Consider the following 114757-nt stretch of genomic DNA (forward strand, 5'->3'; position numbering starts at 1 on the left):
GCTTCCTTGTCTTAAAGATCAGCGTACCTGCGTAACTCTTACTCCAAACCCCAACCTTCCGGTCAGAGCCTCGCAAGAACAACGCCGTCCACGCTTCCCTTCCTTCAAATCCTAATTGTCAAAGAACTCTAACCCGTTGGGCTAGATCGGTTTTCCATCTGCGCCTAAGCGAAAATCAGAAGACCAGAACCTCCGGAGAGGCCCGGAACAGAGCCGCCTTATCAACTATCCTAAGACCGTTGTCAACGCTCAATTCCAGTAATTTAGAGCGCAAGGCCCTGTCGCCAGCGACGTTGCCGCCGTCGATGAACCGGGTTATAGGCCCCGCCCCACGAACCGTCAACTCCTAAAACAAACTTTTTCAAACTTTGAAAAATCCCCCAACACTCACCCTGTGGACAAACACCCAACCAACACCCCAAAAACCAACAAAAACCCTCACAAAAAACCCAAAACATAAACATCCACAGAACCTTAACCCACAGTAAGAATTAGCATCCCGGCTTGAGCGCAAGCACGCTGGCCAGTCCGCCTGCCGCTGCAATGGCTGCAATTCCCCGTGCTTCGCCGGCTTCTTTTTTCAAATCTTTTTTCAAATCGTCCTTCAAGCCATGGAATAGGCGCACCGCAAGAATAGCTCCGGACGCCCCAATCGGATGGCCTCTCGCGAGCGCACCACCTTCCAGGTTCACTGTCGCCGGGTCCCAAGCCAGATCTTCAAGCGTTGCCATGGCCTGCGGGGCATAGGCTTCCATCAGCTCCAGCCGCTGATAGCGGGAAGGGCTGGTCCCTTCCCGTTTCATCAGCTCTTTGATGGCCAGCGTTGGAACAAGCGCCGGCTGATCTGGATTACCTCCAAGGGACAGGCCTGCTGTCACCTCCATGACCTGCCCCGTCAACGCCGGCTCTTTCCGGACCAGATCTCGAGCGAACTCGTCACTGGCGATCACGAGAGCTGCAGCAGCATCTGCTTCCACCGCCGTAGCTGCTGACAGGAGAGCCGTCTCACCTGCCCCGGCAAGAACCGGGCTGCGCAAGGCAACAGCCCCAGACAACAAACGAGTAAAGCTGTCCCGGGCGAGAGGCTCAGATTCCGGTCCAACCCGAACCAGTTCTCTTGAGAACAGCCCGGCAGCTTCTGCGGCCCTGGCCTTGGCATGGGAGTGAACCGCATAGGAGGCCTGATCTGCCCGGAGATACATCCGGTCCCTCGCAAGACGGCCTGCCGCCTCTGCCAGGTCCGGGTCTTCGAAGGGAGCAGGCGCAAAAGCGGGGCGCGTATAAGGAACAGGCGCCAGATCCGGCGAGAGCGGGCGGTGCGCACGCAAGGGCGAGCGGGAAAAACTCTCCATCCCCCCCGCGATCACACAAGAGGCCGCCCCGGATTCGATCAGACGAACCCCAAACAGGATCGCATCCAGACCGGAGCAGCATTGCGTATCAAGGGTCAGCGCGGGAACAGTTCTGGGAAGACCGGCGCGCAGGGCTGCCAGCCTGGCCGGGTTTCCTCCGCCATAAAGCGCATTGCCGAAGATGACGTGATCGACGGCGTCGCCAGACAGGCCGCACTGCGCCAGAAGAGCCTTGATGACCGGAGCGGCAAGCTCGTCCGCCTGCAAAGACTTGAAGGCCCCTCCCCTCGGCGCAACCGGTGTCCGCAGACCTGCCAGGATCACCGCCTTGCTGCTCATACCTTCAGCCCCTCCGGAGCGGCTGGCGGAGTCTTGCCCTCAGTGACCATCGCCTCCAGCTGCTTCAGGTCGATCTTGCCGCCCGGTGTCAGCGGCATTGCGTCCAGAAACAGAAACGCCCTCGGTGTCCGCGACCGTCCGAGTAGTGTGAGACAATGACGCCGCAGCCCGGCCCCTCCCAGTCCGGACCCCGTCTCCGTTTGAACCACGGCCACGAGAGCGGCTCCGCGCACCGGGTCCCGCTTTGCAACCACAGCCGCAAGGGCAACATCCTCATGCGAGAGCAGCACCTGCTCGACCTCCTCAGGATAGATGTTGAGCCCTGAAGTTATGATCATGCGCTTTTCGCGCCCAGCGAGATAGAGGAAGCCGTTTTCATCAAGCCAGCCACGGTCCCCGACGGTCAGCCATCCATTCTCGCGGGCAATTTCACTGCCGCCGCCGCAAATATAGCCATCGAACAGCATGGAGCTGCGCACCCAGATCGCTCCGGTCTCACCCGCTGGCAGCTCTTCCTGGTTTTCGCTGCGGATGGAAATCCCGACACCATAGGCAGCCCGCCCCACAGAGCCGTCCGGCGGATTGTCCTCGGGAGCGGAGATGGTGATGAAACTCATCTCTGACGCGCCATAGAACTCCACCAGCCGGGCACAGGGGAAAACCGACGCCATAGCCCTGCGGTCCGCTTCGCGCCATTTGGCGCCACTGGCAAGCACGAGCCTGACACCCTCCGCCGCACCGCTACGGCGCAGCTCTCCCGCCATGTAGTGGATCTGGGTTGGCGTGGCATAAAGAACGGATGGCCCTTCGGCCCGCAGACGCGCAGCCAGCCAGCGCGGATTGAAGCGCTCCGCGATTTCCACAACCGCTCCTGATGCGATGCCATGAACCGCTCCATAAAGGTGAAGCGAATGCACCATGTTGCCTGGAATGAGAACGCGGTCAGCTTCGCCGATTGCAAACTCCGCCGCGCTGACGGCGAAGCTGTCGAGCCAGGACCGGTGGCTGCGGCAATAGCCCTTCGGATCGCCGGTGGAGCCGGAGGTGAAGCCTGCGTAGAAAGGGGCATCTGCGGCGGGAGCGGCCCCGGCTGCATCCGTTGGTTCTCTCAAGGCAGTGCCCTTTGCCATGAGCGCCGGGAAGCTTCTCTCATCAAGGATGACAGAGGGCCGGGTTTGCGTCTCGATCCACTGGCGCCGCCGGTCCGGCCAGGCCGGATCATAGACCATGGCAACCGCTCCGGCCCGGGCAGCCGCAAAGAAGCCGATGAGAAGCCGGATGGGGTCTTCCAGGTACAAGGCGACCCGCCCGCCTTCCGGCAGGCGGGACCCAAGAGCCCGCGCAAGACACAGGATCTCATCGCTCAGCTGCCTGCGGGTGAGCGTGCGGGGGCCACAAGACAGCGCCAGCCGCTCAGGATCCGCCTCCGCCAGCGGCTGCACACTCTCGCCGACATATCCCATGGCGGATTGATCCAGCCAGATGTCCGGCTTCAGGAGCGGGACAGAAGCGCGCTCGGCAGGCCGCGCGCAACGGTTTCGGCCACGGCGGCGGCTACCACGACCTTGAGCAGATCCCCAGGCAGGAACACAGCGCTGCCCGCAGCGGCCTTCGCAAGGCTCATGTCCGCCAGGAAGGCGAGGCCTGGAATGCCGAAGAGATAGACAACCCCGATGCCGCCAACAGTGGCGGCAAGCGCCGCGGCAGGCAGGACCCGCCAGGACGCCGTCTTCTGCATGATCAGCCCGGCGGCAAGCGCTCCGAGCGGCCAGGCAAGGATGAACCCGGCGCCGGGAGACTGGAAGACCGCCAGGCCACCACGGCCACCGGCAAGAAGCGGCGCACCAAGGGCGACCAGGAACAGGAAGAGAAGAATGGAAAGGGCACCGCGAACCGGGCCAAGCATCACGCCGGCCAGCATGATGCCGAGGGTCTGGGCGGTTACAGGCACGCCACCGGCAACCGGGATGGCCAGCTTCGGCAAAAGGCCAAGGGCAGCGGTCAGAGCAGCATAAAAGGCGATCTGAACCAGAGTACGGTCATTCATGCTCATTTCCTTTTCCGGATCAGCCGGCATCCAACACGCTCCGGCATCCCTCAGGTTATTGTCCGCGCGGGCAGTGCGCCGGGATTGTTATCCGCCAGGCCATCTGCACTACCCCGCGCCGTCAGCGCTTCGGCCACATTGTCGGCCATGGCAAGAGACTGCAGCATGAACGGCCCCATCAGCCGCCAGCTGCCACGCTTGCCGGTGCGGGCCTGATAGGCTTCGCGCAAGGAGGAATATACACCGAGAAGCACCGGCGCAAATCTTAGCACAAGGGTGACCGCCAGAGCGGGCTTGCGGGGGGAGAAGCCGAACCAGCCGAGCGGCGCAAAAAGCCGCATGACGGCCTGAAGCATGTCATCCATCCGGGTGGTGATGGTCACGAGATTGGCCAGGAGGACCAAAGCCGCCAGCCTCTCGACCGAGACAATGCCTTCCCAGATGTCTCCGGTGATTGCGTGCAAGGCAAAGATCATTGCCAGCATGAGAGCCATAGGCCGCAAGGCTCTGAGTTCACCAAGCCCCCGCGTGCCGAGGCTCGCGTAAAGCCCCAGCACCAGAACCAGCACGGCACTCAAGACCGGAATGTCCTTGATGGGAAACACCGCCATGCTCACAACCGCCAGGCCAGTCAGCTTGAGCCAGGCCGGAAGCCGGTGGCACCAGGACCGGCCCGGCATATAGAGAGAGATCACAAGTCCTCTCCATTCAGCGGGGCCGCGGCCCGGACCTCAAGATCCACCTCATAGGCGGGTAGAACCTCCGCAGGCGGTCCGTCCATGCGAATGCGCCCCGCTTCCAGCCACACCACCCTGTCATAGGATCGCAAAAGGCTGAGATCGTGGCTGATCATGACGATCTTCTGGTCCAGCCCGTCCAGCAGCCTGTGGATCCGCCGGGAGGCCAATCCGTCCAGAGACGACATGGGCTCGTCCAGCACCAGCAGCCGGGGCTGCATCACCAGAACGGCAAGGATGCAGATCAGCTGTTTCTGGCCCTCGGAAAGTTCGGCAAACGGTTTTCCGGCAAGATGAGCGCATCCATGCTGAGCGAGAAAGTCGAGCGCTCCGGCCCGGGCCGTCTGTTTGGCCTCACCAAGCTGCGTCAGCCCGAAGGCGATCTCTTCTTCCACCGTCGGAAAGATGGCCTGGTGATCGGGGTTCTGGAACACGAAGCCCACATAGCGCGGCAGTTCGGCCAAAGCCTGTTTCGTTTCTGCACCGAAAACGCGGACGCTGCCCCGGGAGGGAAGGCGAAGCCCGTTCAGGAGACGGATCAGGCTGCTCTTGCCCGATCCGTTGAGGCCGACGAGACCGATGCGGCGCTCAGACAGGCGAAGGGAGATATCCGTGAGCACCTGACGATTCGACAAGGTCAGGCTGACACCCTCCAGCAGCGCATAAGGACTGGCGTCAGGATCAAAGGCTGCGGCGGCGCGGTTCTGCTGCCGTTTCCGAAAGAAAGCCATGTCTCGCGCAAGATCCTCGTTGTGCAGGGCGGAACATCCGCCCGACGCTTATTCACATCTTGCAATGAATTGTCAAAACGCGAGGCTAGTCAGGCTACCGGGCCCGGCAGATCCCGCGCCTGAGGCCGGGGATCCGCCAGCACCTCCGCAACACGGGTTACGGCAGTGCGGAACTCGATACCGCCTGCGATCGATCCGAGACACAGCCGCATGAAGGGCGCGGGCCTGCGGTCCGATGCCTGGAAATACCGGGAGGAAAGGCTTGCAACACCTCTGCGCCGGAGCTCTGCCTCCACGGCCCCCGGATCGGTTTCCGGGTCAAGATGCAGCCAGCCGAACACCTTGTCGGGTCCGCCTTCGAACCGCCCGCCGCCAAGCAGCTCCCGGGTCATCTCAAACCTCGCCTCGTTGGCCCGGCGCTTTTCCTGCAGAACGCGCTTCAGCGTTCCGTCGGCAATCCAGCCGGATACGAGCTCGGCCGTGATCGGCGACGCCATCCAGGTGCTTTCGCCGATCAGATTGCGGACAGCGTGACCGTATTCCCTCGGAACATGGACAAAACCGATACGGCTGCCGGGAGAAAGCAATTTCGAGATGCTTGCGATGGAGGCTGTCAGTTCCGGCGCCAGTTCACCGATGGCGGGCAGCTCCTCGCGCACGAACGGCGTGTAGGGATCATCCTCAATGATTTTCAGCCCATGCAGTCTGGCAACTTGGACCAGTTCCTCCCGCTCCGCCAGGGTCATGGTATGCGTGGTGGGATTGTGCATGTTCGGCATCAGGAACACACCCCGCACCCCCTCGGTACGGGCAACCCTGCCAAGCGCCTCCGGATCCATGGCCAGAAACCGCCCGTCTACGCCACGGCGCATGGGCACCGGAACCAGTTTCAGGCCAAGATGCGGGGCCGAATTCAGAAGGGACGGATAGGTGAAGGTGTCAACCGCAACCGCATCCCCCTGCCGGAACAGAGCCTGCAGCAGAACCTGAATGCCATGCTGCGCGCCACAGGTGACCGCGATATCCGAGGGATCTGCAGACAAGCGGAACAGCTGGAACAAACGGGCCCCCGCTTCCCGGTGATGCGCAAGACCTTCCGAAGGCACGAAACCGTTCAGCCGTTCGATACCTGGCGTGCGGGACAGCCGGGCGAGCCCTTTCGCAAGATCCGGATTGAGATGCGGAAAGGCAAAGTTCCGGGCCAGATCCAGCTCCCCGGCCCGGTCTTCGCGCGGGATCAGGGGTGACGCCTCGATTTCCGCAGGCGCTACAAAGGTGCCTCGCCCGGTCTCGCCACGCAGAAGCCGCCTGCGCTCTGCTTCTCTATAAGCACGGGTAATCGTGCCCAGTGTCACGCCGAGCTGATAGGCAAGTTCCCGCTGGGGCGGAAGCTTCGTGCCGATTGCCAGCGCCCCCGAGCGGATATCTGCCTCCAGAGCATCTGCAACGGCAAGATAGATCGGCCCGGAGGCAGTCGAAATGTCTGGGCACCATATTGTCATGAATACAATAAATACATTGACGAAAACAAAGATGCAAGCGATTGCTTTGTCATCATTAATTGTATCGATTGTATCTCATTATGGACACCGCTGCTCTCGCTGCCTTCGCCCTGTTCGTTGCCGTGATGACCGGAACACCCGGCCCAGGCAATCTGACCTTCATGGCCATTGGCGCTACCTCCGGATACCGCACGGCCTTTCCGGTCATTCTGGCCTCACAGATCGGCTCCATCTGCCTGAACCTTTGCGTTGCCTTCGGTCTCGGGCAAGTGATGGCGCAGGGCGGAACCCTTGTGACGGTCTTCAAGGTCCTGAGCATGGGATATATGACCTATCTGGCCTGGCGGATCATATCGCTGAGCATCAAGCCCAAGGGAACCGTAAGTCTGCCGAGCTTCTGGGAAGGGCTCCTGATCCATCCGCTCAGCCCTAAGACCTGGGCCATGAGCCTGGTCGCCTTCACGACATTCTTTGCCGGCAATGGTCTCGGCCTTGGTGAAAACGCCCTGATCCTGACGGGGGGCTTTATCACGGGCGGCATGATCTCCCACTCCATCTGGGCGCTCCTTGGCGTCTCGATCCTTTCCCTATTGGGAGAAGGCAAGGCGCTCCGGATCACGACCGTGCTGATGGCCGCAGGCATGCTTGCGGCCACCGCCTGGGCGATGCTGCTCTGAGCAGCAAGCGCTTACTCTTTATCTGAGACGATACTGTCGCAGCGATGCTCCAGTTGGGCTCTTAATTCGCGCCGCCAGCTCTCATCCAGACTGCCTCCCAGACCAGTCCGCGCATAGAGCCCAGCATCGCGAAGCAGCGGCTCAGACAAATGGGCAAGGTCAGCACGCAGCGGGTCCCTGCGGAAAGCCAAGCCCAGGCGGGACATAAGGGATTTCAGGGCAGTCTTGATCAAAAAAGGCATAGCACGGCCATTCTGCCGAACAGGTGTGTCCGCAGTCATTGGGGAGATACTCCAAAGGGTTGCGGCAAGAGTAATGGCGGAATAGGATCTGGCTGACCAACCAAAATTCCGCTCACCTGCATAAGGAGAGCTTATGCATGAACCAGCCTCTTCCTCCCCTTTCGGCAATCCGCGTATTTGACGCGGCCAGCCGTCACCTCAGCTTTACGCGTGCTGCCGATGAACTTGGCATGACCCAGGCTGCGGTCAGCTATCAGATCCGTATTCTGGAAGAGAACCTGGGGTTTCAGGTCTTTGTGCGCCTGCCCCGGCGCATTGAGCTGACGGAGCGGGGTATCCGCCTTGCCCAGCGTGTCACCACATCCTTCGCGGATTTGAGGGAGGCATTTTCGGAGGTCAGAAGCAACACCGCGTCTCTGCTGACCATTTCCAGCAACACGACCTTCGCGATGCGCTGGCTGTCGCAACGCATTCATTTCTTCGAGCTGGAGTATCCGGATCTCAACGTCAGGATCATGCCCTACGGGCCGGCCTCTTCCCCGGAGTTTCAGAGTGCAGACGTGGTTTTGGCCGCCTGCTATCCGCCACCGCAGGACTGGCACAAGATTGCCATTGTCCGGGCCAATTGCACACCGTTGCTTAGCCCGAAGCTGGCGGCATCTTATGGCCCCATCACAAAGCCGGAGGACTTGCTCCAGTTTCCGCTTATCGACGCGCATGATCCCTGGTGGCAGATCTGGTTCGCAGAAGCGGGCCTGCCGGATATGGACTTCAGCCATCTGCCCTCTTCGCGCATGGGATCACAGGCACTGGAGGCCAGCCGTGCCATTTCCGGTCAGGGGGTTGCAATCCTGACCCCCTATTTCTGCAAGGAATCCCTGGAGCGGGGCGAGCTTATCCAGCCCTTCGAGCAGGTTTCGGAAGTCGAGGGAGAACACTGGTCGCTGAGTTATTCCAAACTCAACGGCCGGTCCCGGAAGGTCCAGCTGTTCCGGGACTGGATTCTCAGCGAATTGCAGCGCGATGGAATTCTCATGGAAAGGGCAATGGCCTAAGCCCCTGAGCTTTATTGGCTGAAGACAATCGTCTTGTTGCCGACGATGATCACCCGGTTCTCCATGTGATACTTCACGGCACGGGCCAGAACGCGGGATTCAATATCGCGGCCACGGGCCACAAAATCCTGAGCGGAAAGCGAGTGGCTGACGCGCTCCGCGTCCTGCTCGATGATCGGACCTTCATCAAGATCCGCGGTCACATAATGCGCCGTTGCACCGATCATCTTCACACCGCGCTGATGCGCCTGATGATAGGGCCGTGCGCCTTTGAAACTCGGCAGGAACGAGTGGTGGATGTTGATCACCTTGCCGAACAGACGCTTGGACACAGTGTCGGAGAGAACCTGCATGTAGCGGGCAAGCACCACGAGATCAGCGTCGGTCTCGTGAACCAGCTTCAGCAAACGTTCTTCCTGTTCAGTCTTGTTCTCCTTGGTGACCGGCCAGTGATAGAAAGGAATACCCTGGATTTCAGCGGTCTGGGCGCTGTCCTCGTGGTTGGACACGATGGCGACAACCTCCGCGTCCAGCCAGCCGACCCGGATCTGATAGAGAAGATGCAGAAGCGCATGGTCGAATTTGGAGACCATGACGATCATCCGCGGCCGCCGCGACATGTCATTCAGGGATGTTTTCATGTCAAAACGGGAAATCGCCGGAGCCAAGGCGCGCTGGAGGCTTTCCACTGTCGCGTTTTCGGGCGCCACGAAGGCAATGCGCATAAAGAAGCGGTTCGTCACCTGATCCCAGAACTGATTGCTCTCCGCGATATTCGCACCCAGATCGGCAAGCTCGGTGGTGACGGCTGCAACGATACCTGGCTGGTCCTCACAGGACAGCGTGAAAACAAAACGATGGTTGGACACTTCTTCTTCTCCATGACCGCACTGGCCGGTGCGCGGCGCCTCTCTTCCCCCAGCTGAGCCGGACAGTCAAGCAGAACAGCCCTTAAGCTGGCAGCATCCCCGCGCCGATGAGATGCCCGGCGCCGCTGGAAATTAACAAAAACTCACCGGCTCAACGCCAATTTGATGCAATTTTAACTATGTTTGTCACGATTAACTTAACCAAGCCGCGCGAGAGTCCCTCCTGGGAAGGGACGATTGATTGGAAGGGACCGGGTCATGAAACTGCCCGCCAAAAACCTCGCGTGTATTGTCGCTGCGTCTCTGCTTCTGTCCGGATGCGCGGGCTGGTTCTCAAGCAGCGATGTCGCCTATCACGACACACGCTGGTGCGTTCCGGGCAAGCTCAAGCGTGTCATCAATCGCGTTGCAGACCGCTATGGCCATGTCACCGTGACCTCGACCAATCGCTGGTGGCTGGAAAACTGGTGGAAGGGCGGCGCGAGCAGCTCCTATCACCTGAGCTGCGACGCCGTTGACTTCAAGGTGCGCGGCAACCCCAGCTCCGTCATTGCCTTCCTGAAGGCGCAGAAGGAAGTCGGCGGCTACAAATATTACCGCTCCGGCCACTACCACATCGACATAGGCCCGCGCCGGACCTGGTGACGTGCCCATCTGAAGTTCGAAGGAGCCCCGGGACCAGCCAGGCTGGCCGTCTCAGGCCAGCTCACCAAGCTCCAGCGCCATCTCCCAGGCAACCGGATCGTATCCGAGCAGGGTCTTGACCTTGCCTTCCGCAATCGGACGCTTGATGGCCGAGGGATGCTCCAGCATGATCTCAATGGCAGTGTCCGCGCTGGTCACGCCGTCCTTGATGTCCTCATCCAGCTTCCGCCAGGTGGTGCCCTTGCGGTTCAGAACCATTTCCCAGCCGAACTCGTCAACGAACCCACGCAATTTGACCGGATCCACGCCGTCTTTCTTGTAGTCGTGGAAACTGTACTCGACACCAGCTTCCTCAAGAAACTTGCGGGCTTTCTTGACCGTATCGCAGTTCTTGATGCCGTAGACTTTCATGCCAGACCTTCCTCCAGTTTGCGCCCGAATCGGAGCAAACCTTTGCCTTTCACTCTTGAGGTTTCAACCCCCCATGACGCAGGCCACGTTCAGATGGCGAGCTTGCCCGGATTCATCAGGCCATAAGGATCCGCAATCCGCTTGAACTCCGGCTGCGGTGCATCGACCCTTTTCCAGCCCGCGTTGTTCAGCACATAGGTATGCGGATTGGAAACCTGCGCGCCCAGCGCCTCGATCCGTGCCATGACCTCGTTCAGCCGCTCATCGGTGGAGTAGCTCACCAATGGCAGGGCGGAACAGGTTACCCTGCCAAAACGGCGCTGAAACTCCAGATGCAGCAGCACCTCATCGCCAAATTCGGTAGCCACCTTGTCCACGATCTCCAAATTCGAGCCCGGCGGAAACCGAAGCTGAAGGTAGGTGATCGCGGGGTCGCGCTTGAGCGCATGGAGCGTCGTATGGTTCCAGGTGTATTCATAAAGCGGGCCGTAGCTGCCATGCCCTTCGAATGCGGCAGCCTGTGCCTCCTCAGCGCGCCGCTCAAACACCATTTCGCCGCCAAACTGCGCAGCCAGATGAGCCATGGCACCGGCCTGGGGCTCGCTCACCATGATGATCGCTGCCGCCTTTCCTTCCGGCACCAGCTTGCCCACACGGCCCAGCTTGGGTGGAATACGCTGATCGAACACCGAGACCAGCTTCTTTGCGATGCCGTCAGCCTCGGTGAAAGCCTGACCGAAAGCAGCAGCTTTCTTAAGGTCCGGAAAGGCCACGATCCGTTCAGCCCAGGGATGGGCCGGCGCCAGCGGTACGGTTACGGAGACGATGATGCCGTTGATGCCATAGGCGTGGAGCACCTTGAGGACGTCGGGCCCATCCAGCCGGATCAGCTTCGGCTCTTCCTCGACGGTCACAACTTCCACCGCCAGAACGGCTCCCGGATCAGCAAGCTGCCCCCAGGTGCAGGACCCGGCCCCAGCAGCCCCACCGGCAACAAAACCGCCGATCGTCGCCTGTTTCCGCGTTGAAGGATAGAACCGCAACTCCCAGCCCATGGGCGCCAGCGCCTTGTCGATCTCCAGCATCGTTGCCCCTGCCTCGAAGGTACCGGCGCCCGGAAAGACATCAACCACGCGATCGAGGCCAGCCATGTCGATGACGAGCCCTCCCTTGAGAGGAACGGCTTGTCCATAGTTGCCGGTCCCTCCCCCGCGCACCGTGACAGTGCTGCGGGATTTGGCTGCAGCTGCCGCAACTTGCATCACATCTGCGATCGTCTTCGGCCGGACGACCAAATCCGCCCGGCAGCTTTCCAGCTCCCGCTTCAAAATGGGAGAGAACCAGAAAAAATCCCGGCTTTTGAGCCGCAAGGTTGCTGGATCACTCGCCAGTTCCAAATCCTTCAGATCGGTTTCCAGCTGGGACGATATGGACACGTAATGGACTCCAGGCTTGTCATGAGCGGCACCTGCCCTTAGGGAACAGTCCCGAGCCAGGCATTTTCTCGTGCTGATGAAGCAATCTACGCGCCAATCGAAAACCTGGGCGCGGTTCCCTGGAACCTAGTGTATCAACTATCAGAGAACGATCCCCAACCTGGAAGCCACATTGCATGAGCAAGCAGATCAAGCACCCGCCCAGCAGCGGCCCCCTGGAGCAACGCATCCGGCTCGCGTCCGGGCTGGTTTTGTTTTCATTTGCGCTGATGCATTTCCTCAATCACACCCTGGGCAACATATCCCTTGAGTGGATGGAATGGGGACTGGGGCTCTTCGGGATCATCTGGTACTCGGCCGCCGGAGCCGTCCTGCTCTACTCAGCGCTTCTGACCCATGTCTGTCTTGCGCTGTGGAAGACCGTCAAGCGCAGAACGTGGCGTATGCCGGTTTGGGAAGCATTGCAGCTCTGCCTTGGTCTTCTTATTCCCTATGTGCTCATCAAACACATTATCGTCACCCGTGGCGCAACCATGCAATTCGGCTCGGCCATCGGCTACAAGTACGAGCTGTTCTCGCTTTGGCCCGGCAGTGCCATCCTGCAAAGCGGTCTGCTGGTCATCGTCTGGCTGCACGGCTGTATCGGCCTGCATTACTGGCTGAGGATGAAGCCATGGTACGCCCGTCTCCGCACGACGCTTGCCTGCATTGCTTTGCTGATCCCCATTCTTGCACTCACCGGCTGGACCTCCGAAGCGCGGCGGGTCATCCTCAACGGCAAGGGCTTCACGGCAGAAGGCATTGCAAGCCACACGGGCCAGACCAAAGGACTTCCGTTCCTGACCGTTGAACAGAAAGCCGCCCTGCTGCAGCAGGTCGAGATCGTGCGAAACGGCTTCTATCTCCTGGCCCTTGCCCTGCTCGTGTTCATGATCGCGCGTCACGTCTACAACGCCTTCTCGCGCAAGATCACCATTCAATACCTTGACGGCAGGACGGTGAAATCAACTCCTGGCCCAACCCTGCTTGAGATCAGCCGGATGAAGAGTATCCCGCACATGTCCGTCTGCGGCGGACGCGGGCGGTGCTCCACGTGCCGGACCCTGATCCTCTCAGGTCAATCCGGGCTGGCGCCTCCCAATGCCATCGAACGGCAGGTGCTGAAGCGCATCGATGCCCGCTCCAACGTGCGCCTTGCTTGCCAGTTCCGTCCCGTCGACGACATGGTGGTGCGGCCTCTCTTCAATGCCACACGGCCTCTGGTCCGCGAGGGAATCTACGACCGCTACCGCTGGGGAGTGGAGCAACAGATTGCGGTCATGTTCATCGATCTGCGCGGGTTCACCTCGCTCAGCGAGGGCAAGCTTCCCTTTGACGTGGTTTTCATTCTCAATCGCTACGTGGACGGCGTCGTCCGTACAGTTCAAAAAGCGGGCGGCATGGTCGACAAGGTCATGGGCGATGGTGTCATGGTTCTCTTCGGAGTGGAAACCAACCTCGCGGAAGGTGTCACCTCGGCCCTTGCCGCAATCTCGGCCCTGAATTCTGAACTTGCGCAGGTGAACGAGGACCTCAAGGGCCATATCGACAAACCACTGCGTATCGCGGTGGGCATGCATGCCGGCACCGTCATTCTGGGCCGCATCGGACTTGAGGGACGCGGCGGCGTCGCCTCCGGCCTGACCGCGCTAGGGGATGTGGTCAATGTGGCAAGCCGCCTGGAAGGCGTTGCAAAAGAAGAAAATGTTGTCGCCGCGATTTCTCACGATGTTTTCGACGCAAGCGGCTTCTGGCCAGACAAGCCCGGAGTCACACGCCATGTGACCGTTCGCGGCCGGCAAGCGCCTCTCGCCGTCGCATGTATCGCGGATATTCGCCAGCTATCGGTCCCCACTCCAATGCCGGTCAGCAGATCAGCATAATTATCAAGGACATAATCTTGCTCATTCCGCCACGGAAGGATACGAATGATGTGAACTCGCCCTGAAACTCCGGCGCATTGCAGCCCAACTGCATTCCAGTGGACGGGAATGGATCCGTTGCAGAGCTCACCGGCCGGAATTCTGTGCGAGGTTGAGAATGTCCGATTAACCGGATCAAGCATGCGAGGGGTCATGAGAAACTTCGGAAAGAGTTTTGCCGCAATCATTTTAGCGGCCAGTGCAATGGTTCCGGCAGCACATGCGGAAACGCTGAAGTTTGCTTATCAAGGACCTCTGACGCAGTTAGATCCCTACAGCTTGAATGAAACTTTCACGCTTTCGATGCTCGGAAACGTCTACGAAGGGCTGATTCGCCGGAACGAAAAGCTTGAGATCGAACCTGCCCTTGCAGAAAGCTGGGAACTGATCGAGCCGACCCGGTGGCGTTTCCATTTGCGCAAGGGTGTGAAGTTCCAGAACGGGAACGACTTCACTGCCGAGGACGTTCTTTTTTCCGTGTCACGGATGCGCGGAGAAGGTTCGGATCTGGCGTCCCGGGTCCCCAAAGACGCAAAAGTTGAAGCCATCGACGACTACACAGTCGACTTCGTTCTCTCTTCGCCAAATCCAATCCTGCCTTCCGAATGGGAAACCATGTTCATCATGGACAAGGACTGGACGGAAGAACACGATGCGGTGAAAATCACCTCCGCTGCCGACACGACACCCAACTATGCCAGCCTGCATGCCAACGGCACTGGCCCCTTCAAGATCTCCATGCATGAACCAGGTGTTCAGACCACCTTCGAAAAATTCGATGGCTGGTGGGATACGGCAAGGCACAATCTGGACAAGGTGGAGTTCACCCCCGTCAGCTCCGATGCGACCCGTGTTGCTGCGCTGCTCTCCGGGGAAATGGACATGGTCTATCCGGTGCCCGTGCAGGATCTGAAAAGGATCGACAGCAACGACGGCACCCGTGTCATGACCGGGCCGGAACTGCGCACCATCTTCCTTGGCATGGATCAGATGCGCGATGAGCTGCTCTATTCCAGCGTCAAGGGCAAAAACCCGTTCAAGGATGTCCGCGTCCGCAAGGCCTTCTACCAGGCAATCGACATTGAGGGGATCAGCCAGAAGATCATGCGCGGCATGTCAACGCCATCCGCGCTCATGATTTCGCCATTGCTCTTCTCCCGCTCCGGCGAATTTCACCGCTATCCGTACGACCCAAAGGCAGCGAAAGCCCTGCTGGAGGAAGCCGGCTATCCAGATGGCTTCTCCGTCACGATGGACTGCCCCAACGACCGATACGTCAACGATGATGCGATCTGTCAGGCCGTGGCATCCATGCTGGCGCGCGTCAACGTCAAGATCGACCTGAACGCGCAGCCAAAGGCCAAGTATTTCGCCCGCATTCTGCCTGCAGGCGGTTACAATACCTCCTTCTACATGCTGGGCTGGACACCGCCGTCCTTCGACAGCTGGAACATCCTCGCCGACCTCGAAGCCTGCCGGGATGAGAAGGGCAATGGTGGCGCCTTCAACATCGGCGGATATTGCAATCCCAAGGTCGATGAACTGGCAAAGCAGATCCTCGTGGAGAACGATCCAAAGACCCGTGATGATCTGATCGCCCAGGCCTTCACGCTGACCCAGCAGGATGTTTCGCACATTCCCTTGCATCAGCAGAGCCTTGCCTGGGGCGTTTCCGACAAGGTCACGCTCGCACAGCGCGCCGACGATCAGTTCCTTTTCCGCTTCGTGACCAAGAACTGATCTAATACGCACGTCCGCTTCCGGCATTACCGGGAGCGGCTGCCAGCTTCAAAACACGCAAGGTCCAGATGCTCGGTTTTGCCCTCCGCCGCCTTGTTCAGGCTCTGATCGTGATGCTTGCGGTGGCCCTGATCGCTTTTTCCATGTTCCGCTTCGTGGGAGACCCGGTCAACCAGATGGTGGGACTGGAGACCAGCATTGAATCCCGTGAAGCGCTGAGAGAAAGCCTTGGGCTGAACGACCCGCTGCCCGTCCAGTTCGCCCGCTTTATCGGCAACGCCGTGCAGTTCGACTTCGGCACGTCCTATCAGTTCCGCCAACCGGTCGCAGATCTCTTTGCCAAGCGTATTCCGGCAACCCTGGAGCTCAGTTTCACGTCAGCGCTCTTCGCATTGATTGCGGGAATTCCCATGGGCATCTACGCCGGACTGAACCGGGAGTCCTGGCTCTCCAAACTGTTCCTGTCGGTGTCCCTGATCGGCATTTCGCTGCCGACCTTTTTCATCGGTATTCTGCTGATCTTTCTGTTTTCCGTGACGCTTCAGTGGCTGCCGAGTTTCGGGCGGGGCGATGTGGTGGAGATCGGTTCCTGGTGGACCACCGGGTTCCTCACCGTCTCGGGCCTCAAAGCCCTGATCCTGCCGTCTATCACGCTCGGCCTCTATCAAATGACTCTGATCATGCGGCTGATCCGCGCCGAGATGCTGGAAGTCATCCGCACCGATTACATCAAGTTCGCCAGGGCCCGCGGCCTTAGCAACAGGGTGATCTATCTGCGCCATGCACTGAAGAACACGCTGATCCCGGTCATCACCATCACCGGATTGCAGCTCGGATCGATCATCGCCTTCGCCACCATCACCGAGACGGTGTTTCAATGGCCGGGGATGGGGCTCTTGTTCCTTCAGGCGGTGCAGAATGTCGATATTCCAGTCATGGCCGCCTATCTGATCCTGACCGCCTTCCTGTTCGTGTCGATCAACTTCATCGTCGACATTCTCTATTTCCTCATCGACCCGCGCCTGCGGGTGAAACAAGCCTGACGGAGAGGCATATGCGCCGCTCAGGACAAGACCAGACAAACCCCGCAGCAAGACCCGTGCTTAATCGAATACTGGACAGCGACCTCACCCACTCGTTCCTGCGCTCGAAAGTGACCGTCGCCGCAGCAACAGGAACCCTGCTTTTCTTTCTGGCGGCGCTTCTTGCTCCGCTGATCGCCCCGCATGACCCGTTTGACCTTGCGGGGCTTTCCATCATGGATGCCCGCATTCCACCGGTCTGGATGGAATATGGCGAGCCCCGCTTTCTGCTGGGCACGGACGATCAGGGCCGCGACCTCCTGTCGGGCATTCTGTATGGCTTGCGCATTTCGTTGATTGTAGGCGCCTGCTCGGTCTTTGCCGCGGCAGCCATAGGCATTTTCCTGGGACTGATCGCAGGTTATGCGGGCGGAAAGACCGATGCCCTGATCATGCGTATTGCCGATGTGCAGCTGACCTTTCCGGCCATCCTGATCGCCCTCCTGGTCGACGGCGCAGTGCGCGGCATCTTCGGCAATCTCGACCGGGAAGTGTTCTCCTTCTGGATCCTGATCTTCTCCCTCGCCCTGTCCTTCTGGGTGCAATACGCAAGAACCGTGCGCAGCTCCACTCTGGTGGAAAAGAACAAGGAATATGTCCAGGCAGCCCGTGTGACCGGAATTCCGTCCATCATCATCATGGTCCGTCACATCCTGCCGAATGTCCTTGGTCCCGTTCTCGTGATTGCCACCATCAATCTTGCGCTGGCCATCGTGACCGAGGCGACCTTGTCCTTCCTTGGCGTCGGCATGCCCTCCACCCAGCCATCCCTTGGAACGCTGATCTCGATCGGCAACGATTTCCTCTATTCCGGCGAATGGTGGATCGCGATCTTCCCCGGTATTGCGCTTGCCCTTCTGGTGCTGAACGTAAACCTTCTGGGTGACTGGCTGCGTGACGCCTTGAACCCGAAACTCCGCTGAGAGACCGGTTATGAGTGTCTTGTCGATCGATAACCTGACTGTCAGCTTCCCCGGCCGGAAGTCCACCTTCACGGCGGTCGAAGGCGTGTCCCTGACCCTTGAGGCCGGCAAGATCCTTGGCGTTGTGGGCGAAAGCGGCGCGGGCAAGTCGACGGTCGGCAATGCGGTCATCGGCCTGTTGCAGGAGCCGGGCCGGATCGCCGCCGGTGAGATCCGTCTGGATGGCGAGCGGATCGACCAGATGCCGGAGGCCTCCTTGCGCAAGCTGCGCGGCAAGCGGATCGGCATGATCTTTCAGGATCCCCTGACGTCGCTCGATCCGTTGCAGACCATCGAAGCGCAGCTTGTCGAAACCATCCGGGTGCATCTGCCGCTTTCACCGGCGCAAGCCAGACAGCGGGCACTGGAGTTGCTGAAGGCGGTTGGCATTCCCGGAGCAGAAGAGCGTCTTTCCCAATATCCGCACCAGTTCTCAGGCGGCATGCGGCAGCGCGTGGTGATCGCGCTTGCCCTTTGCGCCGAGCCGGAACTCATCATCGCCGACGAGCCGACAACGGCGCTGGACGTCTCCATTCAGGCACAGATCCTCGAACTGCTACGAAAGCTCTGCCGCGAACGCAGCGTCGCCATGATGGTCATCACCCACGACATGGGCGTGATCGCCGAACTGACCGATCAGGTGGCGGTCATGTACAGGGGCAAGCTGGTGGAGCATGGGCCGACCGCACAGGTCCTTGGCCACCCGAGCCACGCCTATACGAAAAGCCTGATTTCTGCGGTTCCAAGGCCGGATGTCCGGGTCGAACGCTTTCCGAGCGTGTCTTATATCGAAGAGGCTGCGGCGCCCTCCTCCACCATTGATCTGTCCACCCATTGGCTGGGCAAGACGCGCAATTTCGCTTCCGCCGGCGGACCGCTTCTCAGCCTCTCCGGCCTTTCCATGCGCTTTGAGACAAAATCGTCGGTCTTTCCGTCCCGGCGGCGCTATTTCGATGCGGTCAAATCCGTCTCCTTCGACATCATGGAAGGGGAAACCTTCGGCCTCGTGGGCGAGTCCGGGTCCGGAAAGTCAACCATCGCACGGCTGATCACTGGGCTCTATCACCCGACGGGTGGCTCGATCCGCTTCGCGGGGCAGGAGTTGACGGCCTTGAAGGAACGCAGCCAGATCCTCGCCATGCGGCGGCAGATGCAGATGATTTTTCAGGATCCGTTTTCCTCGCTTAATGCGAGGATGCGGGTACGCTCCATCGTCGCCGAGCCGATCAAGTTCCACCGGCTGGCCTCCTCCAACGCGGAAGTCCAGCAGATTGTCGGCGATCTTCTGGATCACGTCGGACTGGGAGCGGCGGCTGGTGACAAGTTCCCGCATGAGTTTTCCGGCGGCCAGCGGCAGCGCATTTCGATCGCCCGCGCTCTTGCCACCCGCCCGCGCTTTCTCGTCTGCGATGAGCCGACGTCCGCGCTGGATGTGTCGATCCAGGCCCAGATCCTCAATCTCCTGAAGGATCTGCAGGAAGAGCTGGGGCTGACGATGCTGTTCATCAGCCACGACCTCGCCGTGATCCGGCAGATGTGCAACCGGGTCGCCGTGATGCGCAATGGCGAGCTTTGCGAACTGGCGGACTGCGAGAGGCTGTTTACCTCCCCGGAGCACCCCTACACCCGCCAGCTTCTAACCCTGATGCCCTCCATGGAACTTCTGGCGGCATCGCCACAGGGCTGATTCGCCGGGCGCAGGGCAGGGCTTATGCGCGGTCAAATCAGGCCTGAGCCGTCGGAACTCTTGAGCGCAGAATCCTCTTTGCACGAAAAACCGGAGAAGAGATCGCTCCCTTCTCCGGCGTGCGTTTCAGGCAATGCTCAAAACACGGAGGCGACCTTGAAAACCGGCAGGTCTTTCAGAAATTCCGTAGGGGCATTTTAGCACTTTCCCGCGGTTTCTGAAGACCCCCAACGCTCAAATCAAAGGCAGTGCATGCCGCCACGTGCAAACATGCTTTGCAGCCCGCCTTATTCTTGGCCGATCCTTCCTGTTTACGGATCGGGAATCATAGCGACAGTGTGCCGCGACTGGCATACAAGTCAGCTCCTACCTGCCATTTGTCCGCAAGGCACGCAGCTACTCAGGTAATTGAAGTCTCATGCCTCTTTCCGTCATCAAGCCGATGATCCGAAACCCCGCCTGTTTCGGGCTGGTTCTGCTCCTGTTGCCGCTTCTGTCCGCGGCGTTCGCCTTTTATGGCCAGGAGCCGGTGCTTCCTGCCGCTGCCGCACTGCTTCTGGCGGGAACGGCTGCGGTGCTCGGAGGAGCCGGGCTTTTTCAGGCAGCAAGAGCCGGCGCGTTTCTGCCCTTGGACCTGATGACCTATGCTGCGGCTCTGTTCTCCGCCATCGGAGCTGGACTTGCGGGCTGGCTGACCGGACAGCTCGAAATCGCAGAGCCGCTTGCCCTAACGGCCGCCTGCCTTGTGACGCTACGCGCTCTTTGCCGGACCGCAACGAGCACCGAAACGGTTTCCGCCCGCATCAGCCTCGATCTGCATGACCCTCTCTCCTGGGAATATTTGCAGGTGCTTACGGGGGCCGTTCTCGCCCTGATCGCAGGCCTTGCCTGGGGTCTTGTGTCGGATCCCGCCTCAGGCATCAGTGCCGGTGCTGCCGTTCTGGCCGTTGCCTGGCCTTACACGCCAGAGCTCCTCCGGCGCATGGCGGCAAAGGCCGCAGAAACGCGCGCTGCCGGTTACGGCATCGAACTCTACGGCCCGGATGCTCTTCAGAACGTGCAATCGGTTCGCGCTATTGCCTTTGACCGGCACGCGCTGCTGGCAACGGAAGAACTTGTTGTGACCGATGTTCACGCCTTTGACCGCAGGCAAGAGCCGCTTCTGGCTGTGGCTGCGGCGGCAGAGCGGCATGCGACCCATCCAGCGGCCCGCGCCATCCGGTCCATCGCCGCGGACTGGCAAGTGCCGGAAGGCGCTCCCGAAGAGTTCGAAGAGGTTCCGGGCCTTGGCGTTGTGGCCATGCTGGGCGGGGAGGCGATTGCCGTCGGCAACCGCAACCTTATGCAGGAGCTGAAGATCGACAGCTTTACCGCCACATCTCTCTGCCGGTCTCATGAAGCGGAGGGCAAGACCTGCCTGATCGTTGCCGCCGGTGGCCGCGCTGTCGGCATGCTCGCCCTGCACGTGACGATGCATCCGGATAGTCCGGCAACGATTGCCGCCATCCGTCACACGGGACGCAGCACCACCCTGGTCTCCGGTGCCGTCGAGACAAGCGCCAACGCCTTTGCCAAACAGCTGGGCATGAGCGCAGCCATCGCGGACAAGCGGCCGCAAACGCGCCTCGCAAGTGCTGGCGGGATCGCGGCCTCGGAGCCTGGCCTGTTTGTGACGCCGGAACCGGGCAACGGGCTTGTGGTCTATTTTCTGGGTGGCAGCGTAGCCCCCGGTGCGCTTCTGGCCCGCATCCACCCGGCCCTCGCCGCGTCGCCCCTTCGCCATTTCCCCTTCCTTCTGGATGCCGCGCAGGACAGCGGCAAGCTGTCCAGGACCCTGCTGATGACCCAGGCCAGTCTTTCCGGGCTCGCGGCTCTTGTTTGCTGCTTCCTGGTGCTTCCGGTTGCCGCTTCGCCCTTTGTTTGCGGAATTTGTGCAGCAGGCGGCAAAGCTCTGGCAGGCAACTGGCTGCGGAAAAACAGAAACGCTTGATTTCGGCAGCCAAGGACTGGACAGAAGTCTCTTTTGGGCTTTTCCCGCCTTTACAGATCCCCGTCGGGTGAACTTAATCATGGTCAATGCGGCCAAAGCGCCGCCACCTGACTGGGAGAGGTTTCATGGGTGACAAGAAGGAGCATCAGCTGCGCTCCAGAGCCTGGTTCAACAATCCGGACAATCCAGGCATGACGGCGCTCTACATCGAGCGCTATCTGAACTTCGGCCTGACCCGCGAAGAGCTGCAATCAGGCCGCCCGATGATCGGCATCGCCCAGACGGGCTCAGATCTTTCCCCCTGCAACCGGCATCATCTTGAACTGGCCAAACGCGTGCGCGAAGGCATCCGCGAGGCTGGCGGGATCTGTTTCGAGTTTCCGGTTCATCCGATCCAGGAAACCGGCAAACGCCCGACCGCAACTCTCGACCGGAACCTAGCCTATCTGGGCCTGGTGGAGCTGCTCTACGGTTACCCGATCGATGGCGTGGTTCTCACCATAGGCTGCGACAAGACCACCCCTGCCTGTCTGATGGCGGCGGCAACCGTCAACATCCCGGCCATCGCCCTGTCCGTCGGCCCGATGCTGAACGGCTGGTACAAGGGCGAGCGCACCGGCTCAGGCACAATCGTCTGGAAGGCCCGCCAGATGATGGCCGCCGGAGAGATCGACTACGACGGTTTCATGGACATTGTCGCCTCCTCTGCCCCCTCGGTGGGGTATTGCAACACCATGGGCACGGCGACGACGATGAACTCGCTTGCAGAAGCCCTGGGTATGGAACTGCCTGGCGGAGCTGCCATACCCGCCCCCTACCGCGAGCGCGGGCAGATCGCCTATGAAACCGGCCGGCGGATTGTCGGCATGGTGCATGAGGATCTTAAGCCCTCCGACATCATGACCCGCAAGGCCTTCGAGAACGCTATTGTCGTCAACTCAGCCATTGGCGGCTCGACAAATGCGCCCATTCACCTGAACGCCATTGCAAGCCACCTGGGCGTTCCGCTGGACAATGACGACTGGCAGGACATCGGCCACGACGTGCCGCTCATGGTCAATCTCCAGCCTGCGGGCGAGTATCTTGGCGAGGACTATTTCCATGCAGGCGGTGTTCCGGCGGTCATCTCCGAACTGATGCGCCACAACGCGTTGCCCCACCCTGATGCAGTAACCGTGAACGGCAAGTCCATCGGTGACAATTGCCGCGGCATTGTCACGGATCTGCCCGATGTGATCCTGCCCTATGACGAGCCGCTCAAGGAAAGTGCTGGCTTCATCAACCTGAAGGGCAATCTCTTCGACAGCGCGATCATGAAAACCAGCGTGATCTCTGAAGAGTTCCGCAACCGCTACCTGTCGAATCCGGATGATCCGGAAGCCTTCGAGGGCCGGGCCATCGTGTTCGAAGGGCCGGAAGATTATCACGACAACATCGACAATCCGGAACTCAACATCGACGAGCATTGCATGCTCTTCATTCGCGGTACCGGACCCATCGGCTATCCGGGCGGCGCGGAAGTGGTGAACATGCAGCCGCCTGCGGCCCTCATCAAGCGCGGCATTCATTCGCTGCCCTGTATCGGCGACGGCCGCCAGTCCGGCACCTCCGGCTCCCCCTCGATCCTGAATGCCTCTCCTGAAGCCGCTGCCATGGGCGGGCTGGCTCTGATCCAGACGGGAGACATGGTCCGGATAGATCTGGGCAAGGGAACGGCCAACATTCTGATTTCAGATGAGGAACTTGCCCAGCGCCGGTCCGATCTGGAGGCAGAAGGCGGGTTTGCCGTGGCCGAAAACCAGACGCCCTGGCAGGAAATCCAGCGCTCCATGATCGACCAGTTCGACAAGGGCATGGTGCTGAAGCCTGCCGTCAAATACCAGGATGTCGCGCATACCAGAGGCCTGCCACGCGACAACCATTGATCAAACTGCGCCAGGTGTGAGGCCGTTGAAAAACAGTCTCGCGCCCATTGCCTACTTGACGATTACGTAAACGGTATGATTGGGTTCATCCCAACCGGCGGGCAACACCCAACAGGAAAGCCGGATACCTAGGAGAGCGGAAGATGAGCCTGGAACAACTGACGGAAAGCGTGCGGAGCAAGGTCGCAGGCGGAGGCATCGAGGAGAGCGTGAAGTTCAATCTCGGCGGCATGGGAGCGATCTTCATTCAGGGTTCGACCGTCACAAACGAAGATGCGGACGCTGACTGCACCGTCACCATTTCTCCGGAAGATCTCGCTGATCTTCTGTCAGGTGACCTCAACCCGACCGCAGCTTTCATGAGCGGCAAGATCCAGGTGGAAGGCGACATGAGTGTCGCTATGAAGCTGGGCAGCATCGTCTGACGCTTACCGCGTCCAAGAGTTTGCAGAAACATACACGCCGGCCCCAGTGGGGCCGGCGTTTTCGTTGCACCAGAGGAGGAGCTATCAAGCGGCAAGAACACCGTTCTTTTTCGCTGTATGTGTCGCGATCAGATCCATGATTGGCGGGGACAGGGCGTCATAAGGCTCAAGCCCGAGTTCGCGCAGGCGGGCGCGGATGCCGTCCATTTTCGCTGGCGGATAGCCGGATTCGATGATGGAGGATACGAAAGCCGCAAATTCCGGCGGCGACCAGCCGTCCTCGTTCGAAAGCTCGGTATGGATGAAATCGAGACCATAGAGCGGATGCTCTGTGTTCTCGATCCGCCCATACATGTGGACGCCACAATCCTTGCAAGCGTAGCGCTGGATCGGTGCGGCGGGATTGACGATCTCCAGCTTGTCGGCATTGGCGATCACGGACACGGAATCCCTCGGCACCACCGCGATCTGGCTGAAAACAGCCCCGGCCGGCTTCCAGCACTTCGTGCAGCCGCACACGTGATTATGCGCGCTCTGCGCGGAAATCCGGACCTTGACCGGGTTTGACTTGCAATGACAGGTCAGCGTGCCGCCCGCAAATCCGGGCTTTGCCGGCGGATACCCGTTGTCCACCTGCGGATGGATCTTGACGCTGCTGGGCGGCGGCGCTGACGGCTTCCCGTCTGCTCCTCCAAAAATTCCAGATAGAAATGACATGAGAACGCACCTCCCTGCGTGTTTGGGTTCAGACTGAGACCCGGGACCTTGGCGCCGCTGCCGTGCTCACTTTCCGTCAGGAGGCCGTTTTTCCTGCCTAAAGAGGACCACTGGAGCACGCTGGCACTTCCAGTCATCACAAACATTAGGAACAACGCCCAAACAGTCACAAGAGATACATAGGTGTGTATTTGCAGCCCGTCACAATGCGTAAAAATTCTATTTTATTGTTCCCCGGCAAATACTTGCAGCAAACTTGATACATACTCAGGGGAATTGGGCCAGAGAGCCGTCCCAGCGGTAGACAGTCCGCTGCGCGCGTCCCTGCGCCATTGACCTGGCCGCGCGTCATGCCACTATCTGACAGCTAGGCATAGGGAGTGACGGAAATGAATGGCGGGACACTCAACCTCCGGAAGGCGGTTGCCGAAGATGCGAAAGGCATTACGGAACTCGCCCGCGACGCGTATCAGCATTACATTCCGGTCATCAACGCCACGCCTCAGCCCATGCAGGCAGACTACGCGGCTTTGATCAGGAAAGATGAAGTCTGGCTTGCAGGAACCTCAGACCACCCGGATGCGTCTCTTGTCCTGCGCCTGGCGGCAGATCATCTGCTTTTATGGAGTATTGCCGTTGCGCCGAGGCTGCAAGGCAGCGGCTTTGGCAACCGGCTGCTCGATTTCTGTTTTCAGCGGGCCCGTGACCATGAAAAACCGGAACTGCGCCTTTTCACAAATGCGCTGATGACCTCCAACCGCCTCTGGTATCGACGCAGAGGCTTCACCGAAACCAGCCATGAGCAGATCGGTGACAAGCTGGTCGTCCATATGAGTGCGCCGGCAGCCGAGGCGTAACGTTTCAGGGAAGAATGATCTTTCCCCACTCCCACTTGTGCCGCTAACCTCACCACATCAAAAATCGCCGGGAGGAAACAGGCGCTATGGTTCATGCACTGATCATTGGTGCGGCCGGAATGGTCGGGCGGAAGCTTGCGGAGCAAATCGCACAAGAAGGATCACTGAACGGCAAACCGCTCAGCAAACTGAGCCTGGTTGACATCATCACGCCAGCCGTACCAGCCGGAGCACCGCAGGACACCAGTTGCAGCGCCTGCGACTTTTCGCTGGAAGGCGAAGCGGAAAAACTGATCGCCGACCGTCCGGAAGTCATCTTCCTGCTGGCCGCTATCGTGTCGGGTGAAGCGGAAGTCGACTTCGACAAGGGCTACCGCATCAATCTCGACGGCACCCGCCGCCTGTTTGAAGCAATCCGTGCAGCCGGCGACGACTACTGCCCACGCGTTGTCTTCACATCTTCGTCTGCCGTTTTCGGAACGCCGTTCCCGGATCCGATCCCGGACGACTATCTTGCAGCTCCACTGACCTCTTATGGCGTCCAGAAGGCCATGAGCGAACTGCTGCTGGCAGATTACAGCCGCAAGGGCTTCCTGGATGGTGTGGGCCTGCGTCTGCCGACCATCGTTGTCCGTCCGGGCAAGCCCAACAAAGCTGCTTCCGGTTTTTTCTCCGGAATCATCCGCGAGCCACTGAACGGCCAGGAAGCTCTGCTTCCGGTGGCTGACGACGTTCTGCACTGGATGGCCAGCCCGCGCGCGGCAGTGGGCTTCCACATTCACGCAGCAGGCGTCAGCGGCGAAGCTGTAGGCCCGCGCCGCAGCATGACCATGCCCGGACTTGCGGTGACAGTTGCGGAGGAAATCGAAACCCTTCAGCGCTTTGGCGGAGAAAAGGCCGTCAAGCTGATCCGCCGGGAGCGGGACCCTGTTATCGAGAAGATCGTTGCGGGCTGGCCGCGCAGCTTCGCCCCCACGCGCGCGCTAGAGCTTGGCTTCAAGGCGGACGACAGCTTCGACGCCATTGTGAGAGCCTACATCGAAGAGGAAGGCATCAACGTCTGATCACTTCCCCCTGCGCGGCCGCTCACCAACATAGGCCGCGCGGGGACGGATCTGATCCGGCAAACGGTATTGCTCCAGCGCATGGGCGATCCAGCCGACCATGCGCCCGGCGCAGAAAATGACCTTTCCTGCTTCTTCCGGCAGACCGAGCTGCCTTTGAATGACGGCAAAGGCAAAGTCGATGTTGGGTGCCAGACCGAACAGCGCCTCCCCAGCCTCCACCAGGGCGGGAACAAGCTGCGCAAACTCCCTGTCTCCCTGAACACCCGCTGCAAGCTGCAAAAGACAATCACCGCGCGGGTCCCGGCCCGAATAGATTGCATGACCGAACCCGGCCAGCGGTTCTCCCCGCTGAAGCATGGCGCTCAGTTCTCTATCGGCGTCTTCCAGAGACCGAACCCGGTCCAGCCAGGCTGTCACCCGGTCAGAATGAGCGCCATGACGCGGGCCGCTGAAGGCGCCCAGGCCGGATATGAGCGCCGCATGCAGCGGTGCCCTGGTTGACGCTGCGCAGCGCACCGCAAAGGCACTCGTGTTGAACTCGTGATCGGCAGCCAGAACAAGCGCCGCGCGCAGCAGCTCGGCTGCCGGCCCCGCAGGAACATTCCAGGCCCGCGCCAGCTGCATGTGCACGGGAGACGCGTCAGGCTCGCGCCGCCCAAGCAGCGCGGCGCATGAGGCCCTGACCAAACCCGCGCCTTTGTCCCGCAGAAGGGCAGGGGACTGCGTGTAGGCGGCCCGGTCCTGCAAGGGCCAGGCCGCAAGCGCAGTCATCAGCCGTTCCATGATGCCGAGCCCTTCCGGCAAGGCTGGAAGCGTTTCTGGTGCTGGGCGCGAAAAAGGATCCGTCCCGCACTCCCAAAGCAGATTGGCAACGGCCTCAAGACTGAAGCTTCCGGCTAGCTCGACCGCCGAATGACCGCGATACCAGGGGCCATCCTCAGCAATCATCGTCAATGAGGTGGTGAGCGCCGATGGCTGCGAACCTGCGGGGACGGGCCCCAGGCCTCCCAGAACCGGTTCTGCCCTTTGCCCCTGCAATTGGCGGATGTCTGCCGCGTCATACCGCCTTTGCTTGCCTGGACCAGGCACGGAGCGGATCAGCCCCCGGCTGACATAGGCGTATAGCGTCGCGGGGCGGACACCAAGTTCGGCGGCAGCCTCACGGGCCGAAAGATAGACAGGTTCGCTCATATGTTGATTGTATTTATCAATATTGATCCTTGCAACAAGTCCGTGAGAACTGAAAGGGACACAAGACAAGGAGAGATGACATGACCCTCGCGTTTCCGGCCCCCGGCCTTGCCAATTCAACGGCTTCCGGCCTTGAAGGTGTGATCGCTGCCGACACGGTTTTGAGTGAAGTCGATGGCGCAAAAGGGCGGCTTATCCTTCGCGGCAAAGCGATTGAAGACCTTGCGGGACATCTGAGCTTCGAAGAGGCAATCCGCTTTTTCTGGGACGGGCTGGTCACAGACAGAAATGCCCCCCTTGCGGAACGTCTCGCACAGGCGCGCAGGGACGCCTTTGCCCTGGTGCCCGTTCTGGAAGCAGCCCCAAGAGACCTTCCCGTCTATCAGCGCATGCGTCTCGGCCTCTCGGCTCTGACATCAACCCGGCATGAGGACGATGCCGCGGCCATCTGCGGTTCGCTGCCCGTCTTTCTCGCCGCCTCAGCGCGCATAATGGCCGGCGTGAAGCCGGTTGCGCCGGACACGTCTCTCACCATCGCGCAGGATATCCTGCAGATGCTGACCGGCAGGCAACCGGTCGAGCGGGCGGCCAGTGCACTGGACCGGTATCTGGTGACCATCCTCGATCACGGTCTCAATGCCTCGACCTTTACTGCAAGGGTGATCGCCTCGACCAAGGCGGACATGGCCTCGTCGATCATCGGCGCCATGGGCGCTCTGAAAGGCCCGCTTCACGGTGGCGCGCCGGGACCGGTTCTTGACATGCTGGACGCCATTGGCACGCAGGACCGGGCGCAGGACTGGATCCTGAACGAGCTGAAACAGGGGAGCCGCCTTATGGGGTTTGGCCACCGCATCTACCGGACACGCGACCCGCGCGCCGACGTTCTGAAGGCAGGTCTCGCTGAACTTCCGAAGGAGGATGGGCGCATCGCCCTGGCGGAGGCGGTGGAAGCGGAGGCCCTTGCTGCCTTGCGGGTCCACAAGCCGGACCGGCCGCTGGAAACCAACGTGGAATTCTACACCGCCGTGCTGCTGGAGGCTGCGGGCATTGATCGCAGCCTGTTCACGCCGCTGTTTGCGGTGGGGAGAAGCGCCGGCTGGTGCGCCCATGTGGTGGAACAGCAGCAGACGGGCAAGCTGATCCGCCCGGCCTCCCGCTACACCGGTCCGATGCCGCAAGCTTGAAGATCAGGGGAACCGCCTCAAACACCCTTCTTGTAGGCCATGCCGATGGTGCGCGGGCCGGTTTCCTTGAACCCGAACTTCTCGTAGAGCCTGTTCGCCGGAACATCGGCGAGCAGGTTCACATAGGCCGTGTCCGGCACATTGGCAGCAATGTAATCGCTCAAGGTCTGCATGATCAGCCGCCCGTAGCCTTTGCCGTGATGTTCCGGACGCACAACGATATCGACGATATGCACGGCCAGAGCGCCATCGCCAACGATGCGGCCCATGCCAATCTCTTGTCCGTCGAGCTCCAGCACGATGCAGTAAAGTGACTTCGGCAGTCCGGCCTTTGCCGCCTCCAGGGAATAGCCGCTGAGACCTCCGGATCTGCGCAGATCGATATAGGTTTGCGGATCGGGAAGACGCTCGACGATGTGAGGCTGCACGGCTGATTCTCCTGACACTTTTCCGGAGGCGGAGCTTTGCCGAAATGCAGACGGCCTTCAATGCAAAAGGCCGGAGCAATGCCCCGGCCTTTGTCTTCTCATGATTGCCTGATCAGCGGTTTGTCAGGATTTCCGGTCCCATCAGGCTGTAGGGCAGCCAGGTAGACAGGGCCGGGACATAGGTCACCAGGATAAGGAACAGGAACAGAATCAGCACGAAGGGCGCAGCCGCCCGCACCACCTGAACCAGGCTCATCCCCGTGATCCCGGAGGTTACGAACAGGTTGAGGCCGATCGGCGGAGTGATCATGCCGATTTCCATGTTCACCACCATGATGATGCCGAGGTGGATCGGATCGACGCCCAGCTCCATGCCGATCGGGAACACCACCGGTGCCACGATCAGGAGCAGGCCCGACGGTTCCATGAACTGGCCACCCAAAAGCAGCAGCAGGTTGACCGCGATCAGGAAGGTGAACCAGTTGAAGCCTGCGTTCAGCATCAGATCGGTGATCGCCTGCGGGATCCGCTCAGAGGTCAGAACATGAGCGAAGAGCAGCGCGTTGACGATGATGAACATCAGCATGATCGTCGTCTTGCCCGCATCCACCAGCACCTTCTTGGTATCCTTGTGGAAGCAGCCCGGACCAAAGTTCGCGATGGTCAGCCACAGGTTCCGGACAATCGCGGACCCAAGGCCTTCGCCTTCCTTGCGCATCGGCACGCCCTTGAGCGGACCCATGTCACGGTAGATGAAGATGGCGATCAGGAACGAGTAGACCGCAGCCACGGCAGCCGCTTCAGTCGGTGTGAACACTCCGCCATAGATACCGCCGAGAATGATGACGATCAGCAGCAGACCAAATCCCGCCTCACCTGCGGCGCTGGCAATTTCACCAAACCCGGCGAAAGGCTGCTTCGGCATGTTCTTGATGCGCGCATTCACATAGATCGCGATCATCAGCATGAGACCGGCCACGAGACCCGGAATCACACCGGCAAGGAACATGCGGCCCACGGAAACGTCCGTTGCAGCTGCATAGACCACCATGACGATGGACGGCGGGATCAGGATGCCCAAGGTGCCTGCATTGGCGATGACGCCTGCCGCAAACTCCTTGGTGTAGCCGACCTGGCGCATACCGGCGATGGCAATGGTGCCGATGGCGACCACGGTTGCAGGCGAGGAGCCTGATAGCGCGGCAAAGAGCATGCAGGAGAACACCGCCGCGATGGCAAGACCGCCGCGCACATGGCCAACGCAGGCAATGGCGAAGCGGATAATGCGGCGGGCAACGCCCCCGGTCGACATGAAGGCCGAGGCCAGAATGAAGAACGGGATCGCCAGAAGCGTATAGTTCTGCGAGGCGGTGAACAGCTGCAGAGCGACCGACGAAATGGAATCGTTGGAGAAGATGGCGATGGCCAGAACGCTGGAAAGACCAAGCGAGATGGCAATCGGAACGCCCAGGAACAGGAGTGTCAGGACGAGAATGAAAAGGATTGCGGCTTCCATGGTTATTTACCTCAATCCTTCAGAATGTCTTTATTTTCGGCCACAAGCTCTTCAGCTTCATGCGCCGCAATCATCATCGCCCTCTGACCGGTGATGATCTGCCAGGTTGCCTGAAGGCAGCGGAACGCAAAGAGGGCAAGCCCGATGGGCAGGATGAGGTAAGCGATCCAGCGCTGTACGCGCTCCTTGGTGCCGAAGGCTTCCTGCACCCATTCCGGATAGCGCAGATCGTCCAGGCCGATACCAATCTTGAACATCTTCTGCCAGTAGTCGATGGCCCCGCCCTTCGCATCGATCCCGAAAACATGGAGCCAGTCCGCATTGAGCAGGATCACGGCGTAGGCAACGCCGCAGAGCGCCCCAAAAACCGCGACGGCGCGGAATAGGGGCTTCGGCAGCAGCTGGATCACGGCATCCACCCCGAGGTGAGACCCGATCTTCACGCCATAGCTCATGCCGAAGAGGATGAGCCAGGCAAACAGGATACGCGTCAGCTCCAGGGCGCCCGTCCAGCCGGAGTTGAAGCCATAGCGGGCGACCACCTGGGTGAAGGTGACGATTGTCATTGCCGCGAGAAGGAAGGCGATGACGCCTTCCTCGAAGCGGGTGACCCAATTGTCGAGGCGTTGCATTGTTTCCCCCGAATCATGCCTGCGGCATGTTCTCGATTGTTCTTTCCCTGTCCGCGCCCGGGGCAGCCCATCTCGAAAGGGCATTCCAGCCTGTTGGCGCAGGGAATCCTGCGGGTGGAGGTATTTGTCTCTCTTCCCGGAAACCCCTGGGGCGGAGACCCCGGAAGGGCCGGCGGACCGGCCCTTCCAAAGCTGACCTTACTTGGCCGTGTTGGACGCAACAGCTGCGTCGATCAGGTCCTTGCCGATGTCGCCTTCGAACTTGGCCCAAACCGGCTTCATGGCATCAACCCATGCCTGGCGCTGTTCTGGGGTCAGCTCGCGGATGACCGCGCCGGTGTCCAGGATGCGCTTCCGGTTCATGGCTTCCTGTTCAGCCACGGACCCGTTGGCGGCAGCAGTGACTTCCTCTGCAATCTTGAGGAACTGCTCACGGACATCCGGCTCCAGGCTGTTCAGCCACTCGTCGGAGGTGACGAGCAGGTAGGCCAGGAGCTGGTGGTTGGTTTCGGTGATGCCGTCCTGAACTTCAAAGAACTTCTGGGTGTAGATGTTGGACCAGGTGTTCTCCTGGCCGTCCACAACACCGGTCTGAAGCGCGCCATAGACTTCCTTGAAGGCCAGTTTCTGAGCGTTTGCGCCCATGGCTTCGATCATGGCTTCCGCCACGTCGGAGGTCTGGATGCGGAACTTCAAGCCTGCCGCATCACTCGGAACCAGCAGCGGCTTGTTCGCGGAGAACTGCTTCAGACCGGAGCTCCAGTAGCCAAGGCCCTGGAAGCCATATTCGGTCATGGAACCCAGAAGCGACTTGCCGTCAGCGCTGGTGGTGAAGCGCTCGACCGCGTCCAGATCCTGGAACAGGAACGGCAGATCGAAAAGACGGAACTTCAGGGTATAGGCTTCGAACTTGGACAACGAAGGTGCCGCCAGCTGAACGTCGCCCAGAAGCAGGGCTTCCATCACCTTGTCGTCATCGAAAAGCTGAGAGTTCGGGAACACCTGCATGCAGGCCTTGCCGTCCATCTCCTTGTTGACGCGTTCTGCAAGCAGGGTCGCTGCGTCGCCCTTCGGGTGACCAGTCGCGGCCACGACGTGGCTGAACTTGATAACGATTTCGCCGTCGTCACAAGATTCAGTTGCCTGAGCTGCGCCAGAGAACGCAAGAGTAACCACAGCGGTTGCTGCGAGAAGAAGCTTTTTCATGGAATGTCCTCCCAGACATTTTTCATATGTCCGGCTCATGAAACGGAGCCGGAGCGCGAATGCACGCTGGGGAAGAAATAGCAACGTCCATGCCAAACGGCAGGAATAAAGGATTTTCTGAAAGAATTCGCAGTTACAGCTCAAAATGCTGAAACGGATGGGTCGAAAGTGACCCACCCCTAGCCTTAAATGTGTCGAAATCGACACATTTAAGGCTCAGCCATCAGCTTCTTCCAGATCCGCTTTCCCCAGGCCGTATTTGCGCATCTTCTCATAGAGAGCCTTGCGGGACAGGTTGAGGCTTTCGTAGGTCGGCTTGATGGCGCCACCGTTGCGCGCCAGCTCCGCGGAAATCAGGGCTTTTTCATAGGCGGCGACCTGATCGAAAAGGCTGGCACCGGATGAGCTAACAGCGGCGGCCGAGCTGTCGATACCAAGCACGAAACGGTCTGCGACATTACGCAATTCCCGCACGTTTCCAGGCCAGTCCCGGGTCATCAGCGCCGCCAGATAGCCTTCCGGAATATCCGGGATCTCCCGCCGGTAGCGGGCCCGGGCCTCAACCGCCAGATGGCGGAAGAGAAGCGGGATGTCCTCGATCCGCTCGCGAAGGGCCGGAATGGCAACGGAGACCACGTTCAGGCGGTAGAACAGGTCGAGACGGAACCGGCCTTCCCGCCCGGCGGCCTCCAAGTCTTCCTTGGTTGCCGCAATGAAGCGAACGTTGAGATCAATCGACTTGTTCGACCCCAGCCGTTCGATTGTCCGGGTTTCGATCACACGCAAAAGCTTGACCTGAAGCTCCGGCGGCATGGATTCGATCTCGTCCAGAAACACCGTCCCGCCATGGGCATGTTCCAGCTTGCCAATCCGCTGGCTAATCGCCCCGGTAAAAGCACCCTTCTCATGGCCGAAAAGCTCAGACTCGATGATCTCGGCAGGCAGGGCGCCGCAATTGAGGGCCACAAAGGGCCGCGACCTGCGTGGTCCTTCATCGTGCAGGGCACGCGCCACCACTTCCTTGCCCGAGCCGGTTTCCCCAAGGATCAGCACATCCGCATCCGTTGCGGCCAAGGCAGCCACAGTGCGGCGGAGCTTGTCGATGGCAGGCGTCCGGCCGACCAGACGGCCCTCGAGGCCCGTCCGGTCCGCCAGTTCCTCGCGCAGCTTCCTGTTTTCCAGCACAAGGCGGCGCCGGTCCAGCGCACGTTCGACAACGGAATCCAGCCGCGACACGGAGAAGGGTTTCTCCATGAAATCATAGGCCCCGGCACGCATTGCCTCGACCGCCAGCGGCACATCGCCATGACCGGTGATCAGAACGACGGGCAGGGCAGGATCAATCTCGAAGGCCCGCCGCATCACCTCGAACCCATCGGTTCCCGGCATACGGATGTCGGTCACGAGCACGCCGTAAAAATCACGGGCAATGCGTTCCAGAGCCGCATCCGGGTCACCGGTCGCCATGACCACATGGCCGCTCAGTTCCAGCCCCTGGGACAAGGAGGCGCGCAGGTCTTCCTCATCATCCACCAGCAGAACGCATCCTTGATCCATGTTCTCTATTCCGCTGCGAGTGTTTGAGTACCGGCCACGGGAAGCCGCATGGTGAAGCATGCACCGCCGGATGGGCCATTGACTGCCGTCAAAGTGCCGGAGAAGTCATGGACGATCTTGTAAGCGATGGAAAGACCGAGGCCCAGCCCTGCGCCCACGTCCTTCGTGGTGAAGAAGGGATCGAAGATCTGGGGCAGCACCTCTTCGGAAATGCCTGTGCCATTGTCGGAAACGGTCAGAACCGCATGGCTGTCCTCAACAGACAGGGCAAGACGGACACTTGCGCCTTCCCGGCCCTTTACCGCGTCGAGCGCGTTCGACATCAGGTTCACCACCACCTGTTCCAGCCGGATCTGCCCGGCGGAAACGATGATGTCGTCTGACGGCAGATCCGTTTCAAAGGCAACGCCGCTTTGCTTGATCTGCGGCATGAGCAAAAGCAAAGCCTCATCAATCACCTGACGAAGCGAAACAGGTTTTATCTCGGTGCCGGAACGGCGGGTGAAGCCCTTCAAAGTCCGCGCGATTTCTGCCATCCGGCCGACCATTCCGCCGATACGGGTCAAATTGGCGAGCGCCTTTTCCGGCATGCCGCGAGCAATCAGCATTTCCGCCACTTCCGCATCAGACCTGATCGCCGCAAGCGGCTGATTATATTCATGGCTGAGAGCTGCAGACATCTTGCCGAGTGTTGCCAGCTTTGCCGCCTGAACCAGCTCAGCCTGGGTCTGGCGCAGTTCCGCTTCGGCCTGCTCCCGGTCGCGCACCTCCTGCTCCAGCTGGGCGTTGGCCGCGCTGAGCTCTGCCGTCCGTGTGCGCACGCGCCGCTCCAGACGCAGGGCAGCTGCCTTGTCCAGGCGCTGCCTGCGCCCGAATTCCTCCCGCCGGGTCAGCCAGATCCAGACGAAGCCAAGCACGATGACGCAAAGCAGAAGGGAGATCACCATGGCACGGGCCGATTGGCGCCGGGCCTCGGTCGTGTCCGCGAAGATCATGACCCGCCAGCCCAGAACGGGCAGGGGAGCGGCCAGCTCCATCCGGCTCCGGCTGATGCCCCGGTCCGCGAGGCGGTTGAAATTGACCGGATTGGCGCTTGTGTCGATGACACTCAGCTCATCGGTATCGCCGAGATCTTCCAGGTTCCTGCCCCGCCATTGGGACACGTTGGTGACAACGACGAGGCCCTGATTGTCGACCGCGACGATGGGATCCTTGGACAAGGCCCAGGCCTGTTCCACATAGGCAAGGCTGACTTTAACGGCCAAGACACCCGTCACCTGATCGCCGGTGCGAACCTGGGACGCAAAGACATAGGACGCCGGTGAGGTGGTTGAGCCGGGCAGCAGCTCCCGCCCGAGCTGACCGCGCAGCGCGTCTTCAAAGGCAACCGGGATCAGGCTGGCGCTACGATTGATATTCCGCTCTTTGTTGCTCGTCGCGATCAGTTCGCCCCGCACAGAGAGCATCCAGACCTCTTCCGCGCCAGCCATGCCTGCGGCCACAGCGGCAAGCTGATTGCCGCTCTCCTCATCCGCCTCCGAAACGATCCGGGCAATTTCCGGACTGCGGGCAAGAAGAGGCGCCATGAGGCGGAATTTGTCGAGCAACCCTTCCAAAACCGCGGCCTGAACAGCCAGATTGGCCGTCGCCCGCGTCCGTACTTCACTCAGAAAAAAGCCAAGACTGGTCGTTCCGGTAACCCAGACCACTCCGGTTCCGGCAACCAGCATCAAAATCACCGCGAAGATCTTCAAGCGGCGCGCCAGCCGTCTCTGGGTGAACATGCTCATCCGGCTATCATATCAGCGATCTGCTTCCAAGCGCATCCCGGAAGACGCAGCGTCAGCTTTCCCGGACAGCAGGCCCCACCCGGCCCTGATCGATGGTGACGCTCTTGATCAGCAAAAAGACAGTCTGACCAGGTTTGAGGCCAAGTTCGAAAGCAGACGCCCGTGTGATCCGGGAGCGGAGCATCTGTGCCCCTACTTTGCAGACCGCTTCCAAGTAGGCGCCATCAAGTGGCCGGAGCGCGTCCACTTCCGCCTTCAGGATATTGCGGACGCTGATCCCGCTTGGCTTTGCCAGGGAAATGGAGACATCCCGGGCCGGAATCCGCAACCGGATCCGGTTGCCGAGGGATGCGGGAAGACCCGGCACCTGGATGACCAAACCCTCATCGAGCGCCACATCCGAAAGGTCCCATTGCTCATCCCTGTGCGTCACGACCCCTTCGAGCAAGGTTCCCGTTTCCTCTCCGCCCAGATCCGTGCCAGGATCCAGACTCGCAAGGACGGACGAAACCGGACCAGAGGCAAGCGTCTTGCCAGCGGACAGGATCACCAGCGTCTGGGACAGCCTGGCAACCTCCTCCATCGCATGGCTGACATAAAGGATCGGCAGCCCGGTCTCGCTGCGCAGGCGGTCGAGATAGGGAAGAATATCCGCCTTGCGGGCCTGATCGAGTGAGGCGAGGGGCTCGTCCATGATCAGCAGGCGCGGGGCGGACAATAGCGCCCGCCCAATCGCCACCCGCTGACGCTCTCCGCCAGACAGCTTGCCCGGCTTGCGGTTCAGGAGATGCCCGATCCCTAGCAGCTCAACCACTTCCGTGAGAGACCGGTCTTCGGAACGTCCGCCGGCCCAGCGGGCAAAGGTCAGATTGGCCTTCACGCTCAGATGCGGAAACAGGCGGGAATCCTGGAACACATGGCCGATCCGCCGATGGCGGACAGAAACATCAATGCCTTTGACGTTGTCGAACAGCACCTCGCCATCGACGGCAATCCGCCCTTCATCGGGCCGCAAAAGGCCTGCTATCATCCGCGTGACCGTGGATTTTCCCGCACCAGACACACCGAAAAGAGACGTCACGCCCGGCGGCGCGGTGAATTGCGCCTGCACGGCAAATGAACCCGCCCGCCCCTTGATATCGACCTCAATCATCGGCAGCCCCGATCCGTCGGCGCAGATGCCTTGCGAGAAATTCAGACAAAAGCAGCGCGCACAGCGCCACAGCGGCGGCGATGAAGGTCAGACGGAAGGCGATCACGTCCCCGGAAGGGGTCTGGGTGGCGGTATAGAGCGCCAGCGCCAAGGTCCGTGTCTCGCCGGGAATGTTCGAGACGAAGGTGATCGTTGCGCCGAATTCGCCCATGGCCTTGGCAAAGGCAAGAACCGCCCCGCCGAGCACGCCGGGCAAGGCGAGCGGAAAGGTCACTACCGCAAAGGTCACCAGACCTGACGCTCCAAGCGAGGTAGACGCTTCCTCAAGCTTCGGGTCGACCGCCTCGAAAGCCAGCCGGATCGGATGAACCAGGAGGGGAAATGCCATCACCCCGGCAGCAAGCGCCGCGCCTGTCCAGTTGAAGGCGAAACTGAGGCCGAAGGTTTGCTCCAGAAACTTGCCCACAGGGCCAACTGGTCCAAACAAGATCAGCAGAACATACCCCGTCACCACAGGCGGCATGACCAGCGGCATATGGATCAACGCATTCAGAAGTCCGTGACCGGGAAACCGCCACCGGGCCAGCCCATAACCCGCGAGAACCGCAACCGGCAGCGAACCCGCCAGCGCGGATGCCGCGACTTTGAGCGACAGGGAAAGGGCTTCCCATTCCTGCGGATGAAGCTCGAAAAACGCCACGCTCAGCCTGCTGTCCTCATCCGGTCTCCGGGGTCTGCCACGCGCTTCATAAGCTCAATCGGCAGGCGTGAGACCCGCTTCCTCAAGGCGCTTGCGGGCGGTTTCACTCGAAAGAAAGTCGAGAAAATCCGCAGTCCCCTCCGACGCCCCCACCGTCAAGGCAGCAGGATAGCGGATCGGCGTATGGCTTTCGCGCGGAAAAACAGCCAGCACCTCAACTTTCGGCTCCACATGCGCATCCGAGGCATAGACAATTCCGAGCGGTGTATCTCCGCGCGCTACGGACGCCAGCGCGACACGGACGTTTTCCATCGGTGCAAGCTTGCCCGAGACGCTGTCCCAGAGCCCCGTGCCTTCCAGAGACTGCTTGCCATAGCGGCCCGCAGGAACCGTGTCCGGGTCGGCAATGGCGAGGCGTCCACCGCTCAGACGGGCTGTTAGCGCATCAGCGGTAAGTTCCAGCTTGTCCACCCCCTTCGGTCCCACCAGGACCAGCTCGTTCTCCGCAATCACCTGAACGCTACCGGGATCGACGGCCTGTTTCTCGACCGCATAATTCATCCAGGCTTCGTCAGCGGAAATGAACACATCCGCGGGCGCGCCTGCTTCCACCTGACGCGCCAGCGTTCCGGAGCCCGCAAAGGAGAAAACGGCCTCTATTCCGGTTGCCTCTTCATAATCCTTGCCGATTGCGGTCATGGCATCAGTCAGGCTTGCCGCCGCGAAGACCGTGACCTTCTCCGCAGCCAGAACAGGAGCAGACAGGCAGAATGACAGCGAAAGAGACAGCAGGAACTTCCGGAGCATGAAAGGCATCCTCGATATGTTCATTTGGACATATCGATACTAAGCGGAGCTGCCCTCATCTGCAAGCGGTGGTTTCACCATTGCGGACAAAATGGCGAAATCGGCCTCAGCGCCAGTCTCCAGCTGGGCTTCGATCGACCGGAAAGTCGCAAGAAGGCGCTCGCCAAAGGGCGTAAGACGGCTGCCGCCTCCGCCGCCGGAGCCACCTTTTTCCGTTTCCACCACGGCTTCGGCAAATTGGCTGTTCAGATCCGAAATCAGGCTCCAGGCCCGCTTGTAGCTCATCTTCAGCCGCTTGCCCGCAGCAGACAGAGATCCGGTCTCGGCAATGCCCTGAAGCAGATCCGCCTTGCCGGGACCGAAAGCCACTCCAGGCGCCAGAACGATACGCAGGCGGATCTTGGGAAACTCATCGGACATGGCGGTCTCGTAGGCTAAAAAACGGCTCAGGCGCGGGCACGCCAGTGAGATTGATGACAAAATGGCTGTCTTCTCGCTCGTCATGGTCGGGCTTGTCCCGACCATCTGCAAGCCTTTGACGTGTATAGGTCCTCGGCACAAGGCCGAGGATGACGATGGAGAGGCCGCAGCTTTCTCAACGGTCTGTCAGGCGCGGGTACGCCTGTCCTGCCTTATCATGTCCGCGCCCTTTTCGGCGATCATCATCGTCGGCGCATTGGTGTTGCCCGAGGTAATCGTCGGCATCACCGAAGCGTCCACAACCCGCAAGCCGGCAATGCCGCGCAGACGCAAGCGGCCATCAACCACGGAGGCCTCGTCCTTTCCCATCCGGCAGGTGCCGACCGGGTGGAAAATCGTGGTGCCGATGCTGCCAGCGGCCCCGGCCAGCTCCTCATCGGTTTCCAGTCTGGAGCCCGGCAGATATTCCTCCGGAACATGTCTGGCCATGGACGGCGCCGACATGATCTTGCGGGTGAGACGGATCGAATCTGCCGCAACCTTCCGGTCGCTCTCGGCGGAAAGATACCGTGGCAGGATTTCCGGCTGCGTATCCCGGTCTGGCGATGTGATGTGAATGTGCCCCCGGCTGTCCGGCCTCAAATTACAGACACTCGCCGTGATAGCAGGGAAGGTGTGAAGCGGATCGCCAAACTTGTCGAGAGACAACGGCTGGACATGATACTCCACATTCGCCGTTTCGAATGAGGGATCGGACTTGGCGAAGACGCCGAGCTGGCTCGGGGCCATGGACATGGGCCCCGTCCGGCGCAGGACATATTCCATGCCGATCAGCATCTTGCCGAACCAGTTGCCCGCCTTCTGGTTCAGCGTCACCGCATCCTTGATCTTGTAGATGGTTCTGAGCTGCAGATGATCCTGCAGGTTCTCGCCGACCTGCGGCAGGGCATGAACCGTCCCGACGCCCGCCTTCGCCAGAACCTCCGGATTGCCGATGCCGGACAGCTCCAGAAGTTGCGGGGAACCAACAGCCCCAGCTGCAAGAACCAGTTCGCCAGAGACCAAAGCCCTCGCAGGCTCCCCTTTCACCGTCAGCTCCAGCCCCGTTGCCCGGCCGTTTTCGACCAGGATCCGGCTGGCATGGGCCTCCGTCACAACCTTCAGGTTCGGGCGCTTCATGGCGGGCCGCAAAAAGGCCTTGGCCGCATTCCAGCGAATGCCTGACTTCTGGGTCACCTGGAAATAGGAGGCGCCGAAATTGTCGCCCCGGTTGAAATCATCGATCTTGGGAATGCCGGTCTCGGCGCAGGCCTCCCGAAAGGCATCCAGCACTTTCCAGGACAGGCGCTGTTCCTCTACGCGCAGACCGCCACCCTGACCGTGCATGTCATCGTTCAGCGCATAGTGATCCTCGGACTTGCGGAAGAAGGGCAGCACATCGTCCCAGCTCCACCCCTCCAGGCCCTGCTGCCGCCAGCCGTCATAGTCGCGCGCCTGGCCACGCATGTAGATCATGCCGTTGATGGAAGAGCAGCCGCCAATGACCTTGCCGCGCGGATACATGAGCGAGCGGCCGTTCAGCCCCGGGTCCTTCGCCGTATGAAAGCCCCAGTCCGTGCGTGGATTGCCCATGCAGTAGAGATAGCCGACCGGAATATGCACCCAGATGTAATTGTCGTTGCGGCCAGCTTCCAGCAGCAGCACCTTGACATCCGGATCCTCGGAGAGCCGGTTCGCCAGCACGCAACCTGCCGAGCCGGCCCCGACAATCACATAGTCCCAGGTCCCCAGATCGCGCATGTCTCCTCCCGGCGTTCTCTGTTTCATGTGCGAGGAGACATGGCGCCGGAGCAGGGGTCAAGTGTTCATAGACGCACATCCGGTCTCGACCTGACGCACATAACACCGGGCCGACGCTCCACCTAGCGGACAAAACCAACAGTTTACGGAAAAATGACAGAGGTCGCCTAGGGTGCCGTCATTGCCCCTCGCGCTCCGGAGCCCTCCGCGTGACCTCAGCTGCCCGTCTCCTGGAAACCACATTCCACTCTGTCTACGACTATGTGACCAGAGCCTATCGGCCCTTGCGGCACTGGATCGGCGCCCTGACCCTTGCAACCTTCATTGCCATGATCGCCGCAGTCAGCCACATTTTCCCCGTTTCCAACTGGGATATGTTCGCCTACACGGCTGCGGTTCTGGAGCCGGAAATTCCTGACCCCGTGCAGCTTCACGACCGGTCCTTTGCCATCGTGAAGGAGAATATATCGCCCGGTGAATTCCTGACGCTGACCCAGGATCGGGACTACCGTATCCGGCAATATGAGGATCCGGCGGCCTTCTCCACCATGCTCGGCTTCTACCGGCTGAAGCTCGGATACATCGAAACCTTGCGCGCCCTGTCCGGAGGGATGGATCCGGTCAAAGCCATGCGTCTCGTCTCCATTGCATCGGCGGTTGCCATTGGCCTGCTGCTGCTGGTTTGGCTGGCACGGGAAAAGGCGCTGATGTATGGGCCGGTTGTTGCCGCCATGCTCGTAATCGGTGACTTCAGCGGCTCGGCGGCGCTGCTGTCTCCGGACCTCTACGCCTCAGCTTTCCTGTTGCTGGCAGCCTTTCTCTATATCGAGCGGCAGGATGTTGGCGCAGCACTGTGCCTGCTGATTGCCCTCTCGATCCGGCCCGACCATCTGGCATTCATCGGCGTGTTCTTCGTCTTTGCCCTGATCTACGGTCCTGGCCGCTGGGTGATGACGGCAACATTCATTCTGGCTGCGGTTGCCTATCAATTCATCCTCAAGGATGAGAGCCATCCCGGCTGGTGGATCCATCTATGGTTCACCCACGTGGAATATGTGCCGACGCTTGAGGGCTTCCACCCGCCATTCTCGCCGCTGATCTATCTACAGATGCTTGTCCGCTCGACGGTGCGCTCCATGGTGGGGCAGAACTGGCTGGCAGCGCTGCTGGCGCTGGTGATCTTTTATGCCAAGGTCGTCGAACCGCCCCGCATGGCGGAGCGTTCCAGGATCCTGCTCTACGCGGTGTTCACGTCCATCTGCGCGAAATATCTCGTCTTCCCGCATTTCGAAACGCGCTTCTATTTCCCCTATCTCATGATCATGGGCATGATCCTGCTGATTGCCTGGCATCGCCAGCAGGAAAAGACAGCCGTCACGAGCGCGTAACGGACGCGGCAAAGCAACCTCGGCGGGCGAAGTGCAAGTGGATGTAGTCAACGTCCGGATTGGCAAACATCCGGAGGATCACTTCCTCCGCATCGGCGCCCTCGCAAACGTCCGCATCGACGATCTCATGGCTCTGATTGAACGCCCGCACGGAAAGCAAACGCGTGCGGACCATCGCGGGCAGCTCATCCGGTCCCGGCTGCGCTTCCACGGCGCCCTCAGCGACAAAGATCGCATGGTGGGAGCGGTAAGGCGTCCTGTTGGGCTGATGCTCATAGTTCAGCAGGAAGACCCGCTGTCCCGCGGGCACATCGCTAAGAGAAACCCGGCAGGGGAAGGCGCCGTCCGAGATATGGACCTGAATGTCCCGGTCTTTCCGGTCCTGTTCAGAAAGCCCTTCAAGGCCAGCGAAGGCCGAAGCGGGAAGAGGATGAATTTGAAAGGTCATTGGCCGTCTCCGTTGCTGATCCCGACCCTATAAGGATGCGGTCAGCCGGAGACGACCCGATTTGCGAGCGGGCCTAGCTGATCAGGCCTCTTCCGCCTCGCGGACGGCAATCTCGATCTCATCCACCAGGGCCGCATCCAGATTCAGCCGGGCGGCCAGCATCTGAAGATAGGCCTTCTCGGCGGCATGGTCCGGATCAATGGCGAGGCGGGACACTGCATAGATTTCCGCAGCCACTTCCGGGGTGGACGCGCTTGAGACGATCTTGTCCAGGTCCAGCGGGGACCGCAGTTCATCCATCAGGAAGGCCTTTGCCTCACTGTCGAGTCCAGCTTCGTCGATCTTGCCAAAGATCCTCCGCTGTTCCTCCGCATCGATATGCCCATCCGCCTTGGCTGCAGCGATCATCGCGCTAAGAAGCGTTACGGCCATGGTGTTTGCACCGCCCGGAACTTCTTCGGGATGGAAGCCCGTGCCCTTCGGCGGCTCCAGCGGAATAGGAGCCTGCGAAGGGCTTCCGGCAGCGGGAGCTGCACCCTGATCCTGGCCAGTTTTGTAGTTCTGATAGGCCTTGTAGGCGAGGCCGGCGACCAGAGCCATGCCGCCATAGGTCACGGCCTTCTTGCCGATCTTGCGTCCGCTTTTGGAGCCAAGCAGCAGCCCTGCGATGCTGCCAACCGCCAGACCGCCGCCCTGGGAGGTGAGGAAGTCCCGCCCTCGGGATATCAGATCGTCTGCGCCGCCCCTTTGCCCTCCGGCTCCCTGCCGGCTGGCCGTCTGGCCGCCTGCGCCACCTAGAAATTGGTCCAGCAAAGATTTGGCATCGAACATACGGGCGTCTCCTTCTCGGGGCGTCTGGTTCTCGGGCGTCTGCATTCAGCGGACATAAATCTTCCAGTTCCGCACATGGGGAAGCAGCAGACGCTGCGCAAGGTTGACGCTACCGGAACTGCAGAGCAGCCGGCAGAGAATGCGGATAATGATGACCAATGACACCGGGTTGAATGCATTTGTTCAATTAGAATGAACGACCCTTCCAGCATTTCTGCTCTTTTGCCAGCGTTGCTGCCGGACCATCTTGGAGGGCAAGACAGGAGGAAAGACACTTCCTCCACATCCGCTCGCAAAGGAGTGCATCACATGACTGCACAGCCTGGAAGCCCAAAGGCACCTCATCTGGCTCCGATGTTTCTGGCGCATGGCTCACCCATGCTTGCACTGACGCCAATCCCCGCGCATCACTTCTTGCGCGACCTCGGACAATCGCTGCCCCGCCCCAAAGGGATCGTCATCCTGTCTCCTCATTGGGAAACGCAGGATCTCAGGATTACTTCACCGGGAACGCTGAAGACGATCCACGACTTCGGCGGCTTCCCTCGCGCCTTGTTCGAAATCCAATACCCGGCGCATGCAACCCGTCAGCTCGTCGATACGGTGAAGAAGCACGCCCTTTCCGGCGGCTTCTCATTGAAAGAAGACGGCAGCTGGGGTCTGGACCATGGCGCATGGGTTCCCTTGTCTCTGCTCTTCCCGAAGCTGGATGTTCCGGTTGTCGAGCTTTCGCTGCCCTATGACAGCACGCCCGCGAGCATTCATGCGCTCGGGCGCAGTCTTGCCGCGCTGACGGAACAAGGCATCCTGATCCTTGGATCCGGCAGCACGACGCATAATTTGCGGGAAATCCAGCCGGAGGGTTCTGAGGCCGCCGGTTGGGCAAAGGCCTTTGATGCCTGGGTGGATGAGGGGCTGGAAAAGGCAGACATTGCCTTCTTTGCCGACCCGTCCGTGGCACCTAACTTCCGCCGGGCGCATCCGACCGCCGAACATTTCCTGCCGCTGTTCTTCGCCATGGGTGCCGCGGGCAAGGATGTTCCGGCAGACCTCCTGCACCGCAGCTATTCCCACGGCACTTTGAGCATGAGTTACTTCAGCTTCCCGCAAAAAGCCGCAGCCTGATATCCGCTCAAAGGCGTTTCAGATGATCCGCGATCCGCTGCACAAGGCGGACCGCGACCTCCTGTTTGTCCATGGACGGCCAGTCCTCAATGCCTGAAGCCGAGACGATGCGCACCGTGTTGGCATCGCCGCCCATGATCCCTGTTGTGGCGCTGACGTCATTGGCGACGATCCAGTCCGCCCGCTTGCGGGTGAGCTTGCCTTGCGCGTTTTCAAGCACATTCTGAGTTTCGGCGGCAAAGCCGACCAGCAGCTTCGGGCGCAGGGCTTCATCATGACCGACGGTCGCCAGAATGTCCGGGTTCTCAACAAACTCCAAAGACGGCGGTTTGCCGGACCCGTCCTTCTTGATCTTCTGTCCGCCTTCAGATGCCACCCGCCAGTCGGCAACCGCTGCCGCCATAACGGCAACGTCCGCGGGGAGGGCGGTCTTGACCGCGGCCAGCATCTCGCGGGCCGTTTCGACATGTACGACTGTCACGCCTTGCGGATCGGGAAGATTGACGGGGCCTGCCACCAGCGTGACCTCGGCCCCTGCAGCAGCGGCGGCAGCTGCGATCGCATGCCCCTGCTTGCCGGAGGACCGGTTGGCGATGTAGCGCACCGGATCGATCGGCTCGTGGGTCGGGCCTGAAGTGATCACGATGCGGCGGCCAGCCAGCGGCTTAGCAGCTTCCGCCTGAGAACCACTCCGCAAAAGAGCCCCAGCGGCGGCAACGATTTCCAGAGGCTCGGACATGCGCCCGAGACCAGCCTCCCCGCTTTCCGCCATTTCACCGCGGTTCGGCCCCACAAAATGCCGACCGTCCCGCTTAAGGGTTTCGACATTGCGAAGGGTTGCTGGATTGGCCCACATCTTCGGGTTCATGGCTGGAGCCACAAGCACAGGCCGGTCTGTCGCCAGCAGGACAGCCGTTGCCAGATCGTCCGCTATTCCATGCGCCATCTTCGCCATCAGGTTGGCCGTCGCAGGCGCGACGATGATCAGGTCCGTGTCACGCGCGAGGCGGATATGCCCGACATCCTGTTCCGCTTCCCGGTCGAACAGTTCGGTATAGACCTTGTCTGCGGTGAGCGCGCCCACGGCCAGCGGCGTGATGAACTTCTGCGATCCCGCCGTCATCACCGCCCGCACCCGGGCGCCGCGTTCCCGCAGGCGCCGGATGAGGTCCAGAGACTTGTAGCAGGCGATGCCGCCAGAAATGACGAGCACGATGCGCTTACCGGTCAGCATGAGCTTTCAAGTCCGCAATTGGGTCCAAAGAGGCCGGTCAGATGCCCGAGCGGAAGTCGCGCGGAGCAGGGGAGATGGTCTGGGCACCCGAACCAGTGAGCTGATAGACCGCAAGGCCCCGCTCGTTCTGTCCGTCTGACTTGAACCGGAACAGCCCGTCAATGCCGATGAATCCATCTGGATTGGTCAGCACATTGGCCGCAAAACGCTGCACTCCGGCAGACCGGACGAGCCCTGCGGCAAGTGTCACCCCATCATAGGCAAGGGTGGCATTGCGCGGCGGCAGGGAGCCATAGGCCGACTTGTACCGTCCGGAAAAGGCTTCAAAACCCTTGTCATCCGGTCCCGGATACCAGCTTCCGACCATGAGCGGATTGGATTTCATTTCCGGCGTGTCCCACTGACCGGTGCCCAGCATCTTGATACTTCCGAGATTGACCCCGGCGCCGCGGAGCGTCTGTGCAACCACAGGAGCAACACCGCCGCCTGCCGGAATGAAAAGCGAGTCCACCTGGCCGAGAGACGCCGCCAGCGCCGTGGTCTTGGCCACCAGGTCCGTGGAATCGGTGCCCGTCAGCTTGTAGCGCTGGATGGTGACAATCCGTCCGCCGGCACGCCCGACTTCCTGGCGGAACGCGGCTTCGACGACGGCGCCATAGCCGTCATCCGGAATAAGCGCCGCATAGGAACGGCGGTTCTGGCTGGCTGCATAGGCCACAATCCGCTTCACGTCGCTCTGGGGCAGGAAGCTCAAAAGATAGGTGCCACGGCTTGCGACCGAGACGTCAGAAGAGAACGCCACCATGGGCACGCCTGCAGCGCGGGCAGAAGACGCCGCACCCGAAACAGCCTGTGCGAACACAGGGCCGAGGATCATCTCCGCGCCTTCCGCAATGGCCTGATCCGCTGCCGCACGGCCGCCGCTCGTGGTGCCGGCCGTATCCTTCACCAGAAGCTGGACATCCGCGTTGGGGAAGTTTGCGAGCGCCAGCTCGGCGGAATTCTTGAACACGGTGGCAATCGAACTTGCGCTTCCGCCTGCGCTCATTGGCAGCAGCAAGGCAACGCGGACAGAGCCAGACCCGACCACCTGTCCGGTTGGCTGCGCCAACTCGCCCGGCTGGATCGACTGGCCCGGCACGCCGCCCAGATTGGACCCCATGCAGCCCGAAAGTGTCAGGGCTCCCGCGATGCCAAGACCGGCAGCACAGGTGCGCAGGAAAGCCTTGACCCGCGTTGCGGCTCGAGAAACGCCCGTATCGATCAAATCCGCCTCCTGGAGTTACGTTGCTAGAGACTTACGGATTCCAGCCGGTTCTGTCCAGTTTCTAGCCGCAACCCCCTGTTTTGCCGATTTGCGCTTGCACAGCACGAGCATCACCATTAGCCCCAAGTTAGATCCTTTTTTCAAAGGCGGCTTCAGAAAGACCCATCGATGACTGAGACAAACGGACAGGAACCGGACGCAGCGTTCCGTGCGGAGGAAAAACCGGCGGGAACCGTTCGGCGCTATATCCTGTCGGCCCACGCTTTTCCGGCCCCGCCGCTGGAACCAGCTCTCTACATCGTTTCCACACCCATTGGAAATCTTGGGGACATCACCATCCGCGCGCTCGAAACCCTGGCAAGCGCGAGCCTGATCGCCTGCGAGGACACAAGGGTTACAGGCACTCTGGTCCAGCGCTTCGGCCTGAAGGCACCGCTCATGCCCTATCACGAGCACAATGCCGACAAGCAGCGCCCGAAGATCCTGGAGCTCCTGGGCCGGGGAGAACCGGTTGCCCTGGTTAGCGACGCAGGAACGCCGTTGATTTCAGACCCGGGTTACCGCCTGGTCCGCGATGTGGTGGAGGCTGGGTACAAGGTGATCCCGATCCCCGGAGCTTCCGCACTTCTGGCGGGTCTTGTGGGGGCGGGGCTTCCCAGCGACACGGTTCTTTTTGCCGGCTTCCTGCCGCAGAAAGGCGGCCCGAAGACTGCCCGCCTGAAGGAGCTTGGCAGCATCCCCGCAACGCTGGTCTTTTATGAATCCCCGCGCCGGGTCGGGGCAACGCTCGCTACCATGGCCGAGGTTTTGGGGGGAGACCGGGAAGCTGCCGTTGCCCGCGAGCTGACCAAGCGGTTTGAGACCTTCGAGCGCGGAACTCTGGAAAGTCTTGCGGAAACATTCTCCGGCGATGCCCCCAAAGGCGAAATCGTCATCCTGATCGGACCGCCCGGAGAACAGGCCCCGGCGGATGCGGCCGATGCCGAAGCGCTGCTGCGTCTTGCCCTGGAGACCATGCCGGTCAGCGCCGCCGCCAAATCCGTTGCCAAGAAGACCGGCCTCGACCGCAACGAGCTCTACAAACAGGCGCTGGACATCAAGGCGGGAGCGGGTAACTAACCAAGCGTCAAAATAACGTTTGCCAAAGACAAAAAACAATCTAAGGTTTTTTTCAATAAATATTCATATTAGAGTTTTGCTTATGGCTTACCCAGTTCAAATGATGAAACCCGGCACCCATATCGCCACGGTCGGTTATCGTGGTTTTTCTTGGACCTGCTTGTTTTTCGGACCATTTCCAGCACTGTTCCGGGGCCACATCACGGGATTTATTGGAATGTTCGTTCTTTCCGTGATCACGTTCGGGCTGTCCGGCCTAGTCTTTATATTCGTTTACAATAAATGGCATTATGGCTGGCTTTTATCACGTGGCTACATTCCAGCCATGGGACAAACTGGCCAGGTACAGAATGTTGTTCATGTGTCGGTGGGGAACGTTGGCTCAAACGAGCTATATCAGGCCCCGTATCGCGGCCCAGACCCTCATAGACAAGATCTTCCGTCCCACCAACTCGCGGCCACACCTCATCCGGTTGTACCTTCAACTCCGAATGCGGGCCGCACCTATTCGCCAGAGCAACGGCTCATTGGAAACGACTAACCGGCACGAAGCATACAAACTCGGCCTTTCTGCCGAAACACGCGCCGCCTGGGCCCTGCGGCTCACCGGCTGGCGCATCCTGAAGACACGCTACAAGACCAAGGCTGGCGAAATCGACCTGATTGCCAAGCGGGGCAAGGTGGTCGCCTTTGTCGAGGTGAAAGCCCGCCGCTCCCGCGCTGCCGCCATGGAGGCGGTGACCCCGGCCAGCCAGCGCCGCATCATCAATGCCGCGAAGATCTTCATCGCCCAGCACCCGAAAGCGGCTTTCTTCACCCTGCGCTTTGATGTCGTCCTCGTCCGGCCCTGGCGCTGGCCCGAGCGGATCGCAAATGCCTTTGAAGGCAAAAGCTGACAGATCCCTCTGACGGCACCTCTGGACAAAGCGGATTGCCAGACGCATATCTGGACCAACCGAACCAAAATCCCACGCGCAAACCTGCGCCCCTGCCGGGAGACTTCTCATGGCCCTTAAGGTCGCGGTCCAGATGGACCACATCTCGTCCATCAACATTGCCGGTGACAGCGCCTTCGCGCTGATGCTGGAGGCTCAGGCCCGGGGCCACGAGCTCTACCACTATACGCCGGACCGGCTGGCCATGATCGGAGACGATGTCTTCTGCGCGCTGGAGCCGGTGGAAGTCCGCGACGAAAAGGGCAACCATTTCACGCTGGGCGAAAAGAAGCGCACCAACATGCGCGATATGGACGTGGTGCTGATGCGCCAGGACCCGCCCTTCGACCTGTCCTATATCGCGGCGACCCATCTTCTGGAGAAGATCCACCCGCACACGCTGGTGGTGAACGACCCGCGCGAAGTGCGCAACGCGCCGGAAAAGCTGTTCGTCACCGAGTTCGCGGATCTGATGCCGCCGACGCTGATCACCCGTGACAAGGACGAGATCGACCTCTTCCGCAAGCAATATGGCGACATTGTCATGAAACCGCTGTTCGGACATGGCGGCGCCGCGGTGTTCCGCATCACCCAGGACGACCTCAACTACGGCTCGCTCTATGATTTCTTTGCCGCCACCTTCCGCGAACCCTGGGTGATCCAGGAGTTCCTGCCGAATGTGAAGCATGGCGACAAGCGCATCCTGCTGGTCGACGGCGAATACGCCGGCGCGGTCAACCGGGTGCCCGCGGAAGGGGATCTCCGCTCCAACATGGTGCGTGGTGGCTCGCCCAAGGAAAGCGAGCTGACGGACAAGGAACGGGAAATCTGTGCACGCCTCGGGCCGTCGCTGAAGGAAAAGGGCCTGATCCTCGTCGGCATCGACGTGATTGACGGCCGCCTGACGGAAATCAACGTCACGGCCCCCACCGGCATCCGAGCCGTCAAACGCATCGGCGGCCCCGACATTGCCGTTCGGGTGTGGGATGTGCTTGAGGCGAAGGTGAAGGGCTGAGGGCTGCACTCTCAGCCGCACACACTTCGCTGTCCCGGCCATGAGCCAGGCGTGAGCGATAGCTGAGGTGGAACTTCTGCGGTTTGCAGAGATAGGGGGCGTCCTCTCATTTCGCTGGCATCTTTTGCCTGAAGACGCGGCCAAGCTGCAAGAGACCTGTGCACGGGTTGTTTTCCTATTGGATTTACTCAGTTTTCTGAGGCTCTCTTATGGGGCGCAGGCCTGCGGGAGGCTCTGTCGACCAAAGTATTCGGCCCGATTGGCCGGTAATGGCCACCTCCAGCCGAAACCAGGATGTTGAAAGTGCTTTTCAGGTTGCAGGCGATGGCGGTGAGGCGATGATCGTCGCATCCACCAAAGTCCCGGTCTTCACCTGGATCGCCTTGGCCTTCAACTGTCCGGCGATCTGGTCGAACAGCGTCTTGTCCAGACCATGGGCCACAAGGGTTTTTCGGAATCGCACGAACGCCGTGCGCTCCGGCGTAGGTTCTGACCGCGAGACCCCGCAGAAGCGGCGGAACGAAGCTCTATCGTCCAAGGCTTCAGTAAGCTGGACGTCCGGAAGATCGTATCAGACCGCCAGAAGCATCGCCTTGAACAAGGCCAGTGGAGGCCAGGCTGGCTCTCCCTTGGCGGCGCAGGAAATATCCGCGAGCAACCTCTCAACCGACGGTCAGTCCAGCAACTGACCAATCTCATCCAGCGATGTCCTTCGACCGGCTTTATCGCCAAATCCGAATGTATCTTGACCAATCCGCCGACGGCCCATCGCGTGCCTCCATCAAACCCGCAGAAGCATTGCGTCATCAACGTTGCCAAACGTTCACACCCTGCCCTTATCCGCGCACAGGTCTCCTAACGCTCGAAATACTCTGCATGCCGCTCGCGGATGTCCGCGATCTGGGACAAGGTGCCTGTCAGGTGCTTGCGCACGGCGTCCTGTGCGGCGGCTGTATCGCTCTTCCCGATGCCGGCGAGAATAAGCTGATGATACTGGATGATATTGGCTGGCTTGCCCGGATCCGGCAGGTTCAGGTTCCGCAACCGGTCGATGTGGCCTGAGCGTGACTTGATCAGGTCCCACAGGTTGGATACGCCTGCGGCTTCGCAGAGCGCCTGATGGAACTGCCGGTCGCAGCTGGCGAAGCGGTCGAGATCGCCTTCCTCAAGGCTCTTTTGCTGCAATGCCAGCAGCCACTGTGCCGGGCCGAGAATGCTCTTGTCCGGGCACAGAGACAGATGACGCGCCACCTCCAGCTCGACCGAAAGCCGCAGGAACTGGGTCTCCCGCGCTTGCGTAACGTCAATCCTGGACACTTCCGTCTTCGACTGCGGATAGATGACAAGGAGTCCCTCCTCCTCCAGCTTCAGCATGGCATCACGCACTGGCGTCTGACTGACACCGTAATATTCCGCAATCTCCTGGCGCTGCAGCGCCCGTCCGGGCGCCAGCTCAAGCGATACGATCCTTTCCCGCAAGGCCGCGTGAATCTGCTCGCTGGCAGATGTCCGCTTGATCTTCGGGCTGCGAGCCGCTTTCGCCATCCGGGGGTCATCCGTGCCAGGTTCGATATTCTCAAGTGCCATCAGTTTCAATCGTTTGCCCAGTAAGTCCAGCACGACTATAGGTCATCCTTGACGGTGATGCACTAATATATTAGTACATCAGATAGCGGGTTGAGGATCCCGTGCTAAAACCCTTGGGAGGAAATCATGACTTTCGCGAAGAAGGCCGTCCTGGCGGCATCGGTGTCCCTGCTGACTACAGCCGCGCAGGCGGAAACCTTCAACATCCAGACGTCGTTCAATGCCGGCGACTTCTCGACCCAATACATCACCGAAAACTGGCTGCCGAAGATCAAGGACATGACGGACGGCCGCGTCGAAATCGTCCTGATGCCCAACGGGTCTGTCGTTCCGGCCAAGGAAACGCCGGACGCCGTGTCCGCAGGCGTTCTGGATGGCGACTTCACCTCCGTGAACTACTTTGCCGGCCGTGAACCGGCCTTCGCGATTCTGGGCGACCTGATCTCCGGCTACGACACACCGGCCCAGATGCTGGGCTTCTGCAAGGATGGCGGCGGGGAAGCCGTGATGCAGAAGGCTGCCGACGCAATTTCCAACGGTGAAGTTCATGTGGTCGCCTGCGGCCCCTATTCGCGCGAAGCGCTTCCGGCCCGCGTACCGATCCGGACCTTTGAGGACTTGAAGGGCAAGAAGATCCGCTCTCCTGAAGGCCTGGCCGCCGCCGTCTTCCAGGCAGCCGGCGCGTCCCCGGTTTCGATCCCCTTCTCTGAAGTTTATGGTGCACTCGAGAAGGGCATCGTCGATGCCGCCGATGCGTCTGCCTATGTGAACAACGACGCGACCGGTCTGCATGATGTGGCGCCCTACCCGCTCTATCCGGGTATCCACTCCATGCCGTCCATGCAGTTCACCATCAACAAGGAAAAATGGGACGCCCTGCCGGAAGCCGATCAGACGGCCCTGCGCACCTGGTGGTATGACGCCATGACCGCAATGACCGATGAAGTCGCCAAGAAGGACGCAGAACTGGCAGCCCGCGACAATGCAGGCGGCAAGATCGAAGTCATCGACTGGGCGCAGGCAGACCGCGACAAGTTGCGGGAAGTCGCCCGTCAGCAGTGGGAGATCTTTGCCGAAAAATCTCCGCTCGCCAAGGAAGCGCTCGACGCGAACGTCGCCTACATGACCGAAATCGGTCTCTTCAAGAAATAAGCCTTCCGGCTTCAACAGCCACCGCCGTGCTGGCGGTGGCTGTGTTCAAATCTTTCCCATCAGCCCGGTAACCGGAGATCGCGATGAGCCGCCTTCTTGCGAGCTACGCCAATGGCATGGACCGCGTCAGCGTGTTCATTGGACAAAACTGTTCCGTTCTCTTCTTCGCCTGCATTGCGGTTTCGGCAATCGAAGTCGTCATGCGGTATGGCTTTGACCGCCCGACTGTCTGGTCAACCGAATTGGCAATGACCCTCTGCGCGTCGGCCTGGGTTCTTGCCGTCGGCTATGTCACTGAGCGCAACCGGCACATCTCGATCACTATGGTGGAAACGCTCGTGAGCCCCGCTGTGTGGCGCGTCTTCCGGCTCATCCAGATGCTGATTGCCAGCGGCGCAATCCTGGTCCTGTCACTTGCCCTGTGGGAGCCTGCAGTGAAGGCAGTCACCCGCATGGAGCATTCGGGAACAGCCCTGAACTCCATTCAACCTGCCTACCTGAAGGCTTTGATCGTCGCAGGCTGCGCGCTCTACCTCTTGCAGTTGCTCGCCAATATCATCCGCTGGTTTCAGCACACCGAAGGGGAGTTAGACGGTGGGCATTGAACTCATCACCCTGGCGATTGTCGCCTCGCTTCTGGCGCTCATGGCCCTTGGCGTGCCGCTCGGGATAACCACGCTCACGGTTTCCCTTGCAACGGCAATCCTCTATTTCGGCGAACGTGCCGGCTTCTTCATCGTCGCCGCCAATGTCGGCGAGGTCCTGCACAAATACGAGTTGATCGCCGTTCCCTTCTTCGTGTTCATGGCCAATGTCCTGGAGCGGTCCGGGATCGCCAAATCCCTGTTCGACTCCATGGCGATCATGGGCGGGCGGTTCCGTGGCTCCGTCGCCGTCCAGACCTGTATCGTCGCGGTGGTCCTGGCTGCCATGTCTGGCATCATGGGTGGCGAGATCGTGATGCTGGGCCTGATCGCCCTGCCTCAGATGCTGCGCCTCGGCTATGACCGGAAGCTCTCCATCGGCATCATCTGTGCTGCAGGTGCGCTTGCGACCCTGATCCCGCCCTCCGTGGTCCTGATCGTCTACGGCTTGGCAGCCCAGGTCTCCATCACCAAGCTTTTCGCCGCATCTGCCGTGCCCGGCCTGATCCTCGCCGCACTCTACATCACATACATCCTGGTCCGCGTGCGTCTGAACCCTGCGCTGGCTCCGATCTATGACATTCCGGAAACCGGACTGCCGTTCTTCCAGCGCCTGAAATATCTGAAGGGTGTCATTCTGCCAGGCATTCTGATCGGCGCCGTCCTGGGTGTCATCTATTCCGGCATTGCCACGGTAACGGAAGCCGCTGCCGTTGGTGCTGTCGGTGCGCTGGTGGTCGCAGCTCTTCGCAAGGAACTCACCTGGACCATGAGCCGGGATGCCATGCGGCAAACCGTTCTGACTGTTGGCTCGATCATCTGGCTGGTCCTGGGCGCAATCTCCCTGATCGGCATCTACAACCGGATTGGTGGCGGCGAGTTCCTACGAGGTCTGCTGACCTCACTCGATATTGCTCCCATCATGGTGATCGTCGTGATGATGCTGATCGTGATGCTGCTCGGCACATTCCTTGAGTGGATCGCCATCATCTTCATCACCGTTCCGATTTTCGCGCCGGTGGTCGTGGACCTGGGCTTCGATCCGGTCTGGTTCGGTGTGCTGTTCGCCATGAACATCCAGATCTACTACCTGTCGCCGCCTTTTGGCCCGGCCTGCTTCTTCCTGAAGTCCGTCGCTCCGAAGGACATTCAGCTGCAGGAGATTTTCTCCGCCGTTCTGCCCTTTATCGCCTTGCAAGCCGTTGGCCTGTTCCTGGTTCTGTTCTTTCCGGACCTGGCGCTCTGGCTGCCGTCCATGCTGAACTGAGGAGGAAGCGATGAAAATCAGCGATCAGGACCTCACCCGTCAGGATGAAGACATGGACCCGGTGGTCTTCGAGGCGGAAGAAAACCGCGATCACAAATTCGGAAACTGGCCCGAGCTGTTCGGGACACTTTTCACCCTGTTTGTCATTTGGCTGACCTTCGCCTTCACCGGATAAAAACAAATGCCGCACAAAGCCCCAAGAGATCTCCGCTCCGCGCGCTGGTTCGCACCCGACGACCTCCGCAGCTTCGGCCACCGGTCCCGTATGATGCAGCTCGGTTATTCCGAGGACGATTTCCGGGACAAGCCTGTCATCGGCATCCTGAACACATGGTCGGAGCTCAACACCTGTCACGCCCATTTCAAGGAACGCGTGCAGGACGTGAAGCGCGGTGTATTGCAAGCTGGCGGGTTCCCCGTCGAAATGCCGTCGCTCTCCGTGGATGAAAGCTTCACCAAGCCGACCTCCATGCTCTACCGCAACATGCTTGCCATGGAGACGGAAGAGATGATCCGCTCGCACCCGCTGGATGGCGTTGTGCTGATGGGCGGTTGTGACAAGACCACTCCCGGCCTGGTCATGGGGGCAATCTCCGCCGGTGTGCCGATGATCTATCTGCCCGCCGGTCCGATGCTTCGGGGCAATTATGCCGGCAAGATCCTCGGCTCCGGTTCCGACGCCTGGAAATACTGGGACGAGCGCCGCGCGGGGAACATCAGCGACGAAGAGTGGCTTGGCGTGCAAGGTGGCATCGCCCGCTCCGCAGGCACCTGCATGACCATGGGCACGGCTTCGACCATGACGGCAATTGCCGATGCCATGGGCCTGACATTGCCCGGCGCGTCCTCCATTCCGGCCGTTGACGCCAATCACCAGCGCATGGGCGCCGATTGCGGCCGGCGCATTGTCGATATGGTCTGGGAAGACCTGACCCCGGACCAGATCATCACGGAAGGCGCCTGCCGGAACGCCGCCGTTGTCGCCATGGCAACCGGCTGCTCCACCAATGCGGTTGTCCACCTGATCGCAATGGCCCGCAGGGCGGGCGTCAATCTGACGCTCGACGACCTGGATGAACTGGGCCGTGTAACCCCGCTCATCGCCAACGTCCGCCCTTCGGGTAAGGACTATCTGATGGAAGATTTCTTCTATGCAGGCGGTCTGCGGGCACTGATGAAGCAGATCGAAGACCGCCTGGAACTGTCTGCCCTGACCGTCACCGGCAAGACCATGGGCGAGAACCTCGAAGGCGCCGTTGTCTATAACGACGACGTCATTCGTCCGCTCTCCAACCCGGTTTATCAGGAGGGCTCTCTGGCCGTTCTACGCGGAAACCTCTGCCCGGACGGCGCGGTGATCAAGCCAGCAGCCTGTGACCCGAAGTACCATGTTCACGAAGGACCAGCCTTGGTCTTCGACAGCTATCCGGACATGAAGAAAGCGGTCGATGACGAGAACCTGGACATCACTCCGGATCACGTCATGGTGTTGCGAAATGCTGGTCCTCTGGGCGGTCCCGGCTTCCCCGAGTGGGGCATGCTGCCAATCCCGAAGGCCCTCATCAAGAAGGGACACCGGGATATGCTGCGCATTTCCGACGCCCGTATGTCCGGAACCTCCTATGGCGCCTGCGTGCTCCATGTTGCCCCGGAAAGCTATGCCGGCGGCCCGCTTGCCCTGCTGAAGACCGGCGATATCGTCCGTCTCGACCTGCCGAACCGGAAGCTGGACATGCTGGTCGACGCGGCTGAACTCGAACGCCGCCGGGCCGAATGGAAAGCCCCGGAGCCCCGCTTCGAACGCGGCTACGGCTACATGTTCTCAAAGCACGTAACCCAGGCCGATCAGGGCTGTGACTTTGACTTCCTGCAATCCGATTTCGGCCGGACGGCCGGCGAACCCGACATTTTCTAAGGTGACCCCATGACTGACTACATCTTGTCTGACGAGACCCGCGCGAAGTTCAAGGAGATCTCGACTGCGTCCATCGCCACGGCGCTGTTCAAGCGCGGGCTGCGCAACCAGTTCATCCAGGGGGTCGTGCCTGTGGCTCCCAAGCCAGAGAATATGGTCGGACAGGCCTTCACGCTGCGCTACATTCCCGCTCGGGAGGACCGCAATCCGATCACGGTTTTCCGCAATGCCGACCATCCGCAGCGCGTTGCGGTGGAAACCTGCCCTCCGGGCTGGGTCCTGGTCATGGATGCGCGCAAGGATGCGCGCGCCGCAACGGCGGGATCGATCCTGATCACGCGGCTGGCCCTGCGCGGTGCCGCAGGCGTGGTGTCCGATGGCGGCTTCCGGGACGCTGAAGGCATTGGCGCCCTCGACATGCCGGCCTATTACGCCAAGCCCTCAGCTCCGACCAATCTGACCCTGCATGAAGCACTCGACATCAATGTGCCGGTCGCCTGCGGTGATGCTGCCGTTTTTCCCGGCGACGTGCTGGTGGGCGACAGGGACGGCGTCATGGTCATCCCGGCGCATCTTGCCGACGAAATCGCAGACGAATGCACCGGCATGGAAAGCTATGAGGCCTTCGTCCTGGAGCAGGTGAAGGCGGGCGAGGCGATCATCGGCCTGTATCCGGGCACGAAAGAGCACTTCCAGGTGAAATATGACGCCTGGCGCAAGGAGAACGACCGCTAAGACGCAGGTGGTTCAGCATTCAAGGGTGCCGGTTTTACCGGCACCCGCAGTGCGGGGTCCTTCCCTCACCTGCCGCGTGCGTCCAGAAGCGGGAAATCGCAGGGAAAGTCGATAGCGGAAACAAGATCCGTTCGTTAGGCACTACAGAAGTTACTTACTACCGGTGATGGTCTCAATATGGCGGCTTGAATTGCGAAATCTTCAACAGCCTGCGCGAAGCAACGTTCTGATCGAAGAATCGAGCAAGCATTACAGCCGGAACGAGCGGCCCCGAGGTGTTTTGGGCTTCGCCCACAGGCCCCGGAAACCATCGTCCAGATGGACCAAAGGCCGGTCATGCGCTAACTGGCAAATTGGACCACTCGTGAGGGCTGATCACAACTTTGCCGGAGACCCGAACAATCCATGCAGGTTAGTCAATTCATCTCCCGTCAAATGGTCACGCGGCTTGTCTATGCCGCGATCGTCATTGCCTTGGGATTGGCGTTGCGGCTGCTTGGATACCGCATTGGTCTGCCTTTCTTCATCGTTAAATACGGCGGTTCGGTTCTTTGGGGGATGATGGTTTTCTGGCTGATTGCGGCGGTTCTGGCGGGAAAAACCATGCGCCTGGTGCTGATTGCGTCAGCGCTTCTTGCCATCGCCGTCGAGCTGATCCGGCTCTATCACACGCCTTGGCTGGACGACTTCCGGGCCACGTTCTTCGGAGCATTGCTGCTCGGCCGTGTGTTCTCGCTCTGGAATATACTGGCGTATTTGACCGGCATCGCACTGGCATTTGGGGTGGAGCGGCGGGTGGCTAGAACCAATCGCATTTAATGAATTCCATATCCCGCAGCTTTGAAGAAGTTGTTGCATTCCTCATCTGTGAAGAGGTCACAGACATGTCCAACTGAGCTCCTCAGATCCAGCATATGTCGAATGATCTCACCGTTCCAGAAAACATCACCATCCTGACACTGCCATCCAAATCAACCGGCTGAACCCAGTCGAAACCATCTGGCAGCTCATGCGCGGTAAATGTCTCTCAAACCGCGGCTTAAAGTTCTACGATGATATCGTCGACCATTTCAGCTACGCTTGGATAGAACTCACGGATCTCTCATCGAAGAAAATGTCTGGTGGTATATATAAATATGCGCAATTGTTTTGAACAATGGCATCCCATAATACTAATACAGGTGAATGTCATGAAGAGTGAGAAGAAATTTCTTCTCACTCTTTTTGATACTACTCAGCCGCATCGACCTTGATCACGCCGCGGCGGATCTGGTCTTCTTCGATGCTTTCGAAGAGGGCGCGGAAGTTGCCCTCGCCGAAGCCTTCATCCCCCTTGCGCTGGATGAACTCGAAGAAGATCGGGCCAATGACCGTCTTGGAGAAGATTTGCAGCAGGATCTTCGTCATGCCGCCATTCACCACGCCCTCACCGTCGATCAGGATGCCGTATTTCTTCATCCGGTCGATCGGCTCATCATGGCCGTTCACACGGGCCTGGGACATCTCGTAATAGGTGTCCGGCGGGCCGGGCATGAACTTCAGGCCATTGTCCGCCAGCCGGTCGGTCGCGCCGTAGATATCATCCGTGCCAACGGCGATGTGCTGAATGCCTTCACCTTTGTATTTCCTCAGATATTCCTCGATCTGGCTGGTGTCATCCTTGGACTCGTTCAGCGGAATGCGGATCTTGCCGCAGGGCGAGGTGATGGCCCGGCTGACGAGGCCCGTGATCCGGCCATCGATGTCGAAATAATGGATCTGGGTGAAGCCGAAGAGCTCACGGTAGAAGTCCCACCACTTGTCCATATTGCCGCGATAGACGTTATGGGTCAGGTGGTCGAGATAGTAGAAGCCGACGCCTTCCGGCTTCGGATTGCGCTCACCAAGCCACTCGAACTCTGCATCATAGACAGACCCATGAGAGCCATAGCGATCCACGAAATAGAGCAGGGAGCCGCCAATGCCGACAATGGCAGGCGTATCCAGCGTCTTATCGTCGCCTTCATAATGTGTCGCGCCCTTGGCGACCGCGTGGTCGAAAGCCTTTTGCGCATCCACCACGCGCCAAGCCATTGCCGGGGCGCAGGGGCCGTGCTTTTCGACAAATTTCATGCCGAAGGAACCGGGCTCCGCGTTCAACACATAAGTGACATCGCCCTGACGGTAGAGGGTGATTTCCTTGGTCTTGTGCTTTGCGACAGGCACATAACCCATGCGGCGGAACAGCTCGTCCAGCTTCTCCGGTTCGGGGTGAGAAAATTCGACGAATTCAAACCCATCGGTCCCAGCCGGATTTCCGGCAGTAATCTTCGCGGGCGGTGCGTCGTGCGGAAACGGTCCCATAATGTCCTCCTCGGCGTTTCGGCGTCATGGCAAAATCATGCGCCAAACGCCGCGCAAGGTGTGTGCAAACTACGGGATTTGCCGTAACCTACTGCACAATCCGTGCATCTAGTTAGGTAAATACGCATGAACTCCGCACTTGATGGCTTTGACATCAAAATTCTACGCCTTCTCCAGGGCAATGCGTCTCTGACAAATCAGCAGCTCGGCGAAGACGTTGGCCTCTCGGCAAGCCAGGTCTCGCGCCGGCGCCAGAAGCTGGAGCAGGAAGGCGTCATCCGGCGCTACCGCGCCAGTCTGGACCCGGACGCCCTGGGGCTCACCGTGACGGCCTATGTCGGGGTGACCCTTGGTGCCCACACCCGTGAGAATGCCCGCAGGTTCCGCGACCGGATGGTGGCCATGCCGGAGGTGCAGGAGGCCCACACCCTGACCGGCGACGTGGACTATATGCTGAAAGTGGTGGTGGCAGATCTTAAGGCCCTGAGCCGCTTCATCAATGATGAGCTGCTGCCGCAGGAGGCCGTCCTCAACGTCCGCTCGTCCATCGCCATGGAAACCCTCAAGGACGACAACCTGCTGCCGCTTGAGTAAGCGGCTGCCTTGACAAGTTCCGGCCCGCGCGGTCTGACTGCGCCAAACTCAAGGCCTCCTCTCGGGGCCAGCTTTCTGGACACATCCCTCGACAAGGATCCCACATGAGCGTGACTGTTGAACTGAAACGCCTGCCCAATGGGGCCGATCTTCCTTTGCCTGCGTATCAAAGTGAACTGGCCGCCGGGCTTGACCTGCTGGCTGCGATTGACGCGCCGCTGGTTCTGGAACCCGGCAAGCGCGCGCTGGTGCCCACAGGTCTTGCCATGGCCCTGCCTGCTGGGTTTGAGGGACAGGTGCGCCCGCGTTCAGGCCTTGCGGCCAAGAACGGCGTCACCGTCCTCAACACACCCGGCACGATCGACGCGGATTACCGCGGCGAGGTGAAAGTCATCCTGATCAACCTGGGCGACGAGCCCTTCACCATCGAGCGCGGCAGCCGCATCGCCCAGCTGGTGATTGCGCCTGTGCTGCAGGCAAAGCTGGTTGAAGTCGACAGCTTGAGCGAAACCCAGCGCGGCGCGGGCGGTTTCGGCTCTACCGGCACGGCTTGATGCAAGGAACGCCTGCGTGACCCCTGAACTTGTCATTTTCGATTGCGACGGTGTCCTTGTGGACACCGAACTGACCGCCAACACCATTCTCGCCAAAATCATTACGGAGCTCGGCTTTCCGATCACCGCACACGAATGCCAGGCGCGCTTCATGGGCCGCACACTGGAAAGCGTGAAAGAACTCGTGGAAGAGCTTTGCGCCGTCAAGCTGGCGGAGGACTGGCCCGATTACATCCGCATGCGGGATCTGGAGGCCTTTGCCAGGGGTGTCGACCCGATCCCAGGCATCACGGCTGTTCTGGATGATCTGGACCGGCGCGGAGTGCCCTATTGCGTCGGCTCTTCCGGCAAATACGAGAAGATGCGCATGACACTTGGCAGCTCCGGACTGCTGCCGCGCCTGGAAGGCAAGCTCTATTCCGCTCAGGACTGCGCCCATGGCAAGCCTGCGCCGGATGTCTTCCTGCTTGCCGCCAAAGGCATGGGCAAGGACCCCGGTTCCTGTGTGGTGATCGAGGATAGCGTTCCCGGCCTGATGGCCGCCCGGTCAGCCGGCATGCGCGGTTTCGGCTACACCGCCGATCCCCATTGCGACAGGAAGGCCATGGCGGATGCTGGCGGAACTCTGTTTGACCGGATGGAAGCGCTTCCGGAGCTTCTGTTTCCATCGAACTGAGGTTTCGGGAAACAGTCTTTCCCTTCCCCCGCATGTTTGCCAATATCCGCTCTTAGAAAAGATGGCATAAGACCCTAAACTTAGGCCATCTCAAGGGTCAAAGAGCCCCGGCAAGAACCGTCCGGGTGCCGAACAGGGAGACAGTCATGAGTGACAAGAAGCCCGGCCGCGGCCGGATCTATTCCTCGATCACGGAAACCATCGGGGATACTCCGATCGTTCGGCTCGACCGCCTTGCCCAGAAACATGGCGTGAAGGCAAACCTTCTGGCGAAACTGGAGTTCTTCAACCCGATCTCCAGCGTCAAGGACCGTATTGGCGTCGCCATGGTCGAGGCCATGGAGCAGGACGGCAAGATCACTCCGGGCAAAACTGTGCTCGTCGAGCCGACTTCCGGCAACACCGGCATCGCACTCGCCTTCGTGGCTGCCGCCAAGGGCTACCGGCTCATCCTGGTGATGCCGGAGACCATGTCGGTCGAACGCCGCAAGATGTTCAAGATCCTCGGTGCCGAGCTGGAATTGACCGACGGCGCCAAGGGCATGAAGGGTGCCATCGCCCGGGCACAGGAAATCCTGACAGAAATTCCGGATTCCGTGATGCCGCAGCAGTTTGAAAACCCGGCCAACCCGGAAATCCACCGCAAGACCACTGCTGAGGAAATCTGGAACGACACGGACGGTGCTGTGGACGTGTTCGTCTCCGGCATCGGCACTGGCGGCACGATCACCGGCGTTTCGCAGGTGCTGAAGGCCCGCAAGCCGGACCTGCATGTGGTCGCGGTCGAGCCGGAAGCAAGCCCCGTCCTTTCCGGCGGCAATCCCGGCCCGCACAAGATACAGGGCATCGGCGCGGGCTTCGTTCCAGGCGTGCTGGACACGTCCGTTTATGATGAAGTGGTGCAGGTTGCCAACGAAGATGCCTTCGCGATGGCGCGCGAAGTGGCTGCAACCGAAGGTGTGCCGGTCGGCATTTCCTCCGGCGCAGCGCTGACGGCAGCGATCAAGGTTGGCCAGCGCGACGACATGGCGGGCAAAACCATCGTTGTCATCATCCCGTCCTTCGCGGAACGCTACCTGTCTACAGCGCTGTTTGAAGGGCTTTAAGCTAGCCTTTTCTCCATCCGCGTCGCGGACGAAAACCCGAAGAGACCGCTGAAGATGCCGGTCTCTTCCACTCCAGCAGCTTCGAACCCCGCGCGCTCATAAAGTGCACGGGCTCTCGGATTGGTATCAATCACATCGAGACGCACCCGGGCCTGCCCACGTGCCCGCGCTTCCGCCTCGACGGCTTTCAGCAGGGCCGTGCCGACCCCCTGTCCCCGCGCCTCGGCGGCGACGAAGATACCGTCCATCAGAAAGACGCCCTTCTCAACCGGCCGCTCAAGCAGATCGAGAAGCAAACCTCTCCAGAGAGCGCCCGGCCAACCATATATTCCGGCCAGGTGTTTCAGCCCGCCCGCCGTCAGGCCGCCCTCGCTTGTCTTGAAGCCCGCCAGCCCAAGCAGCCGCCCATCTGCTCCGATTGCACAAATGGCATAGGCAGGATCAAGCAGATCCCTAAGCAGAGCGAGAGCCTTTTGCTCGGGAGACAGGATCTTGCCAAGCTTGCCGGAAAAGGCCTTCCAGAACAGATCTGCTGCTCTCTGCCGTTCCGCCTCCGGGAACCCATTCCTGATGGAAAACGGGCTGGCCGGCATCACCTGACCAGCACCGCTGTCCCGGTGGCACTGACCATCAACATTGAGCCGTTCTGACCGACGGTCTCATAGTCGAGATCCACGCCGATCACGCCGTTTGCGCCCAGCGCCGCTGCCTGTTGCTGCATTTCCTGAAGGGCGATGGTCCTTGCCTTGGCGAGTTCTTCCTCATAAGCGCCCGACCGTCCGCCGACGATGTCCCGGATTCCGGCAAAGAAGTCCTTGAACACATTGGCACCGAGGATCGCTTCTCCTGTCACGATCCCCTTGTATTCCGCAATCTCACGCCCTTGTAGGGTGCTGGTGGTGGTTACGAGCATGTTGTCAGGTCTCCTGTCGAGGTTCGCCCAGACAGATAGGTTTGAAAGGCGACTTCCGAAAGGCGTTCAAACGCAAAACGCCCGGACAAGCCGGGCGTTTCAGTTTCATCCAGTAAAGACCCTCAGCGGACGTCCAGGAAGCCAATGATCTTGCGCACGTCCTTGAGGACCGGCTCGGCAATGGCGGAAGCTGCTTCCGCGCCGGACTTGAGAACAGCGTCGATCTCTGCTGGCTCGGCCAGAAGGCGGCGCATCTCGTTGGTCATCGGAGCGAGGACTTCCACCGCCAGATCCACCAGTGCCGGCTTGAAGGCCGAGAACTGCTGGCCACCGAATTCGGTGAGAACCTCAGCCTTTGTCTTGCCCGACAAAGCCGCATAGATGCCAACGAGGTTTTCCGCTTCCGGGCGGTCCTTCAGACCGTCCACTTCACCCGGAAGGGCTTCCGGGTCGGTCTTGGCCTTGCGGATCTTCTTGGAGATCGAGTCAGCATCGTCGGTCAGGTTGATGCGGGACAGATCCGACGGGTCGGACTTGGACATCTTCTTGGTGCCGTCACGCAGGCTCATGATGCGGGTCGCGGGACCTGCAATCATCGGCTCGGTGATCGGGAAGAACAGCTCTTCCGGTGTTTCCGGGGAGGGTTCAGGGTTCGGAACGCCGACGCCCAGGTCCTTGATCCGGTCCGCGAAGTCGTTGTTGAACTTCTGAGCAATGTCCCGGGTCAGTTCCAGATGCTGCTTCTGGTCGTCTCCGACCGGCACATGGGTTGCCTTGTAGGCCAGGATATCCGCGGCCATCAGGCTCGGATAGGCGAGCAGGCCAAGAGACGCATTCTCCCGGTTCTTACCGGCCTTGTCCTTGAACTGCGTCATCCGGTTCATCCAGCCGATGCGGGCGACGCAGTTGAAGATCCAGGCCAGTTCCGCATGCTCACGCACCTGCGACTGGTTGAAGATGATCGACTTCTTCGGATCGATGCCAGCGGCGATATAGGCAGCCGTCACTTCACGGGTGGCCTTCTGCAGCTCGCCGCGGTCAGGGAAACCCGCCGTGATGGCATGCAGATCCACAACGCAGAAGATCGTCTCCATCTGGTCCTGAAGCGGAACCCAGCGGGACACGGCCCCCAGATAGTTGCCCAGATGGAGGTTGCCCGTCGGCTGAACGCCGGAAAATACGCGGGGCTTGAAAGCCGTCATTGCCTGTCCCTGTCTAAGAGAGGCCGGTTGGAAGGGCCCTTCGGGTGAGTAGATTGCGCTGCTGGTCTTAAGGCAGAGACCCGCGCCGTTGCAAGCCGGGAAGACCGGAAACCGGAATTCCCTGTCAGGTGTTGCGCCGCTTCAACGCTTTGATGTGCCCGAGAAGATCCGTTCCGCCCGTGATCTGGACGGCTGCTGCAAAAACGATCATCCCCGCCAGCACCAGCACCCCCAGCGCCCCGGCCCGGATTGCGAGGTTTCCGGATGCCATCCAGGGCTCCAGAACCATCGACAGGCCTTCCACGGCAAGACCCATCACGATGCTGGAAAGAAGGATAAGCGCGACTTTCCTCAGGATGCGGCGGTCAGGTTTGAAATGCCCCCGGCGCCAGAGAACAAAGATCAGCAGTCCTGTGTTCAACCAGCCCGCAACCGTTGTGGCCAGTGCGATGCCGACATGGGCCAGGAAGGGGAACAGCGCGAGGGAGAGGACAACGTTCACCACCATGCCAACCGTGGCAAAAACCATCGGCGTCTTGGTGTCTTCGCGGGCAAAATAACCGGGTGAGAAGACCTTGTTGAGCACAAAGGCCGGAAGGCCGAAGGCAAAGGCGGCCAGCGCGGCTGCGGTTCCATCGGTCGCAATGGAATCAAACCGGCCCCGTTCGAACAGCACGGAGACGATTTCACGCGGCAAGACCGCCAGCGCAATGGCAGCTGGCAGGGTCAGGGTCAGGGAGAACTCCAGCGCATTGTTGAGGCTGCGTTGATACTGGTCCTCATGACCGCCGCGCAGCTGACGGGTCAGGCTGGGGAGCAGCACAACCCCGATCGCCACGCCGATCACCCCCAGCGGCAGCTGATAGAGCCGGTCCGCGTAGTAAAGCAGTGCGTTTGCGCCATCCTGCATGGAAGCGATGACCTGGCCCACCGCCACGTTGATCTGGGTGACCCCACCGGCCACCACGCCCGGCACGCCCAGCGCCAGCAGACGCTTGGTCGAATGCGTAAACCGTGGACGGAGGACAGGAATCTTGAAGCCGAGCCGCTTCATGTCGCCAATGACGACGAAAAGCTGCACAAGACCCGCCAATGTGACGCCTACCGAGAGAATGATCGCCAGTTGACGGTCATGGACAATGTCGAAAAACAACACGCCGCCCAGCACAACGGTCATCACCACGTTGAGCATCACGGGCGCCAGGGCAGCGGCGGCAAAACGCTGATAAGTGTTCAGGATCCCGCTGATGAAGGCCAGCAGGGACATGAAGATCAGATAGGGAAAGGCAATCCGGGACATCAGAATGGTCAGGCTGAACTTGTCCGGATCATCGGCAAATCCGGGCGCCAGGCCCCAGACCACCAGCGGCATGAAGATTTCGGCAACAGCCGTCACGATCAGAAGACAGAATAGAAGGCCTGCTGCGATTTCACCGGCAAAACGGCGCGCGCTTTCCTCTCCCTCTTCCTCGACGGCCCGGCCGAACAGAGGAACAAAGGCTGAATTGAATGCACCCTCGGCAAAAAGCCGCCGGAACAGGTTGGGCAGACGGAACGCCACCACAAAAGCATCCGCCACGGGACCGGTCCCTACAGCCGCCGCCAGCAGGGTGTCGCGCGCGAAGCCTAGCAGTCGGCTGGCCATGGTGGCACCGCCGACCGTGGCGAAATTCTTCAGAAGACTCATGCGATGTGCCCCTCAGGCAAAAAAGGCTCCTGAGACCCCGTCTGCCAGACTTTCAGATGTTTGCCCCGTAACGCGCTCACGAAGCGCTGCGGGAAACAGGCGCAGCCGCACTGGTGTCCACCTGGCCTTCAACAGCATCTGCCAGACGGACGCGCATGATCTCCTGACGCCCGATATTGGCAATTTTCTGTCCGGTCAGATCGGTGACGTAAAAAACGTCGACCACCCGCTCACCGAAGGTGGAAATGTGCGCCGAACCGATATTCAGGTTGAGCGTCGCAATGCACCGGGTCAGATCGTAGAGAAGACCGGGGCGGTCGAGGCCCGAGATTTCCACCACCGTATAGTCATCAGACCAGGAATTGTTGACCTGGACGTCCGCATCGATGTTGAAGGCCTTCATGCGGCCTTTTACCGGGTTTTTCTTGGCGACGTTTTCCGGCAGACGGCTCTCACCCTTCAGGATCTTCGAGATAAGATCAGCGATCCGCTCACCCCGGCGCCGCTCATCCGCATCGTCCGGCAGTTCCCGGCTGATGAAGATCGTGTCGAGCGCGAAACCGTCCGTGGTCGTGTCGATCTGCGCATCCACGATGTTCGCCCCGGTCACATGGCAGGCTCCGGCGATCATGGACAGAAGACGCGGATGGTCGGGGGCCAGAACAGTAATCTCCGTCACGCCTTCGAAGGAATGCGGGGTGACGGCAAAGGCGAGCCGGTTGCCGCTCTTGTCCGCCTGGCGGATCAGCTCGGCATGGGCCAGGCGGCGCTCCGGCGCAACCCGGAGCCAATAGGCCTTGTAGTGCCGGTTGATATAGGCCTTCCGCTCCTTGGCCGGCCAGTGGCCAAGCTGTTCTGCCAGCTCTTCCTTAGCCTGCTCCACCGCTTGCCGGTGGGATCCCTTGGTGTGTCCGCCGGTCAGGTTCGGTTCGCACTCATAGTAGAGCGTGCGCAGCAGCTGACCCTTCCAGCCGTTGAAGACGCCGGGGCCAACGGCCCGGATATCCGCCACGGTCAGGATCAGAAGCAGTTTCAGCCGTTCGAGAGACTGCACGGTGTGCGCGAAGTCGGAAATGGTCTTGCGGTCGGACAGATCACGCGACTGGGCAATGGTGCTCATGTCCAGGTGATGCTCAATCAGCCAGGCAACCGTGTCCGTTTCCGCATTGTTGAGGCCAAACCGCGGGCAGAGCTTGCGGGCAATCCGCGCTCCGGCAACGGAATGGTCCTCCGGACGCCCCTTGGCAATGTCGTGCAGGAACATCGCCACATAGAGAACCCTCCGGTTCTGAAGGGTCCGGATCAGATCCGTTGCCAGCGGATGATCGTCACCGGAATTGCCCTTTTCGATTTCCGTCAGGACACCAATGGAGCGGATCAGATGCTCATCCACCGTGTAGTGGTGGTACATGTTGAACTGCATCATCGCCACGACCTTGCCGAAGTCGGGCACGAACCGGCCAAGAACACCGGTCTCGTTCATCTTGCGCAGCACTTTTTCCGCGTTGTTCCGCGAGGTCAGAACGCCGAGGAACAGCCGGTTGGCTTCCGGGTCATTGCGGAGCGTGGAATCCACCAGCTTCAGCGACCGCCGGATCCGCTTGGTGAGTTCGGGATGCAGATTGCAGTCGTTCTTGTCCGCGATCTGGAACACGCGCAGCAGATTGATCGGATCATCGGAAAAGATCGTCTCACTCGTGGCATTGAGACGGGTGTTCTCAATAACGAAGCCGGGAGCCCCCTCGACCGGCTTTGCCGCGGAGCTTGGCCTGCCGACCCGGAACCGGCGCATCAGGGCAGAGATCCCCTGGCCGCGCGGCCCCTTCACATGCTGGTTCTCTAGCGCCGCGCAAAGAATGCGCGTCAGATCCCCCACGTCCTTGGCCACAAGGAAGTAGTGCTTCATGAAGCGCTCGACATCCTTCATGCCCGGGTGCTGGGTATAGCCGAGACGGATGGCGATTTCCCGCTGCACGTCGAAGGACAGGCGCTCTTCTGCCCGCCCCGTCAGGAAATGCAAGTGGCAGCGGACGGCCCAAAGGAAATCCTCGGACTTCACGAACCTGTTGTATTCGGAACGGGACAGCACGCCCTTCTTGACCAGCTCGGACTGGCTGCGCACCTGATAATGGTACTTCGCGATCCAGAACAGCGTGTTCAGATCGCGCAGGCCGCCTTTGCCTTCCTTGATGTTCGGCTCAACCAGATAGCGGGAGGTGCCCTGGCGGCGGTGACGCTCGTCGCGTTCCTCCAGCTTCGCGGCGATGAACTCGGAACTCGTTCCGGTTACGACCTCATCATTGAACCGCTGGACCAGTTCCTCGAACAGGGGCTCATCCCCCCAGATAAAGCGCGCTTCCAGAATGGCGGTCCGGATGGTCATGTCGGTGCGCGACAGACGCACGCATTCCTCGATGTTCCGGGTCGCGTGACCGACCTTCAGACCCAGATCCCAGAGCATGTAGAGGATATATTCCACCACCTGCTCGCCCCAGGGGGTCTGCTTGTAAGGCAGCACGAACAACAGATCGACGTCCGACCCCGGCGCGAGGGTGCCACGGCCATAGCCGCCAACGGCAACGATAGACATACGTTCCGCAGCGGACGGGTTCTTGATTCTGTAGACGTGATGGAAGGCAAAATCATAGATGATGCGGATCAGCTCATCCTGCAGATGGCACAACCGCTTGGCGCACAAGAAGCCGCCACCGTCCTCGTTGAGCTGCCGTTCTGCTTCTATCCGGCCATCCTTCATTGTGGCTTTCAGAAGAGAGAGAACCTCTGAACGGATCTTGAGATCCGCACCGTTTCCACCGTTCTCACGGGTCAATTCGGTTAGTTTCTGACGGATGCCATCGGAGTCGATCAGACCGCTCAGGTCTTCAGGTGCAATCTTCATTTATAAAGAGCCGTTTTCATCATGGCTGTGCACTGGCGGCTGGGAGAAACCGGGTCAGGCACGGAAGGCAGATCAAACTAACCGATAACACGCCGGACTGTAACCGCAGGTAAATTTTGACTGGAATTACTTCAGACACCGTCCTTAGCCGCAGCAGAACGCAACTGGTGCAGCAGATGGGTCAGAGATTCCGGCGACAGTCCCCCAATCGTCGACGCCAGCCGGTTGGCAAGTTCGGTCGCCTTGGGATCCATTCCTGCGGTATCGATGGTGACCTTTGGATCGGACAATTCAGCAAGCCGCTGAATCTCCTCAGCCTCATCCCAGATCACGTTGAAGAACGTGATGATGCGCTGGACCAGAAACCAGGTCGGCTTGCCGCGCTTGCCATGTTCCAATGCCGAGAGATAGGCGCTGGACACGGATAATCCGGCGGCCATTTCCTTCAGGGAGATGCCGCGCTTGATGCGCAACTCGCGAATTTTGGCTCCGAGCGGGGTCACAATCTCACCTTCGTCTGCGAATTCTCACGTAAAGCGCGCCGGACCCGCCATGGGTCACATGCGCTTCCTCATACCCGATGACCAGCTGGCGCAGGTCCGGCATGGCCAGCCACTGCGGCACCACCCGGCGCAACACACCGCGCTCGTCCCAATGCCCGTGCCCGGCAGAGGCTGTTCCTCCCTTACCGGTGATCACCAGCACGACCTTGTGTCCATGAGCCTGGGCACCGTACAGAAAATGGCGCAGGCGATCATGGGCCTGATGCTGGGTCAATCCATGCAGATCAATCCGGGCATCAATTGGACGGACACCGCGCACCACTTTCTTGCGGTACTTGTACTCCATCTGGTGCAACGGCGGCGGTGAGGGTGGGCGAGGGGCCTGCACCGGCTCACGCATTGCCGTCTGAGGCGCCTCTACCCTGGCCGTCTCCCGGCCGGCATCTCCTGCTTCCGGCCCCATCACCTCTTCAAAGCTCAGCGGATCCGGTTTGCTGACCCGCCCGGAATGAAGCGGCGCCAGCGTCGAGGTGACCTTGGCCCACAGGGTCCGGTCTTCTTCGCTGAGTTGCCCTTTCTTGCGCCGCTTTGCCTTCATCACTGACCGGCCTCCGGAACCAGTTCCAGAGGCAGAAGCAGCGTCATGTCGGCCCGGTGCCGAACCTCACCGGCAAGATGGCCTGCCGCATCCCCAGATCCGAGGAACAAATCCCCGCGCGCCGTTCCCTTGATGGCCGATCCTGTGTCATCGGCAATCATCAGCCGCCGGAACGGCTTTCTGCCTTCCTTGAGCGGCGGAGAGTCCGTGCCAACAAAGACAGGCAGGCCAAGGCTGATATGGTGAAGGTCAACAGCAAGGCTCCGGCCAGCCATCAGCGGCAGACCAGCCGCGCCCTCCGGTCCATCCGAGGGATTGGCGATCGGCACTTCGCGGAAAAAGATATAAGACCGGTTCTGGCGCAACAGCGCGTCCCGGCGGTCCGGGTTGGCCTTGAACCAAGCCCTGAGGCCCGCCATCGTCAGCTCTTCCGGTGTGCCCTCTCCACGCTCCACGAGAACGCGCGCGACAGACGTATAGGGATAACCGGTCTTGCCCGCATAGCCCACACGCATCACGGACCCGTCCGTCAGGCGAAGACGGGCAGAGCCTTGAACGTGAATGAAAAAGGCATCAACAGGATCGGCGAGATAGACCAGATCCAAGTTCTCCGGATCAAGGGCACCGTCCATGATCGCACTGCGGTCCGGCAGGGGCTTGAGTCCCCGGGATGTCATGCGCCCGTGGCTAAGCGTCTCCGGCCAGTTTTTCGGGCGGTTCTTAGCCGTGACCGAAACAAGGCCATCCGGCGCACGCAAAAGAGGTGTCGTATAGGCGCCGGTCCTGATCCTGGAAGCTGGCAGTTCCGGTTCGTAATAGCCCGTCACAAAACCTGCGTCTGAAACCCGGAAAGGCGCAAACCGCTGCTCGAAGAAGCGTTGTGCCGCCTTGTCCGTACCATCTACCACCGCATGGCGCGCCGCGCGGCACAGGCTTCCTGCCTGTTTCCGGCTGAGCCGGAATGGGCCTGACGTCAGCAAGCGCGGCTTTGTGTCCGCACAAAAGCGCCAAAAAGCGGCAAGGGCTGCGCGATGATCATCGCCAGCCCAGCCGGGTATTTGGTTGAAGTCAGTCTTGACCAAATGGGGTAACGGCATGCCGCTTGCCGAAGCTCCCTGCGTTCCGCCAGCTATCAGGCCGATGAGAAGCGCAGCAGCGGCGGCCAGACGGCGCCGCGCGGCGGCTCCCGTCATTCGGCCGATTCAGTCGCGACCAGTTTCCAATTCGGGTCACGGGAAGTTGTGTCGCGCTCAAAGGTCCAGATATCGATCACCTCGGTGACCTTGTTCGGATCGCCATCAATAATGGCGCCGGACTTATCGCGAGTTGCGGAAATCAGCTCGCTCTGAACCTTGACGGTCACCTGAGCGCGGGCCCCCTTCAGAGCAGCCTCCACAATCTCTGCCTTGTCGATGCCTACAAAAGTGGACTCGATCCGTTCACCACGGCGCTCGCGGTCTTCAATCGCGGAGACAAAGCCTTCATAGACTTCTTTGGACAACAAGCCTTTCAGAGCTTTCTTGTCGCCGTCAGCAAACGCCGTCACAATCATTTCATAAGCAGCCTTCGCACCCTCAATGAAGGGCTGCGGCTCAAAGCTGCGGTCGGCGGAGAGGATCTGACGAAGCGCTTCGTTGAGCGCGGACCCGGCAGGAGCGACCTTTTCGATCACGACATCATTGGACCGGGCAACATCTTCAGCGGCAGGAGGTGCGCTCTGCTGGCCGGGAAGCTGAACAACGTTGTCGCCAACGTTCTGCGGCTTAGGCTGATCCTGCTTGTCCGGCTTGGTGTAGGGATCAAACGGCGGACGCTCATTGCCAGTACGCTTCCCGAGAACAGACCGGAGCCGATAGATAATGAACACAGCCAGCGCCAGGAAGATGATGTTGTAGATGTCGAATATCTCGTTCATGTGCTGTTACCGGCCATCATTTCGGGACATGTGCTGTTCCTGTCGGTCAGCACGCTCACGCTGGATCAAAAGCTGTTCCATCTTATTTAGGATCTCCTTGAACCAGCATCCAGAGCCTAGAGCAAGCCGATCCGCGTTTCTTATGCGCTTTCGGCAGGAAAGACTCTCGCATTCCCCAGTCTATTTGCCTAGGTTTAGGGTTGGGTAAACTCAAACCGCTGGAGCTCACGTGGGATTAGCCATTCTGGCAGGCATCATCCTGCTGCCATTGATCGAAATTGCTGTCTTCATTGAAGTGGGAAGCCTGATCGGCGCCGTGCCGACGATCCTGCTCACAATTCTGACCGCTGTCGCGGGTACGTTCATGCTGCGTCAGCAAGGCTTGTCGCTTCTAATGCGAATGCAAAAGGAACTGGACGCAGGCCAGGTGCCCGGTACAGACATCATGCATGGCGCGATGATCGTGCTCGCCAGCATTCTGCTTCTGATCCCCGGTTTCGTTACGGATATCCTTGGGCTTTTGCTCTTCGTCCCGCCCATTCGCGATGCAATCGCGCGCTTCATCATCGCCCGGTCCAACGTGGTTGTCGTTGGTGGCGGCGCCCCGCGCCGCCGGGAGGACGGTGTGATTGATCTGGATGAAGAAGACTGGACCCGCCGGGATGAGACCTCCGGCCCTCAATCCTCAGGCCAGCCCCGCATCAGCCCCAGGAACGAGAACGACGACAAGCGCAACGGCGCGTGACGCCCCAGCACACGGAACTGTGATCCCGCACCTGTCAGTTTTCCTGAGTTTTAACCCCTCTTTCAGCGCCGGAAGCTAGGCTGTGGAGCTATGAAATTTGACGGCAATGGCGGAAGGCTTCAGAAAATGGCGGGGGCGCAGGTGAAGCAGCGGGTCGACTGGGTCGACACGGCCAAAGGTATCTGCATCGTCTTTGTCGTGATGATGCATTCCGTTCTCGGCGTTGAAGCGGCAGCCGGACAGACAGGCTGGATGCATGCCATCGTGGCCTTTGCCAAGCCCTTCCGCATGCCTGACTTTTTCATGATTTCCGGACTGTTTCTCAGTACCGTGATCCAGCGGGACTGGCGGCTCTACCTGGACCGGAAGGTCGTCCATTTCGCCTATTTCTACGTCCTGTGGGTCACCATCCAGTTCGCACTTAAAGCTCCGTCCTTTGCTGAAGACTTTGGCTGGAACGGCGTCCTCCAGGAATATCTCTGGAGTTTTATCCAGCCATTCGGCACGCTCTGGTTCATCTACCTGCTGCCCATATTCTTCGTGACCGCGAAACTGCTCCACACCAGCCGCACACCGCATTGGGCCGTGCTGCTGGTTGCCGCCCTTCTGCAAATCGCGCCAATTGAGACCGGCTCGATGATTATCGACGAATTCGCTGAGCGGTTCGTCTTTTTCTATGCTGGCTACGTGTTTGCGCCACAGATCTTCCGTTTCGCTGCCTGGGCACGTCAAAGAATGGCCCTGAGCCTCGGCCTTTTCGCTCTCTGGGCGCTGGTGAACGGCAGCTTTGTCTTTGCCGGCCTGTCGGATCTTCCCGTTCTGTCCCTGGCCCTTGGAGCAATCGGTGCCGTCGCCGTCATTCTGGCCAGCACGCTGCTGCAGCAAGCCTGGAGCGGAAATTTCTTCCGCAGTCTCGGCCAGCACTCGCTGGTGGTCTATCTCGCCTTCTTCCTGCCCATGGCTGTCAGCCGGGTCATCCTTCTCAAGCTCGGCATTCTGGACATCGGAACAATCTCGGTGCTGGTCACGGCCGCCGGAGTGATTTGCCCCATGATCCTCTACTGGCTGGTTTCCCGCACGGGCTATGGCTGGTTCCTGTTCCGGCGGCCAGGCTGGGCGCGCCTGGACACGCGGCCCGCACAGAGCCCTGCGGCAACACAAGCCGCAAGCCTGGGAGAATAGGAGTTGAATAGGTATTCGCCTGCGGAAAGGGGCGATTAGGCCTTTCCTCAAAAGGCAGGTGCGGGCATGATCCGCGCCATGTCGACAGATACCGCCTCTCCCGCTCTCACCGCCGACGACCATCTCATTCTGGTCGATGGCTCCACCTTCATCTTCCGCGCCTATCACGCGCTGCCACCGCTGACGCGCAAGCCCGACGGGCTGCCGGTTGGCGCCGTGTCCGGCTTCTGCAACATGCTTTGGAAGCTGCTGCAGGAAGGGCTGACGCCGGAAGAGGGGGATGAACCGACCCATTTCGCGGTGATCTTCGACCATTCCTCCAAGACCTTCCGGTCCGATATCTATCCGCAATACAAGGCCCACCGTCCGGAGCCGCCGGAAGATCTCATTCCGCAGTTCGGCCTGATCCGTCAGGCAACCCGCGCCTTCTCGGTCCATTGCGTCGAGCAGGAAGGCTTTGAGGCCGATGACCTGATCGCAACTTACGCCCGCCAGGCATCCGAAATGGGCGCGCGCGTGACCATTGCTTCAGGCGACAAGGACCTGATGCAACTGATCGGCCCGCGCGTCACCATGATCGACACGATGAAGAACAAGATCTTCACCGAGGAAGAGGTCTTTGAGAAATTCGGCGTCGGTCCGGACAAGGTGGTGGAAGTTCAGTCCCTTGCGGGCGACAGCGTCGACAACGTGCCAGGCGTGCCGGGCATTGGCCTGAAGACCGCGGCGCTTCTGATTAACGAATTCGGTGATCTGGAAACGCTTCTGTCGCGCGCCTCCGAGATCAAGCAGAACAAGCGCCGGGAAAACCTGATCGAATTTGCTGAACAGGCCCGTATTTCCAAGCAGCTGGTCACCCTGAAGCAAGATGTGCCGGTGGAAGTGCCTGTCGGCGATCTGTCCGTGACCGACATTGATGGCCCCAAGGCCGTTGGCTTCCTAAAGGCCATGGGCTTCACCACCCTGACCAAGCGCGTCGCCGATGTGACTGGTGCGGAAATCGCCAATATCGAGCCGGATGAGTTTCAGGTACCCGGCTGGGACACGCCGGATCACAAGGGCCGGATGACCGGTCCGGCAGGCGGTTCCAGCGCCCCCTCCGCAAGCGCCGCTGAAAACGGCACTGCTGCAGACAATGGCTCAACCGCCGCTCCCGCTACACCGCTGCCCAATGGCATGATGGTCCCGCAAACGGTTGCCGAAGCCCGCGCCGAAGCGGCCCGTAGCACCCCCATCGAACCCAGCGGCTATGAGACCGTGACCAGCCTCGACCGGCTGAAAGAGTGGGTCGCAGATGCCTATGAGGTCGGCACCGTCGCCTTCGATACGGAAACCACCTCTCTTGATGCCATGCAGGCCGTTCTGGTGGGCGTGTCACTGGCGACGGCTCCCGGCAAGGCTTGTTATGTGCCGCTTGGCCATGTGGATGGGGAAGGGGATCTTCTAGGAGGCGGCGGTCTTGTTGAAGGCCAGATCCCGCTCAAGGAGGCCTTGGCAGTCCTAAAGCCCATGCTTGAAGACCGGGGCGTTTTGAAGATCGCCCAGAACCTCAAGTATGACTGGCTGGTGATGACCCGCCACGGCATCGACATTGGCCCTGCCGACGACACCATGCTCCTGTCATACACGCTGGATGCCGGCAAGGGTGGCAATGGCATGGACGAACTGGCCCAGCGCTGGCTGGACCACACGCCGATCCCGTTCAAAGAGATCTGCGGTTCCGGCAAGTCCATGATCACGTTTGACAAGGTGGAGATCAGCAAGGCGACCGCCTATGCCGCCGAGGATGCGGATGTGACCCTGCGCCTGTGGCAGGTGCTGAAGCCGCGCTTGGCCAGCGAGCATATGGCGACCGTCTATGAAACGCTGGAACGGCCGATGGTGCCGGTTCTGGCGCGGATGGAACAGCGCGGCATCTCCGTTGACCGGCAGATGCTGTCGCGCCTCTCCGGCGATTTTGCCCAAGGCATGGCATCCAGGGAAAGCGAGATCTACGAGCTGGCAGGAGAGAGCTTCAACATCGGCTCGCCCAAGCAGCTGGGAGACATTCTCTTTGGCAAGATGGGCTTGCCCGGCGGAAAGAAGACCAAGACCGGCGCCTGGTCCACCTCGGCCTCGGTCCTGGACGATCTGGCAGCCGAAGGCCACGAAATGCCCTCGCGCATCGTTGGCTGGCGCCAGCTCTCCAAGCTGAAGTCCACCTACACGGACGCGCTTCCCGGCTATATCAACCCGGAGACCAAGCGGGTTCACACGTCCTATTCACTGGCGGCGACCACGACCGGGCGTCTGTCCTCCTCCGAGCCGAACCTGCAGAACATTCCGGTACGCACGGAAGAAGGCCGCAAGATCCGCAAGGCCTTTGTCGCGGCACCCGGCCACAAGCTGATTTCCGCAGACTACAGCCAGATCGAACTGCGTGTTCTGGCCCATATGGCCGACATTCCCCAGCTGAAGCAGGCCTTTGCCGACGGTCTCGACATTCACGCCATGACGGCCAGCGAAATGTTCGGTGTGCCAATCGACGGCATGGACCCGAGCGTCCGCCGCCGGGCAAAAGCCATCAATTTCGGTATCATCTACGGCATTTCAGCCTTCGGCCTGGCCGCCCAGCTCGGCATTTCGAGAGGCGAGGCGGGTGATTACATCAAGACCTACTTCGAGCGCTTTCCGGGCATCCGCGACTATATGGAGGCCATCAAAAAGGAAGTGCATGCCAACGGCTATGTGACCACCATCTTCGGCCGCAAGGCGCATTATCCGGAGGTGAATACCTCCAATCCGAACATGCGCGCCTTCTTGGAACGGGCTGCTATCAACGCACCGATCCAGGGGTCTGCTGCCGACATCCTGCGCCGGGCCATGGTGCGCATGGAAGACCGGCTCTCCGCCTCGAAGCTGGATGCCCAGATGCTGCTGCAGGTGCACGACGAACTGATCTTCGAAGTGCCGGACGATCAGGTGGAGGCGACCATTCCGCTGGTCCGCGAGGTCATGGAAAAGGCCTGCGAACCGGCGCTACAGCTCTCAGTCCCGCTCCAGGTCGACGCCCGCGCCGCCACCAACTGGGACGAGGCACACTGAGGATACGCCGAGACTCAAACCGGCGGGTTGCTGCTTGTAAAGCTTACAGCCCCGCCGCTTTTCTCAGCGCGGCGTTGATGCGCTCCTGCCAGCCTGGGCCGTCTTCCTGAAAGTGGGCCAGGACATCGGCGTCAATGCGGATGGAGACGGCTTCCCGGGTGGAGGGCAGAACACCCTTGCGGACCGCTGCTGTCGCGTCTTCCACGGGTTTCGTCGTTGCCTGTTTGAACAGGGCTTCTGCCTTGTCGATTGCACTGGAGTGACGCCGGGGCGGATAGGCCATAACATGCTTTCTATAAGTGGGTTAAACCCTCAGCATAGGCTGTCTTTGCGCAAGAGGAAGCAATAATTCCGCCCATCCGTAACAAACCTGACTCCGGCTTCAGCGTCCACTTAACCAGGCAAAGCGCTTCGCGATCCGCTTGCGCAGCTTGAACCAGGGGCTGTATTGCCGCAGGCGTCTGGCCTGGATCGGGTAGGAAGCGAGCTTTGCAAGATCCAGCCCCTTGCCGTCTTCCGCCGGGAAATAGTTTTCAAAATGCGACAGGGTCGCGACACCGGTCAGCTTGCATAGGATCGAAAAGATTGCCTGATCATGGCGATGCTCAATAAAGCCTTCCAGGTTCTCGCTTTTTGACGGCGTATCATCGATCAGGCTGAAGTCCGCCTCGAAAACCGCGATCCATTTTCTTAGAAAGTCCAGTGTTTGCGGGCACTTTCGCATCACGAACGTCGTTGCAACAATGGTTGGCGTTTCCAGAATGGCAGCCTGATCCCGGACACCGAAGTGATCTACCAGATCGCCCTTAATCCATTGGCTGTCCGTCAGCTCTGGCGTGCGGTCCGTTCCCGTTAGATCAGGCCGGTCCGGCGCGCGCAGTTGAAAGGCCAGTATGCCGGACGGAGCAGAGGCCGCGATCTCCAGATACTCCTTCAGGCGTGCGACGCCGCCCGGATTGAGGTGGCACCCGGCATCCGCATAGACAAGCAGATCTCCGTCCTGCAGCCGCAAAAGCTCTTGCAGCACAGCCTGCGGTTTCCAGATCCAGTAACCGAACCCCCGGACATTTGGCGTGAGCTTGTCCGCGAAGCGCAGCCGGAACGCCGGGTCGAGATCGTCCTCGGTCAGAAGCGATATCCGGTCAAAAACCTTCAAGCCACGGGCCTCACGGCCGATCCGTTTTAGGGATTTGCCCATGGATTTGCTGGCAAAGGAAACGAATGCGACAGGCATGAACAATTGGATCCAGAAATATTTTGAGGCCGTCAGCATCCCTGAGCCGGGAGGCTGATTTTTAGAAAACACGCGAAACAGTGCATCGCATGCATTCCCGTAGGTCGCAAGCGGGGAGAAGGCTGCTTCTGCGCGTTCGGCTCGCACAATATGTTCCACTTTCGTTCTTGCAAGCTTGCCTAAGGTGTGCTTCGATCAGTCTACACGCAATTGGGGAGTGCGCAGGATGGTCAGCCGTGTGACGACCGTGGCCTTTCAGGGGATTGAGGCCTTACCGGTGGATGTTCAGGTTCAGGTCGGCCCAGGCATGATCGCCTTCACCGTGGTAGGCCTTCCTGATAAGGCTGTCGGAGAAAGCCGGGAACGGGTCCGTGCAGCCTTGCACGCATCCGGTCTTGCACTTCCGGCCAAGCGTGTCACGGTCAATCTGGCGCCGGCTGATCTGCCCAAGGAAGGCTCCCACTATGATTTGCCAATTGCCCTGGGCATCATGGCGGCCATCGGTGCGATCCCACCAGATGCGCTCGCCGGTTACGTGGTTCTTGGCGAACTTGGCCTCGATGGCATGCTGGCGCCGGTGGCAGGTGTTTTGCCGGCCGCCATGGGTGCAAACGCCCTGGGCAAAGGCTTGATCTGTCCGGCGGAAAGCGGCTCGGAAGCGGCCTGGGCGGACCCAGATATGGATATCCTGGCCCCCCGTTCCCTGATTCAGCTCGCCAATCATTTCAAGGGCACACAAGTGCTTTCCCGGCCCGAGCCCAGACTGCAAGCAGCGGCAACGGGCCTGCCGGATCTTGCGGACGTCAAGGGCCAGGAAAGTGCCAAGCGGGCCCTTGAGATCGCAGCCGCGGGTGGACACAATCTGCTTATGTGCGGTCCCCCGGGCGCTGGCAAATCCATGTTGGCGAGCCGGCTTCCGTCCATTCTGCCGCCCTTGCGTCCAAAGGAGCTGCTGGAGGTTTCCATGATCGCCTCCATGGCTGGCGAACTGGCGGAAGGACGCCTGACCGACCGCCGCCCCTTCCGCGCTCCCCATCACTCTGCCTCCATGGCTGCCCTGGTGGGCGGCGGTCTTCGAGCAAAGCCCGGAGAGGTGTCCCTTGCCCATAATGGGGTTTTGTTCCTGGACGAACTTCCCGAGTTCAATCCGCAGGTGCTCGACAGCCTGCGCCAGCCGCTGGAAAGCGGTGAAGCCGTGATTGCCCGCGCAAACCACCGGGTCACCTATCCTGCCCGGATACAGTTGATTGCCGCAATGAACCCCTGCCGCTGCGGCCATGCGGGAGAACCTGGACATGTGTGCCGAAGAGGCGCCAGATGCGCGAGCGAGTATCAAGCCAGGATTTCGGGACCTTTCCTTGACCGGATCGACCTGAAGATCGATGTGCCTGCGGTGACCGCCGCTGATTTGATCGCCCCAGGGAAGGCGGAAAGCTCAGCGGATGTGGCAGAAAGGGTTGCCGAAGCCCGCCGCATCCAGCGGGCCCGCTATCAGGCTCTTGGCCTCTCCACCCTGACCAACGCCCAGGCTCCAGCAGGGGTTATCGAAACCGTATCTTGCCCGGATTCTGCCGGACAGGCGTTTCTGCAGGAGGCCGCGAACACCCTGGCCCTGTCAGCGCGGGGCTATCACCGGGTGCTGAAACTTGCCCGCACTCTGGCGGATCTGGATGGTCTCGATACCGTCGGACGGCTGCATCTGGCCGAAGCGCTGAGTTACCGGGGGCAGGACCTGCCAAGGCAGGCCGCCGTCGCCTGAGGCCAGGCAGCCGCCAATTGACCAAATAACGCGTTTTCCGCCTGAAAAGTCCGAAAGTCCGTCAGCGGAAACGGTTTCTAAAAGGTTACGGCCCATTCTCGCATTGAAGATCATGTTTGTGTGCGAGTAGTTGATCCGTGTCTGAATCCAAGCTGTCCATTAGCGGCCCCATTTCCGGCTCTCCCGCAAGACCGGAGCAGGACGGAGACCAGACACAGTCGCGCAGACGGACTGACCTTTCGGCTTCTTTCTCCCCGCTTGAAAGCAAACGGCGGGCAGAAGCGCAAAACACGAAGGCCCAGCCCTCAGCAACGACACGCTCGTCCGACCGCGATGAAGACAATTTGACCAGTCGCCGTGCGACGGAGGCAAATTCAGGCAATGAGCGAGCCAAGGCTGTGTCTGCTTTTGCCGCCAGAGCCAGCCAGAGATCCACCAGCCGCCGCACCGCAGACCAAGGCCCCAGCGGCACGCCGCTGCCTCTGCCTGTCGTCACACCGCCGTCAAAACCGGTGATGATGATTGCCACCGTGGCAATTCTCGTCAGTTTCTTGGGCGCCATTCTTCTGGCTGGTTATCCATCCGCTGGTTTCGCGGCCATTTGCCTGGCCTTCCTGTCCGGAGCACTGGCCGTCTGGCGGTTGCAGATCGATGACCGTCTGAGACTGTCCAAGGCAGTGTCCCGCCTGGATGAGCGCACGCGCAGCCTGTTCGAGCAGGCAGAGCAGCTGGAAGATCAGGCGTGGGAACTTCGCGAGAGCGACGACCGCCAGGCCAGCATCCTGTCCACTCTTGGAGACGTGGTCATCCGCCGCGATGGCGAGCGTAAGGTCGTTTATGCCAATTCCGCCGCAGTCGAAACCTTCGGCGACAAGATCAAGGCCGGAGCCGCACTGACACTGCCCCGCGCGGATCTTGCCAATGTTGCGAGCCACAGCGCTGCTGGCGAGACCGACGCCTGGTTTGGCGATCTGCTGCTGCAGACCGCCCACGGCCCACGCTGGTTCTCCCGCATCGATATCAACGTCCGCGACCCCGGTACTGGTGCTCCGTTGAGCCAGACCGTCCTGCGGGATGTGACGGACCGGCGCCTGATTGAAGAGGAGTTGCTCGCCGCCCGCCATTCAGCGGAGACTTCCAACGAGGCAAAGTCCCGGTTTCTGGCAACGGTCAGCCACGAGATTCGCACGCCGCTCAACGGCATCCTCGGCATGGCTGCGCTGCTGCGCGACACCCGCCTGAGCCAGGAGCAGATTGCCTATATTGAAGCGCTGGAAACATCCGGCGAGACCCTTCTGCTTCTGATTGACGAAGTGCTCGATTTCTCCAAGGTGGAAGCTGGAAAGCTGGATATTCAGGCCGCACCCGCCCGTCTTGCCGCCCTCACGGAAAGTGTTGTGGAGCTTCTTGCCCCGCGCGCCCAAGCCAAGGGGCTGGAAATCGGCGCCCGCCTCTCGCCGGACCTGCCAGACACGGTCACCATTGATGCGACACGCGTGCGGCAGATCCTGTTCAATCTCACCGGCAACGGCGTGAAATTCACCGATGAAGGTGGTGTCGCCATTGAAATAGATGGCCGCTCACGGCCAACCGGCGGCAGCTTTCTGGACATCACCGTCCGCGACACGGGTATCGGCTTCAAGCCGGACGAGGCCGACCGGCTGTTCCGCGAATTCGAACAGATCGACCACGGCCCCGCACGAAAGTTTGGCGGCACTGGCCTTGGTCTTGCCATTGCCCAACGGCTTGCCGTTCTGATGGGCGGCGAAATCTGCGCCGAAACAGGAGCTTCCGGCGGCGCGGTTTTCCGTCTTTCCCTGCCTGTGCCGGAGGAGCTGAAAACCGCTCAGAGCCGTGAAGGCAGCCGCACCACAGGGCGCAATGTCGTCATCGTCAGCAATGGCCGGGTGGAAGCACCACTGTTGCAAAAGCGCCTTGAAACCGAAGGCGCGACCGCTCTTCTGTGCGCGCCAGGCAGCGAGGACCTGACGGATAGCCTGGTCAAGGCAGACCTGCTGATCGTCGACAATTCCGCCATGGCCGACAGCGGGGCCTGGCTTGCCACCGCCCGCCTTGCCGGGTGCAAAGCCCCCGCAGTGGTCCTTGTGTCTCCACCGGAACGCGACCGTCTTGAGCGGCTCAGGGAAGCAGGCTTTGCGGCCTATCTGATCCGGCCGGTACGGATGGATTCTCTTACCCAGGTGCTGAACCGGCTTTTGGACGACCAATCTAGCGAACTGTGCTGGATGGCCGGAGCGGAACGTCCCGCCGGCACGGGTCTCGAAGCCGCCCGCCTCGCACCGGTCCGCCCGCTGCGACTTCTTGTTGCGGAAGACAACGACATCAATCGCCTCCTAAGCGAAGCATTGCTGCGCAAGCTCGGTCATGAGCCCACAATGGTGGTGGATGGTGAGAAGGCGGTGGAGGCTGCGACCAGGGAGCAGTTCGACGCAATTCTGATGGATCTCCATATGCCCGGCCTCGACGGCATTGGAGCCATTGAACAGATCCGTGCCATGGAGCGGAAAGAGGGCCGCCGCCCGGTGCCGATCCTGATGGTGACAGCCGACGTGATGCAAAATGCGCGCGCCCGCGCTTCGGCTGTCGGTGCAGCCGGCTATCTGACCAAACCGCTGGCCGCAGATGCGATCCGCGACGCCCTTCAGGCTGTTTTACCGGGTTAAGACCGCGTGAAACGCTAGCATTTATGCCGAATTTCTGATTGCAATCCATCCTCCATGAAAGGATGGATTGCCGGGAGCGGCGCATTTCTATAGGGTCCGGAGATGGATCCTGAGCTGGCTTTGTCATGCAACTGTCGGAAATCTGTGATCCAAGGAACGCTTGTAAGCGCGCCGGTGGCGCGGTTCTGCCAGACCCGGCGAACCACTCCATGAACGGCGGCGGCAGATCTCGTGCCGGTGAAAACCGGTGCGCCTGACTGAATGGACGAAGTGAATGTCTATGCTCGCACCGGGACTTTTTTCGCCGCGCAAACTTGTCGAGAAATTCGCTCCGAACGCACGTGCTCTGCCCCTCGGGCCCTTGCGTGAAGGCGCAACCGGAGTGGACACTTCGGGCAGTCTTGGGCGCGTCGGACCACTGGAAGTGCGGCTCGCACGCTCCCGCAAGGAGATCAAGAAAGCCCAGCGCCTGCGTTATGACGTCTTCTATGAAGAAATGTCCGCAATCGCCGATGCGTCAACCCTTGCATCGCGCCGCGACCGGGATTCTTTTGATGCCATCTGCGATCATCTGCTGGTGATCGACCATTCGTCACTGAAGCGGAACAAGCTCGGCCGCCTGAAGCCGGAGATCGTCGGCACCTACCGCCTGCTGCGTCAGGAGGTGGCTGAGGCGAACGGGGGCTTCTATACAGCGGGTGAGTTCAATATTCAGTCCCTTATCGACGCAAATCCCGGAAAGCGATTTCTGGAACTCGGCCGCTCCTGCGTGCTCAAGCCTTACCGGAACAAGAAGACCGTCGAGCTTCTGTGGCACGGCATCTGGGCTTATGTTCTGCGTCACAAGATCGATGTTATGATCGGCTGCGCGTCGATCGAAGGCACAAATCCGGATCTGATCGCCGATCAGCTTTCTTTCCTGCACCATCATGCCCAGGCTCCGGACAGCTGGCGTGTCTCCGCGCTTTCGGAGCGGTATGTCAGCATGAACCGCATGCCTGCCGAGGTCTTGAACCAGAAGGAGGCGCTGCGGGCTCTGCCGCCGCTGGTGAAGGGCTATCTCCGCCTTGGCGCCTACATCGGCGATGGCGCCGTCGTGGATCACCAGTTCGGCACCACTGATGTCTTGATCATCATGCCGGTCAGCGCGCTCAATGCACGCTATGTGAATTACTACGGGGCGGACGCCAGCCGTTACGCCAGCTAAGCAAAAGAACGGGGCGGCAGGTCTACCCAAGCCTCACCGCTCCTTTTGATGACTCTCAGACTGACGCAGGCTGCGGCCCGTCATAGCCCTCGATGATGATGAGGTCGCCTTCCGAAATATCATCCCGCAGAGCTTTTGCCCGCTGATACTCCGGCGAATCGTAGCACTTGAGTGCCGTTTCATAGTCGGGGAACTCTATGACGATGTTCCGGCTGCGGGATGTTCCTTCCCTGGTTTCGAAACGGCCGGCACGCACGACAAACCTGGCGCCGTATTTTGCAAAAGCCTCCGCATTCGCAGCCACGTAGGTCTTGTACCCCTCCGGGTCCTCAACATCGACCCGGGCAATCCAATAGGCTTTCGGCATATATGCTCTCCTTCGCTCCGGCCCTTGGGTAGCGTGTTTTTGCCCCCTGCCAAAGCCCTTTGCGCCCAACCGCGCGCCATATGCCTTAACGCCCCCTTAAATTGCCGCATTCTAAGGTCATCTGCGGGGAAACGGACCTTGGCCAGAGCCAACGTCCATCGGATCATGGGAACCATCTTCAGGCATGGCGAACGGCACTGCGCAGCGCAAACGGATCGAACCAAAGTTTGAGACGGAAGGCCAGTCCGTTCTCGATCTGCGGCCATCCGAGCGCGACCGCGTGAGCCAGCCTGCCCGGAAGAAAGCTGCCCCCAAGCGCACTGGTAAATCATCCGGCGCGTCCAGACGCCCCCGCTCCACCGGCAAGGGGGGCGGAAGCGGCAAAGGCGGCGGCGGACGCCGTGGCAAAAGCCGGCGCGCCAAGCGCAGCGGCTCACTGATCGGTTTCGTGCTGAAAAAAGCCGTCTACTGGAGCTTCGTGCTCGGCATCTGGGCAGGCGTTCTCGGCATTGGCGTGCTCGGCTATTACGCGGCCTTCCTGCCGCCAACATCCGAGTGGAAAGTTCCCCAGCGCCCGCCAAACGTGAAGATCGTCTCGGCAAACGGCGAGCTACTGGCCAATCGCGGCGACACCGGCGGCGAGGCAGTGAGGCTTGAACAGCTTCCGCCTTACCTACCCAATGCCGTCATTGCGATTGAGGACAGGCGCTTCCGGTCCCATTTCGGACTTGACCCGCTCGGCCTGGCCCGTGCCGTGGTCGTCAACCTGACATCTGGCAACCTGGTCCAGGGCGGGTCTACCCTGACCCAGCAGCTCGCAAAAAACCTGTTCCTGGAGCAGGACCGCACTCTCAAGCGCAAGATGCAGGAACTCGTGCTGTCGATCTGGCTGGAGGCCAAGTTCAGCAAGGACGAAATCCTGGAGATGTACCTGAACCGGGTCTATTTCGGTTCCGGCGCCTATGGTGTGGACGCAGCCGCCCGCCGCTATTTCGGCAAATCGGCCCGCCTCGTAACCGTCGCGGAAGCCGCCACCCTTGCGGGTCTCCTCAAGGCGCCAACCCGCTATTCACCGGCCCGAAATCCGGATCTGGCAGAGGCCCGGGCACAACTGGTGCTGGCCGCCATGAACGAGGAAGGCTACATCACCGACAAGGAAGCCAAGACAGCACTCGCTGAACCGGCAAAGGCAATCAACCATCACACCCGGGCCAGCACGAACTATGTGGCCGACTGGGTCATGGATCTGCTGCCTCACTATGTCGGGTCCGTGGATACGGACATTATCGTCGACACCACCATCGACCCGAAAATTCAGAAAGGTGCGGAAGCGGCCTTGCGCAAGGCTCTCGCAGAGGACGGCAACAGCCACAAGGTTTCTCAAGGGGCCATAGTGGTCCTGGACACAGCCGGTTCTGTCCGTGCCATGGTCGGCGGGCGCGACTACTCGGAAAGCCAGTTCAACCGCGCCGTCTATGCCAAGCGGCAACCCGGCTCCTCCTTCAAGCCCTTCGTTTATCTGACCGCGCTTGAAAAGGGCCTGACCCCCGACACGATCCGGGAAGACAAGCCCGTTTCCTTCAAAGGCTGGGCACCGCAGAACTATTCAAAACAATATTTCGGTCCCGTGACCCTGACCCGCGCGCTCAGCCTGTCTCTCAACACGGTGGCCGCGCAACTTGCCTATGAAGTGGGGCCCAAGGCTATTATCAAAACAGCCAAGCAGATGGGCATCACCTCGGACATGAAGCCCAACCTGTCCATTGCGCTTGGAACCTCCGAAGTCACACCTCTGGAAATTACAGGGGCCTTTGTCCCGTTCTCCAACGGCGGCTACGGCGTCCTGCCAAACATTGTCCGGCAGATCCGGACGACGAGCGGTAAAATCCTTTATTCCCGGCAGGGAGACGGTCCGGGCAGGGTGATTGACCGCGCCCTTGTCGGCCAGATGAACCGCATGATGGCTGAGACCTTAGAAACCGGGACCGGCAAGAAGGCCCAGTTGAGTGGCGGGAGACCGGCGGGTGGCAAGACGGGAACTTCTCAGGATTTCCGCGATGCCTGGTTCATTGGCTACACCGGCAATTACACCGCCGCAGTCTGGCTCGGCAATGATGACAATTCGCCGACAAACAAGGCGACAGGCGGCTCGCTTCCGGCTGTGATCTGGAAGGACACGATGGAGGCCGCGCATGAGGGTCTGCCGGTCAGCGATCTGCCTGGAGCCCCCGGCCTGATGGCAGGAGAGGCCTCCGCTGCGTCCAACGCTCCCTCGCGAAATCTGACGCCGCCGGCCAATGTCGGCTCAGGCGGGGATGTCATACGCCCGCCTGCCGGCAAAGCCACTGGCAGCCCGCTTGATCTTCTGAAGTCTATTTTCGGCGGATAGGCTCAACCGTAGCCGTGAAGGTGCAGGCCATTGTCCTTCAGCCATTGCCTGGCTGCGGGCGTCTGTGGTGCCAATTGCTGGCACAAGGCCCAAAAACGCGCGGAGTGGTTCATCTCGCGCAGATGCGCGACTTCATGGGCTGCGACATAGTCCAGGATATCCGGCGGTGCCAGGATCAGCCGCCAGGAGAAGGACAGCTTGCCGTTTGAGGCGCAGGAACCCCAGCGGCTTTTCGTATCCCGGATGGTCAATCCGTTGATCTTCGCCCCGATCTTTTGCGCATGAGAAAAGGATGCCGCAGTCAGGTCGGCTTTGGCCGCCGCCTTGAGCCAGGTTTCCACCTTGCGCGGCACGTGATCGTCAGCGCCGGGCACGAGAAGGATCTTCTCTCCGGTTTCAGGATCCTTGGCCTGTTGAACGAGCCCGCGCAACTTTCCGGAGCTGCGGATTTCATGATCTTCTCCACGCACCGGAACGATGCTGCCGGGAATAAGGCCGACGCGGCCACCGCGTTTTTCCAGCCGTTCCAGCAGCCAGTCCACGTGCTGGCGGACAAAACGCTCGGCCCTGGCAAGGTCTCCGCCCCCCGGCACGGTCAGAACAGGCCCGGAATGGTCCGCGGGAATGCGCAAGAGATAGCGCTTTGCGCGGGCATTTGGCCTCAGCCGGATGCGCAGCGCCGTTCCGTCAGCATCTATCTCGATATGGTCGGGCAGCGCCTTGCGCCGGGATCGAAGCAGCATCTTGCAAGAAAATCCGGGAGGGAATCAGCCGGTTCAGTCTAACCCGGCGCCGAAAACGACGAAAGCGGCGCTTTGGGCGCCGCCTCCGGTCGTATTGATGGCCAGCCTATGTCAGGAAGCGCTGGCAGAGGGATCCATAGATCCTCTGTTGCGGTTCGCCATGAAACGGTCGAACTCTTCCTGGTCTTTGGCACGGCGCAGTTCCCGAAGGAAGCTGTCAAACTCGTTGCGCATCTGGTCGAGGCGCGCGCGCTCTTCTTCAAGACGCTTGAGTTCCTTTTCCCGGTAGTCGTCAAAGGCGGCATTTCCGGTCCGGCCGAAGGAAGTTGAGGTGTTCATGGAATCCATGGCTCCTTTCAACGGGCTCGTCCGCCACTGATCGCGGGCGTCCCGGGCCATTGTATGAAACCGGTCCCCCCACAGGATATAGGCCAGCATTGCCAGACCGAGCGGCCAAAAGGCCACGAAGCCAAGCACCATCAGGCCGATGGTCACCGGGGACCAGCCCGGTCTGATCGAACAGCTTGAAGTCGTCATTGCATTATCCCGATTGAGATCAACGCTGAAGACGTGGGGAGCCGCGACGGCAACTTCAAGATTGCGTGATTCGATTTTCTCCCGCCAAAGGGACTCCCTGTGGCTGAAACAATAAAGGCGCCCAGGGACTTGTCTCCGTGAGCGCCTAAATCAAACTTCGTTTTGAACCGTGTTCACTTCAGCCGCGAGACACGGAATGAACCTGCCATCAGCTGACTGTTTCTGACAGCTTCCGGGCTTGTTCGATCCAGTTGTCACGGGCGATACGGCCACGGAAGTCCAGCCTGCTATCGAGCGCTTCAATTTGCTGGCCGGTCAGGCTGGCGATCTGCCAGTAGTGGAAAATCCCAGCGCCGTTGAGTGCGGATTCCAGCTTCGGTCCGACGCCAGTGATTGCCTTGAGATCATCTGCAACGCCGCGCGGACTGGCCAGCAGAATCTCGGCAAGAGGATCGGCCTTTACGCTGGTGGCCGGAGCAGCTGTCTTGGGCGCGGACACGGCCTCAGCGGCTTTTGCCTGGACTGGAGCAGCAGGTGCCGCGGCTTCTGCTGCTGCTGGCTTTCCGGCAACCACCTTGGCAACCGGAGCCTTGCCCTTGGCACTCTGGCGGTGGGTCAGGATAAAATCCATCACCCGCGGGCAGATTTCCGCTCTCCAGCGCGAGCCGTTGAAGACACCATAGTGGCCGACCGCCGGCTGCTCGTAATGCGCCTTCATATCCTCAGGAAGGTTCGAACACAGGGCATGAGCTGCCTTGGTCTGGCCGCGCCCGGTGATGTCGTCCTTTTCCCCTTCGACGGTCAGAAGAGCCGTGCGGCGGATTTTCGAGCAATCGACGCGCGTGCCGCCATGCATCATCTTTCCGTCGGGCAAAGAGTGCTCGATGAAAACCGTCTCTACGGTCTGAAGATAGAACTCTGCCGTCAGATCCATGACCGCCAGATATTCATCATAGAAGTCCCGGTGCTTTTCGGCACTGTCCCCGTCGCCGGCAACCAGATGCTGGAAGAACTCCCGGTGCGCGGTCATATGACGGTCCAGATTCATCGACATGAAGCCGGTCAACTGCAGGAAGCCCGGATAGACGTCGCGCATGAAGCCCGGATGCGGGAAGGGCACGCTCATCACAGCGTTGCGGCGGAACCAGTCGATGCCCTTGCTCATGGCAAGGTCATTGACGGCGGTCGGGGCAACGCGGGTGTCGATCGGCCCGCCCATCAGGGTCATGGTGGAGGGGACATAGGGATCTTCACGGCCTTCCATCACGGCCACTGCGGCAAGCACCGGCACAGATGGCTGGCAGACCCCAATGATATGCGTGTCCGGCCCCAGGAAATGCAGCATCGAGATGATATAATCGATATAATCATCCAGATCGAACTTGCCGTCCTGAGCTGGGACCATGCGCGCATCGATCCAGTCGGTGATATAGACATCCGCCCTGGGCAGAAGCGCCTCGACCGTTCCGCGCAGCAAAGTTGCATAGTGCCCGGACATGGGTGCAACCACGAGAATCTTGGGATCGTTACGCCGCGTCTCGGTGCCCCGCTCGAAATGAATGAGATTGCAGAACGGTCGCCGCCACACGATGTTTTCATGCACTGGAACATGAACGCCGCCAACGACGGTGTCCTTCAGGCCAAACTCAGGCTTGCCATAGCGGCGTGTCATCCGTTCGAGAACTTCGCACCCAGCGGCAACCTGCCGTCCATAACTGGTGTGGCTCAACGGATTGAGCGGATTCTGGAAGTAGAGCTTCGTCATATCCGCGGCAGCCCTAAGTGGCGCAATGGCGGCATGATTCAGTTCATAGAGATGGTAATACGGCACGCGCACGTCTCCTTACCAAGGCCATCGGACGGCAGTTTTACCAATCTTCCGAGGCGCACCTTCCGGCACTGTTTTGCAACGCAACAGAATAGGCCCATCTTTACGCGGGGGGCAATACCGCAGTTTTGGCTGTTTTCAGCCAGACTTGGCAGAAGGCGCCAGGAGCTGCACGGCCACGACCGGTGTTATGGCGCATGTAATCTAGCACAGAGAGTTTGAGGGGCAGGTTAACGCCGCCCTCATTTCCGCTGGGTCAAGCGGCCAGATCGGCAACAACCGCGTCGAGAACCGCAAACCCGTCCCTGGTCGCCCGAAGGCGTTTTCCTGGCAGTTCTTCCACCATGCCATGCTCAAGCAGAGCGGCGAGACGGCGCGGATCAATGGTCCGGTGGGCGAGTTTCTCGTAACGGGCAAGATCGATGCCTTCCACCAGACGCAGGCCCATCAGCAGATATTCATCGCCCTGTTCCTCTTCGGTCAGGCCGACATTCTCCACCATACCGTGCCCGTGGGTCTCGACATTCTCGAGCCAGGTCTCCGGATGCCGCTCGATCGCCGTTGCCAGCTTGCTCGCGCCAACTGTCAGGCGCCCATGGGCACCTGGCCCAACACCGACGTAATCCCCATAGCGCCAATAAACCAGGTTGTGCCGGCACTCGGCGCCCGGACGGGCATGATTGGAGACCTCGTAAGCCGGAAGACCATGATCTTCCGTCACTTTCTGGGTCAGCTCGTAAAACTCTGCCCCAAGATCGGGATCCGGCATCTGAAGCTTTCCCGACTGATACAGATTGAAGAAGGGCGTCCCCTCCTCAATCGTCAGCTGGTAGAGCGACAGGTGATCAGCAGCAAGGCCAATGGCCCGCTCCAGCTCCTCTTTCCAGCCCTCAAGAGTCTGGCCAGGACGGGCATAGATCAGGTCGAAAGACAGGCGCGGGAAGGTGTTGCGGGCCGTTTCGATCGCCCGGATCGCCTGATCCACGTCATGAAGGCGGCCAAGGAGCTTCAGATCGCGGTCATGGAGCGACTGAACACCCAGGGAAACCCGGTTGACGCCTGCGGTCCGGTAGCCCCTGAAGCGTTCCGCCTCGACGCTGGACGGATTGGCTTCCAGACTGATCTCCGCATCCGGGTCCATGGCCCAGTGTCCGGCAATCGCATCCAGAATCCGGCCAACGATCCTCGGCTCCATCAGCGAAGGCGTGCCACCACCGAGGAAAACGGAATTGACCGTCCGTCCCGGCGTCATGGCCGCAAAATACGCCAGCTCCGCCTCGAAGGCGGCAGCGAACCGCTCCTGATCCACCGGCTGATGGCGGACATGGGAGTTGAAATCACAATAAGGGCATTTTGCAGCGCAAAAGGGCCAATGCACATAGACGCCGAAACCGCCGTCAATCGATGCGGACATCAGGCCTCCAGGCAGGCTTTTGAGAAGAGCTGGAAGGCCCGTGCCCGGTGCGACAGCGCCGGGGCGGTCTTCGACCAGCCATGCTTTTCCTCGGAGGTCATTTCCCCGAAAGTGCGCGTGTGGCCATCCGGCTGGAACACAGGATCGTAGCCAAAGCCCTTTTCGCCGCGCGGCGGCCAGACAACCAGGCCCTCCACCTCGCCACGGAAAAACTCCGTATGGCCATCCGGCCAGGCCAGACACAGCACGGCGACAAACGACCCGCGGCGCTGCGCGTCATCCGTGGCACCGGCTGACTGCAGTTTTTCCTCGATGTTGCGCATGGCCATGCCGAAGTCCTTGTCCGGCCCGGCCCAACGCGCTGAATAGATCCCAGGATCGCCATTCAGAGCCGCAACGCAAAAGCCGCTGTCATCCGCAAGCGACGGCAGGCCGGAAGCCGTCGCAGCGGCCACGGCTTTCAGCTCCGCATTGGCTTCGAATGTCGTGCCGGTTTCCTCAGGCTCGGGCAGATCAAGTTCCCCGGCGGACACGACGTCAAAGCCGTATGGCGCCAGCAGCTCGTTGATTTCCCGGATCTTGCCCTTGTTGTGGCTGGCCACGACGAGGCGGCCGGGCTCCAGCTTGCGGTGGCTCATATGCAGGCTCCTTAGAGAATGGCCATTTTCTGCAGATCGACCAGGCGATTGATCCCGCTCTTTGCAAGGCCAAGCAGCTTGCCGAACTCCTCTTCAGAGAACGGTGCACCTTCCGCCGTGCCCTGGATCTCGACAATGCCGCCAGCCCCGGTCAGAACGAAATTCGCGTCGGTTTCCGCGGTGCTATCCTCGGCATAATCGAGGTCAAGCACCGGCGCGCCATTGTAAATCCCGCAGGAAATCGCCGCGATGTGATCCTTCAGAACTTGCTTCTTGATCATGTCACGGGACTTCATCCACTCAAGGCAGTCATGCAGGGCAACCCATGCGCCGGTGATCGAGGCCGTGCGGGTGCCGCCATCGGCCTGAATGACGTCGCAGTCAATGGTGATCTGGTTTTCGCCCAGCGCTTCCAGATCCACCACGGCGCGCAGGGAGCGGCCGATGAGGCGCTGGATTTCCTGGGTGCGGCCCGACTGCTTGCCTGCGCTGGCCTCACGGCGCATACGGTCACCCGTTGCGCGCGGCAGCATGCCGTATTCCGCGGTGACCCAGCCGCGCTGCTGGCCCCGGAGCCACGGCGGAACCCGCTCTTCCAGGCTGGCTGTGCACAGAACGTGCGTGTCCCCGAATTTGACAAGGCAGGAGCCTTCGGCATGTTTGGAGACTGCCCGTTCAAGAGTAACGGGGCGAAGTTCGTCGGCGGCGCGTTTGGACGGGCGCATGCTGGCTCCCTTTTGGCTTGCGGCCCGGCTCAGAGCGGATCCCTGGCAGGCCTGTTATTCCCCGTGAGCCGGGGTGTCATGCGGCCTTGTAGACCTTGCCGACAGAAGACGCAAAGCCCAGCTTGCACTGGAGACCGATTTTGCGCCTATATCATGATAAATTCATGTGTTGCCTGTGAGCAGCAGAGAAAAGGAAGCACTCTTGAGCCTGAGTGATCTCGACAAGCGGTCCCGCGATATTTTCCGGTCCATCGTCGAAACCTACCTGGAAACAGGCGAACCTGTGGGGTCGCGCAATGTGTCACGCGCTCTCGGCATGTCGCTGTCTCCGGCCTCGGTACGCAATGTCATGTCCGATCTGGAGCACATGGGCCTTCTGCATTCGCCGCACACCAGTGCGGGGCGGCTGCCGACAGAAATCGGACTGCGTTTCTTCATCGACGCGCTGCTGGAGGTTGGCGACCTGAGCCAGGAAGAGCGGCACAACATCGAGGTGCAGGTCCGCGCCGCCCAGCAATCCCGCTCCACCGAACAGGTGCTGACGGAAGCAAGCCAGATGCTCTCCGGGCTGTCGATGGGGGCAGGGGTGGTTCTGACGCACAAGTCCGACATGCGGCTGAAGCACGTGGAATTCGTGCGGATCGAACCCTTGAAGGCCCTGGCCATCCTGGTCGGGGAAGATGGCTCGGTCGAAAACCGCGTCCTGGATCTGCCGCCTGGTCTGCCAACTTCGGCGCTGACCGAGGCCAGCAACTTCCTAAATGCCCATATTCAGGGCCGGACACTGGGCGAGGTCCGCAAGGAGCTGGAACGGCTTCAGAACGAAGGCCAGTCGGAGCTGGACCAGCTCAGCCGGAAGGTGATCGATGCCGGTCTGGCTGTCTGGGGCAACGGCGGCCAGACGGACAGCGGCACCCTGATCGTGCGGGGCCGGTCCAACCTGCTTACAGATCTGGAAGCCGCAGGCGACCTGGAGCGGATCCGTCTGCTGTTCGATGATCTGGAAAGCAAGCGGGATCTAATCCAGCTTCTCGGCCTGGCGGAACGCGGCGACGGCGTGCGGATCTTTATCGGCTCGGAGAACAATCTTTTCTCCTTGTCCGGCTCGTCGCTCGTGGTCTCGCCCTACAGGGACAGCAACCAGCGCATCGTCGGCGTTCTGGGTGTCATCGGCCCAACGCGCCTGAATTATGCCCGGGTCATTCCCATGGTGGATTATACGGCAAAGCTGGTAAGCCGGATTCTGGGATAAGATCCGCTCTCTGCAAGTCACCGGACACAAGATCCGGCAACGCCGGTCAGCTGAGGGCTGGCCCAACACAGTCAACAGGACCTGAGTTCCCATGCAATCGCTGTCGCCCGCCGAACTTGAACGCTATGCCCGCCACATCGTCCTTCAGGAGATCGGCGGCCCTGGGCAGCAGAAGCTGAAAGCGGCAAGGGTTCTGGTGATCGGGGCAGGGGGGCTCGGCGCCCCTGTGCTGCAATATCTCGCCGCCGCCGGGACCGGAACCCTGGGCATCGTGGACAATGATACGGTCAGCCTGTCCAACCTGCAGCGCCAGGTCATTCACGACACGGACCAGCTTGGTGAGCCGAAGGTTGCCAGCGCTGCCGAGGCGATCGCCCGCCTGAACCCCAATGTCACCGTTGAGCCCCATCCCGTGCGCCTTGGGGGCCACAATGTCATGCAGCTTGTGTCCGGCTACGACATCGTGGTGGATGGCACGGACAATTTTGCGACGCGCTATCTGGTCTCAGACGCCTGTTTCTTTGCGAAAAAGCCGCTGGTGACAGCCGCTGTTGGACGCTTCGACGGCTCCATCACGACCTTGCGCCCTTTCGAGGCCAATGCGGACGGGAACCTCAACCCGACCTACCGCTGCCTGTTTCCGGACCGCCCGCGCGACGGCCTTCTTCCCACCTGCGCGGAAGCCGGCGTTTTGGGGGCGCTTACCGGTATTCTCGGCGCCATGCAGGCGATGGAAGTGATCAAGGAGATCACCGGGGCAGGCGAGGGCCTGACCGGCCGCCTGATGCTCTTCGACGCCCGCACCTTCCGCATGGAGACAATCCGCTACAAGCGCTCGCCCAAGAACCCGCTCAACGGCGACAATCCGAAGACCTGGGCCGAGATGCTGGAAGAGATTTGAGAGGCAGAAATGGCTGCGGATGCTTTCCGCTTCAGGCTCAGATGAACAGCCTTGGACTTTCAGCCCACTCCGAGCCGTCCCGGCCTTGAGCCGGGACCACTCCCGCCAGCACGCAAGAGAGATCCCGGATCTTCGCTTCGCTGCGTCCGGGAAAGCCAGGTGCAAAGGGTTGAAAACAAAAAGGCCGCAGAAAAGTCCGCGGCCTTTTGATTGAAACTGGCTCTGAGGCTCAGTTCGGCTTTACCTGCTGCTGCGCCATGTTCTGGCGGTAGAGCTGGGCGAAGTCGATCGGGTCGAGAAGCAGCGGCGGAAAACCGCCATTGCGGGTTGCTTCGGCCAGAATGTTGCGTGCGAACGGGAAAAGCATGCGCGGGCACTCGATCATCACGAACGGATGCATGTGCTCCTGCGGAACGCCGGTGATGCGGAACAGACCGGCATAGACCAGCTCAACGTTGAACATGACGAGGTCCGGACGGGCTGCCTTGGCGTCCAGCTTGATCACGACTTCAAACTGGTTTTCACCGAGCGGCTGTGCCGTGACGTTCACGTTGATGTCCAGCTTCGGTTGCTCACCCTGAGCCAGAGAACGCGGCGAGTTCGGGTTTTCGAACGACAGGTCCTTGATGTACTGACCCAGGATGTTCATGCCCGGAGCGGCGTCTGCCTGCGGCTGAGCGCCGGCGTCATTGGTATCGGTCATCGTGTCTCATTCCGTTTTGCGGTGCGTATTTTAGAAAGCCCCCTCCCCCCAATGGAGGAACGCGCCCGGTTGCCGGCCCGCATGCGCCGTACAATCTTGTCTGCCGCTGGCTACCATTAAGGACGCCCCTGCACAAGGGTAACGCCTTGCAAGCGGCTCAAAACGGTTCCAAAAGAGATCATGATCGACCCGTCAGACTTCGTGAACTCCCCGCTTCGCCACCGGCTCCGGCTGGATACGCTCGTCCGCCTCAGGTGGCTGGCCGTCGGTGGCCAGACCGCCGCGCTTCTGGTGGTGCATATCGGGCTGGACTATCCCATGCCCATCGTTCCGGCCTTTTTCCTGGTTGCCTGTTCGGCCTGGGTGAACATCGTCCTCAAGGTCCGCTCTCCTGCCTCCCGCCGCATCACGGAGCGGGCGGCAACCATTCAGCTGAGCTATGACATCCTGCAGATGAGCGGGCTTCTGTTCCTGACTGGAGGCCTTGGCAATCCCTTTGCCTTTCTGCTGATGGCACCGGTCATGGTGTCGGCAACCGCGTTGTCTGCCCGCAACACCTTCACGCTTGGTGCCCTTGCAACGGCCTGCGCCACGCTCGTCGCCGTGCTGCACCTCCCGCTGCCTTGGCCTGTGGGAACGGAGTTCCGGCTGCCGCCGGTCTATTCAGTCGGTGTCTGGATCGCGCTTGTCTCAACTCTCGGCTTCATGGCGGTCTATGCCTTCCGGGTCTCCGAGGAAGCCCGGCAGCTTGCCGATGCGCTGGCAGCAACCGAACTGGTCCTCGCCAAGGAACAGCATCTGAGTGCCCTGGATGGGCTGGCAACCGCAGCAGCCCATGAACTCGGCACACCGCTGGCCACCATTTTCGTTGCCTCCAAGGAACTGGCGACCGAATTCGAGCCGGATGATCCACGTGCCGAGGATGTGGTTCTGATCCGGGCCCAGGCGGAGCGGTGCCGGGACATCCTGCGCCAGCTCACCAGCCTTTCAAGCGACGAGGACCGCACCTTCCAGCGCATGCCGATCACTCAGCTGATGGAAGAGGTTGCGGACCCCCACCGCGGATTTGGCGTTGAGATCAGCATATCGGCCAGCGGTTCAGGCGCGGAACCGGTCGGCTCCCGGAACGCGGCCATCCGATATGGTCTTGGAAATCTCGTGGAGAATGCGGTCGACTTCGCCCAGTCCAAGGTGGAAATCACTTCGATCTGGGACGACAAGGCAGTCAACATGACCATCCGGGACGATGGTCCGGGCTTTGCCCTCGAAGTTCTCAGCAAGATCGGCGACCCTTATGTTACCGTGCGCGGACCCAAGTCCGGCAACACCGAAGCTGGCGGCCTTGGCCTCGGTTTTTTCATCGCCAAGACCCTGCTCGAGCGCACCGGCGCAAAGCTTTTCATCGAAAACCGTCCGCCACCCGAACATGGCGCGGTCATTCGGGTCAACTGGCCCCGTGCGGCAATAGAGCACGCCAGCAAAGTGGACGGGCAGGAGATTTCACTGCATAAGACCTAAATCTCTTGCCGCTCCGATGGCAGACTTCCAGTCATCCAGGGCGCCACATGCAGCGTAGAAAAAGAAAACCGGATCCCAGACTATGACTGACGTACCGCCGGATCTCGCTTCGAACCAGGACAAAAGCCTGCTGATCGTCGATGACGACAAGGCCTTTCAGCAGCGGCTCGCGCGAGCCATGGAAAAGCGCGGTTTCACAGTCGAAACGGCTGACGGATTGCAGGATGCCGTCGTGAAGATTGATGTTCATGCGCCAGCCTTTGCCGTGGTCGACATGCGCCTGGAAGACGGCAACGGTCTCGACGTGATCGAAGCCATTCACCAGAAACGTCCGGATTCCCGCGCAATCATACTGACCGGCTATGGCAATATCGCCACGGCGGTGACGGCCGTGAAGCTCGGGGCCATCGATTATCTGGCCAAGCCAGCGGACCCGGACGACATCTTGGCGGCGCTTGGGCGGCAGCCGGAAGACCGGCCGGAGCCGCCGGAAAACCCGATGTCCGCCGACCGGGTGCGCTGGGAACACATCCAGCGGGTCTATGAGCTGTGCGAGCGCAACGTGTCGGAAACGGCCCGCCGTCTCAACATGCACCGCCGGACCCTGCAGCGGATTCTGGCAAAACGCGCTCCCCGCTGACGCTCTGAGACGTCAGTCTCGCGCGGCTTGGGCCTTGTCAGGAGGTGGAATGGCTTTCCCGGCCATTTCCGGCGCTTTGCGCCGATCCAAACTTGCCCTCCTGCCCCTGTTTTGACTAAGTATCCAGCCAAGACTGATGCCCTTTTTCCGGCATGCCTCATGGAGTTTGCCAATGACACTGCCGTCTACCGGCCTGTTCCGCCCGATCCTTGCTTCAAGCATCGGTGCACTGCTTCTCTCCGCCATGAGTGGAATTGCCTGGGCGCAGACACCGCCGGAAACCATCCGGATCAATATTGAGCCACCCAAGCCCGGTATCCGGTCCGTGAGCATCAACAAGAAGTACAAGCCGATCATCAGCCGGGACGATGCAGGGGTTATCATCGACACGCTGGGCAGCGCAAACACGCCGCCGGCCTGCGACGCCGAGCTGGAAGTAACGCTTGAGAACAGCCGTGTGCTCTACCGCGCCGCCAATCTTTGCGCGGGCGGGGCGCTTGTGGTGGACGTTGACCAGGACGGAAAGCCGGGCGCTGCCCGCGTGATCCAGGACACCGCAGGGTCTCTGCAAGGCTCCTCCCGCCCGTCCGTGCCAGCGCGGGCTGAAACCAAGACCGAACGCCAGCCGGTCAACCCGCAGCTTTCTGCTGACAATGATCCGGTCTTTGATGCCGGCGCAAACACGCCGGAAGCCGCCAACCAGGATTCGAACCAGTCTCCGGACAGCCAGACCGATGGCGGATTGCCGCCCTTGGAGCGGATGGACACGCCGATCGACGCTCCGGGGATCACTCCGGAAGTGGCCGGCCAGCCGGGCCAAACCGATGTGGATCAGGGCAGCCAATCCGGTTTCATCCTGATGCCGTCCACTGACCGTGTCTGGTCGGTCGAGACCGGCAGCAATCCAGGCGACCGGACCACTCTCGTTCACAGCGTGCCGAACACCAACAACAGCGACTTCGTTGCCGCCTGCGGGACCCAGTCCGGGCAGGCTACGATCGTCTTCAGCCAGGCGTCTCCCACCACCGCGCAAGGGGTGAGCGAGTCCGTGCGCATTTCGGCGGGCGATTTCTCGGCAGTCTACAACGCCGTCGGATCCAGCTCGAACAATGCCTTCGGACAATCCTTCCCCGAAGTGGTTCTGCCTGTCACGGATCCTCTCTGGGAAGCCTTGATCAAGCAATCAGAGCTCACCTTCGAGGTTGGCGGAACTCCGCCCTACGCGGTTTCCCTGAAGGGCAGCGCCAATCCGGTCCGCCTGTTCGTTGCGACCTGCGCTCCGGCGCAGTCCATTGTCGGAGAAAGCGGTTCAGGTCCTCTTGCAGACAGCGATGTTTCCTGTGGCGAACTCGGCCGCATCAGCTCTCTGGAGGCCAGCCAGCCCGGACAGATCGTCTTCCGCAACAACAGCCAGTCCCCGGTTGAGGTCAACTGGATCGACTACAATGGCGGCGAGCGCTCCTATGCCCGGCTTGAGCCTGGCCAGCTTCTCGAACAGCAGACATTCGTCAGCCACGCCTGGTCCCTGCGCGATGGCAACACCGGACAGTGTCTCGGCATCTATGTGAGCCGCACACCCTACCGGGAAGTGACTGTCTCCGGGTCGCAACCCTCATTCCCGCAGAACCAGCCCTCGTTCGGCCAGCAGCCGGGCGGTTTCGGGCAGCCGCAGCAGGATGCCTACCCGGCAGGCCCGATCCCTCCGGGCAATGTTGGTGGCCAGCAGGACAGTTTTGCGCCACAGGGCGGCGGCTTCGGACCTGTCGCAGGCCGGGTGGTGGATTACCAATGCACCGGCGGCGTGGACCTGCGCGTAAGCTTTTCCGCGGATGCCCGTGTGGCGGAAGTCGCGGAGATGGGCAGCGGGATCTATACGCTCGCACGCCAGAACAGTGCCTCGAGCCTGGATTACGCCAGCAACGGCGCCCGCTTGACCGGACAGGTCACGGAGCCTGTCTGGTCACGCCCTGGTGACCGCGACGTCTTCTGCTCCCTGCGCTGAGCCGTAAACATGATGATCTGTATGGCAGACCTGCACCCCTAGGGTGTGCCATACAAATACAAAACGTCTCCAGGTTTGCCGTGACCCCGATAGCAACTGTGACGTCATAGACCATTGAAAGCAGCGCCACAGCAAACCTTACGCAGCGTATTTATGGACTTGTCATATATTTGTTTCGTAGGTTAACATATAGCCTGACACGGGCGCCGTTTTCCTTTCAATTTCAGCTATTTACGAGTTTTACATAGTTAGCCTGTTAAGCACCTTTCACATTACAAATGAAAAGGTGCGTAAGTGATGTCTTTTTCCCGATGGCCACTTGCCTGGAAGATCAGTCTTCCTGTTCTAACGATCCTCATCTTCACCATTGCTCTCGGTATGATCAGTCTTCACGAGTTACGCAGCGCCATGCTGAGTGAGCGCATTGCCAAGATCGAAGAGATATCGAACACGGCCCAGTCTATCGCTGCCTTTTTTCATGAGCGTGAACAGAAAGGAGAAATGACAAGCGAAGAGGCTCAGGAAGCCGCCAAAGCAGCGATTGGTGCGATGCGCTACGAAGGCAACAATTACGTCTACGGCTTTGACGCAGACGGCGTGGCAATCATACATGTGACATCGTCCTTGCTGGGCAAGAATATGAGCACCGTGAAGGATCAGAACGGGACGCTCTTCATTCAAAAGCTGCTCGACTTTGCGAAGAAAGATGGTGGCGGTCTCATGTTTTATTGGCCGCGCCCGAACAACACAGAACCGGCAGAGAAATACGGTTGGGCCGTTGGATTTAAGCCTTGGGGCTGGATGCTGGGAACTGGCGTGTACATCGACGATTTGGAGGATGCCTTCTGGAAACAGGCTTCTCTGGTTATCCTCATTGGTGTGGCAGGAACCCTTATCGGCCTCGGAATTGCCTATATCGCGGTGCGAAGCACCATCCGTCCTTTGAGCATCCTCACACACAACATGAAGCGTCTCGCCCAGGGCGACAGCAACATCACCATCGAAGATGCCAGCCGCGGTGATGAAATCGGTCAGATGGCCGCTGCCATGGAAGTTTTCGTCCAAAACGAAAATAGCCGCCGGGAGCTGGAGGCAAAACAGCAGAACATACAGGACGCAGCTGCCCAGCGCGGACGCAAGATCCAGGATCTCAGTGCGGAGTTCGACCGAACGATCCTCGACATGATGAAAGTGATCGAAGTCTCGGTTTCACATCTTCAGGCAGCGTCCCACGACATGACGGCCGGCGCAGAGCAGACCACTGAGCAAAGTGGTGTCGTTGCCCACGCCTCCTCCCAAGCAGCGCGGAACGTCGAAACAGTCGCTGCTGCTGCAGAGGAACTTTCCGCCTCGGTCAATGAGATTCGCCGTCAGGTACAGTCCTCCAGCGAAATCGCCTCGAAGGCGGCATCCGAAGCAAGCTCTACCAATGAGCGCATGAACGGTCTTTCAGGTGCAGCAGCGCGTATCGGCGAAGTTGTCACCCTTATTCAGGCCATTGCGGAGCAAACCAACCTTCTTGCACTCAACGCAACCATTGAAGCGGCCCGTGCCGGTGAGGCTGGCCGGGGCTTTGCAGTCGTTGCCGCCGAAGTGAAGGAATTGGCCAACCAGACCTCCAAGGCGACCGAAGAAATCTCCAGCCAGATCTCTGCGATTCAGCAGGAAACCCAGTCGGCAGCGAGCGCAATTTCCTCGGTTACGGCGATCATCAATCAAATGAACGAGATAACGCATTCGATCTCCGCCGCCGTAGAGCAGCAAGGTGCTGCAACCCAGGAGATTGCCGCAAACGCAACAGAGGCCTCTCACAGCACCGTTGATGTGACGACAGGCATCGAAACTGTGTCCGCTGCCGCCGAGAGAACCCGCGGCAATGCAGAGACGGTCGGAACCTCAGCAAGAGAACTTGAAGTCAACGCCAAGACCCTTGAACAGCAGGTTGCGTCCTTCCTGGAAGAAGTCCGCAGGCAATCGGCCGCCTGACAGAGGCAAGCCGATATAGAAAGCCCCGCTTGACCGCGGGGCTTTCTTCGTTTTGCCGGAAGCGCGTCAGATCTTGCGCAGAGCGACCTTGGCAATGTGGTGGCTGGCGTCCTTTGTCAGGATCAGATCGGCCCTGGGCCTTGTCGGCAGGATGTTTTCCCGCAGATTGACGAGGTTGATCTCGCTCCAGATCTTGTGGGCTGTTGCCACCGCTTCTTCCTCGGAGATGCGCGAGTATTTATGGAAGTAGGAGCCGGGATCGCGGAAGGCCGTCTCCCGGAGCCGCATGAAGCGCTCCACATACCAGTCCAGCAGCAGGCCTTCTTCCGCGTCGATATAGACCGAGAAGTCGAAGAAATCCGATACGAAGGGCACCGCGCGGCCATCCTTGGGCAATTCGCGGGTCTGAAGCACGTTCAGCCCCTCGACGATCAGGATGTCCGGTTTGTCGACCGTCACCGTGTGACCCGGCATGACGTCATAATCGAAATGGGAATAAACCGGCGCCCGCACATGGCGCTTTCCCGCCTTGATGTCTGACAGGAACTTCAGGAGCGCCGTCCGGTCGAAGCTTTCAGGGAACCCCTTCTTCGACATCAGGCCCTCAGCTTCCAGAACCGCATTCGGGTAGAGGAAGCCATCCGTGGTGATCAGATCGACCTTCGGGTTTGCGGGCCACCGGGCCAGGAGTTCACGCAGAACACGGGAGGTGGTGGACTTTCCGACCGACACAGACCCGGCAACGCCGATAATGAAAGGCGTCTTGCCCTCGCGGGTGCCTAGAAAGTTCTGTGTTGCCTGATGAAGACCGATGGTCGCTTCCGCATAAAAGGACAGCAGCCGGGACAAGGGCAGATAGATCGTCTCGACCTGTTCGATCGACACCGGAGCATTCAGCCCCTGAAGCTGTGCCACTTCCGCGGCGCTCAGCGTCATGGGTGTATCAGCGCGGAGCCGGGCCCATTCACGCTCGGTGAAGACGCGGTAGGGGGAGAGATCCATCTCTCCTACCGTCTTGCCCATTGTATTGATTGTCTGATCCATATCGCGACGCAGTCCCTGCTGGGAGACGATCGGAGCTAGTCCTGAGGTCTTGAGGCCTTTTCCTCAAGGCCGGTCTGGCCAGTCCGTCTTGCCAGTTCGGCCATGACATCCTGAAGGTTTACCCCGGATACATTCAGCACCACCAGCAGGTGATAGAGTAGATCGGCTGCCTCTGCCGTCAGCTCTTCCCGATCCTCCCGGACCGCCGCAATGGCGGCCTCGACTGCTTCTTCTCCCAGCTTCTGGGCGCATTTGGCAACGCCCTTGCCCACGAGCTTGCGCGTATAGGACTTTTCATCATCGCTTGACGCACGCGCGGCGATAATGCGGTCCAAATCGGCAAGTGTAAAATTCGTCATTGGTCTAGCCCTTCCCCGTGGGGGAGATTCCGCCGCAGCGGATCAAGTGTCCATGCGCATGGCAACGCCATTGGCCTGCATATGCGCCTTGGCCTCGTGGATCGTGTATTCGCCGAAATGGAAGATCGACGCAGCCAGAACAGCCGTCGCATGACCGTCCCTGATGCCTTCGACCATGTGATCCAGATTTCCGACGCCGCCAGAGGCAATCACCGGCACCGGCACCGCATCAGCAATCGCGCGGGTCAGGGCGATGTTGTAGCCGGACTTGGTGCCGTCCCGGTCCATGGAGGTCACGAGCAATTCGCCAGCGCCCAGTGCCACAACCTTTTTCGCAAATTCGACCGCATCGATGCCGGTTGCGTTGCGCCCGCCATGGGTAAAGATTTCAAACTTTTCAGGCTCGCCCGGCCCGTTGACCTGCTTGGCATCAATGGAGACCACGATGCACTGGGCCCCGAATTTTTCGGCGGCTTCCCGCACAAAATGCGGATTGGTCACGGCTGCCGTGTTGATCGAGACCTTGTCCGCACCGGCAATCAGCAGCTTGCGGATATCCTCGACCGTGCGCACGCCGCCACCGACCGTGACCGGCATGAAGCAGGCTTCCGCTGTCCGGCGCACCACGTCATAGATCGTGTCGCGGCCTTCATGGCTTGCCGTGATGTCCAGGAAGCAGAGTTCGTCGGCACCAGCGGCATCATAGGCCTTGGCCGCTTCCACCGGGTCACCGGCATCCACGAGATCAACAAAGTTGACGCCCTTGACGACACGGCCGTCCTTGACGTCGAGACAGGGAATGACACGGGCTTTGAGCATCTCAGGCTTCCTTGCGCGCCGCGCGGATGAGGTCCATGGCTTCTTTCGGATCCAGGCGGCCATCATAGAGCGCCCGGCCGGAAATCGCACCTTCCAGAATGGCGCAGTCGGGCTCCAGCAGACGCTTCACGTCCTCTATGGACGCCAGACCACCCGAGGCAATGACCGGGATCGAGACCGCGTGGGCCAATTCGAGCGTGGAGGGGATGTTGAGCCCCTTCAGAACGCCGTCCCGGTCGATGTCCGTGTAGATGATCGCGGAAACGCCTGCGTCCTCGAACTGGCGGGCCAGCGCGACGGCGGTCAGCTCGGAGGTTTCGGCCCAGCCTTCCACCGCCACATAGCCGCCCTTGGCGTCGATGCCCACGGCAACCTTGCCGGGGAAGCGCTTGCAGGCTTCCTTGACGAGCGCCGGATCACGTACGGCAACCGTTCCAAGGATGACGCGGGAAATGCCCTTGGTGAGCCAGGTCTCGATATGCTCCAGCGTGCGGATGCCGCCTCCGAGCTGAACCGGGTTCTTCGTTGCGGCCAGGATGGCATCCACCGCCGCCCCATTCACGCTCTCGCCGGCGAAGGCGCCATTGAGATCGACCACATGCAGCCATTCGAAGCCCTGGTCCTCAAAGGCCTTTGCCTGAGCGCCGGGGTTGTCGTTGAAGACGGTGGCCTGGTCCATGTCGCCCAGCTTCAGGCGCACGCACTGGCCGTCCTTCAGGTCGATGGCGGGGAAGAGAATGGTCATCAATGAAGTCCTTGGCCCGGCAGGAGGTCATGCCGGGCGTCTTTCGGGCGAAGGATCGGTCAGATGCCTTCTACAATAACGATGCTGCCGTCGGCGCAGGTCTGCCGGATCTTTGCGGCAACCTGATATTCCGGCGAATGATAGCAGTCGAGCGCCTGCTGCTTGGACGCGAATTCGATCACGACATGGCGGTTTCCGCCGGTGCCTTCCGCAATCTCGAACTCCCCGCCGCGGGCCAGGAAATGCGCGTCGTACTTTTCGAACGCAACCTTGGCGGCCGCCACATAGTCCGGATAGATCTCCGGGTTCTTTACGGCAACATTGGCGATCCAATAGCCCTTGGCCATGCTGGTCTCCTAACGGTTCAGGGGGTCCATTCCAGGAAGTTGGCAATCAGGCCCAGACCGAGCCGCTGGCTCTTCTCCGGGTGGAACTGGGTGCCGATCATGTTGTCCTTCGCGATCATCGCCGTAAACGTACCGGCGTAATCGAAGGTCGCAAGCCGGTCTTCCGGGCGGGCGGTGGCGAAATGGAAGGAATGGACGAAATAGGCGTGCAGCCCGTCCGGTCCCGTCTCCAGCCCCTTGAACACCGGATGGCTTTCCGGGTGGACGTCGATCGTGTTCCAGCCCATGTGGGGGATCTTGAGCGAGGCATCCGCCGGCTTCATTTCCGTGACATCGCCGTCGATCCAGCCGAGTCCTTCCACGGTCTCAAACTCGAGACCCCGGCTGGCCATCAGCTGCATGCCGACGCAGATGCCGAAGAACGGCGTGCCCTTGATCCGGACAGCCTCTTCCAGGGCTTCCGTCATGCCGTCGACAGCGGCAAGGCCCCTGCGGCAATCGGCAAAGGCGCCCACACCAGGCAGAACGATACGGTCCGCCTTCGCAACCCTGTCCGGATCAGAGGTCACAAAGACATCCGGATTGAGGGCGTGGTCGCGGGCAGCGCGCTCAAAAGCCTTGGCAGCCGAGCGCAGATTGCCCGAGCCATAATCGATGATCGCGATGCTCATCTGCTCGTCTCCTGGCCCAGGGGAAGGCCGACAACTCTTTCGGTTCCAATCCGCGGGATGATGCCCGACAAGCGCACGACCGGCGCCGGCGTTTCCCGCACGACCGCCTTGCCGGCGGCCTTGTTCTGCATGGCGTTGAAGAACCGCAGTTCCGCCTCCGTCTCGTCGCTGCCGCAGGCAAGGCCCAGCACCCGCCATCCGGCCCGTTCCATGGACCAGCGGCGCAGGCTATTGGCCTCAAAGCCGAACAGGATCGACACGGCAAGCCCCGCTACCATCGGCGCCGCGCCGCCGGTCACTGCGGCTGCGGTTTCCAGAACCAGCGTGACAGCCAGATATCCTAGCAGGACCAGCCAGAGCCGGTTCCAAAGGATCCAGATGATGGAAAAAGCGAAGGCAGGCCAGGAAAACCTGTCCGGCACAAGCACCAGACGGTCAGCCTCGTGCGGACTGGCCACAGGATCCTTCAGATCCGGGGGCGCCATGACATAATAAGTGCTGCTCATCTGCCTGCCGTCCTCAGCCGCCCAGCTGGCCCTTGGTGGTGGGAATACGCTCTGCCTGGCGCGGGTCGATCTCGATCGCCTTGCGCAGGGTCCGCGCCACAGCCTTGAAGCAAGTCTCGGCAATATGATGGCAATTGGAGCCATAAAGATTGGCGATATGAAGCGTGATCCCCGCATTCATGGCGAAGGCACGGAAGAACTCTTCAAAGAGCTCCGTATCGAACTCGCCAACCTTGTCGCGGCTGAAATTGACGTCCCAGACCAGGAACGGGCGGCCCGACACATCGAGCGCGCAGCGGGTCAGGGCTTCATCCATCGCCAGATGGGTGTCGGCATAGCGGTTGATGCCCGCCATGTTGCCCAGCGCCTGGCGGATCGCCTGGCCAAGGGCAATGCCGGTGTCTTCGGCGGTATGATGGAAATCGATATGGGTGTCGCCTTCAGCGCGGATGGTCATGTCGATCAGCGAATGGCGGGCGAGCTGCTCAAGCATATGGTCGAAAAAACCGACCCCGGTCGCCACGTTATAGGCGCCCGAACCATCAAGGTTGATCTCTACGGAAATGCGGGTTTCCTTGGTGTTGCGCGAGATCGTCGCTGTGCGCATCGGTGATCCTTCCCATTGGCCGGCTCCTGGACGGGAGAGTTTACCGGCTGACCGGCGCGTTTTAGCAGGCCGATCCTGCCAAGGAAACACTTAACCGGATGCGAAACAAGGCATTCGAACTGTTTCCCGGTACGGCGCCGCGCCGGACACACCTTTGCTGCTGGTCCGCAGGCCATAGTGGTGCTAGGAACGCGCGGATATCAGCCGCCGCCGGAGAAAAGCCATGACCGCAAGCCCCTTCAAGCCGCAATCCGCCCTCGAACGCCTGATGCTGCCCCTGGATGTTCCGACAGTGGAAGATGCCCGGGCCCTGGTGAAAGCAACGGAAGGGGTTGTCGGGATCTACAAGATCGGCATGGAGCTGCAATTTGCAGGCGGTCTGGAACTGGCCCGGCAGCTTGCTTCGGAAGGCCACAAGATCTTTCTCGATGTGAAGCTGCACGACATCGACAACACCATCTACAGCGCCGTGAAGAACGTCGCCAAGATGGGTGTCCGGTTCATGACCCTTCATGCCTATCCGAAGACCATGCGGGCGGCCGTCAAGGCACTTCAGGACGATGGCGTCACCGGTCTCTGCCTGCTGGGCGTCACGGTTCTGACCTCCATGGACGACCAGGACCTTCATGAGGCCGGGTACCGGGGCCGGGTGGCAGAACTCGTTTCCGTCCGCGCCGCCGATGCGCGCCGGGCCGGAATGGGCGGTATTGTCTGCTCGCCCCAGGAAGCGGCATCCATGCGGCCGGTTCTGGGAGATGGGCTTGTGATGGTGACCCCGGGCATCCGTCCGGCCGGCAGCGATGCGGGTGACCAGAAGCGGATCATGACGCCGGGCGACGCGATCCGCGCAGGCAGCGACTACCTGGTCATCGGCCGCCCGATCAGCCGCGCCGCAGACCCGCGCGCCGCAGCTTCGGCCATTGTGGAAGAGATTGAAGAGGCTCTGGCGGAAGCCTGAGCCGGGACCGGCTCAGAAGCGCACTCGCGCCGTCCCGGACGCAGCGAAGCGGAGATCCGGGACCTTAGAATCCGGTCTTGTGTTTGGCCCCGGCTCAAGGCCGGGGCGGCGTAGAGGAAACCGGATAAAACCTTATCAAGCCACCGCGCCGTTGCCGTGATCCTTTGAGCGGAGCAGCATGCCGAAGAGGTCGCGGGGATCGTCCGGATCGGCAAGCAGGTCCAGCTTGGCGAAATGCCCGGTGCGGGGCAGGAGATCTTTCAGAAAGCGCAGGGCCGCAAAGTCCTCAATGGCGAAGCCGACGCTGTCGAAAAGCGTGATCTGATCGCGCGAGGTACGGCCCGGCAGCTGGCCGGCATAGACCTGCCAGAGCTCGGTGACCGGATAATCCGCTTCCAGCTGCTGGATTTCTCCCTCAATCCGGGTCTGGGGTGGAAACTCGACAAAGATATCCGAGCGCAAAAGGATGTCCTTGTGCAGCTCGGTCTTGCCCGGACAGTCGCCGCCGACCGCATTGATATGCACCCCAGCGCCGACCATGTTGTCGGTCAGGATGGTGTTGCAGCGCTTGTCCGCGGTCACAGTGGTGATGATCTGGGCGCCTTCGATGGCATCCTCCGGAGACTTGCAGATCGTCACGTTCAGGCCGGAACCGGCAAGATTGCGCGCCAGGCGAACGCTCGCAGTAGGATCGATGTCATAGGCGCGGATATCTGTAATTCCGAGCAGAGCCTTGAACCCCAGGCACTGGAACTCAGACTGGGCACCATTGCCAATGATCGCCATGGTTTTCGATCCCTTGGGCGCGAGATATTTCGCTGCAAGAGCCGAGTTGGCGGCTGTGCGCAAAGCCGTCAGGATGGTCATTTCGGTGAAAAGCACCGGATAGCCATTGGTGAGATCCGCCAGAACGCCGAAACCGGTTACCGTCTGGCGGCCGTCCTGGGTGTTGCCCGGATGACCGTTGACGTATTTGAAGCCGAAGGTCTTGCCATCGCTGGTCGGCATCAGCTCTATCACCCCTTGCGGAGCATGCGCCGGAATGCGCGGCTTCTTGTCGAAACTCTCCCAGCGCAGGAAATCCTGCTCGATGTAATCGGCCAATCCGGAGATGAAGGCTTCCACGCCGACGGCGTGGACATTCTTCATCATGTCGTCGACACTGACAAAGGGCACATAGGCGAGGGCCGAAGGCTGAAGGCTGGTGGTCTTTTCAGTCATGATCAAAAGCTCCGTGTGGGACGGTCAAACACACGGCGACCGAACAGCGAGCCGGTGAGATCGACCATCAAACGGGCCGTCCGGCCCCGGTCATCAAGGAAAGGATTGAGTTCGGCCAGGTCGAGCGAGGTCACCAGACCACTGTCGTGCAGCATCTCCATCACCAAATGGGCCTCCCGGAAGGTTGCCCCTCCCGGAACGGTGGTGCCCACTGCGGGTGCGGTTTCGGGCTCAAGGAAATCGACATCAAGGCTGACGTGAAGGAGCCCGTCTGCCGCCCGCACCCGTTCCAGAAACGGTTTCACCAGAGCGGCGACACCGGATTCATCGATCATCCGCATGTCACAGACGCTCACGTCATGAGCCAGCAGAAGATCGCGCTCATGAGGATCAATGGATCTTGCGCCCAGGATCATGACATTCGCCGGATCCACCGGATGACGGGGCAGGCCGTTCAAAAGATCCGGAAAACCGGGCAGTCCGCAGGCAAAGGCAAGGGGTGTACCGTGCAGGTTGCCGCTTTCCGTCGTCTCGAAACTGTGAAAGTCCGAATGGGCATCCAGCCAGAGCACGAAGAGGGGGCGTCCCTTGGCTGCCGCGGCACTGGCTTGCCCGGCAACCGTGCCCAGCGCGATGGAATGATCTCCACCCATATAGACCGGAAACACCGGCTTTACGCCAAGATCAGCCGCCGTTGCATGAAGTGCCCGCGTCCATCCGGTCACTTCGGCAAGGTTCTTCAAGACAGGATTGGAATGGGAGATGTCCTGCACTGGCGCCATCTTGAGGTTGCCGAGATCGCTGACGGAATGGCCGAGCTGAATGAGGGCTTCCTTGAGACCGGCGGTGCGATAGGCATCCGGCCCCATGAGACAGCCCCGCCGCCCCGCGCCAGCCTCAACAGGGGCTCCAACAAGCACGATCGGGGGCATGGACACAGGGCTTTCCTCCTTAGAAACAAGTCCGGAAAGCATGACAGGCTGAAATGGCGGAGTAAATTCGATCACTTGATCAAAATTGATATCCAACTTATCAAATTGGCAGTCTTATATTTTCGAAATGGACAGATTCTCATGGATGAACTGGATCTCCGCCTGATTTCCATCCTGCGTTCCGACGGCCGCCGCTCCGTCTCGGATCTGGCCACCGACCTCAAGGTTTCCCGCGCAACGGTGCGCTCCCGGATGGAACGGCTGACCGGTTCTGGGGAAATTCTGGGCTTTACCGCGGTATTGCGGGATGACTGGCGCGATCTGCCGGTCCGGGCCATCATGCTGGTGGAAATTGCGGGACGGAACACGGATCCCGTGACACGGACCCTGAGCGCCATGACGGAAATCCGCGCCATTCATTCGACCAACGGCAAGTGGGATCTGGTTCTGGAAATCGCGACCCACGACCTTGCGAGCTTCGATGAGGTGCTCAACCGCATCCGCATGATCGAGGGTATTGCCTCTTCGGAAACCAACCTGCTCCTGTCCACCCGCAAAGCCCCTGCCGGGCCGTCAGAGAGCTACAAGCTTTGACGCAAAGCTCGCAAAACGGGTGGTCTCTGCTGCGGATGCGGGATTAAGGTCAAAGGATACGGAAAGCCCAAACGGAACTTGCCATGACCAGCCAGCCCAACCTCTCGACCCTGACAGCCAATGCCAAACCGGTGTCTGTTGGCGCCGAAGCGGAGGCAAATTATCACGTTGTCCGCCAAACGCTGGAGCGGATCACGAAGACCTGGCGGTCTCAGCCGGATCTGGAGGAACTTGCGCGTGAAGCCGGATTGCAGCCCATCCAGCTGCAGCGGGTGTTTTCGCGCTGGGCGGGCCTGACACCCAAGCAGTTCCTTCAGGCGATCACCCTGGATCACGCCAAGGCCTTGCTGCGGGACGCGGCCAGCGTTCTCGACACAAGCTACGAGGTCGGGCTGTCCGGGGCAGGGCGGCTGCACGATCTGTTTGTCACCCATGAAGCCATGACGCCTGGTGACTACAGAAACCGCGGCGCGGGCGTGACCTTGAAATATGGCTTTCATCCAAGCCCCTTCGGTCAGGCGCTGCTGATGATAACGGACAGAGGCTTGGCCGGCCTTGCCTTTGCCGATCCGGGCGAAGAGGACGCAGCCCTTGCGGATATGTGCCAGCGCTGGCCCAAGGCCGTCTATGTTCAGGATCAGGCCGCGACTTCTGCCACAGCAGGCCGGATCTTCGACCCGGCGCAATGGCAGCCGGAAACGCCGCTGAACATCGTCTTGATCGGCACCGACTTTGAAATCCGGGTCTGGCAAACCCTGTTGAAGATCCCCATGGGCAAGGCCACGACCTATTCGGACATTGCCAGCAGCCTTGGCAATCCCAAGGCGTCCCGCGCGGTCGGCACCGCTGTCGGGCGCAATCCGGTGTCTTTCGTCGTGCCCTGCCACCGGGTTCTCGGCCGCACGGGAGACCTGTGCGGCTATCATTGGGGCCTGACCCGCAAACGGGCAATCCTCGGATGGGAGAGCGGCTTTGCAGGCCCGGCGCTGGGCGAGAACTCCGGCTTCGGCAGCTAAAGCTTTAAAAAACAGGGCCTTCCGGCATGGGCATATCAGCGGTGATCTGCCAGCCAAGCGAAGCAATCCGCTCGGCCGCCATTGGCGTGATATCGCCGGTGATCAGGAAGTCTGCGCCATCAGGCGGGAAGGGCAGGGCTTTCAGTCCCTCGTTCAGATGAACGAAAGCGGAGGCGGTTGCCTCGGTCCAGGCCACCATATCCAGCGGCAGGACAAGCGCCGCCGCACCATCCCGGCGCAGGGCAACCGGGAAGCCCGCCACCATCCGGATGCTGCCAAGTGACGCAACCTTCTCATTGTAGTAGCGGGTCAGAACGATGCGACGGAGCTGGAAATACGCCTCATCGCGGGTTTGCGCCTCGGCTGCCTTGGCAGCCAGAAGCTGCAACCCCTCAAGGCTGGACAAGGCCTGCAGCTGATACGCCAGTGTGACACGTTCCGTCGGCGTATAGTTCGCGTTGCGGGACAATTCGAAAATAACGTCGTCCGAGATCCGCAGATCCCTGAGAACGGCCACCGAGCGCTGTTCCAGTTCGTTGCGTGTGCTGTCCACAATCAGGGTGCGCATATTGTCCGCGCCGCTCAGAGCGTTGGTGACGACGCCGCCAGGAATGAGGGCCATGATCGCACTGACGCTCAAGCTTCCGGCCGTCGAAACGGTTGCCGCCTGATCGAGCTTGGCGGAAAGCGGCGGGTATGTGGTGTAGGGATCAACGCCAAGCTTGAGCGCCAGCTCCCGGCGGGCGCGGGCCTGGCCGGTGATGGTACGCGCGAGATCGGTCGCCGAGCCCCCTTGACCGGTCACCGCCTCCTCGACCCCCTTGCCAATGCGGGAGAACAACCGTCCGACGCCGGAAACCGTGCTTTTCGCCGTACCGATGGGATCGCTGACTGTGCTTTCGACGAAATCAGCCGGCTCCTTGGCTGCTTCCGTCAAGCCATCAAGAAAGGTCTTCTGGGTTTCAAGCCCTTCAAGGACATGGAGAACCTGAAGCTCGCGGATGCGCAGCTTGACCAGACCGTCTCCGGACAGATGCTCTGTTCCCGTTGAGGTGCTGATATCATAGAGCCGCATGAACCCATCACTGCGCACAGGTGCTTCCACCTGATATCCGGCACCCGCCTCAACCCCCTCCAGAATAGCCGCCGGGGTCTGTTCCGGTGGTGTCTCGTATTCGTCGCTGAGGGCAAAAGCCTGGCTTCCCGCGTTCGCCAGCATCAGCGAGGAGGCCAGAATAACAGCAAGGGAAGATTTCGGGCACATACGCATTAGATCCGTCTCCGTTTGCTCCAGCCCCTAACGCTCCGGTTTGTCGGAAATGCGAACAAAAAGCGGCTTTGACCCGGAACTGGCAAATTTAGCGCGGCGGCATACCATTGGCTGCCAGTATCTCCCCCGCAAGATAGAGCGACCCGCAGATCAAGATGCGCGGCGCCTCGCCATCCTTGGCAGCGCAGGCAACAATGTCGGAAATGGCAGCCTCAACTGTCGCAAAGGGCGTCGCCTCCAGACCGGCCACTCTTGCAAAATCGGCCAGTTCAAAAGGATCGCGGCCGTTGTTGGTTGTCGTGATCGGCACCGTTGCCACGTGCCGGACCAGCCCTTCGAAAGGCCGGAAGAAGCCAACAGGATCCTTGGTCGTCAGCATGCCGGAGATCATGTAGAGCGGACGCGGAGCACGCTCCTCCTGCTCGCCCATGAAGGCCGCAATGGTGACGCCCGCACCTGGATTGTGACCGCCGTCGAGCCAGACTTCCGATCCGACAGGGCACTTGTCGATGAGCGGGCCGTGCATAAGCGGCTGAAGCCGCCCAGGCCAGTTGATGGCTTTCAGCCCCTTCGCCGCGACCTGTTCGCCAGGCCATAAACCTGCAGCCTTCACTGCGGCGATCGCCATACCGGCATTGATGATCTGATGGTTTCCGATCAAAGACGGCATGGGCAGATCGAACAGGCCGTCATCGTCCTGAAAGGCCAAACGTCCCTGATCGGGAACCGCTGTAAAGTCCTGGCCGAAACGCTGCAACGGCGCGCGTTTGCGGGCAGCCTCGCGCTCAATCACCTTGAGGACCTCGTCCTCCTGTGGCGCAACGACTGCCGGACACCCTTGCTTGATGATCGCCGCCTTTTCTGCAGCGATGTCGGCCAGGCGGTCACCGAGATACTTTTCGTGATCCATGGAAATCGGCGTGATCACCGACACGAGCGGCGCGTCGATCACATTGGTCGCATCCAGACGCCCGCCGAGCCCGACTTCGAGCAACAGAACATCCGCGGGGTTTTCCGCAAACAGCCAAAAGGCAGCCGCCGTGGTGATTTCGAAAAAGGTGATTTCTTCCCCGCCATTGGCGTCTTCACAGACGTTGAGCGCCTTGAACAGCTGCGGATCGGATACGAACTCTCCGGTCGTGCCAATCCGGATCCGCTCGTTGAAAGACACCAGATGCGGCGAGGTGTAGACATGGCAGCGCTTGCCGGAGGCTTCCAGAATCGCCCGCATGGTTGCGGTCACAGATCCCTTGCCGTTCGTGCCGGCAATGTGAATGACCGGTGGCAACCGCTTTTCGGGCGAGCCCAAGGCCTTCAGCAGCCGGTGCATGCGGCCCAGGGAAAGATCGATTTCCTTCGGATGCAAAGCCAGCAAACGATCAAGGATGGCGGTGATTTGATCCAAGGCGCCCTCGCGGATCCTGTGGCGGAATGGGCACAGAACATACACTGCACCCGTTCTCTTGTATTTCTATACGCGCCTCATGGTGCCACCGGAGCAAATCTCCGGCAGACCATTATCAGGCCGCTCCGTTTCAGGCGGCAGAGTCCGCCGCAACCTTCTCCGGTCCTGGCAGAGCCGGAAGCTCGATTTCGCGCTTCATCAGGATGTCGCAGATGGTCGAAATCGTCTTC

Annotated in this window: 106 protein-coding genes and 1 pseudogene (1 of these 107 cut by a window edge); 46 read left to right on the forward strand and 61 right to left on the reverse strand. The window is 60.4% G+C overall.

What is annotated here, in order from left to right; translation table 11 throughout:
- Positions 1 to 491: 491 nt before the first annotated feature.
- The 6 genes from IG616_RS07760 to IG616_RS07785 all read right to left on the reverse strand — a co-directional run bounded on the left by IG616_RS07760 (position 492) and on the right by IG616_RS07785 (position 6708).
- The gene (locus IG616_RS07760) at positions 492 to 1691 is read right to left on the reverse strand and encodes a thiolase family protein (protein ID WP_192147591.1); all 1200 of its coding nucleotides are present in this window, start codon (positions 1689 to 1691) and stop codon (positions 492 to 494) included.
- The gene (locus tag IG616_RS07765) at positions 1688 to 3154 is read right to left on the reverse strand and encodes an AMP-binding protein (RefSeq protein ID WP_192147592.1); all 1467 of its coding nucleotides are present in this window, start codon (positions 3152 to 3154) and stop codon (positions 1688 to 1690) included. The genes IG616_RS07760 and IG616_RS07765 overlap by 4 nt, the downstream gene beginning before the upstream one ends.
- A gap of 29 nt (positions 3155 to 3183) precedes the next feature.
- Complete coding sequence (locus IG616_RS07770; protein ID WP_192147593.1) at positions 3184 to 3738, reverse strand: biotin transporter BioY; 555 nt, start codon at positions 3736 to 3738, stop codon at positions 3184 to 3186.
- A 50-nt stretch (positions 3739 to 3788) separates the two neighbouring features.
- A complete protein-coding gene (locus IG616_RS07775) occupies positions 3789 to 4433 on the reverse strand; it encodes a CbiQ family ECF transporter T component (RefSeq protein ID WP_192147594.1) in 645 nt (214 codons plus the stop codon).
- Entirely contained in the window at positions 4430 to 5206 is a 777-nt protein-coding gene (locus tag IG616_RS07780; protein WP_192147595.1) for an energy-coupling factor ABC transporter ATP-binding protein, read from the reverse strand. The genes IG616_RS07775 and IG616_RS07780 overlap by 4 nt, the downstream gene beginning before the upstream one ends.
- 89 nt (positions 5207 to 5295) lie before the next feature.
- Positions 5296 to 6708 (reverse strand): aminotransferase-like domain-containing protein, encoded by a 1413-nt coding sequence (locus IG616_RS07785; protein WP_192147596.1) that lies wholly within the window; start codon positions 6706 to 6708, stop codon positions 5296 to 5298.
- A gap of 80 nt (positions 6709 to 6788) precedes the next feature.
- Between IG616_RS07785 and IG616_RS07790 the strand changes: the two genes are divergently transcribed.
- The gene (locus IG616_RS07790; protein ID WP_192147597.1) at positions 6789 to 7385 is read left to right on the forward strand and encodes a LysE family translocator; all 597 of its coding nucleotides are present in this window, start codon (positions 6789 to 6791) and stop codon (positions 7383 to 7385) included.
- 379 nt (positions 7386 to 7764) lie between these two features.
- Positions 7765 to 8682 (forward strand): LysR family transcriptional regulator, encoded by a 918-nt coding sequence (locus IG616_RS07795; protein ID WP_192147598.1) that lies wholly within the window; start codon positions 7765 to 7767, stop codon positions 8680 to 8682.
- An 11-nt stretch (positions 8683 to 8693) separates the two neighbouring features.
- Here IG616_RS07795 and purU read toward each other — a convergent pair whose 3' ends face one another.
- The gene (gene purU, locus IG616_RS07800; protein ID WP_192147599.1) at positions 8694 to 9551 is read right to left on the reverse strand and encodes a formyltetrahydrofolate deformylase; all 858 of its coding nucleotides are present in this window, start codon (positions 9549 to 9551) and stop codon (positions 8694 to 8696) included.
- A gap of 258 nt (positions 9552 to 9809) precedes the next feature.
- On the opposite strand from purU, the gene IG616_RS07805 reads away from it, so the two are divergent.
- Positions 9810 to 10196 (forward strand): YcbK family protein, encoded by a 387-nt coding sequence (locus tag IG616_RS07805; RefSeq protein WP_192147600.1) that lies wholly within the window; start codon positions 9810 to 9812, stop codon positions 10194 to 10196.
- A gap of 51 nt (positions 10197 to 10247) precedes the next feature.
- Here IG616_RS07805 and IG616_RS07810 read toward each other — a convergent pair whose 3' ends face one another.
- Together IG616_RS07810 and IG616_RS07815 are read right to left on the reverse strand one after the other, a co-directional pair.
- Positions 10248 to 10607, reverse strand: a complete 360-nt coding sequence (locus IG616_RS07810) for an ArsC family reductase (RefSeq protein ID WP_192147601.1) — start codon at positions 10605 to 10607, stop codon at positions 10248 to 10250.
- 89 nt (positions 10608 to 10696) lie between these two features.
- Positions 10697 to 12043 carry an FAD-binding protein gene (locus tag IG616_RS07815; protein WP_192147602.1) on the reverse strand — a complete coding sequence of 449 codons (1347 nt, stop codon included), beginning with the start codon at positions 12041 to 12043 and terminating at the stop codon, positions 10697 to 10699.
- A 176-nt stretch (positions 12044 to 12219) separates the two neighbouring features.
- On the opposite strand from IG616_RS07815, the gene IG616_RS07820 reads away from it, so the two are divergent.
- The 8 genes from IG616_RS07820 to IG616_RS07855 all read left to right on the forward strand — a co-directional run bounded on the left by IG616_RS07820 (position 12220) and on the right by IG616_RS07855 (position 23815).
- Positions 12220 to 13965: an adenylate/guanylate cyclase domain-containing protein gene (locus IG616_RS07820; protein WP_192147603.1), complete on the forward strand. Its 1746-nt coding sequence runs from the start codon at positions 12220 to 12222 to the stop codon at positions 13963 to 13965.
- A gap of 192 nt (positions 13966 to 14157) precedes the next feature.
- Positions 14158 to 15744, forward strand: a complete 1587-nt coding sequence (locus tag IG616_RS07825) for an ABC transporter substrate-binding protein (RefSeq protein WP_192147604.1) — start codon at positions 14158 to 14160, stop codon at positions 15742 to 15744.
- A gap of 68 nt (positions 15745 to 15812) precedes the next feature.
- On the forward strand, positions 15813 to 16787 hold the full coding sequence (locus tag IG616_RS07830) for an ABC transporter permease (RefSeq protein WP_192147605.1): 975 nt from the start codon (positions 15813 to 15815) through the stop codon (positions 16785 to 16787).
- An 11-nt stretch (positions 16788 to 16798) separates the two neighbouring features.
- Positions 16799 to 17749, forward strand: coding sequence for an ABC transporter permease (locus IG616_RS07835; RefSeq protein WP_192147606.1), 951 nt, complete (start codon positions 16799 to 16801; stop codon positions 17747 to 17749).
- A gap of 10 nt (positions 17750 to 17759) precedes the next feature.
- Positions 17760 to 19475 carry an ABC transporter ATP-binding protein gene (locus IG616_RS07840; RefSeq protein WP_192147607.1) on the forward strand — a complete coding sequence of 572 codons (1716 nt, stop codon included), beginning with the start codon at positions 17760 to 17762 and terminating at the stop codon, positions 19473 to 19475.
- 418 nt (positions 19476 to 19893) lie between these two features.
- Positions 19894 to 21465, forward strand: coding sequence for an HAD family hydrolase (locus tag IG616_RS07845; RefSeq protein ID WP_192147608.1), 1572 nt, complete (start codon positions 19894 to 19896; stop codon positions 21463 to 21465).
- Positions 21466 to 21590: 125 nt separating this feature from the next.
- Positions 21591 to 23390 (forward strand): IlvD/Edd family dehydratase, encoded by a 1800-nt coding sequence (locus IG616_RS07850; protein WP_192147609.1) that lies wholly within the window; start codon positions 21591 to 21593, stop codon positions 23388 to 23390.
- 143 nt (positions 23391 to 23533) lie between these two features.
- Complete coding sequence (locus tag IG616_RS07855) at positions 23534 to 23815, forward strand: SCP2 sterol-binding domain-containing protein (RefSeq protein ID WP_192147610.1); 282 nt, start codon at positions 23534 to 23536, stop codon at positions 23813 to 23815.
- 84 nt (positions 23816 to 23899) lie between these two features.
- On the opposite strand, the gene gfa is transcribed toward IG616_RS07855, so the two are convergent.
- On the reverse strand, positions 23900 to 24532 hold the full coding sequence (gene gfa / locus IG616_RS07860) for an S-(hydroxymethyl)glutathione synthase (protein ID WP_192147611.1): 633 nt from the start codon (positions 24530 to 24532) through the stop codon (positions 23900 to 23902).
- A gap of 389 nt (positions 24533 to 24921) precedes the next feature.
- Between gfa and IG616_RS07865 the strand changes: the two genes are divergently transcribed.
- Complete coding sequence (locus IG616_RS07865) at positions 24922 to 25389, forward strand: GNAT family N-acetyltransferase (RefSeq protein WP_192147612.1); 468 nt, start codon at positions 24922 to 24924, stop codon at positions 25387 to 25389.
- 86 nt (positions 25390 to 25475) lie between these two features.
- Complete coding sequence (denD, locus tag IG616_RS07870) at positions 25476 to 26453, forward strand: D-erythronate dehydrogenase (RefSeq protein WP_192147613.1); 978 nt, start codon at positions 25476 to 25478, stop codon at positions 26451 to 26453.
- On the opposite strand, the gene IG616_RS07875 is transcribed toward denD, so the two are convergent.
- Positions 26454 to 27647: a citrate/2-methylcitrate synthase gene (locus IG616_RS07875; protein ID WP_192147614.1), complete on the reverse strand. Its 1194-nt coding sequence runs from the start codon at positions 27645 to 27647 to the stop codon at positions 26454 to 26456.
- An 80-nt stretch (positions 27648 to 27727) separates the two neighbouring features.
- Between IG616_RS07875 and IG616_RS07880 the strand changes: the two genes are divergently transcribed.
- Positions 27728 to 28834 carry a citrate synthase/methylcitrate synthase gene (locus IG616_RS07880; RefSeq protein ID WP_192147615.1) on the forward strand — a complete coding sequence of 369 codons (1107 nt, stop codon included), beginning with the start codon at positions 27728 to 27730 and terminating at the stop codon, positions 28832 to 28834.
- Positions 28835 to 28851: 17 nt separating this feature from the next.
- Here the strand turns inward: IG616_RS07880 and IG616_RS07885 are convergent, their stop codons facing one another.
- From IG616_RS07885 to IG616_RS07935, 11 genes are all read right to left on the reverse strand, one after another.
- Positions 28852 to 29262: a GNAT family N-acetyltransferase gene (locus IG616_RS07885; RefSeq protein WP_192147616.1), complete on the reverse strand. Its 411-nt coding sequence runs from the start codon at positions 29260 to 29262 to the stop codon at positions 28852 to 28854.
- Positions 29263 to 29374: 112 nt separating this feature from the next.
- Positions 29375 to 30778, reverse strand: a complete 1404-nt coding sequence (locus tag IG616_RS07890; protein ID WP_192147617.1) for a TRAP transporter large permease — start codon at positions 30776 to 30778, stop codon at positions 29375 to 29377.
- A gap of 11 nt (positions 30779 to 30789) precedes the next feature.
- Positions 30790 to 31410, reverse strand: coding sequence for a TRAP transporter small permease (locus tag IG616_RS07895; protein WP_192147618.1), 621 nt, complete (start codon positions 31408 to 31410; stop codon positions 30790 to 30792).
- Positions 31411 to 31608: 198 nt separating this feature from the next.
- Complete coding sequence (locus IG616_RS07900) at positions 31609 to 32616, reverse strand: DctP family TRAP transporter solute-binding subunit (RefSeq protein WP_192147619.1); 1008 nt, start codon at positions 32614 to 32616, stop codon at positions 31609 to 31611.
- A gap of 216 nt (positions 32617 to 32832) precedes the next feature.
- Positions 32833 to 34173, reverse strand: coding sequence for a sigma-54-dependent transcriptional regulator (locus tag IG616_RS07905; protein ID WP_192147620.1), 1341 nt, complete (start codon positions 34171 to 34173; stop codon positions 32833 to 32835).
- Between the two features lie 5 nt (positions 34174 to 34178).
- Positions 34179 to 35963: a sensor histidine kinase gene (locus IG616_RS07910; protein WP_192147621.1), complete on the reverse strand. Its 1785-nt coding sequence runs from the start codon at positions 35961 to 35963 to the stop codon at positions 34179 to 34181.
- A 52-nt stretch (positions 35964 to 36015) separates the two neighbouring features.
- The gene (modC, locus tag IG616_RS07915) at positions 36016 to 37122 is read right to left on the reverse strand and encodes a molybdenum ABC transporter ATP-binding protein (RefSeq protein WP_192147840.1); all 1107 of its coding nucleotides are present in this window, start codon (positions 37120 to 37122) and stop codon (positions 36016 to 36018) included.
- A complete protein-coding gene (modB, locus tag IG616_RS07920) occupies positions 37109 to 37816 on the reverse strand; it encodes a molybdate ABC transporter permease subunit (protein ID WP_192147622.1) in 708 nt (235 codons plus the stop codon). Before modB ends, modC begins: the two co-directional genes overlap by 14 nt.
- A gap of 54 nt (positions 37817 to 37870) precedes the next feature.
- A complete protein-coding gene (gene modA / locus IG616_RS07925) occupies positions 37871 to 38623 on the reverse strand; it encodes a molybdate ABC transporter substrate-binding protein (protein WP_192147623.1) in 753 nt (250 codons plus the stop codon).
- A 39-nt stretch (positions 38624 to 38662) separates the two neighbouring features.
- Positions 38663 to 39043: a winged helix-turn-helix domain-containing protein gene (locus IG616_RS07930; protein ID WP_192147624.1), complete on the reverse strand. Its 381-nt coding sequence runs from the start codon at positions 39041 to 39043 to the stop codon at positions 38663 to 38665.
- Positions 39044 to 39229: 186 nt separating this feature from the next.
- Positions 39230 to 40843 (reverse strand): GMC family oxidoreductase, encoded by a 1614-nt coding sequence (locus IG616_RS07935; protein ID WP_192147625.1) that lies wholly within the window; start codon positions 40841 to 40843, stop codon positions 39230 to 39232.
- A gap of 209 nt (positions 40844 to 41052) precedes the next feature.
- Between IG616_RS07935 and IG616_RS07940 the strand changes: the two genes are divergently transcribed.
- Positions 41053 to 42231 (forward strand): hypothetical protein, encoded by a 1179-nt coding sequence (locus IG616_RS07940; protein WP_209007367.1) that lies wholly within the window; start codon positions 41053 to 41055, stop codon positions 42229 to 42231.
- Here the strand turns inward: IG616_RS07940 and IG616_RS07945 are convergent.
- Both IG616_RS07945 and IG616_RS07950 read right to left on the reverse strand, forming a co-directional pair.
- The gene (locus IG616_RS07945) at positions 42218 to 42679 is read right to left on the reverse strand and encodes a DUF1203 domain-containing protein (RefSeq protein WP_192147626.1); all 462 of its coding nucleotides are present in this window, start codon (positions 42677 to 42679) and stop codon (positions 42218 to 42220) included. The genes IG616_RS07940 and IG616_RS07945 overlap by 14 nt on opposite strands.
- Positions 42680 to 42760: 81 nt before the next feature.
- On the reverse strand, positions 42761 to 43510 hold the full coding sequence (locus IG616_RS07950; RefSeq protein ID WP_192147627.1) for a tellurite resistance TerB family protein: 750 nt from the start codon (positions 43508 to 43510) through the stop codon (positions 42761 to 42763).
- 309 nt (positions 43511 to 43819) lie between these two features.
- Between IG616_RS07950 and IG616_RS07955 the strand changes: the two genes are divergently transcribed.
- Positions 43820 to 44635, forward strand: a complete 816-nt coding sequence (locus tag IG616_RS07955; RefSeq protein WP_192147628.1) for a dioxygenase family protein — start codon at positions 43820 to 43822, stop codon at positions 44633 to 44635.
- Positions 44636 to 44642: 7 nt separating this feature from the next.
- On the opposite strand, the gene coaBC is transcribed toward IG616_RS07955, so the two are convergent.
- Complete coding sequence (gene coaBC / locus IG616_RS07960; RefSeq protein ID WP_192147629.1) at positions 44643 to 45869, reverse strand: bifunctional phosphopantothenoylcysteine decarboxylase/phosphopantothenate--cysteine ligase CoaBC; 1227 nt, start codon at positions 45867 to 45869, stop codon at positions 44643 to 44645.
- 37 nt (positions 45870 to 45906) lie between these two features.
- Entirely contained in the window at positions 45907 to 47136 is a 1230-nt protein-coding gene (locus IG616_RS07965) for a penicillin-binding protein activator (RefSeq protein ID WP_246476161.1), read from the reverse strand.
- A 168-nt stretch (positions 47137 to 47304) separates the two neighbouring features.
- Between IG616_RS07965 and rsmI the strand changes: the two genes are divergently transcribed.
- From rsmI to gshB, 3 genes are all read left to right on the forward strand, one after another.
- Positions 47305 to 48255: a 16S rRNA (cytidine(1402)-2'-O)-methyltransferase gene (gene rsmI / locus IG616_RS07970; protein WP_192147630.1), complete on the forward strand. Its 951-nt coding sequence runs from the start codon at positions 47305 to 47307 to the stop codon at positions 48253 to 48255.
- Between the two features lie 491 nt (positions 48256 to 48746).
- On the forward strand, positions 48747 to 49151 hold the full coding sequence (locus IG616_RS07975) for a YraN family protein (protein WP_192147631.1): 405 nt from the start codon (positions 48747 to 48749) through the stop codon (positions 49149 to 49151).
- 109 nt (positions 49152 to 49260) lie between these two features.
- On the forward strand, positions 49261 to 50205 hold the full coding sequence (gene gshB, locus IG616_RS07980) for a glutathione synthase (protein WP_192147632.1): 945 nt from the start codon (positions 49261 to 49263) through the stop codon (positions 50203 to 50205).
- A 310-nt stretch (positions 50206 to 50515) separates the two neighbouring features.
- Here gshB and IG616_RS07985 read toward each other — a convergent pair.
- A pseudogene (locus IG616_RS07985) lies at positions 50516 to 50764 on the reverse strand (transposase); the annotation flags it as partial.
- A gap of 296 nt (positions 50765 to 51060) precedes the next feature.
- On the reverse strand, positions 51061 to 51825 hold the full coding sequence (locus tag IG616_RS07990) for a GntR family transcriptional regulator (protein WP_209007368.1): 765 nt from the start codon (positions 51823 to 51825) through the stop codon (positions 51061 to 51063).
- Positions 51826 to 51918: 93 nt separating this feature from the next.
- Here IG616_RS07990 and dctP point away from each other — a divergent pair, with 93 nt between their 5' ends.
- From dctP to IG616_RS08025, 7 genes are all read left to right on the forward strand, one after another.
- Positions 51919 to 52944, forward strand: coding sequence for a TRAP transporter substrate-binding protein DctP (gene dctP / locus IG616_RS07995; protein WP_192147634.1), 1026 nt, complete (start codon positions 51919 to 51921; stop codon positions 52942 to 52944).
- A gap of 83 nt (positions 52945 to 53027) precedes the next feature.
- Entirely contained in the window at positions 53028 to 53549 is a 522-nt protein-coding gene (locus IG616_RS08000; protein ID WP_192147635.1) for a TRAP transporter small permease subunit, read from the forward strand.
- Positions 53539 to 54855 (forward strand): TRAP transporter large permease subunit, encoded by a 1317-nt coding sequence (locus tag IG616_RS08005; RefSeq protein ID WP_192147636.1) that lies wholly within the window; start codon positions 53539 to 53541, stop codon positions 54853 to 54855. The genes IG616_RS08000 and IG616_RS08005 overlap by 11 nt, the downstream gene beginning before the upstream one ends.
- A 10-nt stretch (positions 54856 to 54865) precedes the next feature.
- Positions 54866 to 55030: a hypothetical protein gene (locus IG616_RS08010; protein ID WP_192147637.1), complete on the forward strand. Its 165-nt coding sequence runs from the start codon at positions 54866 to 54868 to the stop codon at positions 55028 to 55030.
- A 6-nt stretch (positions 55031 to 55036) separates the two neighbouring features.
- Positions 55037 to 56770 carry an L-arabinonate dehydratase gene (gene araD / locus IG616_RS08015; RefSeq protein ID WP_192147638.1) on the forward strand — a complete coding sequence of 578 codons (1734 nt, stop codon included), beginning with the start codon at positions 55037 to 55039 and terminating at the stop codon, positions 56768 to 56770.
- Between the two features lie 9 nt (positions 56771 to 56779).
- Positions 56780 to 57505 (forward strand): ribonuclease activity regulator RraA, encoded by a 726-nt coding sequence (locus tag IG616_RS08020; protein ID WP_192147639.1) that lies wholly within the window; start codon positions 56780 to 56782, stop codon positions 57503 to 57505.
- 405 nt (positions 57506 to 57910) lie between these two features.
- Positions 57911 to 58324, forward strand: coding sequence for a ribosomal maturation YjgA family protein (locus IG616_RS08025; RefSeq protein ID WP_192147640.1), 414 nt, complete (start codon positions 57911 to 57913; stop codon positions 58322 to 58324).
- A 411-nt stretch (positions 58325 to 58735) separates the two neighbouring features.
- Here IG616_RS08025 and hppD read toward each other — a convergent pair whose 3' ends face one another.
- Positions 58736 to 59848 carry a 4-hydroxyphenylpyruvate dioxygenase gene (hppD, locus tag IG616_RS08030; protein WP_192147641.1) on the reverse strand — a complete coding sequence of 371 codons (1113 nt, stop codon included), beginning with the start codon at positions 59846 to 59848 and terminating at the stop codon, positions 58736 to 58738.
- 126 nt (positions 59849 to 59974) lie between these two features.
- Between hppD and IG616_RS08035 the strand changes: the two genes are divergently transcribed.
- The 4 genes from IG616_RS08035 (at position 59975) to cysK (ending at position 62778) form a co-directional block, all read left to right on the forward strand.
- On the forward strand, positions 59975 to 60442 hold the full coding sequence (locus tag IG616_RS08035) for an Lrp/AsnC family transcriptional regulator (protein ID WP_192147642.1): 468 nt from the start codon (positions 59975 to 59977) through the stop codon (positions 60440 to 60442).
- A 104-nt stretch (positions 60443 to 60546) separates the two neighbouring features.
- The gene (gene dut, locus IG616_RS08040; RefSeq protein WP_192147643.1) at positions 60547 to 60996 is read left to right on the forward strand and encodes a dUTP diphosphatase; all 450 of its coding nucleotides are present in this window, start codon (positions 60547 to 60549) and stop codon (positions 60994 to 60996) included.
- A 16-nt stretch (positions 60997 to 61012) separates the two neighbouring features.
- Positions 61013 to 61672, forward strand: coding sequence for an HAD-IA family hydrolase (locus tag IG616_RS08045; protein WP_192147644.1), 660 nt, complete (start codon positions 61013 to 61015; stop codon positions 61670 to 61672).
- A 146-nt stretch (positions 61673 to 61818) separates the two neighbouring features.
- Positions 61819 to 62778 carry a cysteine synthase A gene (gene cysK / locus IG616_RS08050; RefSeq protein WP_192147645.1) on the forward strand — a complete coding sequence of 320 codons (960 nt, stop codon included), beginning with the start codon at positions 61819 to 61821 and terminating at the stop codon, positions 62776 to 62778.
- On the opposite strand, the gene IG616_RS08055 is transcribed toward cysK, so the two are convergent.
- The 9 genes from IG616_RS08055 to IG616_RS08095 form a co-directional block, all read right to left on the reverse strand.
- Entirely contained in the window at positions 62775 to 63371 is a 597-nt protein-coding gene (locus IG616_RS08055; protein WP_192147646.1) for a GNAT family N-acetyltransferase, read from the reverse strand. The two genes, cysK and IG616_RS08055, sit on opposite strands and share 4 nt — an antisense overlap.
- Positions 63371 to 63691, reverse strand: coding sequence for a heavy metal-binding domain-containing protein (locus IG616_RS08060; protein ID WP_192147647.1), 321 nt, complete (start codon positions 63689 to 63691; stop codon positions 63371 to 63373). The genes IG616_RS08055 and IG616_RS08060 overlap by 1 nt, the downstream gene beginning before the upstream one ends.
- Positions 63692 to 63813: 122 nt before the next feature.
- The gene (gene trpS / locus IG616_RS08065; protein ID WP_192147648.1) at positions 63814 to 64893 is read right to left on the reverse strand and encodes a tryptophan--tRNA ligase; all 1080 of its coding nucleotides are present in this window, start codon (positions 64891 to 64893) and stop codon (positions 63814 to 63816) included.
- A gap of 124 nt (positions 64894 to 65017) precedes the next feature.
- A complete protein-coding gene (murJ, locus tag IG616_RS08070; RefSeq protein ID WP_192147649.1) occupies positions 65018 to 66580 on the reverse strand; it encodes a murein biosynthesis integral membrane protein MurJ in 1563 nt (520 codons plus the stop codon).
- Positions 66581 to 66656: 76 nt separating this feature from the next.
- Positions 66657 to 69479 carry a [protein-PII] uridylyltransferase gene (locus IG616_RS08075; RefSeq protein ID WP_192147650.1) on the reverse strand — a complete coding sequence of 941 codons (2823 nt, stop codon included), beginning with the start codon at positions 69477 to 69479 and terminating at the stop codon, positions 66657 to 66659.
- Positions 69480 to 69610: 131 nt separating this feature from the next.
- On the reverse strand, positions 69611 to 69982 hold the full coding sequence (locus IG616_RS08080; RefSeq protein WP_192147651.1) for a helix-turn-helix domain-containing protein: 372 nt from the start codon (positions 69980 to 69982) through the stop codon (positions 69611 to 69613).
- Positions 69983 to 69986: 4 nt separating this feature from the next.
- A complete protein-coding gene (locus IG616_RS08085) occupies positions 69987 to 70580 on the reverse strand; it encodes a Smr/MutS family protein (RefSeq protein ID WP_192147652.1) in 594 nt (197 codons plus the stop codon).
- Positions 70580 to 71773, reverse strand: a complete 1194-nt coding sequence (mltA, locus tag IG616_RS08090) for a murein transglycosylase A (RefSeq protein WP_246476163.1) — start codon at positions 71771 to 71773, stop codon at positions 70580 to 70582. The genes IG616_RS08085 and mltA overlap by 1 nt, the downstream gene beginning before the upstream one ends.
- On the reverse strand, positions 71770 to 72495 hold the full coding sequence (locus tag IG616_RS08095; protein WP_192147653.1) for a Tim44/TimA family putative adaptor protein: 726 nt from the start codon (positions 72493 to 72495) through the stop codon (positions 71770 to 71772). Before IG616_RS08095 ends, mltA begins: the two co-directional genes overlap by 4 nt.
- A 229-nt stretch (positions 72496 to 72724) precedes the next feature.
- On the opposite strand from IG616_RS08095, the gene IG616_RS08100 reads away from it, so the two are divergent.
- The 3 genes from IG616_RS08100 (at position 72725) to polA (ending at position 77506) form a co-directional block, all read left to right on the forward strand.
- Positions 72725 to 73240 carry an FxsA family protein gene (locus IG616_RS08100; protein WP_192147654.1) on the forward strand — a complete coding sequence of 172 codons (516 nt, stop codon included), beginning with the start codon at positions 72725 to 72727 and terminating at the stop codon, positions 73238 to 73240.
- Positions 73241 to 73330: 90 nt separating this feature from the next.
- A complete protein-coding gene (locus IG616_RS08105) occupies positions 73331 to 74422 on the forward strand; it encodes an acyltransferase family protein (RefSeq protein ID WP_246476164.1) in 1092 nt (363 codons plus the stop codon).
- 66 nt (positions 74423 to 74488) lie between these two features.
- Entirely contained in the window at positions 74489 to 77506 is a 3018-nt protein-coding gene (polA, locus tag IG616_RS08110; protein WP_192147655.1) for a DNA polymerase I, read from the forward strand.
- Positions 77507 to 77549: 43 nt separating this feature from the next.
- Here the strand turns inward: polA and IG616_RS08115 are convergent, their stop codons facing one another.
- Together IG616_RS08115 and IG616_RS08120 are read right to left on the reverse strand one after the other, a co-directional pair.
- Positions 77550 to 77789, reverse strand: coding sequence for a BrnA antitoxin family protein (locus tag IG616_RS08115; RefSeq protein ID WP_192147656.1), 240 nt, complete (start codon positions 77787 to 77789; stop codon positions 77550 to 77552).
- Positions 77790 to 77888: 99 nt separating this feature from the next.
- The gene (locus IG616_RS08120) at positions 77889 to 78740 is read right to left on the reverse strand and encodes a hypothetical protein (protein ID WP_192147657.1); all 852 of its coding nucleotides are present in this window, start codon (positions 78738 to 78740) and stop codon (positions 77889 to 77891) included.
- Positions 78741 to 78966: 226 nt separating this feature from the next.
- On the opposite strand from IG616_RS08120, the gene IG616_RS08125 reads away from it, so the two are divergent.
- The 3 genes from IG616_RS08125 (at position 78967) to olsB (ending at position 84390) form a co-directional block, all read left to right on the forward strand.
- Positions 78967 to 80499 (forward strand): YifB family Mg chelatase-like AAA ATPase, encoded by a 1533-nt coding sequence (locus IG616_RS08125; RefSeq protein ID WP_192147658.1) that lies wholly within the window; start codon positions 78967 to 78969, stop codon positions 80497 to 80499.
- A 344-nt stretch (positions 80500 to 80843) separates the two neighbouring features.
- Positions 80844 to 83183 (forward strand): PAS domain-containing hybrid sensor histidine kinase/response regulator, encoded by a 2340-nt coding sequence (locus tag IG616_RS08130; protein ID WP_209007370.1) that lies wholly within the window; start codon positions 80844 to 80846, stop codon positions 83181 to 83183.
- Between the two features lie 280 nt (positions 83184 to 83463).
- Entirely contained in the window at positions 83464 to 84390 is a 927-nt protein-coding gene (olsB, locus tag IG616_RS08135; protein ID WP_192147847.1) for a l-ornithine N(alpha)-acyltransferase, read from the forward strand.
- A 55-nt stretch (positions 84391 to 84445) separates the two neighbouring features.
- Here olsB and IG616_RS08140 read toward each other — a convergent pair whose 3' ends face one another.
- Positions 84446 to 84757, reverse strand: a complete 312-nt coding sequence (locus IG616_RS08140; protein WP_192147659.1) for a DUF1330 domain-containing protein — start codon at positions 84755 to 84757, stop codon at positions 84446 to 84448.
- 184 nt (positions 84758 to 84941) lie between these two features.
- Here IG616_RS08140 and IG616_RS08145 point away from each other — a divergent pair, with 184 nt between their 5' ends.
- Positions 84942 to 87146, forward strand: coding sequence for a transglycosylase domain-containing protein (locus tag IG616_RS08145; protein ID WP_192147660.1), 2205 nt, complete (start codon positions 84942 to 84944; stop codon positions 87144 to 87146).
- A 2-nt stretch (positions 87147 to 87148) separates the two neighbouring features.
- Here IG616_RS08145 and IG616_RS08150 read toward each other — a convergent pair whose 3' ends face one another.
- From IG616_RS08150 to rph, 6 genes are all read right to left on the reverse strand, one after another.
- Positions 87149 to 87889: a M48 family metallopeptidase gene (locus IG616_RS08150; protein ID WP_192147661.1), complete on the reverse strand. Its 741-nt coding sequence runs from the start codon at positions 87887 to 87889 to the stop codon at positions 87149 to 87151.
- 111 nt (positions 87890 to 88000) lie between these two features.
- The gene (locus tag IG616_RS08155; protein ID WP_192147662.1) at positions 88001 to 88426 is read right to left on the reverse strand and encodes a DUF2852 domain-containing protein; all 426 of its coding nucleotides are present in this window, start codon (positions 88424 to 88426) and stop codon (positions 88001 to 88003) included.
- 208 nt (positions 88427 to 88634) lie between these two features.
- Positions 88635 to 90257 (reverse strand): polyhydroxyalkanoate depolymerase, encoded by a 1623-nt coding sequence (gene phaZ / locus IG616_RS08160; RefSeq protein WP_192147663.1) that lies wholly within the window; start codon positions 90255 to 90257, stop codon positions 88635 to 88637.
- A 253-nt stretch (positions 90258 to 90510) separates the two neighbouring features.
- The gene (hemW, locus tag IG616_RS08165; RefSeq protein WP_192147664.1) at positions 90511 to 91668 is read right to left on the reverse strand and encodes a radical SAM family heme chaperone HemW; all 1158 of its coding nucleotides are present in this window, start codon (positions 91666 to 91668) and stop codon (positions 90511 to 90513) included.
- A complete protein-coding gene (gene rdgB, locus IG616_RS08170; protein ID WP_192147665.1) occupies positions 91668 to 92306 on the reverse strand; it encodes an RdgB/HAM1 family non-canonical purine NTP pyrophosphatase in 639 nt (212 codons plus the stop codon). Before rdgB ends, hemW begins: the two co-directional genes overlap by 1 nt.
- Positions 92307 to 92317: 11 nt before the next feature.
- A complete protein-coding gene (gene rph, locus IG616_RS08175; RefSeq protein ID WP_192147666.1) occupies positions 92318 to 93031 on the reverse strand; it encodes a ribonuclease PH in 714 nt (237 codons plus the stop codon).
- 202 nt (positions 93032 to 93233) lie between these two features.
- Between rph and hrcA the strand changes: the two genes are divergently transcribed.
- Both hrcA and IG616_RS08185 read left to right on the forward strand, forming a co-directional pair.
- Entirely contained in the window at positions 93234 to 94283 is a 1050-nt protein-coding gene (gene hrcA / locus IG616_RS08180; RefSeq protein ID WP_192147667.1) for a heat-inducible transcriptional repressor HrcA, read from the forward strand.
- A gap of 91 nt (positions 94284 to 94374) precedes the next feature.
- Complete coding sequence (locus tag IG616_RS08185) at positions 94375 to 95184, forward strand: HesA/MoeB/ThiF family protein (RefSeq protein WP_192147668.1); 810 nt, start codon at positions 94375 to 94377, stop codon at positions 95182 to 95184.
- A 229-nt stretch (positions 95185 to 95413) separates the two neighbouring features.
- On the opposite strand, the gene secB is transcribed toward IG616_RS08185, so the two are convergent.
- On the reverse strand, positions 95414 to 95887 hold the full coding sequence (secB, locus tag IG616_RS08190; protein ID WP_192147669.1) for a protein-export chaperone SecB: 474 nt from the start codon (positions 95885 to 95887) through the stop codon (positions 95414 to 95416).
- A 180-nt stretch (positions 95888 to 96067) separates the two neighbouring features.
- Between secB and IG616_RS08195 the strand changes: the two genes are divergently transcribed.
- From IG616_RS08195 to IG616_RS08210, 4 genes are all read left to right on the forward strand, one after another.
- Positions 96068 to 97405, forward strand: a complete 1338-nt coding sequence (locus IG616_RS08195; protein ID WP_192147670.1) for an ActS/PrrB/RegB family redox-sensitive histidine kinase — start codon at positions 96068 to 96070, stop codon at positions 97403 to 97405.
- An 82-nt stretch (positions 97406 to 97487) separates the two neighbouring features.
- On the forward strand, positions 97488 to 98045 hold the full coding sequence (locus tag IG616_RS08200) for an ActR/PrrA/RegA family redox response regulator transcription factor (protein ID WP_192147671.1): 558 nt from the start codon (positions 97488 to 97490) through the stop codon (positions 98043 to 98045).
- A gap of 172 nt (positions 98046 to 98217) precedes the next feature.
- Positions 98218 to 100047 (forward strand): VHL beta domain-containing protein, encoded by a 1830-nt coding sequence (locus tag IG616_RS08205; protein ID WP_192147672.1) that lies wholly within the window; start codon positions 98218 to 98220, stop codon positions 100045 to 100047.
- Between the two features lie 297 nt (positions 100048 to 100344).
- Positions 100345 to 102033 carry a methyl-accepting chemotaxis protein gene (locus tag IG616_RS08210; RefSeq protein WP_192147673.1) on the forward strand — a complete coding sequence of 563 codons (1689 nt, stop codon included), beginning with the start codon at positions 100345 to 100347 and terminating at the stop codon, positions 102031 to 102033.
- Positions 102034 to 102099: 66 nt separating this feature from the next.
- Here the strand turns inward: IG616_RS08210 and coaA are convergent, their stop codons facing one another.
- Genes coaA through hisB form a run of 8 tightly spaced genes read right to left on the reverse strand, consistent with a single transcriptional unit; the run spans position 102100 to position 107131 of the window.
- Entirely contained in the window at positions 102100 to 103077 is a 978-nt protein-coding gene (coaA, locus tag IG616_RS08215; protein ID WP_192147674.1) for a type I pantothenate kinase, read from the reverse strand.
- Between the two features lie 35 nt (positions 103078 to 103112).
- Positions 103113 to 103436, reverse strand: a complete 324-nt coding sequence (locus IG616_RS08220) for a phosphoribosyl-ATP diphosphatase (protein WP_192147675.1) — start codon at positions 103434 to 103436, stop codon at positions 103113 to 103115.
- 42 nt (positions 103437 to 103478) lie between these two features.
- Complete coding sequence (gene hisF / locus IG616_RS08225) at positions 103479 to 104255, reverse strand: imidazole glycerol phosphate synthase subunit HisF (RefSeq protein ID WP_192147676.1); 777 nt, start codon at positions 104253 to 104255, stop codon at positions 103479 to 103481.
- Position 104256: 1 nt separating this feature from the next.
- Positions 104257 to 105000, reverse strand: coding sequence for a 1-(5-phosphoribosyl)-5-[(5-phosphoribosylamino)methylideneamino]imidazole-4-carboxamide isomerase (gene hisA, locus IG616_RS08230; RefSeq protein WP_192147677.1), 744 nt, complete (start codon positions 104998 to 105000; stop codon positions 104257 to 104259).
- A 59-nt stretch (positions 105001 to 105059) separates the two neighbouring features.
- Positions 105060 to 105347 carry a DUF1330 domain-containing protein gene (locus tag IG616_RS08235; RefSeq protein ID WP_073014513.1) on the reverse strand — a complete coding sequence of 96 codons (288 nt, stop codon included), beginning with the start codon at positions 105345 to 105347 and terminating at the stop codon, positions 105060 to 105062.
- 17 nt (positions 105348 to 105364) lie between these two features.
- The gene (gene hisH, locus IG616_RS08240) at positions 105365 to 106018 is read right to left on the reverse strand and encodes an imidazole glycerol phosphate synthase subunit HisH (protein ID WP_192147678.1); all 654 of its coding nucleotides are present in this window, start codon (positions 106016 to 106018) and stop codon (positions 105365 to 105367) included.
- The gene (locus IG616_RS08245; RefSeq protein WP_209007373.1) at positions 106015 to 106524 is read right to left on the reverse strand and encodes a DUF2628 domain-containing protein; all 510 of its coding nucleotides are present in this window, start codon (positions 106522 to 106524) and stop codon (positions 106015 to 106017) included. The genes hisH and IG616_RS08245 overlap by 4 nt, the downstream gene beginning before the upstream one ends.
- A gap of 13 nt (positions 106525 to 106537) precedes the next feature.
- On the reverse strand, positions 106538 to 107131 hold the full coding sequence (gene hisB, locus IG616_RS08250; RefSeq protein WP_192147679.1) for an imidazoleglycerol-phosphate dehydratase HisB: 594 nt from the start codon (positions 107129 to 107131) through the stop codon (positions 106538 to 106540).
- A 223-nt stretch (positions 107132 to 107354) separates the two neighbouring features.
- Between hisB and pyrF the strand changes: the two genes are divergently transcribed.
- The gene (pyrF, locus tag IG616_RS08255) at positions 107355 to 108089 is read left to right on the forward strand and encodes an orotidine-5'-phosphate decarboxylase (RefSeq protein WP_192147680.1); all 735 of its coding nucleotides are present in this window, start codon (positions 107355 to 107357) and stop codon (positions 108087 to 108089) included.
- Positions 108090 to 108224: 135 nt separating this feature from the next.
- On the opposite strand, the gene IG616_RS08260 is transcribed toward pyrF, so the two are convergent.
- Complete coding sequence (locus tag IG616_RS08260) at positions 108225 to 109310, reverse strand: ornithine cyclodeaminase (RefSeq protein WP_192147681.1); 1086 nt, start codon at positions 109308 to 109310, stop codon at positions 108225 to 108227.
- A gap of 2 nt (positions 109311 to 109312) precedes the next feature.
- Positions 109313 to 110242, reverse strand: a complete 930-nt coding sequence (gene rocF / locus IG616_RS08265; protein WP_192147849.1) for an arginase — start codon at positions 110240 to 110242, stop codon at positions 109313 to 109315.
- Positions 110243 to 110383: 141 nt separating this feature from the next.
- Between rocF and IG616_RS08270 the strand changes: the two genes are divergently transcribed.
- Positions 110384 to 110836 (forward strand): Lrp/AsnC family transcriptional regulator, encoded by a 453-nt coding sequence (locus IG616_RS08270; RefSeq protein ID WP_192147682.1) that lies wholly within the window; start codon positions 110384 to 110386, stop codon positions 110834 to 110836.
- 83 nt (positions 110837 to 110919) lie between these two features.
- Positions 110920 to 111852, forward strand: a complete 933-nt coding sequence (locus IG616_RS08275) for a methylated-DNA--[protein]-cysteine S-methyltransferase (protein WP_192147683.1) — start codon at positions 110920 to 110922, stop codon at positions 111850 to 111852.
- Between the two features lie 4 nt (positions 111853 to 111856).
- Here IG616_RS08275 and IG616_RS08280 read toward each other — a convergent pair whose 3' ends face one another.
- From IG616_RS08280 to accD, 3 genes are all read right to left on the reverse strand, one after another.
- Positions 111857 to 113116: a hypothetical protein gene (locus IG616_RS08280; RefSeq protein ID WP_209007374.1), complete on the reverse strand. Its 1260-nt coding sequence runs from the start codon at positions 113114 to 113116 to the stop codon at positions 111857 to 111859.
- 94 nt (positions 113117 to 113210) lie between these two features.
- Positions 113211 to 114527 (reverse strand): bifunctional folylpolyglutamate synthase/dihydrofolate synthase, encoded by a 1317-nt coding sequence (locus IG616_RS08285; protein ID WP_246476165.1) that lies wholly within the window; start codon positions 114525 to 114527, stop codon positions 113211 to 113213.
- A gap of 130 nt (positions 114528 to 114657) precedes the next feature.
- Positions 114658 to 114757: the final stretch of an acetyl-CoA carboxylase, carboxyltransferase subunit beta gene (accD, locus tag IG616_RS08290; RefSeq protein WP_192147685.1), read on the reverse strand. 806 nt of this gene lie beyond the right edge of the window; the window shows 100 of its 906 coding nt (coding positions 807-906); its start codon lies beyond the right edge, outside the window; it ends in the stop codon at positions 114658 to 114660.

Source organism: Roseibium litorale (assembly GCF_014842915.1).
Classification (GTDB): domain Bacteria; phylum Pseudomonadota; class Alphaproteobacteria; order Rhizobiales; family Stappiaceae; genus Roseibium; species Roseibium litorale.

Excerpts from the sequence above, each read along its gene's own strand:
- IG616_RS07875 (WP_192147614.1), bottom strand. The coding sequence starts at position 27,647 with ATGAGCGAACCTGTCTATCTTTCGGCCCGTGAGGCTGCCGCCGAACTT.
- polA (WP_192147655.1), top strand. The coding sequence starts at position 74,489 with ATGATCCGCGCCATGTCGACAGATACCGCCTCTCCCGCTCTCACCGCC.
- IG616_RS08000 (WP_192147635.1), top strand. The coding sequence starts at position 53,028 with ATGAGCCGCCTTCTTGCGAGCTACGCCAATGGCATGGACCGCGTCAGC.
- IG616_RS07835 (WP_192147606.1), top strand. The coding sequence starts at position 16,799 with ATGCGCCGCTCAGGACAAGACCAGACAAACCCCGCAGCAAGACCCGTG.
- IG616_RS07905 (WP_192147620.1), bottom strand. The coding sequence starts at position 34,173 with ATGGATCAAGGATGCGTTCTGCTGGTGGATGATGAGGAAGACCTGCGC.
- IG616_RS07880 (WP_192147615.1), top strand. The coding sequence starts at position 27,728 with ATGACCCTCGCGTTTCCGGCCCCCGGCCTTGCCAATTCAACGGCTTCC.
- IG616_RS07780 (WP_192147595.1), bottom strand. The coding sequence starts at position 5,206 with ATGGCTTTCTTTCGGAAACGGCAGCAGAACCGCGCCGCCGCAGCCTTT.
- hppD (WP_192147641.1), bottom strand. The coding sequence starts at position 59,848 with ATGGGACCGTTTCCGCACGACGCACCGCCCGCGAAGATTACTGCCGGA.
- murJ (WP_192147649.1), bottom strand. The coding sequence starts at position 66,580 with ATGAGTCTTCTGAAGAATTTCGCCACGGTCGGCGGTGCCACCATGGCC.
- IG616_RS08260 (WP_192147681.1), bottom strand. The coding sequence starts at position 109,310 with ATGACTGAAAAGACCACCAGCCTTCAGCCTTCGGCCCTCGCCTATGTG.
- IG616_RS07930 (WP_192147624.1), bottom strand. The coding sequence starts at position 39,043 with ATGTCCGATGAGTTTCCCAAGATCCGCCTGCGTATCGTTCTGGCGCCT.
- hisB (WP_192147679.1), bottom strand. The coding sequence starts at position 107,131 with ATGCGCACAGCGACGATCTCGCGCAACACCAAGGAAACCCGCATTTCC.
- IG616_RS07795 (WP_192147598.1), top strand. The coding sequence starts at position 7,765 with ATGAACCAGCCTCTTCCTCCCCTTTCGGCAATCCGCGTATTTGACGCG.
- rsmI (WP_192147630.1), top strand. The coding sequence starts at position 47,305 with ATGACTGAGACAAACGGACAGGAACCGGACGCAGCGTTCCGTGCGGAG.
- IG616_RS07865 (WP_192147612.1), top strand. The coding sequence starts at position 24,922 with ATGAATGGCGGGACACTCAACCTCCGGAAGGCGGTTGCCGAAGATGCG.
- hisA (WP_192147677.1), bottom strand. The coding sequence starts at position 105,000 with ATGACCATTCTCTTCCCCGCCATCGACCTGAAGGACGGCCAGTGCGTG.
- IG616_RS08115 (WP_192147656.1), bottom strand. The coding sequence starts at position 77,789 with ATGGCCTATCCGCCCCGGCGTCACTCCAGTGCAATCGACAAGGCAGAA.
- IG616_RS07975 (WP_192147631.1), top strand. The coding sequence starts at position 48,747 with ATGCGGGCCGCACCTATTCGCCAGAGCAACGGCTCATTGGAAACGACT.
- IG616_RS07850 (WP_192147609.1), top strand. The coding sequence starts at position 21,591 with ATGGGTGACAAGAAGGAGCATCAGCTGCGCTCCAGAGCCTGGTTCAAC.
- IG616_RS08120 (WP_192147657.1), bottom strand. The coding sequence starts at position 78,740 with ATGCCTGTCGCATTCGTTTCCTTTGCCAGCAAATCCATGGGCAAATCC.
- IG616_RS08275 (WP_192147683.1), top strand. The coding sequence starts at position 110,920 with ATGACCAGCCAGCCCAACCTCTCGACCCTGACAGCCAATGCCAAACCG.
- IG616_RS07845 (WP_192147608.1), top strand. The coding sequence starts at position 19,894 with ATGCCTCTTTCCGTCATCAAGCCGATGATCCGAAACCCCGCCTGTTTC.
- IG616_RS07840 (WP_192147607.1), top strand. The coding sequence starts at position 17,760 with ATGAGTGTCTTGTCGATCGATAACCTGACTGTCAGCTTCCCCGGCCGG.
- IG616_RS07935 (WP_192147625.1), bottom strand. The coding sequence starts at position 40,843 with ATGCGCGATCTGGGGACCTGGGACTATGTGATTGTCGGGGCCGGCTCG.
- IG616_RS07785 (WP_192147596.1), bottom strand. The coding sequence starts at position 6,708 with ATGACAATATGGTGCCCAGACATTTCGACTGCCTCCGGGCCGATCTAT.
- IG616_RS07830 (WP_192147605.1), top strand. The coding sequence starts at position 15,813 with ATGCTCGGTTTTGCCCTCCGCCGCCTTGTTCAGGCTCTGATCGTGATG.
- coaA (WP_192147674.1), bottom strand. The coding sequence starts at position 103,077 with ATGGATCAGACAATCAATACAATGGGCAAGACGGTAGGAGAGATGGAT.
- IG616_RS07820 (WP_192147603.1), top strand. The coding sequence starts at position 12,220 with ATGAGCAAGCAGATCAAGCACCCGCCCAGCAGCGGCCCCCTGGAGCAA.
- IG616_RS08150 (WP_192147661.1), bottom strand. The coding sequence starts at position 87,889 with ATGCTGCTTCGATCCCGGCGCAAGGCGCTGCCCGACCATATCGAGATA.
- IG616_RS07810 (WP_192147601.1), bottom strand. The coding sequence starts at position 10,607 with ATGAAAGTCTACGGCATCAAGAACTGCGATACGGTCAAGAAAGCCCGC.
- IG616_RS08195 (WP_192147670.1), top strand. The coding sequence starts at position 96,068 with ATGATCGACCCGTCAGACTTCGTGAACTCCCCGCTTCGCCACCGGCTC.
- trpS (WP_192147648.1), bottom strand. The coding sequence starts at position 64,893 with ATGACGGCTTTCAAGCCCCGCGTATTTTCCGGCGTTCAGCCGACGGGC.
- rdgB (WP_192147665.1), bottom strand. The coding sequence starts at position 92,306 with ATGAGCCACCGCAAGCTGGAGCCCGGCCGCCTCGTCGTGGCCAGCCAC.
- IG616_RS07945 (WP_192147626.1), bottom strand. The coding sequence starts at position 42,679 with ATGACCTTTCAAATTCATCCTCTTCCCGCTTCGGCCTTCGCTGGCCTT.
- dut (WP_192147643.1), top strand. The coding sequence starts at position 60,547 with ATGAGCGTGACTGTTGAACTGAAACGCCTGCCCAATGGGGCCGATCTT.
- IG616_RS07805 (WP_192147600.1), top strand. The coding sequence starts at position 9,810 with ATGAAACTGCCCGCCAAAAACCTCGCGTGTATTGTCGCTGCGTCTCTG.
- IG616_RS07890 (WP_192147617.1), bottom strand. The coding sequence starts at position 30,778 with ATGGAAGCCGCAATCCTTTTCATTCTCGTCCTGACACTCCTGTTCCTG.
- IG616_RS07855 (WP_192147610.1), top strand. The coding sequence starts at position 23,534 with ATGAGCCTGGAACAACTGACGGAAAGCGTGCGGAGCAAGGTCGCAGGC.
- hisH (WP_192147678.1), bottom strand. The coding sequence starts at position 106,018 with ATGAGCATCGCGATCATCGATTATGGCTCGGGCAATCTGCGCTCGGCT.
- IG616_RS07770 (WP_192147593.1), bottom strand. The coding sequence starts at position 3,738 with ATGAATGACCGTACTCTGGTTCAGATCGCCTTTTATGCTGCTCTGACC.
- IG616_RS07910 (WP_192147621.1), bottom strand. The coding sequence starts at position 35,963 with ATGAGCATGTTCACCCAGAGACGGCTGGCGCGCCGCTTGAAGATCTTC.
- IG616_RS08010 (WP_192147637.1), top strand. The coding sequence starts at position 54,866 with ATGAAAATCAGCGATCAGGACCTCACCCGTCAGGATGAAGACATGGAC.
- secB (WP_192147669.1), bottom strand. The coding sequence starts at position 95,887 with ATGACCGATACCAATGACGCCGGCGCTCAGCCGCAGGCAGACGCCGCT.
- araD (WP_192147638.1), top strand. The coding sequence starts at position 55,037 with ATGCCGCACAAAGCCCCAAGAGATCTCCGCTCCGCGCGCTGGTTCGCA.
- cysK (WP_192147645.1), top strand. The coding sequence starts at position 61,819 with ATGAGTGACAAGAAGCCCGGCCGCGGCCGGATCTATTCCTCGATCACG.
- IG616_RS07790 (WP_192147597.1), top strand. The coding sequence starts at position 6,789 with ATGGACACCGCTGCTCTCGCTGCCTTCGCCCTGTTCGTTGCCGTGATG.
- IG616_RS08145 (WP_192147660.1), top strand. The coding sequence starts at position 84,942 with ATGGCGAACGGCACTGCGCAGCGCAAACGGATCGAACCAAAGTTTGAG.
- IG616_RS08035 (WP_192147642.1), top strand. The coding sequence starts at position 59,975 with ATGAACTCCGCACTTGATGGCTTTGACATCAAAATTCTACGCCTTCTC.
- IG616_RS07765 (WP_192147592.1), bottom strand. The coding sequence starts at position 3,154 with ATGGGATATGTCGGCGAGAGTGTGCAGCCGCTGGCGGAGGCGGATCCT.
- IG616_RS08220 (WP_192147675.1), bottom strand. The coding sequence starts at position 103,436 with ATGACGAATTTTACACTTGCCGATTTGGACCGCATTATCGCCGCGCGT.
- hisF (WP_192147676.1), bottom strand. The coding sequence starts at position 104,255 with ATGCTCAAAGCCCGTGTCATTCCCTGTCTCGACGTCAAGGACGGCCGT.
- dctP (WP_192147634.1), top strand. The coding sequence starts at position 51,919 with ATGACTTTCGCGAAGAAGGCCGTCCTGGCGGCATCGGTGTCCCTGCTG.
- mltA (WP_246476163.1), bottom strand. The coding sequence starts at position 71,773 with ATGACGGGAGCCGCCGCGCGGCGCCGTCTGGCCGCCGCTGCTGCGCTT.
- IG616_RS08025 (WP_192147640.1), top strand. The coding sequence starts at position 57,911 with ATGCAGGTTAGTCAATTCATCTCCCGTCAAATGGTCACGCGGCTTGTC.
- hemW (WP_192147664.1), bottom strand. The coding sequence starts at position 91,668 with ATGTCCGCATCGATTGACGGCGGTTTCGGCGTCTATGTGCATTGGCCC.
- IG616_RS07825 (WP_192147604.1), top strand. The coding sequence starts at position 14,158 with ATGAGAAACTTCGGAAAGAGTTTTGCCGCAATCATTTTAGCGGCCAGT.
- rocF (WP_192147849.1), bottom strand. The coding sequence starts at position 110,242 with ATGCCCCCGATCGTGCTTGTTGGAGCCCCTGTTGAGGCTGGCGCGGGG.
- IG616_RS08155 (WP_192147662.1), bottom strand. The coding sequence starts at position 88,426 with ATGACGACTTCAAGCTGTTCGATCAGACCGGGCTGGTCCCCGGTGACC.
- rph (WP_192147666.1), bottom strand. The coding sequence starts at position 93,031 with ATGCGCCCGTCCAAACGCGCCGCCGACGAACTTCGCCCCGTTACTCTT.
- IG616_RS08235 (WP_073014513.1), bottom strand. The coding sequence starts at position 105,347 with ATGGCCAAGGGCTATTGGATCGCCAATGTTGCCGTAAAGAACCCGGAG.
- IG616_RS08185 (WP_192147668.1), top strand. The coding sequence starts at position 94,375 with ATGCAATCGCTGTCGCCCGCCGAACTTGAACGCTATGCCCGCCACATC.
- IG616_RS08200 (WP_192147671.1), top strand. The coding sequence starts at position 97,488 with ATGACTGACGTACCGCCGGATCTCGCTTCGAACCAGGACAAAAGCCTG.
- IG616_RS08140 (WP_192147659.1), bottom strand. The coding sequence starts at position 84,757 with ATGCCGAAAGCCTATTGGATTGCCCGGGTCGATGTTGAGGACCCGGAG.
- IG616_RS08280 (WP_209007374.1), bottom strand. The coding sequence starts at position 113,116 with ATGTGCCCGAAATCTTCCCTTGCTGTTATTCTGGCCTCCTCGCTGATG.
- IG616_RS07955 (WP_192147628.1), top strand. The coding sequence starts at position 43,820 with ATGACTGCACAGCCTGGAAGCCCAAAGGCACCTCATCTGGCTCCGATG.
- pyrF (WP_192147680.1), top strand. The coding sequence starts at position 107,355 with ATGACCGCAAGCCCCTTCAAGCCGCAATCCGCCCTCGAACGCCTGATG.
- IG616_RS08055 (WP_192147646.1), bottom strand. The coding sequence starts at position 63,371 with ATGCCGGCCAGCCCGTTTTCCATCAGGAATGGGTTCCCGGAGGCGGAA.
- IG616_RS08085 (WP_192147652.1), bottom strand. The coding sequence starts at position 70,580 with ATGAAGGCAAAGCGGCGCAAGAAAGGGCAACTCAGCGAAGAAGACCGG.
- IG616_RS08270 (WP_192147682.1), top strand. The coding sequence starts at position 110,384 with ATGGATGAACTGGATCTCCGCCTGATTTCCATCCTGCGTTCCGACGGC.
- modA (WP_192147623.1), bottom strand. The coding sequence starts at position 38,623 with ATGCTCCGGAAGTTCCTGCTGTCTCTTTCGCTGTCATTCTGCCTGTCT.
- IG616_RS08125 (WP_192147658.1), top strand. The coding sequence starts at position 78,967 with ATGGTCAGCCGTGTGACGACCGTGGCCTTTCAGGGGATTGAGGCCTTA.
- IG616_RS08245 (WP_209007373.1), bottom strand. The coding sequence starts at position 106,524 with ATGAGCAGCACTTATTATGTCATGGCGCCCCCGGATCTGAAGGATCCT.
- IG616_RS07950 (WP_192147627.1), bottom strand. The coding sequence starts at position 43,510 with ATGTTCGATGCCAAATCTTTGCTGGACCAATTTCTAGGTGGCGCAGGC.
- gshB (WP_192147632.1), top strand. The coding sequence starts at position 49,261 with ATGGCCCTTAAGGTCGCGGTCCAGATGGACCACATCTCGTCCATCAAC.
- IG616_RS08095 (WP_192147653.1), bottom strand. The coding sequence starts at position 72,495 with ATGAACGAGATATTCGACATCTACAACATCATCTTCCTGGCGCTGGCT.
- IG616_RS08060 (WP_192147647.1), bottom strand. The coding sequence starts at position 63,691 with ATGCTCGTAACCACCACCAGCACCCTACAAGGGCGTGAGATTGCGGAA.
- IG616_RS07895 (WP_192147618.1), bottom strand. The coding sequence starts at position 31,410 with ATGCAACGCCTCGACAATTGGGTCACCCGCTTCGAGGAAGGCGTCATC.
- IG616_RS08075 (WP_192147650.1), bottom strand. The coding sequence starts at position 69,479 with ATGAAGATTGCACCTGAAGACCTGAGCGGTCTGATCGACTCCGATGGC.
- denD (WP_192147613.1), top strand. The coding sequence starts at position 25,476 with ATGGTTCATGCACTGATCATTGGTGCGGCCGGAATGGTCGGGCGGAAG.
- IG616_RS07900 (WP_192147619.1), bottom strand. The coding sequence starts at position 32,616 with ATGAAAAAGCTTCTTCTCGCAGCAACCGCTGTGGTTACTCTTGCGTTC.
- IG616_RS08205 (WP_192147672.1), top strand. The coding sequence starts at position 98,218 with ATGACACTGCCGTCTACCGGCCTGTTCCGCCCGATCCTTGCTTCAAGC.
- IG616_RS07760 (WP_192147591.1), bottom strand. The coding sequence starts at position 1,691 with ATGAGCAGCAAGGCGGTGATCCTGGCAGGTCTGCGGACACCGGTTGCG.
- gfa (WP_192147611.1), bottom strand. The coding sequence starts at position 24,532 with ATGTCATTTCTATCTGGAATTTTTGGAGGAGCAGACGGGAAGCCGTCA.
- coaBC (WP_192147629.1), bottom strand. The coding sequence starts at position 45,869 with ATGCTGACCGGTAAGCGCATCGTGCTCGTCATTTCTGGCGGCATCGCC.
- IG616_RS08020 (WP_192147639.1), top strand. The coding sequence starts at position 56,780 with ATGACTGACTACATCTTGTCTGACGAGACCCGCGCGAAGTTCAAGGAG.
- olsB (WP_192147847.1), top strand. The coding sequence starts at position 83,464 with ATGCTCGCACCGGGACTTTTTTCGCCGCGCAAACTTGTCGAGAAATTC.
- IG616_RS08105 (WP_246476164.1), top strand. The coding sequence starts at position 73,331 with ATGAAATTTGACGGCAATGGCGGAAGGCTTCAGAAAATGGCGGGGGCG.
- IG616_RS08210 (WP_192147673.1), top strand. The coding sequence starts at position 100,345 with ATGTCTTTTTCCCGATGGCCACTTGCCTGGAAGATCAGTCTTCCTGTT.